Here is a 115343-nt window from a genome sequence, read left to right as displayed (position 1 = left end):
CCCCTGGTCCCGCAGGTCGCTCAGCAGTCCGGCGAGTTGCCGCCCGGCTTCGGCACGGTCCCTGAAGCGCATGGCTGGTCCTCCTCCGCGGAGAGCCTCTCCTTCCATGGTGCGCCCGGCCGGGCGTTCCCGGGAGTTCGAACGCCAGATCTATACACTGAGCGTATAGTGGTCGTATGTCCTACTCGGCCGACAACATCCCGATACCGCCGCACACGGCCGGAAAGCCGCACGCGACCAGGAAGATGAGCGAAACCACCCAAAGGTTGCGTCCTGCCGCGCTCGCCTCGGCCGCGCTCGGCCTGGCGCTCGCGCTGTCCGGCTGCGCCCAGGTCGACACGACGTCACCGAGCACCGCGCGGGCCGAGGCGGTGCACGGGTCGCCGGCGAAGTTCGGGACCGTCGACTGCCGCAGGGCCAAGTGCATCGCGCTGACTTTCGACGCGGGGCCCAGCGAGAACTCGGCCAGGCTGCTCGACATCCTCAAGCAGAAGAAGGTCCCGGCCACCTTCTTCCTGCTGGGCAAGAACCACATCGAGAAGTACCCGGAACTGGTGAAGCGGATGGCCGCCGAGGGCCACGAGGTCGCGAGCCACACCTGGGACCACAAGATCCTCACGAAGATCCCGGACGCCGAGGTACGCGACGAGCTGAAGCGGCCGAACGACGCGATCGAGCGGCTGACCGGGCACAGACCCACGCTGGTGCGCCCACCGCAGGGCCGCACCGACTCCGACATCCACAAGATCGCCAAGGAGCAGGGCCTGGCGGAGGTGCTGTGGAGCGTGACCGCCAAGGACTACACGACGAACGACTCGGCGCTCATCAAGAAGCGCGTCCTGGAGCAGTCGGACCGGGACGGCATCATCCTGCTGCACGACATCTACCCCGGCACCGTGCCCGCCGCGCCCGGCATCATCGACGCGCTGAAGGAGCGCGGCTATGTCTTCGTGACAGTGCCGCAGCTGCTGGCGCCCGGCAAGGCGGAGCCGGGCAAGGTGTACCGGCCCTGACGGCCGCGACAGGGGAGGTGGGCCGGGCGCGCGGCCGACCGCCCCGCATTGCCTACGATCATGCCGTGCCGACCTTCTCCTTCAGCCGTACGGCCCCGCTGCCCCTCGAAGAGGCATGGCGCCGGCTCACCGAGTGGCCCCGCCACGCCTACGCGGTTCCGCTGACCCGGATCGAGGTGCTCACGCCCGCGCCGACGCAGGTGGGCACGCGGTTCGTGGCCCGTTCGGGCATCGGCCCGCTCACCGTCGACGACCTGATGGAGGTCACCGTGTGGCGCCCGCCCGTCGACGGCGAGCCCGCCCTGTGCCGCCTGGAGAAGCGCGGCCGGGTGGTCCTCGGCTGGGCGGAGATCGAGGTGCGGCCGGGGCCCGGCGGCCGTAGCCGGGTGGTGTGGCGGGAGGAACTTCGGGTGCGCTTTCTGCCGCGTGCCTTCGACGGCGTACTGGAGCGCACGGCACGTGTGATGTTCGGCCGGGCGGCGAACCGGCTGCTCAGACGGGAATGAGCCCACACGTCCCGGCCGGCGCTTCAGGCCACCGACCCGATCGTCGCGGCCGGTCGCGCCGCCATGTCGTGGTGGATCGGGGTGTGCGCGCCGGTGAGCGCGGCACCGCTGCCGCCGCGCCGGTTCGCGACGATCTCCGCGCCGATGGACAGGGCCGTCTCCTCCGGCGTACGGGCGCCGAGGTCGAGGCCGATCGGGGAGCGCAGGCGGGCCAGTTCGAGTTCGGTGACGCCGACCTCGCGCAGGCGCTCGTTGCGCTCCAGGTGGGTGCGGCGGGAGCCCATCGCGCCGACGTAGGCGACCGGCAGCCGCAGGGCCAGCCGCAGCAGCGGTACGTCGAACTTGGCGTCGTGGGTGAGGACGCACAGGACGGTACGGCCGTCGACCTCGGTGCGCTCCAGGTACTTGTGCGGCCACTCGACGACGATCTCGTCGGCGTCGGGGAAGCGGGTGCGTGTGGCGAACACCGGGCGGGCGTCGCACACGGTGACCCGGTAGCCGAGGAACTTGCCGACGCGGACCAGTGCGGAGGCGAAGTCGATGGCGCCGAAGACGATCATGCGGGGCGGGGGGACGGAGGACTCGACCAGGACCGTGAGCGGGGCGCCGCAGCGGGAGCCCTGTTCGCCGATCTCCATGGTGCCGGTGCGGCCCGCGTCCAGGAAGGCGCCGGCCTCGGCGGCGACGGTGCGGTCCAGTTCGGGGTGGGCGCCGAAACCGCCGTCACAGGAACCGTCGGCGCGGACGAGGAGGGCCCGGCCCCGCAGCTCTGCCGGTCCCTCCACGATCCGCGCGACCGCCGCCGCCTCCCCACGGGCGGCGGCGGCCAGCGCGGCCGCGACCACCGGCCGGGCGGGACCGTCCGCCCGGACCGGTGTGACGAGGATGTCGATGATGCCGCCACAGGTCAGGCCGACGGCGAAGGCGTCCTCGTCGCTGTACCCGAAGCGTTCCAGGACGGTCTCCCCGTCCTCCAGCGCCTGCCGGCACAGGTCGTACACGGCTCCCTCCACGCATCCGCCGGAGACCGAACCAATGGCCGTGCCCTCGCTGTCGACGGCGAGCGCGGCGCCCGGTTGCCGGGGCGCGCTCCCGCCGACGGCCACCACGGTGGCGACGGCGAAGTCACGTCCCTGCTCGACCCACCGGTTCAACTCGTCGGCGATGTCCAGCATGTTCGGCCTCCTGATCAGGTCAAGGGGATGCGTGGAGGGTCCGGGCGTCAGTGCACGCCCAGGGCCGCCCGGATCGGATGCAGTGAGAAGTAGATGAGGAACAGGACCGTCAGACCCCACATGAAGGGGCCGATCTCACGCCACTTGCCCTGGGCGAGCTTGATGACGACGTAGGAGATCACACCGGCGGCGACACCGGGGGTGATCGAGTACGTGAACGGCATGATCACGACGGTCAGGAAGACCGGGATGGCGACGGAGCGGTCGCCCCAGTCCACATGGCGGGCGTTCATCATCATCATCGCGCCGATGGTGACAAGGGCGGCCGAGGCCACCTCGCGCGGGACGATCGCCGTGATCGGCGTGAAGAAGAGGCAGAGGGCGAAGAACCCACCGGTGACGACCGAGGCCAGTCCGGTACGGGCGCCCTCGCCGACACCGGTCGCGGACTCGACGAACACGGTCTGCCCGGAGCCGCCCACGACACCGCCGATGGCACCGCCGGCACCGTCGATGAACAGCGCCTTGGACAGGCCCGGCATCCGGCCCTGGGAGTCGGCGAGGTTGGCCTCGGTGCCGATGCCGATGATGGTGGCCATGGCGTCGAAGAAGCCGGCGAGCACGAGGGTGAAGACGATGAAGGTCACCGTCATGTAGCCCACGTTGCCCAGGCCGCTGAAGGACACCTTGCCGATGAGCGAGAAGTCCGGCATCGACACGGCGCTGCCGTGCAGCGCGGGGCCGCCGCCGTTGGCCCAGGACTTGTCGTCGACGAGGCCGGCCGCGTTGACGATCACCGCGAGCACTGTGCCGGTGACGATGCCGATGAGAATGGCACCGGGAATGTTCCGGGACTGGAGCGCGAAGATGAGCAGCAGCGTGACGGCGAAGAGCAGGACGGGCCAGCCGGCGAGCTCGCCCCCGTTGCCCAGCGTGACCGGGGTCGCCGTACCTGCGTGCACGAACCCGGCCTTGACCAGGCCGATGAACGCGATGAACAGACCGATGCCGATCGTGATGCCGTGCTTGAGCGGCAGCGGGATCGCGTTCATGATCATCTCGCGGAGACCCGTGACCACCAACAACATGATCACGACGCCGTACGCGACGCACATGCCCAGGCCCTGAGCCCACGTCAGGTCCTTGGTTCCCATGACCAGACCGGCCAGCACACCGGAGACGGACAGTCCGGCGGCCATGGCGAGCGGCACCTTGCCGAGCCAGCCCATGAGAAGAGTGGTACCCGCCGCGCCGAGCGCGGTGGCCGTGATGAGCGCCTTCTGGCCCAGCGAGTCGCCGGACCTGTCCGCGCCGCTGAGGATCACCGGGTTGAGCAGGAGGATGTACGCCATCGCCATGAAGGTGGTGACGCCACCGCGGACCTCGGTCGCGACGGTGGATCCTCTTTCGGAAATGTGGAAGTACCGGTCGAGCCACGACCTGCCGGCCGGCGGACGCGAACCCGCGCCCGCGTCTTCGGCGGTGTTCGTGGGCTCCACTGACTGCTGGGTCATGGTGCCATCTCCCAAGGTTCACAGGGGCACCCGTGCAACCGCCCTGACGGTCACGGGATTTGGGGAATGGACGACCCGGGGGACGGCCCGAGACGAACGAATTTCCTGGTGCTTCAAGGACCGCGAGCGGTGCGGAACTCAAAGGGGTTCCTCCGGGCGGCGCGGCGGAGTGTGTGACGTTCCCTGCGCCGCCCGGAGAGCTGTGGGGGTGTTACGCGGTCCCCGTGAGGTGCTCGGGCCGTACCGGAGTGCGGTTGAGCTCCAGCCCGGTCGCGTTCCGGATCGCCGCGAGGACGGCCGGAGTCGACGACAGGGTCGGGGCCTCGCCGATGCCACGCAGCCCGTACGGGGCGTGGTCGTCGGCGAGTTCGAGCACGTCGACCGGGATGGTCGGCGTGTCGAGAATCGTGGGGATCAGGTAGTCCGTGAAGGAGGGGTTCCTGACCTTCGCGGTCTTCGGGTCGACGATGATCTCCTCCATCACCGCCACGCCCAGGCCCTGGGTCGTACCGCCCTGGATCTGGCCGACGACGGAGAGCGGGTTGAGCGCCTTGCCGACGTCCTGGGCGCAGGCCAGCTCGATGACCTTGACCAGGCCGAGTTCGGTGTCGACCTCGACGACCGCGCGGTGCGCGGCGAAGGAGTACTGGACGTGGCCGTCACCCTGGCCGGTGACCAGGTCGAAGGCCTCGGTCGGCCGGTGCCGCCACTCCGCCTCGATCTCCACGGTCTCGTCCTCCAGGACGTCGACCAGGTCGCCGAGGACCTCGCCGCCGTCGGTGACGACCTTGCCGCCCTCCAGGAGGAGTTCGGCGGTCGCCCAGGCCGGGTGGTAGCTGCCGAACTTGCGGCGGCCGATCTCCAGGACCTTCTCGCGGACGAGTTCGCAGGTGTGCTTCACGGCGCCGCCGGTGACGTACGTCTGCCGGGAGGCCGAGGTCGAACCCGCCGAGCCGACCTGGGTGTCGGCCGGGTGGATGGTGACCTGGGTGACGCCGAGTTCGGTGCGGGCGATCTGCGCGTGGACGGTGACACCGCCCTGGCCGACCTCCGCCATCGCGGTGTGCACGGTCGCGACCGGCTCGCCGCCTATGACCTCCATGCGCACCTTGGCGGTGGAGTAGTCGTCGAAGCCCTCGGAGAAGCCGACGTTCTTGATGCCGACCGCGTAGCCGACACCGCGTACGACGCCCTCGCCGTGCGTGGTGTTGGACAGACCGCCGGGCAGCTGCCGTACGTCGGCGCCCTCGCTGGACTCCCACTGGCGCTCGGGCGGCAGCGGCATCGCCTTGATGCGGCGCAGCAGTTCGGCGACCGGGGCAGGGGAGTCGACCGGCTGCCCGGTCGGCATGATGGTCCCCTGCTCCATGGCGTTCAGCTGCCGGAACTCCACCGGGTCCATGCCCAGCTTCTTCGCCAGCTTGTCCATCTGCGCCTCGTAGGCGAAGCACGCCTGGACCGCGCCGAAGCCGCGCATGGCGCCGCAGGGCGGGTTGTTGGTGTAGAGGGCGATGGCCTCGATGTCGACGTCGTCGATCACGTACGGGCCGACGCTCAGCGAGGAGGCGTTGCCGACGACCGCCGGGGAGGCGGAGGCGTAGGCGCCGCCGTCCAGGACGATCTTGCACTTCATGTGCGTGAGCTTGCCGTCCTTGGTGGCGCCGTGCTCGTAGTAGAGCTTCGCCGGGTGCCGGTGGACGTGTCCGAAGAAGGACTCGAACCGGTTGTAGACGATCTTGACGGGCTTGCCGGTGCGCAGGGCGAGCAAGCAGGCGTGGATCTGCATCGACAGGTCCTCGCGGCCGCCGAACGCACCGCCGACACCGGCCAGCGTCATCCGCACCTTGTCCTCGGGCAGGCCGAGGACGGGCGCGATCTGGCGCAGGTCGGAGTGGAGCCACTGGGTGGCGACGTAGAGGTGGACGCCGCCGTCCTCCTCGGGTACGGCGAGGCCGGACTCGGGGCCGAGGAAGGCCTGGTCCTGCATGCCGAAGGTGTACTCGCCCTTCACGATCACATCGGCGCGCTCGGCGGCCTCGTCCGCGTTGCCGCGGATGATCGGCTGGCGGTGCACGATGTTCGGGTGCGGGACGTGCCCGGAGTGGTGGTCGTCGCGGTCCTCGTGGACGAGGACCGCGTCCGGCGCGGTCGCGGAGGCCTCGTCGGTGATGACGGGCAGCTCCTTGTAGTCGACCTTGATCTTGGCGGCGGCGCGGCGGGCCGTCTCCGGGTGGTCGGCGGCGACGATCGCGACCGGCTCGCCGTGGTGGCGTACCTTGCCGTGCGCGAGAACCGGGGTGTCCTGGATCTCCAGGCCGTAGTTCTTCACCGAGGTGGGCAGGTCGTCGTACGTCAGTACCGCGTACACACCCGCCATGGCGAGCGCCTCGGAGACGTCGATCGAGACGATCTCGGCGTGCGCGACGGTGGAGCGCAGGATCTGGCCCCACAGCATGTCCTCGTGCCACATGTCGGACGAGTACGCGAACTCGCCGGTGACCTTGAGGGTGCCGTCCGGGCGGAGCGTCGACTCGCCGATGCCGCCCTTGGTCTGCGAGCCCTGCGTGATCTTCGTAGGAGCGCCGTTGGTCGGCATGTCAGACTCCCTCGGACTGGCGGGCGGCCGCCAGGCGGACCGCGTCCATGATCTTCTCGTAGCCCGTGCAGCGGCACAGGTTGCCCGACAGCGCCTCACGGATGTCCGCGTCGGACGGGTTCGGGTTGCGCTCCAGGAGTTCGTCGGAGGCGACGAGCAGACCCGGGGTGCAGAAGCCGCACTGGACGGCTCCGGCGTCGATGAACGCCTGCTGGATCGGCGAGAGGGCAGCGCCCGGGGAAATGGCGCCCTCGCCGGTCTGCGAGTCGGTGCCCTTGGCCTTCCAGCCCTTGGCCGCGTCCAGCGAGGTGCCGCAGGCGCCGGTCGCGCAGCCGCCCTCGGCACGCTGCTGGGCGAAGTCGGCGAGGCCCTCGACGGTCACGACGTCGCGGCCCTCGACCTGGCCGGCCGCGACCAGGCAGGAACACACCGGCACGCCGTCCAGGCGGACCGTGCAGGAGCCGCACTCACCCTGCTCGCAGGCGTTCTTGGAGCCGGGCAGGCCCAGGCGCTCACGCAGGACGTACAGCAGGGACTCGCCCTCCCAGACGTCGTCGGCTTCCTGCGGGCGTCCGTTGACGGTGAAGTTGACGCGCATTACGCAGCTCCCTCGGTGGTGCGGCGGGTGCCGCGGAACGACTCCCAGGTCCAGGTGAGCGTCCGGCGGGCCATCACGCCGACCGCGTGGCGGCGGTAGCTCGCGGTGCCCCGGACGTCGTCGATCGGGTTGCAGCCGGCCGAGCACAGGTCGGCGAACTGCTTGGCGACCGACGGGGTGATGATCTTTCCGTTGTCCCAGAAGCCGCCCTCGTCGAGCGCCGCGTTCAGGAACTCCTCGGCGGCCTTGGCGCGTACCGGGGTCGGGGCGGCGGAGCCGATGCCGGTCCGGACGGTGCGGGTCTCGGGGTGCAGGGCGAGGCCGAAGGCGCACACGGCGATGACCATGGCGTTGCGGGTGCCGACCTTCGAGTACTGCTGCGGTCCGTCCGCCTTCTTGACGTGGACGGCGCGGATCAGCTCGTCGGGCTGGAGCGCGTTGCGCTTGACTCCGGTGTAGAACTCGTCGATCGGGATCAGCCGGGTGCCGCGGGCCGCGGACTCCGCCTCGACCTCGGCGCCGGCGGCGAGGAGGGCGGGGTGGGCGTCACCGGCGGGCGAGGCCGTGCCGAGGTTGCCGCCGACGCCGCCGCGATTGCGGATCTGCGGGGAGGCGACCGTGTGCGAGGCGAGCGCGAGGCCCGGCAGCTCGGCACGGAGGTTCTCCATGATCCTGGTGTACGGGACGGAAGCACCCAGCCGTACGCTCTCCTCGCCGACCTCCCACTCGTAGAGGTCGCCGATGCGGTTGAGGTCGAGCAGGTACTCGGGCCGGCGGTGGTCGAAGTTGATCTCGACCATCACATCGGTGCCACCCGCAATCGGCACAGCGGTGGGGTGCTCGGCCTTCGCGGCGAGCGCCTCCTCCCAGCTGGCGGGGCGAAGGAAGTCCATGACCGGCTCTCTTCTTCGTCTCGTGGGTCGTTCAGATTGAGCCAATCCGTGTGCGGCGGGCCCGGCTCGTTCATGTCCTGTTAACGCGGAGTGGACTTAGTACACCGCCCACTGCTCCTGGGTGGTCAGTCACCGAAACCATGAAGGAGTTGGCTGGCCACGGCGGGCATCTTGTAGATTCGTATGAACGGAGGTCATCGGTAACCTCTCCTTTTTCCTGGGGAAACGCAGGAAACAGCGCGGAGACCCCGGAGAACGCCCAGTGCGGCCCTGTGCCGGGCCCTCTCCCGTCACCCTCCATGATCCATCGTAGGTTTCGAGACAAAGAACGGCGGCGACGAGATGCGGCTGCGCGCACTTCTGGACACCGATGCGCTGGGCCTGCGGCTGCTCGGCGGCGAGGAGGAGCTGGACCGGTCGGTGCGCGGGGTCATGACGACCGACCTGCGCGACCCGAGCCGGTACCTCTCCGGGGGCGAGCTGGTGCTGACCGGCCTGGCCTGGCGCCGGGACGCCGACGATTCCGAGTCGTTCGTCCGGATCCTGGTGCAGGCCGGGGTGGCGGCGCTCGCGGCCGGTGAGGCGGAGCTGGGCGACGTGCCGGACGACCTGGTGCTCGCCTGCGCCCGGCACCGGCTGCCGCTGTTCGCGGTGCACGAGTCGGTGGCGTTCGCGACGATCACCGAGCATGTCGTACGGCAGGTCTCCAGCGAGCGCGCCGGCGACCTGGCGGCCGTCGTGGACCGGCACCGGCGGATGATGACCTCGGGCCCGGCGGGCGGCGGCCCGGACGTGGTCCTGGACCTGCTCGGCACCGACCTGGACCTGCGCGCGTGGGTGCTCTCGCCCACCGGCCGGCTGATCGCCGGCTCCGAGGTCACGGGCCCCGAGCTGCCCCCGGAGGCCTGCGCGAAGCTCGCCGGCGAGCACCTGGCGGCCACCCGCACCGGCCGGCGCGGCCCGCACCGGGTCCTGTTGGCGGGTACGACGTACTCGCTGTTCCCGATCCGCTCATCCGGCCGCTCCCCGCAGGGCGCCCGCGATGTCCGCGAGACCGTGCTGTCGGACTGGCTGCTGGCCGTCGAGGCGGACGCCGGCGACTGGCCCGAGGAGCGCCTCGACCTGCTGCAGGGCGTCACCCAGCTGATCTCGGTCGAGCGGGACCGCCGGGACGCGGCGCGCACGGTGCGGCGCCGGCTCGCCCAGGAGGTGCTGGAGCTGGTCCAGACCGGTGCCGCGCCCGCCGAGATCGCGGCCCGCCTCAGGGTGGCTGCGCCGGTGCTGCTGCCCGGACTCGGCGCGGCCCCGCACTGGCAGGTCGTGGTGGCCCGGGTGGACTGGGAGGACAGCGAGGTCGAGGGCGGCCCGGTCGCCCAGTCGCTCCTGGAGGAAGTGCTGGTCGACCCGCAGGCGACCGGCACGGAGCCGTCCGACCGGATCGCCGTCGCGCACACCGGTGACGAGGCGATCGCCCTGGTGCCGCTGCCGGCGGTCTCCTCCGAGCACGACGGCTCGGAGACGGGACTTCTGGCCGATTCCCTCCTGCGGTCGGTGCGGCAGACGCTGTCGGCGGGCCTGAACGACGACGGACGGCTCACCCTCGGCGTCAGCGCCGCCGTGCACTCGGCGGAGGGCCTGCGCGGGGCCCTGGAGGAGGCCCGGCACGCCCGCCGGGTGGCGGCCGCCCGCCCGGGCCGGGTCTGCGCGGCGGGGCACCAGGAGCTGGCGTCGCACGTCCTGCTGCTGCCCTTCGTGCCCGACGACGTCCGCCGTGCCTTCACCGCGCGCCTGCTCGACCCGCTGACGGACTACGACCGCCGGCACCGGGCGGAGCTGATCCCGACCCTGGAGGCGTTCCTGGACTGCGACGGCTCCTGGACCCGCTGCGCCACCCGGCTCCACCTGCATGTCAACACGCTGCGCTACCGGGTGGGCCGCATCGAGCAGTTGACGGGACGGGACCTTTCCCGCCTGGAGGACAAGCTGGACTTCTTCCTCGCGCTGCGCATGAGCTGAGGTCACCGGGGGCGCGCGGGGCCGAACCCGGTCACGCTCACACCCCACGACTTTGTGAAATCTTTCACCCACCCTCTTGGCCCGGCCCGTCGAATGGTGCTGGAATGCCGCCACCACTCAACAGCTCGATGGCGTGCTCGGGGAGGGCAACGTGGCGCATACCGCCATGTCTGGTAACGGAACGACCCCCGGTGACGATCCGCTCCAGACCGCGGTATGGCGGCTGCGCTCGCGGGCCTGCTGGGCGGACGCGGCGGCCCTGCTGCCGCCCGACGCCCCCGCCACGGCTCTGCAGCGGGCCGCGCTGCTGGTCGAACGGTGCCTGTACACCGAGCGGGGCTGGGAGGACGCGGAGGACGCCCTGCGGACGGCGGAGGCGCTCGCGCACGGCGACGAGGAGCGGGGCGCTGCCGCGTGCGAGCGGGGCCAACTCGCCTACACAGCAACGCTGCACGGGGTGCGGGACCGGGTGGACGAGGCGCGGGCCGCACTCGGCCGGGCGGCCGCGCTGATCCCTCCGGGGGCGCCCGGCCGGGCCCTGCTGGACTTCCGCCGGGGGCTGATCGCCGAGAACCTGACCCGCTCCCCGCAGGCGGCACGTGCCGCGTACCGCCGCGCCCACGCGGGCGCCACCGCGCACGCCGACCCGCTCCTGCTGTCCTTCACCTGGCGCCACCTCGCCGGACTCGCCCTGCGGGACGGTGAGTTGACGGAGGCGCGGCACGGCTTCGCCGAATCCCTGCGTATCCGAGAGGAGCTGGGCTACCTGGTCGGCACGGCACCCGCGCTGGCCTCCCTGGCCGACGCGGAGACCGAGCCGGAGGCTTCGCGGCTGCGGGAGGAGGCCCGGCGCCTGTTCCGGCTGCTCGGGGGTGTGCCGACGTGGCTGTCCCGCCAGCTGTCCCCACCGGCCCCTCCGGGGGTGGCGACGGCGTAGGGGCGGGTGGGTGACGCCTCATTGCCGGGTGCAGGCCGGTGGGGGCTGGTCGCGCAGTTCACCGCGCCCCTGGGGGACCGCAGCACCGCCGGTCGCGCCGTGCCCAGCGGCACCTCTCAGCTCGCGCCGGCGAAGTGCTCCGCCACCAGTGCCCGCACCACATCCACGTCCCCGGCGATCAGCGCGTCCAGGAGGGCCATGTGTTCCGCCGCATCCGCGACCAGGTAGGCATGGCCGCGCCGGACCGGGGGCCACTGGGACCGTCGGTGGAGGTCGGCGGCCACACCGACCAGCTGCTCGTTGCCCGACAGGGCGAGCAGGGCGCGATGGAAGGCCCGGTCGGACTCCGCGTACGTCGCCGGACAGCCGTCGGCCGCCGCCCGCACCGTCTCCTCAGCCAGCGGACGCAGCTCGGCCCACCGCTCCCCCGGCACCGTCCGGGCGAGCCGCAGCATCACCGGCACCTCGATGAGCGCGCGCACCTCCGCCAGCTCGGCCAGCTCCCGCGCCCCCCGCTCGACCACCCGGAAGCCCCGGTTCGGCACGACCTCGACCGCGCCCTCCAGGGCGAGCTGCTGCATGGCCTCCCGCACGGGCGTCGCCGAGACACCGAACCGTTCACCCAGCACCGGCGCCGAGTAGACCTCGCCCGGCTGCAGCTCCCCGGTCACCAGCGCCGTCCGCAGCGCGTCCAGGATCTGCCCGCGCACCGAGGAGCGCTGCACCGCCGGCCGAGGCCCGGGAACCGGCCGCTCACCGTGCGTGTGCTCGCCCCGAGCGGCCGGCTCGGCGGTGTCGCCCCGCTCACGGCAGCCGTCGAGGGTGTCCGCCCTGCGCGCCTGCGCGGGCACCCGGGAACCGCCGGTCGTACGGCGCTCGGGCGTCCCCGCCTCGGCGGAGCCCTGCACGCTCTGCTTCACGGGTCCTCCTGGCGGCTTGTCGGCACTTGGGTCATTAACGGCGAGTTGTCACTTGTCCGTCAAGCACCTTAGGCGCCCGAGCCGGTAGTTCAAATTCACTCGCGAGTAGGTAAGGTTAGCCTTACCTTTGCACGTCGGCCTGCGGCCGGAATCGGTGGCCCCGGCGGGCTCGCGCGGCGCCGTCGCGAGCTTCGACCCGCACCCCGACACCCGTGGCGCACGCCCCGTACGACCGCACCGCCAAATCCCCGGCGAACTCGGTGACTTGAGGTTCCGTCAGGGTCGAACCGCAGCCCGGCGTCCACTAAGATCATCGTACGTAGATGCTTCACATCTTCCTCACCCGCCTCAGGAAGTTTCCCCGGAACCATCCGTACGGGTAGTCTTATTCGAACTCAACTCCCGCCCCTCAAGCGGCAGTTCGAGCAGAACGCCGCCCTGAGCATCCCCTTGCACTTCATTGGCGGCCTCTTGCCCCGAAACCCCCTGAGGGCCGTCGGGAGTGGGCCACTATGGCGGGCGTTACGCCCTATCCCAATGCAAGGGACCCCTGATGAGACTGACCGACATATCGCTGAACTGGCTGCTTCCCGGCGCCGTACTGCTCCTGGGCATGCTGGCGGCGGTGGCGGTGCTCGCGCGCGGCAAGCGCTCCTCCGGGGAGAACGCGAGCGCGGACGACTCGTGGGAGCGCAGCGAGGAGCGCCGCAGACGCAAGGAGGCCATCTACGGCACTGCCTCCTACGTGCTCCTGTTCTGCTGTGCGGCGGTCGCCGCCGCCCTGTCCTTCCACGGCCTCGTCGGCTTCGGCGAACAGAACCTTGGGCTGACGGACGGCTGGCAGTACCTGGTGCCGTTCGGCCTGGACGGCGCGGCGATGTTCTGCTCCGTCCTCGCGGTGCGCGAGGCCAGCCACGGTGACGCGGCGCTCGGCTCCCGGATCCTCGTGTGGATGTTCGCCGCGGCGGCGGCCTGGTTCAACTGGGTGCACGCGCCCCGGGGAGCCGGCCACGCGGGCGCCCCGCAGTTCTTCTCCGGTATGTCACTGTCCGCGGCCGTCCTGTTCGACCGTGCGCTGAAGCAGACCCGCCGGGCCGCGCTGCGCGAGCAGGGCCTGGTGCCGCGTCCGCTGCCGCAGATCCGGATCGTGCGCTGGCTGCGGGCTCCCCGCGAGACCTACAAGGCCTGGTCGCTGATGCTGCTGGAGGGTGTGCGCAGCCTGGACGAGGCGGTCGAGGAGGTCCGCGAGGACAAGCGGAGCAAGGAGGAGACCCGCCAGCGCCGGCGCGAGCAGCACCGTCTGGAGCGGGCCCAGCTGAAGGCGATCAGCCGGGGCCACCGGGGCTTCGTCGGGCGCGCCGGCCGGCAGGTCGAGGTGCAGGCGGTGGAGCGGGGCCCCGCCGAGGTGACCGCGGAGCCTGCCATATCCACCGCGGAACAGTTGCCCGTCCGCGCCCGTCCCTCCCTGCAGCCGGTCCGCAGCGCGTCCGCTGAGCAGGTGACGGTCGACCTCACCGCAGAGGACGACACGATGGCCCTGCCGCGCCTGGACTCCCTGGAGCGCAAGCTGAAGGATCTGGAGCAGCAGTTCGGCTAGTGCCCCGGCCGGGACCGGGGGTCAGACCGTGACGCAGCCGGGCCGGGGGCGTGACCAGACGGGTCACGCCCCCGGCCCGTGGTCTGTCACTCGTACCGTCACGCCCCCTCGGCGCCCAGTTCGAACCACACCGACTTGCCCACCCCGTGCGGCCGTACACCCCAGGCGTCCGCGAGGGACTGCACCAGCACCAGGCCCCGGCCATGGGTGTCGTCGTCCGTGCCCGGGCTTCTCAGCTCCGGTCTGCGCGCCACGAAGTCCCGTACCTCCACACGGAGTCCGTCCGGCTCGACGACTGCCGTGAGGACCGCGTCGTTGTCGGTGTGGACGAGCGCGTTGGTGACCAGTTCGCTGGTGAGCAGTTCGGCGATATCCGATCGGCCGGGTTTGCCCCAGTGCCGCAGCAGTTCGCGCAACTCCCGGCGGGCCTCGGGCACCGCCCGGAGATCCGCCCGCCCCAGTCTGCGCCGGAGCCGGTGCGCGTGTCCCGTGATGGTGCCGGCCACTTCCCCCGTCGTCTCCCCCGTGGTCTCCCCCGTCGTCCCCGAGGAGCCTCCGACGACCGCGGGACCGCCCCCTCGTGCCTGACTCTTCATGACCCCCGCCCGCACGCCGCTGGACCCTGCCCCTCCTGGTCGAACACGTTCACGGGGGATGCTTGCCCAGCTCGCACACAGGCAGTCATCACGTATGCCCGATGACCGGCGGTTCGGCCACGGCCGTACGGCGTCCGGGCCGCCCGCCGGGCCGGGCCGCACCGGGATCACCGGCCCCCCGCAGGGCGCTGGGCGCCACGGACGCCCCGCGACGGCAAGGCAGATGCGCCCGGCACCGGCCGTCGGCACACCGTCACGCGCCGTGAAAGTGGCCGAAATCCATTCCCTTACGGGCCAGTACGCGATCCCCTGCGGGCTGGGGGCGAGCCCTGTCGTCAAACTCCCGTCGTCCGCCCGGGGGGCGGGCCCGGCGGCAGCGATGGCGCCCCGCACGAGCCGTTCGAGCGTGGGGGAGGGAGTTTCACGACAGGGCCTAGGGACGCGGCACGTTGCGGAGGTTGGAGCGGGCCATCTGGAGCATGCGGCCGACGCCGCCGTCGAGCACGATCTTCGAGGCGGACAGGGCGAATCCGGTGACCATCTCGGCGCTGATCTTCGGCGGGATGGACAGTGCGTTGGGGTCGGTGACGATGTCCACCAGCGCCGGGCCCTTGTGCTTGAAGGCGTCCTTGAGCGCTCCGGCGAGTTGCCTGGGCTTCTCCACCCGCACCCCGTGGGCACCGCAGGCGCGGGCGACGGCGGCGAAGTCGGGGTTGACGTTGGTGGTGCCGTACGAGGGCAGTCCGGCGACCAGCATTTCCAACTCGACCATACCGAGGGAGGAGTTGTTGAACAGGACGACCTTGACGGGGAGGTCGTACTGCACGAGCGTCAGAAAGTCGCCCATCAGCATGGAGAAGCCGCCGTCGCCCGACATGGACACCACCTGGCGGCGCCGGTCGGTGAACTGGGCGCCGATCGCCATCGGCAGCGCATTGGCCATCGAGCCGTGCGAGAACGAACCGATGATCCTGCGACGGCCGTTGGGCGAGATATAGCGCGCGGCCCACACATTGCACATACCGGTGTCGATGGTGAACACGGCGTCGTCGTCGGCGACTTCGTCGAGGACGGCGGCCACGTACTCGGGGTGGATGGGGACGTGCTTGTCGACCTTGCGAGTGTAGGCCTTGACCACGCCCTCCAGCGCGTCGGCGTGTTTCTTCAGCATCTTGTCGAGGAAACGCCGGTCGGTCTTCTCCTTCACGCGCGGGATCAGACAGCGCAGCGTCTCGCGCACGTCGCCCCACACGGCGAGGTCGAGCCGTGAGCGCCGGCCGAGCACCTCGGGCCGCACATCGATCTGGGCGATCTTCACGTCGTCGGGCAGGAAGGCGTTGTACGGGAAGTCGGTGCCGAGCAGGATCAGCAGGTCGCATTCGTGGGTGGCCTCGTAGGCGGCGCCGTAGCCGAGCAGTCCGCTCATGCCGACGTCGTACGGGTTGTCGTACTGGATCCACTCCTTGCCGCGCAGGGCGTGTCCCACCGGGGACTTGATCCGCCCGGCGAACTCCATGACCTCCGCGTGTCCGCCTGCCGTGCCGCTGCCGCAGAAGAGGGTCACCTTCCCGGCCTCGTCGATCATCTCCACGAGCTTGTCGATCTCGGCATCGCCCGGCCGGACGCTGGGCCGGGAGGTGACGAGGGCGCTCTGCGCGGCTTTCTCCGGGGCCGGTTCGGCGGCGATGTCACCGGGCAGCGAGACCACGCTGACCCCGCTCTGACCGACCGCGTGCTGGATGGCGGTCTGCAGCAGCCGGGGCATCTGCTTCCGGTTGGAAATCAGTTCGCTGTAGTGGCTGCACTCCTGGAAGAGCCGGTCGGGATGGGTCTCCTGGAAGTAGCCGAGGCCGATCTCGCTGGACGGGATGTGCGAGGCGATCGCGAGCACCGGGGCCATCGAGCGGTGCGCGTCGTACAGGCCGTTGATCAGATGCAGATTGCCCGGGCCGCAGGAGCCTGCGCACGCGGCCAGCTTCCCGGTGATCTGGGCCTCGGCGCCGGCCGCGAAGGCGGCGGTCTCCTCGTGGCGTACGTGGATCCAGTCGATGGCGGAGTTGCGGCGGACGGCGTCCACCACCGGGTTGAGGCTGTCACCGACCACGCCGTAGAGGCGGCGTACGCCGGCGCGGACGAGGATGTCGACGAACTGCTCCGCTACATTCTGTTTGGCCATGTTGTCTCGTCTGCCCCTTCGGTGGCTCCGATTACCTCCGTGGTCCTCGGTTCCATCCATTCACCGGGGCAGCGTTCACGCCTCCCACACGGCCGCCGCCGTACGGTCGTCGGCGTAGCCCTTCACCCGTACCTGGGCGTCGGCGAGAAACGCGGCGAGGCCCGGCGGGGTACGGCCGGACCAGCGGCGGGCCAGGTAGGCGCAGAGGGCGGCCTCGCCACGCAGCGGCTCGGCCAGACCGGCGCTGCACATCACCAGCGCATCCCCCGGACGGGCCGGCGAGGCACGGAACCGGAACGGCTCGCGGGGCGGCTCGGGCGCCGGCTCGTACGGGCTCGGCGGGGTCGGGATGCCGAGGTCCATGGTGAACCGGTCGCCCTCGGGGGTCTCGGCGGACGCGCCACCGGGGCCGTCGGGCGTGCCGTGCGGTTCGATGTCCTGCCACGCGCCGTCCCGCAGCCGGAACAGGCCGCCGTCGCCGACGCCGAAGAACACGCGCGTACGGCAGTCGGGGTCGGCGGGCAGCAGCAGACAGCGCAGGCTTGCCGTGTACGCCTCCGGGTCGGCGCCCTGTTCGGCGGCGCTCGCGCGGAGTCTGCCGAGGCTGCGGTCGGTCAGCCGCTGCAGACCCGACTTCAGGTCGCCGCGCCGGGCCGCCCGGATGTCCTCCACGAGCCGCTGATGGCTGCGGCCCACGGCCTGCCCGATCCACCGGCACGCCTCGGCCGCCGCGAGATGCGCGTCCGGCATGCCGCGCACTCCGGTCGCCATCGCGACGAGCACCAGCGCCTGCTCGCCCGACCCGAACCTGGCGGTGAGCAGCGAGTCCCGGCGCGGTTCACCCCGGTACCGCGCCGAGTCCCCGCGCAGCGACACGGCCCGCAACGTGCAGGCCCCGTACCGGGCACCGTCCAGCACGGTGTCCGCGACCAGCTCCCCCAGCCCGTCCGGATCGGCACCGGGCAACGCGGTGGGCTCCGGGTCGTAGGTGGGCGGCCCGGAACCGACGTAGTCGACGGCGGAGGGGGGTGGGGGCGGGGGTACGAGGGCGGAGGGGGGCGCGGGGTCTTCTGGTGTGGTGATGGCCGGGGGCGTTTGTGGGGGCGCGACGGGTGCCGGTGGGTCTTGAGGCCCGGGGGGCGCGGCGGGCGCGGTGGGCGGTGCGGGTGGCTCCGGCGCGGATCGGTCGGCGGGCGCCGACGGCCTGTACGCCGGACGCTCGGCGGGCGGTGCGGGTGGCTCCGGCGCAGATCCGTCTGCGGGCACGGCGGGCGCCGACGGCCTGTACGCCGGACTCTCGGCGGGCGGTGCGGATGGTTGCTGCTCGGGCGGTGCCGGGAGCCGCTCCCAGGAGGTGTGCCGCGGGGGTGGGGCGTCGGCCGGTGTGGTGGGGGCGGGAAGCGGGGGCTCGGGGGCGCGCTGCGAGGGGACCTCCGGGCGACTGGACAGCGCTGTACGCGGGTCACCGTCCCCGCGCCCCGCCGTGCCGGCGCCTGCGCCCACGTCGGCGCCGTCGTCCCGGTCGCCCTCTCCCGGCCCGGCGTCGTCACGCGCGGTCGGTGTCGCCCGGCGCCGGGGTGCCGGTGTGTGCCGGCCCGTCACCGTGTGCTTCGCGGAGGCGAAGCGGTCGTCCAGGGTGTCGGGCGCGGCCGTGGGTCCCGTGTCCTCGGTGGAGTCGTCGTACAGCTGTCCCCACCAGTCGTCCTCGGGACGGGCGGGCCTTCCCCCCTGCTGGCTCATGCCCCTAATTGTCCACGGCGCGGGCCGCAGGAAAACGGGGCATCGGGAAAATCCGGCGTTCCCGGCCCCCTCGAACGGCGCCTCTGGTGAGGGAGTGAACTGCCGTACGAGGGGTGGCAGATGGTCGCCGGACGGCCCCACCCCCCACGGGAGGACCGCCCGGCGACGTCCGAAGTGACCCGGCCCCGAATCCCCTTCGCGTGGTTCGCACACGTCCGGGGCCGGGCCACGGACCGGGCGACCGGGCCGCGGCTGGGCCCCGGTCGGATGGCCGGATTGTGGCTTGGTTTCCTGGGACGCAGCTGTGAATCGAGAACATCACTCATGTCCCGGGGTGCTGCCACCTTGGCAGACTCCCCTCCGGTACGGCGATGATGTTCCGCGGCGGGTTTGCGCCGTGGCCGGTTTCCGCCAGGCCGTGCCCGTCGCGGGGGCTTGTCGATGGTGTGTTCCCGAGCCTGGTCTCGGGTCCGCCGCAGGGGAGGGACGTAGGCCGATGCTGGCAGCGATAGGCCTGGACGAGACGCACGAGGCGGCGTACCGGGCGCTGGTGTCCGTGGGCGCGGCCGATGTGTCCGATCTGGCGCGGCGCCTGGCGCTGGCCGAGTCGGACGCCGAGCGGGCGCTGCGCCGGCTGGAGGGGCACGGGCTCGCCGCCCAGTCCCCGGCCCGGCCGGGCCGCTGGGTGGCGGCGCCGCCCGGGGTGGCGCTGGGCGCGCTGCTCACCCAGCAGCGGCACGAGCTGGAGAAGGCGGAGCTGACGGCGGCGCTGCTCGCGGAGGAGTACCGGGCGGCCGCGGCCCAGCCGGCGGTGCACGACCTGGTGGAGGTGGTGACCGGTGCCTCGGCGGTCGCGCAGCGTTTTCTGCAGCTGCAGCTGGGGGCGGCCGAGGAGGTGTGCGCGCTGGTGACCGGCAATCCGGTGGTCGTGTCCGGCATCGAGAACGAGGCGGAGGAACAGGCGGCCGGGCGCGGGGTGCGTTACCGGGTGGTGGTGGAGCGCGCGGTGCTGGACCTGCCGCACGGACTCACCGAGTTGGCGGCCGCGCTCGCCCGTGACGAACGGGTACGGGCGGTGGACCGGGTGCCGACGAAGCTGGTGATCGCCGACCGTGCGCTGGCGATGGTGCCGCTGACCTCGCGCACGGCGGAGCCGGCCGCGCTGGTGGTGCATGCCAGCGGGCTCCTGGAGCTGCTGGCCGGGTTGTTCGAGTCGGTGTGGCGGGAGGCGCTGCCGTTGCGGCTGGGCGCGGCGGGGGTGACCGAGGAACAGCCGGACGGCCCGGATGCCACCGATCTGGAAGTGCTGTCGCTGCTGCTGGCCGGGCTGACCGATGCCAGCGTGGCCAAGCAGCTCGATCTGGGCCTCAGAACCGTGCAGCGCCGGGTCCGGCGCCTGATGGAACTGGCCGGGGTCACGACCCGGCTGCAGCTGGGCTGGCACGCGTACGAACGGGGCTGGGTCACCCGCTCATAGCCACGCGCACGCTCACGGCGGCGTCCCCGCTGTTCCGGCTCGTCATGGGCCTGCCGTGCCACGGCTTCTCCGGCACTCTGGGCAGATGGGAGTGTGGGAGCTCCTGCTGGTCGGCGTGGTCGTCGTGCTCGGCCTGTGCGGAGTGCTGGTGCCCGGGGCGCCGGGGTCGTGGCTGGTGTGGGCCGGAGTGCTGTGGTGGGCGCTGACGGATCCGCGGCCGCTGGCCTGGGCGGTGCTGGTGGGCGCCACCGGGGTGCTGCTGCTGTCGCTGGCGGTGCGCGCCGCGCTGCCACCGCGCCGGCTGCGGCAGAGTGGCGCCACGCCGGTGATGGGGGTGTACGCGGGCGTGGGGGCGTTCCTCGGCTTCGTGCTGGTGCCGGTGGTCGGCGCGGTGCCGGGGTTCATGGCCGGGATCTATCTGCACGAGCGGCTGCGTCTCGGCCGGCACGGCGAGGCGATGGCCGCCCTGCGTAACGCGATGCGCTCGGGCGGCTCCAGCGTGCTGACCGAGCTGTTCGCCTGCCTGCTGATCGCGGGGGCGTGGCTGGGAGCGGTGCTCTGGGGCTGAGCCGTCACCGGCCGCTCCTCGCGCCCTCACCCGTCGTCACCCCATAGCCCCCGCGGTGCCCTCACTCGCCGTCACCCCGACGCTCCCCGCCGCGCCGTCACCCGCCATGACCCCGAGTACCCGGCGCACCGTGTCCGCCAGTTTTGCCATGCCTGTGTCATTGAAGTGCAGGTGGTCGCCGGGGTCGTAGGCGGGCAGGATGCGGGCCGGGTCGGTCGGGTCCCGCAGGGCGGCGTCGGCGTCGGCGACCGCGTCGAAGGCGCCGCCGGTCCGGATGAACGCGTTCACCTGCTGCCGTACCGTCTCACGGGCGCCCGTGTAGGCGGAGAAGCCGCGGTACGGGGTGAGGGTGACGCCGACGACGCGGATGCCCCGGGCGTGGGCTCGGGCGACGAGGGCGCGGTAGGCGTCGGCGTACGCGGTGACGTCGGCGGCGGTCGGGGTGCCCTTGATGTCGTTGATGCCCTCCAGGACAACCAGGACCCTGACCCCGGACCGGTCCAGGGCGTCGGCGTCCAGGCGGGCGAGGGCGTTCGGTCCCGTGCCGTCGTGCAGCAGACGGTTTCCGGAGATTCCGGCGTTGAGGACGCCGAGCCGGGCCGCGCGGACCTGTTCGGCGAGGCGGTCGGGCCAGCGGTGGTTGGTGTCGGGGGTGGAGCCGTTTCCGTCGGTGAGGGAGTCGCCGAACGCGACGATGCTGCCCGCGGCGTCGCCGAGGACGTCGACGCCGGTGACGTAGTACCAGCGGCTGATGGTGCCGGTGTAGGCGGCGCCGTCCTCGTCGGCGGCCCGGCGAGCCCCGGCCGGGGCGACGTAGCTGGTCTGCAGGGCGGTCTGGTGGAAGGTCGCGGGGCCGTCGTCGCCGGGGGTGTACACGGTGACGAGGAGGTCGGCGGCGGCCGGGACGGACAGCGGCACCGGGTCGCTCACCATGTCCTGGCCGGCCGGGACGCTGACGGACGCGGCACCCTGGAAGGTGGCGGCGTGCAGGCTGCCGGTCACGGCGTTCGGACCGGATGCGCGCAGCGCGACGGTGACCGCGCCGAGGTGCAGGGGCGCGGTGCCGAGACGGTTGCTGAGCCGGATGCGCACGGCCGCGCCGCCGACGCTGAGGTGGACGACGTTGCGGACGGCGGCGCCGGGCAGTGCGGAGGCGGTGCCCGACGGCGCGGTCTCCCAGCTGCCGGTCCACTGCAACGGCGCCGGCTCCGCGGCCGTCTGTGTGGTCGTGCCCGGCACCAACGCCAGCAGCAGCACCGCGAGGACCCGTCTGACCTCGGCCATCTCCGCACCCGCCCTTCCCCATGGCTCGTCGGAGCAGACCGTGCCACAGGTCCGGGCCGCGCCACCGCACCTTCGCCCGCGGTCCACCCGCTCGGCGCAACCGGGAACAGAGCTGTCCGGCGTCACTGCGCCCCGGCCCCACGGCCCCCTCGGCTCCCGCGACTTGGGCCCGCACACCGACGACGAGGTGATCCGCATCCGCCCCCGCGGCCGGGCACTCGCGGGCGGCCCAGGAGGGCCGCGGCGGAGCGCTCAGCGCAACGTCGGCAGGCCGCGCTCGGCGGAGTTCATGAAGTCGAGCATCAGGTGGTTGGTCCGCTCCGCGTGGTCGATCTGCGGTCCGTGGCCGGTGCGGGAGATGATCTCGGCGCGGGCGCCGGGGATCAGCCGGGGAACGCGTTCCACCTGCCGGTCCGGGTGGACGAGAAGGCTGCGCCTGCCGAGCACCAGGTACAACGGGGTGCGGACAGCGGCCAGTTCGGCCTCGGTCAGGGGCTGGGGCACGGGCCGGCGTATGCGGTAGGCGCGCACCCCGGCCCTGACCATGGCACGCAGCTCCGGTACGACGAGAACCGGCTGCTCCAGCCACGACGCGAGGCGGGGCCGCAGCGGCTTCGGAGCGAAGGTCGCGAACAGGCTGACGAAGATCCAGACGAAGAAGCGCAGCCCCACCTTCTCCAGACCACCGGGATCGAGCAGCGTGACCGAGGCGAGGCGCTGCGGCCCGCGGCACGCCTGGTTCAGCGCGAGCCACCCGCCGTACGAGGAGCCGACCAGGTGCACCCGGTCGAGCCCGAGCCCGGCGAGCGTCTCGTCCAGCCAGCGCGCGGCGTCCGCCGGCTCGTGCAGGGGCGCGCGCTGCACGCTGCGGCCCGGGTCGCCCGGGGTGTCGACGGCGTAGACGGGCCGTTCGGCGCTGAGGGCGGGGGTGTTCGGATACCACATGGCGGAGCAGGAGCCGGCGCCGTGGACGAGGACGACGGGGGTGCGCTCACGGGCAACCGGGTCCTCGGGGTCGTAGCGGTAGACGTGCGTGGTCCCGTACGACGTCTCCACACCCTGCTCCCAGGACGTGGGAGCGCCCAGCGCGTACAGCGCGTCGCACGCCGCGAAGTAGCGCTCACGCCAGGCGTCGCTGACGTAGCGGCCGATGTCGGGCCGGGGACGGGTGCTTGCGGACTCGGGCACGGCAACCTCCGGAGCAGACGGTCTTTGTGATACGAACGTACCACGTTGGTGATACGGCTGTATCATCAACGGTGGCCGGGCCGACTCGGACCAGGCCGGACCAGGCCGGACCGCCGGAAGCGGCACCGGACGACGAACGCGAGCGAGGAGCGGGGAGCCGGACGATGCCCAAGCGCGTGGATCACGCAGAGCGGCGCACCGAGATCGCGGAGGCCCTCGTCCGGGCCGCCGGACGGCTCGGCCTGCACGCGGTGGGGATGCGTGACGTGGCGGCCGAGGCGGGCGTGTCGCTCCGGCTGGTGCAGTACTACTTCGAGTCCAAGGAGAAGCTGCTGCTCTTCGGACTGCGCCATCTGGCCGGGAAGTTCGGGGAGCGGGTGTCCGCCCGGGTCCGTGCGGCCGGGGCCGATCCCGGACCGCGGGCGGTGATCGAGGCGCTGCTGACAGCGGCCCTGCCCGTCGACGAGGAGAGCCGCGTCTTCCACCACCTCTACACCTCGTACGCCGTCCTCTCGGTGACCGACGAATCCCTCGCCGCCCAGCCGTTCATCAAGGACCCCGACGCCGCCGAGGCCACCGTGACCGGCCTGCTGCGACAGGCTGCGGACGCCGGGCTGCTGCGCCCGGGGGTGGATGCCTCAGCCGAGGCGGTCGGGCTGCTGGCCATGTCCGCGGGGCTCGGCACCAGCGTCCTGGTCGGCCAGCGCGACGCGGACTCCGCCGCCGCCGTCCTCACGTACCACCTGGACCGGATCTTCCGGGACCGACCCCTGGACGCCCCCCTGGACCGACAGTCAACAGGCCGCTAACCGGCGAGCGCACCCTCCAGGGTCAGCAGCCACACCTTCCGCTCGACTCCGCCCGCATACCCGGTCATCGAGCCGTCCGCGCCGATGACCCGATGGCAAGGGCGCACGATCAGCAGGGGGTTGGCGCCGATCGCCCCGCCCACGGCGCGAACCGCCGCACGGGATGCGCCGATCCGCGCGGCGATCTGTCCGTACGTCACCGTGGCGCCGTACGGCACCTCGTCCAGCGCCGCCCACACCCGCTGCCGGAAGTCGGTGCCGTGCGCGTTCAACGGGAGCTGGAATTCCTTGAGTTCACCGGCGAAGTAGGCGGCGAGCTGCTCCGCGGCGGCGCGGAACGGCCCGCGTGCGTACCGCCACCCGTCCTCCGCACTCTCCGCGGTCCGCCCGCCCTTCTGCCCGGGCACGGAGAGCGAGGTGAGGGCCCCGTCCGCGTCGGCGGTGAGCAGCAACTGCCCGACGGGGGCATCCAGTTGGGTCCAGTACATGGTCGTCATCGGTTCCACTCCCCTGCCACGCGCAGATGCTGGACGGCGTACGAGCGCCAGGGCCGCCAGTCGTCGGACACCTCGGCACCGGGCGGAGCGACGTCCGGATCGCCGAGGGCGCGCACGCGTACGGCGGTGACGGTGTCCGGGTCCATGCCGGGCAGCGCCAGCAGGGCTTCCTGCGCGTCGTCCCGGTCGACGCCCGGGTCCAGCCGTACGGTGCCGTCGGCGAGGGCGGCGGCGAGGGCGCCCAGCGGGCCGTGCGGCACGGCCTCGGCGAGGGCTGCGGGCTCGGGGAAGAGATGGGTGAGGCTGCCGCAGGGCGCGTCGAGCACCTTGCCGCACCGCCGTACCAAATCCTCCGCGCCCTCCCTGCCGACCAGGGCGCGGACGGCGGGCTCCAGTGGGTCCACGGCGCCGGGCGAGCGCAGCCCTGGCCGGGCGGCGACCAGCGGTCCGAGCCGCGGGTCGGTACCGAGCCGCTCGTCCACGGCGTACGGGTCGGCGTCGAGGTCGAACAGGCGCCGCAGCCGCTGCACCGCCGTGGTGAGGTCCCTGGGGTCGGTGAGGTGCAGCCGCGCGTCGAGCCAGCCGCCGGGTCGGGTGCCGGCAGCGGTCCGCACGGCTCGCGTCCGCTCCGCGACCGCGACGATTCCGGTGCCGTACGGCAGCCGCAGTGTGCGCCGGTAGGTACGGCCGCCGGGCGCGCCCGAGACCTCCTCCACACCGGCCACGGCCTCCTCCCCGAGCTGGTCGAAGACGGCGGCGGCCTGGTACGGGCCGCGGTGGGCGAGCCGCAGCGGTATCCCGGCGCCCGGGGCGGCCCGCCGGGCAGCGCGCCCCCTCGTGGCAGCCCGGCCGCCGGGAGAGGCGGCCCGCAGTTCGGTGGGCGTCGAGGCGTACACCTCACGGACGGTGTCGTTGAACTGCCGCACGCTGGCGAACCCGGACGCGAACGCGATCTCTGTGACCGGCAGCCCGGTGGTCTGCAGCAGCACCCGCGCGGTGTGCGCCCGCTGGGCCCGGGCGAGTGCCACGGGCCCGGCGCCGAGTTCCGCGGTGAGCTGCCGCTGGACCTGCCGGGCGCTGTAGCCGAGCCGTGCGGCGAGCCCGGCGACGCCCTCCCGGTCCACGACGCCGTCGGCGATCAGCCGCATGGCCCGCCCGACGGCGTCCGCCCGCACGTTCCACTCCGCCGACCCCGGCACGGCGTCCGGCCGGCACCGCCGGCAGGCCCGGAACCCGGAGCCCTGCGCGGCGGCGGCCGTCGCGAAGAACCGCACGTTGTGCCGCTTCGGCGTCACCGCCGGGCAGCTCGGCCGACAGTAGATCCCGGTCGTCTCGACGGCGAAGAAGAACGCCCCGTCGAACCGCCCGTCCCGACTGCGCACCGCCTCGTACCTGGTGTCGTCGTCCATCACGTGTTCCAGTGTGGAACGCGGGCCGGGCCCGGGCTAGCGGAAATCGGACGCGAAGCTGGACCTGCGCTCCCGCTGAACCTGCGCTGCCACCGAACCTGCGCTCCTACTGAGGACGCCCTCGCTTGAACTCCATCGCGGCCCTCCCGGCGGCGCCCTTCCGCTTCCAGTCCCGCCGAAGCTCCGCACGGACCCGCGCATCGGTCTTGGCGACGATCCACTGGTTCTCCCGCACCAGCTTGCGGTAACTCTCCAGCCGCCGCTCCGCAAGCTCCCCGTTCTCCACAGCGGAGCGCACCGCACAGTCCGGCTCGCTCTCGTGCGCGCAGTCGTGGAAACGGCACCGTTCGGCCAGTTCCTCGATCTCGGAGAACACCTGGCCGACCCCGCTCTCGGCGTCGTACAACCCGACACCCCGCAGCCCGGGCGTGTCGATAAGGACCCCACCCGAGGGAAGGGCGAGCAGGTTCCGCGTCGTCGTGGTGTGCCGCCCCTTGCCGTCGACGTCCCGCGCGGCCTGTACGTCCATGACGTCCACACCGACAACGGCGTTGGCCAGGGTGGACTTGCCCGCGCCGGACTGGCCGAGCAGCACGGACGTACCGGAGCCGACGAGCGCCACGAGCACGTCGAGCCCTTCGCCGTGCAGGGCGCTGACGGTGAGCACGGGCACGCCGGGCGCGCTCGTCTCCACGTCCTGGACCAGGTGGCCAAGGGTGACCGGGTCCGGCACGAGGTCGGCCTTGGTGAGGACGACGACGGGCTGGGCGCCGGACTCCCAGGCCAGGGCGAGGAAGCGTTCGATGCGGCCGAGGTCGAGGTCGACGGCGAGCGACACGGCGACGACGGCGTGGTCGACGTTGGCGGCGAGGATCTGCCCGTCGGACCGCTTGGAGGAGGTGGACCGCACGAAGGCGGTGCGCCGCGGCAGATACGCCCGGACGTACCGCGGATCACCGCCCGGGTCGACGGCAACCCAGTCCCCCGTGCACACGACCTTCATCGGGTCACGGGGCACGACGAACTCGGTGTCGGCGCGGACGGTGCCGACGGGGGTGACGACGTCGCACTGGCCGCGGTCGACACGTACGACCCGGCCGGGCAGGAGACCCTGCTCGGCGTACGGAGCGAACTCGGCCTCCCAGTCCGCATCCCAGCCATACGGCACGAGCGGATGCGAGGGAGACGAGGACGAACCCGCGAGAGAGGAGAAAGACAAGGAGTGACCCTTCACAAGGGTGGCCCCGGCACCGCGCTGACTGGCGCGCGAGAAGAGTGAGGTCAGCCGGAGACCACGGAGGTGGAATGGATGAACTTCCGGATGCGGGCAGCGCCCGTCTCAACGACAGCCATCGGTCACACCTCCCGTTCTCCACACGACTGACCGCGGCAGCCGACGGCCACCGCGAGGAGCAAGCCCCACCCTAGAGGGGCTCGCTCTGCGGCACCACGGAATTTCGGCAGCCCATGCGCCGCCGGCCTTGCTGGAGGTCGCGCCGTCAGCCCCGCGGTCGTGAAGCGCCGCTGTGACCGGCCCGGCTGCGGCCCGGGAACAGCGGAGACATGTGTCAGAGTGGAGAGGCGAGACGACGACGTACGCGGACGGAGGAGACAGGAGAGGGCGGCCTGTCATGTCCATATATTTCGATCCCCACGGTTCGGCCATGGCCGGCTCCGTCCCCATCGACCGGCGGAGCGAGGAGTACGCGGACCTCTTTGGGCAGGCCCCGGTGATCTTCGCTGCGCTCAGCGGCCCGAGACACCTGCTGGAAGTGGCGAACTCGGCATTCTTCGAGACCCTGGGGTGCGACCGCGGGCGCGTCGGCGAGCCGGTCGGAGAGGTGATCCCGGAATTGGTTCCGCAGGGCGTCCTGGACCGGCTCGACGAGGTCTATCGCACCGGCACCGCATTCCGGGCCCGGGACGGGCGGCTGATGCTGGGAGAGCCGGGCAAGCAGCGGGAGGGGTTCTTCGACTTCACCTACGAGCCCCGGTGGGACGGGGCCGGCCGGATCGACGGGGTCGTGGTGATCGCGGTCGAGACCACCGCGTACCACGACGCGCATCTCCTGGCCTCGCAGCAGCGCGTGCTGCTGGAGCAGATCGCACGCGACGCCCCGCTCGCCGAGATCCTCGACGGCATGGCCACGGCGATCGAAGAGCTCTCCCCGGACATGATCGTCTCGGTACTGCTCGTCGATCCCGACGGACAGCACCTGCGGCACGGCACCGCACCGCGCCTGCCCGACTTCTACAACGAGGCGATCGACGGGGCACCCATCGGCGAGGGTGTCGGCTCGTGCGGCACGGCCGCCTACCGGCAGGAACCGGTGATCGTCACGGACATCGCCACCGATCCCCTGTGGAAGGACTACCGCGACCTGGCGCTGCGGGCCGGGGTCGCGGCGTGCTGGTCCACGCCGATCCAGGACACGGACGGCCGGCTGCTGGGCACCTTCGCGATGTACCACCGCACCCCCAAGGCTCCCACGGACAGGGATGTGACGCTCAGCGTCGCGTTCGCACGCATAGCCGCGCTGGCCATCGAACGCCACTGCGCAGTGGAGGCGAGGCGCGTCGCCCAGGAGCGTGAGAAGGCAGTCCGTGAGGATCTGGCCTTCCTGCTGGAAGCGAGCACCGCCATCACGGGCGAGACACACTATGCGGAGAGCCTGCAGTGCATGGCCAGGCTGACCGTTCCGGCCCTGGCGCCACTGTGTGCCGTCCATGTGGTCGAGCACGGCCGGACCCGCCGCATCGCCGTCGCCGCCTCGACCCGGGAGGGGGAACAGCTCCTCTCCCTCCCCGCGCTGTGCGACGACGTGGACGCCGCCGTCGCCCGCGTGCTGGCCTCCGGCGCCATCGAGATGGCCCACACGGGCAGCCCCTGCGCACAGCTCGGCGTCACGGGTTACGTGTGCGTGCCGCTGGCCACCCGGGGCCGTACGTTCGGCACGCTGACTCTCCTGGCCACCGCCCTGCCCCTGGACGGCCACACGATCGCCCTGGCCCAGGAGCTCGCCCGCCGGGCCGCTTCGAGTGCCGACAACGCCCACCAGTTCACCGACCGCGTCCGGCTGGCCCACGATCTGCAGGCAGGCCTGCTGCCTCCCGAGTTGCCCAGGATTCCCGGCGCGGCCTTGGCCGCCTCGTACCATCCGGCCGGTGAAGGACTCGACGTCGGCGGCGACTTCTACGACGTCTTCCCGCTGTCCGGTGACCGCTGGGCTTTCATGATCGGCGATGTGTCGGGGCGTGGCGCGCTGGCGGCCACCACCACCGGAATGGTCCGCCACACCGCACGCACCGCTGCCCGCCTCCTGAACGACCCGGCGGCGGTGGTCGCCGCGATCAACGACGCGTTGACGGCAGGCACCGCCGATGAGGACCAGTTCGTTTCACTCGTTTACGGCGTGCTGCGGCACTCCCCGTCTCACCTCGCGCTCAACCTGATTCGAGCGGGCCACGTACCGCCCCTCGTGCGTCGAGCCGACGGTACAGTCGAAGAACTCACGCAATCAGGCCTACTGTTGGGCATCCGCCCCGACCCCGGCTTCTGCCCGTGTGACATCGACCTGCACCGCGGTGACAGCCTGGTCCTGGTCACCGACGGCATCACCGAGGCTCGTTCCGCCGACGGCGAATTCTTCGGCGAGGACCGCTTGGCCGACGCGCTCGTCGCCGACGGGGCCACGACGTCCACTGCCGCCACCCTCATCGAGTCCATCACCGCCGCAGTCACCGTGTTCGCAGGCGATGCCACCCTCGACGACCGGGCCGCGCTGGTCGTCACCGCCACCTGATGGTCACAATGGCGCGGCAGCCATCGGTCACACCTCCCGTTGCCCACTCGCCGACAGCGGCGGCCAACAGCCACCGCACGAAGCGAGCCCGGCGCGGGATGCGCGCGCGTTCGGGCGCCACCGACTTTCTGACGGGGTCACAGGCCGCGCTGGTCGAGGAGCCTCATCAGGTTCCGCTTGCGCTTATGGCCGGCACGCGGAGCGGCAAGGTACGCCGTGAACTCGTCATCGGTGCCCAGGCGGTGGTGGCAGTCGCGCATGCTCAGCAGCGGGCCGGTCAGCTGCTCGTAGACGGCATTGCCCGTCTGCTTCATGAGCGGTCCGGCCAGCCGCCGGTAGACCCCGAGCGCGTCGGCGGGACGGACGGCACGGGTCCGGTCGGCGAGAGCGAGCCACTGCCGGTCATGCGCACGCGTTTCCGCCGCGCTCCCCCAGGCAGCGTCGACGTCCCCGTCGTCGAGCAGGGCATCCACCAGAACCGGGCCGCCGTACCAGGACCGCTGCCGCTGCCCGGCGTCGGCGCGCAGCAGCACGAGCGGCTGCTCCCGCTCGGCCTGCCGGCAACCGACCGTCCGCGCCGCCGTACGCAACCGCTGGTACGCGATCGGGGAGCGGCGGGCGGCGAACTGGACGCGGCGCAGGGCGACGGCACCACGGAGCCGGTTGGCGCGGGCGTAGCGGTCGCAGAGGCAGTCGATCAGAGCGATGTCGGGGGTGACGTCGTCGGGTGTTTCCTCTCTGCCGCGTTCCGCCCATCGCAAGGCCTCGTCCGGGCGGCCGGCGGTGTCCCGTTCGCGGGCGACGGCCAGGTGGGTGCTGCCGTCCGGGGCGAGGACGGCCGCGTGCACGGCGCCCCATCCGTCCACGTCTCCGTCTGCCTTGGCCAGCCGTTCCATCACGTACTTCTCCGCCCAGCCGGTGCGGTTGCGGCGCCAGGCGGCAGCCGCCGGCTCCTTTACCCGGGCCATCCCTTGGGCGCCCAGGACATCCTCGTAGTCGAGGGGATCGATGCCGGTGAGATCGTCCAGGTCACCGAGCAGGTGGCCGCGCGGCACGCCGCGAGGTGGGCTTCGGCGAGCGTGGCCCCGATGCGCCCCAGGTGACCGTCGGAGTCGTCGATCGCGTCCTGCGCCTCGCCCAGCAGCCGCATCGCCGTAGGCGTGGGCATTTTCCGCACGACGCGCTTTCCGTACGACACCTCCGTACGGCGCCTGTCCGTACCGCGGCTCAACCGGAGGCGCAGGACGCCCCGTTGAGTGTGAAGGAGTCCGGGGCCCGGTTCCTGTCCTGCCAGGTGGCGAGGAAGCCGAAGGACAGGGTGCCGTCTGCGGCGACGGTCTTGTTGTAGTCGGCGGCGGTGGCCGTGACGCGGGGGCCGTTCTGCTGGGCGGTGGCGTCCCACATCTGGCCGATCTGCTGGCCGTCGCGGAAGGCCCAGGACACGTTCCAGCCGGTGAGGGGCCGGTCGGTGGTGACGGTGACGGTGGCCTGGAAGCCGTCGGGCCACTGGTTGACGAGGTGGTAGGCGGCGCGGCAGGTGACGGCGGGAGCGGCGCTGGTGCTGCCGGGGCCGGGCTCGGGCGTGGCCGAGGAGGTGCCCTGTGGTTCGGGATCGGTCTTCCTGCGGTCGGAGCCGGCCGTCGTACGCGCTGCGGAAGGGGTGGTGGCGGGTGCCGTCGGCGAAGCGGGCTTCCGGGCCGTGGTGATGCTGGGGTCGGCGACCCGCTGTCCGTCGTCGTGAGCGGTGGCGGTGTCGCCGCGGGCGGCCGCGGCGTCGTCGCCGGAGCCGCCGAACGGCATCATCGACACGCCGAGCGCCAGCGCCGACAGCAGCACGGCCGCGGCGAGCAGGCCGCCGCGCAGGACGCGGCTGCGGCCGGTGCCCTCCTCCTCCGGATCGCCGGAGCCGGCGGCAGGCGCGCCGTCGGTGGGGCGGCCCGCGCCGAGGCGGACCTCGGCGGCGCGGCGGCGGCGCTCCAGGTAGGCGAGGCCGCCCCAGCCGATCACCCCGCCGGCCAGCGCGGCGGGCAGTCCACCGCCGTGCAGCCGCAGACAGGCGGCGGCCTCGGCACACCGCACACAGGTCGCGAGGTGCCGGGAGAGGTCGTCGGGGGCGTCGGCGGCCGGTGAGCGGGTGACCGCGTCCAGCAGCCGGGCGTAGGAGCGGCACCGCGCGTCCAGCGGGCTGTCGAGGTGGGCGCGGTGGCAGCGGTCCCGGAACAGGGTGCGGACCTGGTCGAGTTCGTCGGCGACGGTGGCCGGGTCCAGGCCGAGCCGGCGGGCGACGGCGGGCAGCGGCAGCGCCTCCACCTCGGCCAGCCAGAGCAGCGCGGCGTCGGCCTCCTGCATGTCCCTCAGGCCGCGCAGCGCGACCGGGCGCTCCAGCGGCCGGCCCGTATAGCGGGCGGCGGTACCGGAGTTGAGCCACAGCCTGAGGTCGGGGTCGAGCTTGTGCCCCTGCCCGTCGGCCTCCCAGGCGGCGGCGGTGTCGCGTACGGCGGTGAGCAGCGCCGGGATGGTGGGCAGCCGTGCGGTACGGCGGCCCGCGCCCCGCACATGGGTGCGCGCGGCGGCGCGGACCTCGCGCATGCCGAGCGTGAAGGCCTCGGTGGCCAGTTGTTGGGCCGTCAGGGAGCCGGAGGTGCACAGGTCCGCGTAGCTGAGCACCGCGTCCCAGCCCTCCGAGAACAGCGCGGCCTCGGTGGCGTCCTGAGGGGTCGGCAGGTCGGGCATGGGACTCCTGCATCCACGAGCAAGGTCAACTCACCACTGAGGAAAGGGAGTTAGCGGGAACCTCGCGGCAGTGCACAGAGCCTTTCACGCCCTCGACACAACTGACAAGCGCCCTGTTCACATCCGGTTACCGTTGGTGGTGACGCGGATGCGCGACGCGATGAGCCCATGACTCCGCCCTCCTGTACGGATGCGGGCGCCGTTCCGCTCACCGCCCCGCCGGACCGGTGAACGGGATCACGCCTGGGCCGGTGCCTCCGTGGGTTCGTCCGCGGGCAGGCTGTCCATGAAGGAGCTGACGGAGAAGACCGCGCGGCCGGGTCCGGGCAGGCCGTAACCGGGGGGCGAGGAGAGCCCGAAGTCGTCCATCGTCTGGCGATAGGCCTGGAGCAGCCGGATGTGGTACTCCAGCGGCGCGCCCTGCGGGTTGGCCTTGCCGAGCGGCGTGGTGGGCTCCGGGCACCAGGTGGTGAAGCGCGGCGTGATGCCGTGCGACATGAAGAAGCGCAGCCCCTCGGTGGTCGACTCGATCGCCTCGTCCACCGTCGTGAACCCGAACGGCTCGGCCATCTCCACGCCCGCGACGAAGTTGGGGATCACATTGCGCGCGCCGAACACCTCGGCGGAGTCCAGGATCCGCTTGTGCCACTCGTCCCGGCCGACGTACCGCTCCTTGCCCGGGCAGTACAGCTCGAACAGCCGCCGGTCCCACACCTCGAAGTTGGGGTGGTAGATCTGGACGCCGTAGTCCTTGAACCGCTGCACGTCGTCACGCGGCAGCGCCTGGGCCACGACCTTGCCGATCCAGCGCCCGGGGAAGCGCTCCTCGATCGCCTTGGCGTAGTGGCCGTAGAAGTCCGCCTCGTCGCGCCCGGCGACGGTCCTGGTGATCGCGCCACCGGTCAGCGTGTACGCGGTGGAGGCCTTCTGGGTGTCGTACCGGTCGATGATCTCAAGGGCCTCCAGTACCTCCTCGACGTCCTTGACACCGGTATACGGCCGTCCGGCCGCCTTGTGCTGGCGCCAGTTGTGGTTGATGTCGCAGTACTGGCACTCCTCCTTGGCGCCGAAGTACTGGCAGACCCGGAAGACGGTGAGGTAGATCAGATAGCCCCACTGGATGGTCGGAGCCACCTCCATCACGGACTTTCCGTTGGAGAGGGTGTGCCGGTAGTACTCCGGCATGGGCGGCACCCCGACGTCGGCGATGCGCTTCCCGTCGAGGTAGAGGCCGAGCAGCCCCTCGTCGTCGGCGGCCACCCGGTACGGCGAGGCCGGGTTCACCCGTACGGAGACGACGGTGCGGCGCAGATCGTACGGGCCGCCGGTGAGGATGATCTCCTCCGGGGGCCGCCGCAGCGCGGCCTCGCCCAGCTCGGGCAGGGTGCCGTGGTCGAAGGAGAAGATGAAGTACGACTTCGGCTTGACCTCGCCGCTCTCGTTGTCACTGAGGGCGGACGGGTCGAAGGCGACGCCGCCGCGGAGCAGGTCCTCCTTGAAGACGGCCTCCCGTGGCACATGCGGGAAGCGCTCCATCAGATCCTCGACCAGCGCGGTACGACTGCCCATCCGTCTGTCTCCTCCCGGCTCAGGCGTACGTCTCACACCGTATGCCCCCGTCTGCGGCTCAGCCGTGCCGGGTCCCCGCACGGCGGGCGATGTGTTCTGGTACGGCGGTCCCGGCCGGCAGCGCCGGGTCCGGCTCCGGGGTGCCCCACACCGTGGTCAGCGGCAGGACTCCGGCCCACAGGCCAAGGGCCGCGTCGGGCCCGTCGCCGTCGTCCGGGGCGCCCGTGCGGATCTTGACGGAGGCCTCCTCCAGGGAGAGGGCGAGGACAGTGGTGGCGGCCAGTTCCTTGCGGCTGGGGCGGCGGGCGTACGACCACTGGCCCGGCGCGGAGTGCTCGGTCAGCAGGCGCAGGCCCGCCAGCTTCTCCTCGGGGTCGGTGACCTTGCGGGCCATGCCGTGGATCACGGCGCTGCGGTAGTTGACGCCGTGCTCGAAGACGGACCGGGCGAGCACGAGCCCGTCGACATGGGTCACGGTCACGCACACCGGGGTGTCACCGGCGAGGCTGCGGCTGGCGACGGATCCGTGCAGATACAGCCACCGTTCGTCCCGCCCGTACACCGTCGGCACGACGAGCGGCCGCCCGTCGACCAGCACGCCGAGATGACAGACGAAGGCGGCGTCGAGGATCGTCTCCAGCTCCGCCCGCTCCAGGCTGCCCTGCTCGCGCAGCCTGCGGTGACGGGTGCGGTCGGTGACGGGCAGCCGGTCGGGAAGCGGTTCCTGGGTCATGCGCCGAAAGGTACCGATATCGCATTAGGAAGGCCACCGGGATTTTGAATGCGTCGACTAAGTCAGCCATGGCAACGAAATCCGCAGCAGGCTCCCCGGTGGAACAGGGCGGATGAGAGGGTCGGCACACAGGCACGCGCACGCCACGCACACGTAAGCACCCGCGCCCCTCCGGGAGGGACTCACCGATGTCAGGGACGGCCGGGACCGCCGGGGCGGTCACCAACTGGGCGCGCACCATCACGTACACCGCGCGCGCCTTCCACCGCCCGGGCACGCTCGACGCGCTCGCGGCGCTGGTGGCGGGCAGTGCACGGGTGCGGGTGCTGGGCAGTGGGCACTCCTTCAACCGGATCGCCGATCCGGGCCCGGACGGTGTGCTGCTGTCCACCGCCGGGCTGCCGCCGGTGACCGAGGTCGACACGGCCGCGCGCACGGTCCGGGTGTCGGGCGGGGTGCGCTACGCCGAACTGGCCCGGGCGGTCCATGCGCACGGGCTCGCCCTCCCCAACATGGCCTCCCTGCCGCACATCTCGGTGGCCGGTTCGGTGGCGACCGGCACACACGGCTCGGGGGTGGACAACGGGCCGCTGGCCTCGGCCGTCCGGGAGGTGGAGCTGGTCGTCGCGGACGGCTCGGCGGTCACGATCGGCCGGGGTGACGCGCGGTTCGACGGAGCCGTGACCTCGCTCGGCGCGCTCGGCGTCGTCACCGCGCTCACCCTCGACCTGGAGCCGGCGTACGAGGTGGAGCAGCACGTCTTCACCGAACTCCCGCTGGACGGGCTGGACTTCACCGCCGTGTCGGCCGCCGGGTACAGCGTGAGCCTGTTCACCGACTGGCGGGAGCCGGGCTTCCGGCATGTATGGGTCAAGCGGCGCACCGACCAGCCGGCGGTGCGCTTCCCGTGGGCGGCGCCCGCCGGGGTGCCGGTGCACCCGGTGCCAGGGATGCCCGCGACCCACTGCACCGAGCAGTTGGGCGTACCGGGACCGTGGCACGAGCGACTGCCGCATTTCCGGGCGGAGTTCACACCGAGCAGCGGGGCGGAGATCCAGTCGGAGTATCTGCTGCCGCGGTCGGCCGCCGTCGATGCGCTGTACGCAATCGACGGCATACGCCCGGCGGTCGCCGGTGTACTGCAGACCTGCGAGGTGCGTACGGTCGCCGCCGACCCGCAGTGGCTGAGCCCGGCTCACGGACAGGACTCGGTGGCGCTGCACTTCACCTGGGTTCCGGACGAGGCGGCCGTCCTGCCGGTGGTGCGCCGGCTGGAGGAGGCGCTGGCTCCCTTCGACCCGCGGCCGCACTGGGGGAAGGTGTACGAGATCCCGTCGGCGGTCGTCCGTGGACGGTATACACGCCTCGCCGACTTCCGGGCCCTGGCCCGCTCCCTGGATCCGGCCGGGAAGTTCGCCAACACCTTCGTGAGGGATCTCCTGGACGGCTGACGGCCGTGTGCCGGCCCAGGAGCGGCCCTCCGCCACCGAGGACTTTCTCCAGCCCCTTTCCTAACCCCTTGTCGAAAGCGACTCCCAGCCCATAACCTGGCGCCCGCGCCGGTGCCGTCGTAGCCCCGGCCTGGACGGGATGGGACGAGGATGGGATCGAAGGGGCAGCCGCGTGAAGCGCACATCACGTGACATCCGCACCGCGAACCGCTATGAGGTGCTGCGCCAGATCATCGCCGCATCCCCCACCTCCCGGCAGGAGCTGGCCGCCGCCACCGGGCTGAGCCTGGCCACGGTCGCCACGCTGGTCGGCGAGCTGCTGGAGCTCCGCATGATCACCGAGGTGGGTTTCGAGGACTCGGCCGGCGGCCGGCCCCGGGGCCTGGTGGCCGTCAACGCGTCGGGGGGCGCGTTGATCGGCGTCGACATCGCGGAGACCTATGTCCATGTCGAGCTGTTCGACCTGGCGTTGAACGTGCTGGCCCGGGCCGACGAGGACATGCGGACCGGCGAGAGCCGTCCGGAGCAGGTGGTCGGCCATGTCGCCGCCGCCGTCGACTCGGTGGTGGCGCAGGCCGGCATCGAGGCGGCCCGGGTGCTCGGCGTCGGGGTGAGCGTGCCGGGCCAGGTGGACCGGGACACCGGCGTCGCCGAGTACGCGCCCAACTGGGACTGGCACGACGTACCGTTGCTCGATCTGCTCGCCGAACACATCGCGTATCCGCTGCACCTGGACAATCCGCTGCGCGCGTGCGCGGTGGCCGAGCTGTGGTTCGGGGCCGCGCGGGGCCGTGGGGACGCGGTCGTGGTCAACCTGGGCACGGGGGTCGGTGCCGGTCTCGCCCTCGGCGGCGGACTGCACCGGGGGGTGAGCAACAGCGCCGGCGAGTGGGGCCACACCACGCTCGTGCTGGACGGGCGGCTGTGCCACTGCGGCAACCACGGCTGTGTCGAGACGTACGTCGGCGCGCCGGGCATCATGCAGAATCTGCGTGAACTGAGCCCGCGTTCCCCCTTGTTGCATCCCGAGGACCAGACGGCCACCGTGGACGCGCTGGCGCGCGCGGTCGCCGCGGGCGACCCGGTGGCGGTCAAGGTGGTCCGGGACACCGCACGGTACCTGGGCGCCGGTATCTCCGATCTGATCAACCTGCTCAACCCCGAAGTGGTCGTGCTCAGCAGCTGGGTCGCCGCCCGGCTGGGCGAGCCGCTGCTGGCCGAGGTCCGCCAGGCCGTCGCCCGGCACGCGCTGCGCCGCCCGCTGGCCGCCACCGAGATCGTCCTCTCCCCGATCCCCACCGACCCGGTGTCCCTCGGCGCGGCCACGTTCGCGCTGGAAGGGGCGCTGCAGTCCGTCGGGCAGCGGCGCACCCCGCAGAAGAAATGAACACGCGAGGTAACCACCAAGCGCACCACCACCCCGCAAGGAGCCGTACCGCACCGCCTTCATGACGACGGAAGGGATGCACGTGTCTCACCCCCGTAAGAGATCCCTGCTGCTGACAGCCTCCGCCGCACTGGCCGTCACCGCAGCCCTCCTCACCTCCCCGCCCGCGAGTGCCGACGCCGCCCCGGCCGCCGCCGAGGTCTCTCCCCACGCCGCCCAGACCATCGACAACATCGGCGCGTCCGGCGCCTGGTGGGTCAACGACCTCCAGCACTTCGACCCGAAGGTCCAGGCCCGGGTCGCCCAACTCCTCTTCGCTCCACAGGGGTTGCACCTCAGCTCGTACCGGTACAACATCGGCGGCGGTGGAGTCGCCGTCACCACCCCGGCCCGCGCCGCCGAGGACTTCCTCAAGTCCGACGGCTCGTACGACTGGAGCAAGGACAACGGCGGTCAGACGTTCCTGAAGTACGCCGCGCGCTACGGCGTGAAGGACCTGATCGGCTTCGTCAACAGCGCGCCCGCCCGGTGGACGGCCAACGGCAAGAGCTGCGGCGGCTGGCTGAAGGCGGAGAACGAGAGCGACTTCGCGAAGTACGTGGCCGACGTGACCGATCACTTCGCGCGGCAGGGCGTACGGCTCGACTACATCAGCCCCTTCAACGAACCGGACAACAGCTTCGCCGACTGCGGCCAGGAGGGCATGCCGGTACCGGTCGACCAGCGCGACGACATCGTGCGCGCGCTGGGTGCCGAGCAGCGGGCCCGGCACCAGAAGACGGGCATCATCGCGGACGAGTCCAGCAAGACCACGCAGTTCACCAGCGAGGTCCCGCAGTGGATGGCGCAGCCGGGCACCGCGCAGTACGTCGCCAAGCTGGCCCACCACACGTACAACAACCCGGACGACGGCCAGCTCGGCAACGTCTACGAGACGTCGAAGTCGGTCGGCAAGGCGCCCTGGGCCACCGAGATCTGCTGCTTCGGCAAGGGCAGCACGGGCTGGAACCAGGAGTACGACCCGACCATCGACAACGCCCTGCTGATGTCGCGGATCATCTACAAGGACTTCGCGACCGCGCACGACTCGGCGTTCCAGTGGTGGGTGGCGCTCGCCAGCGGCTACGGCACCGACCCGGCCACCCGGAACGACCAGGGCTGGAACGACGGCCTGATCTACTACGACCCCGGCTACGCGACGAACGGCGACCAGAAGCTGTACTTCACCAAGCGGTACTACGCGCTGGGCCAGTACAGCAGGTTCGTCCGGCCGGGCTCGGTCGCGCACAACGTGACCGGGGCTCCGGACGGCGTCGAGGTGTCGTCGTACGACCGGAACGGCCAGTGGGTCGTCGTGGTCAACAACCACAACTCCACCGACACCGCGCTGAACCTGCACTTCGCCGGCAAGGCGCCGGTGCGGACCGCTCAGGCGGTGCGGACCTCGGCGGACGAGAACTGGGCGAGGGTCGCGAAACCGGCCGTCAGCGACGGGACCGTGCACGCCACGCTCGCCGCCCGCTCGATCACGACGTACGTCTTCGACCAGAAGGGCGCCGGCGGTTCGGCGCTGACCGGCGCCCTGGTGGGCAGGCAGTCGGGCAAGTGCCTGACCGCCGGTGCCTCGGGCGCCGCGATCGGCTCGTGCACGGGCGCGGCGGATCAGTCGTGGTCGTACGACGCACAGGGCACCCTGAAGGGCGCCAACGGCTATCTGACGGCGGGCAGTTCGGGTCTGGTGGCGGCCTCCACGGCCACCGGTGACGGCACGCAGCGCTGGCTGCTGAACGCCAACGGGCAGATCGTGAACGAGGCGTCGGGCAAGTGTCTCGACGTCGGCGGACAGGCGACCGCCGACGACAGCAAGGTGATCCTCTACAGCTGCGACGGCGGCGACAACGAGGCCTGGACCAGGCGGTAGGCCCGCTCCCCCATGGACCGAAGGGCCGCCGGCCACACCCCTGACCCGGCGGCCCTTAACTCCCGTACCCCACCTCATTGTTCGTGATCCCGAACCACACGCAACGCTTCGAACAGACTTCGTCCAACCCCTTGCTGAAGCCTTAGCCGAAGGTTAACGTCCCGCACCGCACCCCGCGTTCAAGCCACTTGGCCTCCGCGCACAGAGCCGCACGCCGCACCACCACAGACAAGGACGTCAGCATGCCGGCACAGAGCAACAGCACCTGGGACCGCCGTTCGATACTCCGGGCCGCCGCCGGTCTGGCCGTCGCCGCCCCGCTCGCCGCGTGCGGCAGCAACAACGGACGTGGCGGAGGCAGCGGGTCGGGCAAGCAGCTCACCCAGATGTTCCATGCCTACGGCGAGCCGGGCGTGGAGCAGGCGGTCAAGCGGTACGCGGCCGCGTACAAGAACGCGAACGTGACCACGCAGTGGATCACCAGTGCCGACTACGAGAGCAAGCTGTTCGCCACGCTGCTCACCAAGAACGCGCCCGACGTGTTCGAGTTCCACCCGCAGATCCAGCTGGTCAAGAGTGGTCAGGTGGCGGACCTGAGCGACCTCGTCGACCCGGTCAAGGACGACTTCGACCAGGCCGACATCAAGTCGCACACGGTGGACGGCAAGATCTACGGCATCCGGATGATCGACGACCCGCAGTTCTTCTTCTACCGGCCCTCGCTCTTCGAGAAGGCCGGCGTCAAGGTTCCGGAGACCTTCGACGAGCTGATCGAGGCCGCCGCCAAGCTCACCACCGGCAAGACCAAGGGCGTGTATCTCGGCAACGACCTGCACGCGGTCATCAACCCGCTGATCTGGTCCGCGGGCGCCGACACTCTGGGCGACAAGAACGAGATCGCCTACCACACCCCCGCCGTCGTCGAGGGCCTGAAGAAGCTGCGCACGCTGTTCGCCAGCGGCCATCTGCTCCTGGGCGCCCCGACCGACTTCTGGGACCCCTCCTCGCTCAGCCAGGGCCTGTGTGCCATCCAGTTCTGCGGCATGTGGGCGATGCCGCAGTTCCAGCAGGCGCTCGGCGACGACCTCGGGATCTTCCCCTTCCCGAAGACCGTCGATTCCGGCAAGCCCTCGGTCTACAACGGCGGCTGGTCGATGTTCGTCAACGCCAAGGGCGACAACGTCGAAGCGGCCAAGGAGTACGTCAAGTGGCTGTGGCTCGACCAGAAGCAGTACCAGGAGGACTTCGCGACGTCGTACGGCTTCCACATCCCGCCGCGCACCTCGATCGCCGCCTCGGCCACCAAGCTCAAGTCCGGCCTGCCCGCGCAGGGTGTCAAGCTCTTCAACGACTACGGGCACTTCGACAACATCGGCTGGACCCAGGCCATGATGCAGGCGACGTGGGACGTCATCGCCGACTGCGTCCGCAGGAACGGTGATCCGGAGGCGGCTCTCGACACGTGCGACAAGACCGTGGGCCGCGAGCTGAAGAAGCTCTTCGGATAGGCCGGCGGACGGAGCACGACATGTCGACGACGACCAAGCCCGCCCTCGCGAGCCCCGCCCCGGCGAAGGCGCGGCCGGCCAGGACCTGGCGGGGCCTGCGGGGCAGCCGTACCTTCAACTTCTGGCTCTTCATCAGCCCCTTCCTCGCCGGGCTGGTCATCTTCATCTACGTGCCGATCGGCTGGAGCGTCTACCTCAGCTTCTTCGACGCCCGCTACACGGTCACGCCGTCGAAGTTCATCGGCTTCGACAACTACACGTACATGCTGACGGACCCCAAGTTCGTCCACTCGCTCGGCACCTTCACCGTCTTCGCCGCGTTCATCGTGCCGACCACCTGGGCGGTGTCGCTGGGGCTCGCCCTGCTGGTGAACCGGCTCCGGTTCATGCGGGCGTTCTTCCGGTCGGTGTTCTTCCTGCCGACCGCGTGCAGTTATGTCGCCGCGTCGCTGATCTGGAAGATGTCCCTGTTCAGCGGGGTCCGCTTCGGCCTGATGAACACGGTCCTCGGCTGGTTCGGGATCGACAACATCGCCTGGCTGGCCAGCCCCAGTCCACCCTGGTACTGGCTGGTCATCGTCACGGCGAGGCTGTGGCTGCAGTCCGGCTTCTACATGATCCTGTTCCTGGCCGCGCTGCAGAACATCCCGGCCGAGCTGTACGAGGCCGCAGCCATCGACGGCGCCAGGCCGGGCTGGCAGACCTTCCGGCACATCACGCTGCCCCAGCTGCGCGCCACGTCGACCGCGGTGATCCTGCTGCTGCTCATCGCCGCCTACCAGGCCTTCGACGAGTTCTTCAACCTGCTCGACAAGACGACGTGGGGCCGGCCGCCGCTGGTCGAGCTGTACTACACCGCCCTGGGCACGGAACAGGACTACGGCGCCGGCAGCGCGGGCGCCGTCATTCTGACCGCGCTGATCGTCGTCGTGACCCTGTTCCAGGGCAGGCTCATGGGCTTCGGAAGGGGCGAGGACTCGAAGTGACCACGAAACGCAGGGGCGGGGTGATGGGCAACACGGGCCTCTACATCGCCACCGGTGTCGCCGCCTTCCTCTTCCTGATCCCGTTCTATGTGCTGCTCCGCAACGCCCTGACCACCGACGCCAAGATCACCGGAGAGCACTGGGAGTTCTTCCCCACGCACCTCCAGTGGGGCAACATCGGCGAGCTGTTCGACGACCAGTCGGTACCGTTCGCCCGGTCGCTGCTCAACTCCACGATCGTCGCCGTCTCCATGACGGTCGGCATCCTGCTGGTGTGCTCACTCGCGGGCTACGCCCTGGCCCGCATCCCGTACCGGCACGCCAACAAGATCTTCTACGTCGTCCTGGGCACCCTGATGGTCCCGACCTCGGTGACGTTCGTACCCAGCTTCGTGCTGGTGTCGTCCCTCGGCTGGGTGGACAGCTACCGGGGGCTGATCGTTCCGGGCCTCTTCAGTGGTTTCACCTGCTTCCTGTTCCGGCAGTACTTCCTCGGGTTCCCCAAGGAGCTGGAGGAGGCGGCACGCGTGGACGGGCTCGGCCACTGGGGGGCGTACTGGCGGGTCGTCGTCCCCAACTCGCTGAACTTCTTCGCCGCGATCGCCACGATCACCTTCATCAACGGCTGGAACGCCTTCCTGTGGCCACTGGTCATCGGGCAGGATCCGAACTCGTGGACCGTCCAGGTCGCGCTCTCCTCGTACATCACCAACCAGACCGTCGTCTTCCACGAGATCTTCATGGCGGCCGCCATTTCCATCCTGCCGTTGCTGTTCGTGTTCCTCTTCCTCCAGCGCTGGCTGGTGCAGGGGATCGCGCAGACCGGAATCAAGGGCTGAGCTAGGAGAACGATGTCCTTCCACACCCACACCGTCACCGATTACGTCGAGGACGTCTCGCCGGGCTCCGGGGCGCTGCCGCCGCGCGCCTGGTACGCGTGCTCGGACGCCCCGTCCCTGTCACTGAACGGAAACTGGCGTTTCAGGCTGTCGCCGACGGCCGGCTCCGAGGACGACTCCTTCGCCGCGGAGGGGTACGACGCCGGTGACTGGGCGGAGATCGCGGTCCCCGGCCACTGGGTCCTCCAGGGGCACGGTTCCCCCATCTACACCAACCACCTCTACCCGTTCCCGGTCGACCCGCCCCGGGTGCCGACCGAGAACCCGACCGGCGATCATCTGCGCGTCTTCGACCTGCCGGCGGACTGGCCGGACCTCGCCGAGGGCGGCGCGGTGCTGCGCTTCGACGGGGTGGAGTCCTGCGCCCGGGTGTGGCTGAACGGTACGGACCTCGGCGAGTTCAAGGGCTCCCGGCTGCCGCACGAGTTCGCGGTCGGCCCTCTGCTGAAGACTGTGGACAACGTACTGGCGGTCCGCGTCCACCAGTGGTCGGCCGGTTCCTACCTGGAGGACCAGGACCAGTGGTGGCTGCCGGGCATCTTCCGTGACGTCACCCTGCTGCACCGCCCGGCGCGCGCCGCCCTCGACTTCTTCGTGCATGCCTCGTACGACCACCTGGCCGGCACCGGCACCCTGCGCGTCGACTCCGATGTCGACGGCCGGGTCACGGTGTCCGAGCTGGGCATCGACATCGCGACCGGCGACAGCGTGACCGTGCCGGTCGAGGCGTGGTCGGCGGAGACACCCAGGCTGTACAAGGGCGAGCTGGACACCGAGGGTGAGCGGGTGCCGCTGCGGATCGGTTTCCGTACCGTCGAGCTGTCGGACGGGCTGATCAAGGTCAACGGCAGGCCGGTGCTGTTCAAGGGCGTCAACCGGCACGAATGGCATCCGGAGCAGGGCCGTGCCCTCGATCCGGAGACCATGCGCGAGGACGTACTGCTGATGAAACGGCACAACGTCAATGCCGTCCGCACCTCCCACTACCCGCCGCACCCGGCCTTCCTCGACCTGTGCGACGAGCTGGGCCTGTGGGTGATCGACGAATGCGACCTGGAGACGCACGGCTTCACCGAGCAGGGCTGGCGGGACAACCCCGTCGACGACGACCGCTGGACCCCGGCCCTGCTGGACCGGGCGTCCCGTATGGTCGAACGCGACAAGAACCATCCGTCGGTCGTCATCTGGTCCCTCGGCAACGAGGCCGGCACCGGCCGGGGCCTGACCGCGATGGCCGAGTGGATCAAGGACCGGGACTCCTCCCGTCCCGTCCACTACGAGGGCGACCCCACCTGCCGTGACACCGACATGTACTCGCGGATGTACGCCGATCACGCCGAGGTCGAGCGGATCGGCCGCGGCCTGGACGGCGGCACCCTCAAGCGCCGCCAACTGCCCTTTGTCCTCTGCGAGTTCGCGCACGCCATGGGCAACGGCCCCGGTGGACTCGCCGACTACCAGCGGCTGTTCGAGTCGTACGCCCGGCTGCAGGGCGGGTTCGTCTGGGAGTGGATCGACCACGGGATCGCGCATCCGGAGCTGGGCTTCGCCTACGGTGGCGACTTCGGCGAGGAGCTGCACGACGGCAACTTCATCTGCGACGGCCTGCTCTTCCCGGACCGGCGGCCCTCCCCCGGCCTGGTGGAGTACAAGAAGGTGATCGAACCCGTCGGCATCGCCAGTGAGGCGGGCGACGGCACGGTCCGGATCACCAACAAGCAGGACTTCGCCGACCTGTCGGCGCTGGCCTTCTCGTGGTCGTACGAGGTCGACGGGGAACCGGTGGAGTCCGGCGCCCTGTCGGTGCCGGCGCTGGCGCCCGGCGAGTCCGCCGACGTCAAGCTGCCCGCGCCGCCGGCCGGGGCGCCGACCGGCGAGGCCCACTGGACGGTCCGGGCCGCCCTGGCGGAGGACGCCCCCTGGGCGTCCAGGGACCATGTCGTGGCCTGGGGTCAGATCCCGGTGTCGGAGCGGAGGGTGCCGGTGGTCGCGGCGACCGCCCGGCCGGCGTCCGGCGGCGGAGTGATCACGCTCGGACCCGGCACCTTCGACGCCCGCACCGGCGCCCTGACGGCTGTGGGCGATGTGCCCCTCTCCGGGCTGCGCCTGGACGTGTGGCGGGCGACGACCGACAACGACGACGGCGCGCCCTGGCAGCCCGACCTGCGCTACGGGCTGCTGTGGCGGGGGCTCGGCCTGCACCGGATGCGGCACCGGCTGGACGCGGTGGAGAGCGGCGAGCACGCGCTGACGGTCCGTACCCGTGTGGCACCGGCGGCGCGGGAGCTGGGGCTGTCGACGGTATACCGCTGGACGTCGGACGGAGACCGACTGCGGTTGACCGTATACACCGTCCCGGAGGGCGACTGGCCGGTTCCGCTGCCCCGGCTAGGCATCCGCTTCGGGCTGGCCGCGGCCGACCGTGTCCGATGGTTCGGCGGTGGCCCCGGTGAGGCGTATCCGGACACCAGGATGGCGTCGGCGGTGGGCCGTTGGCAGTCGACTGTGGACGATCTGCAGACGCCCTATGTCCGCCCCCAGGAGAACGGCGCCCGGATCGATGTCCGCTGGGCGGAGCTGGGCGGTCTGCGCATCGAGGGCGACCCGGCGTTCTGTCTGACCGCCCGCCGCTGGACCACCGAGCAGTTGGACGCCGCCACGCATCTGAGCGACCTCACCCAGGGGGACACGGTCTGGGTCAACCTCGACCACGGCCAGCACGGCGTCGGCTCCCAGTCCTGCGGTCCGGGCCCGCTGCCCCAGTACCATCTGCGGGCCGAACCGGCGGAGTTCTCCTTCGTGTTCTCCACCGCCCCCGCCCCGGAGGCCAGTTGACCGGCGCGGCCGCGAGGTGTCCGCCGAGTTGGCGTCCCGTCCGGGGCGGTTGCCGTGTCACCGCTCCCCCGCAGTGCCGGACACGGTCAGGAGACACCCTGGGGATTCACTGAACGCTGGATCCGGCGGTGCGGATCGGGGTGGCGAGGGCGGTGACGGCGAGCAGGACGCAGGTGGCGCCCGCGGTCAGTGCAGCCGGTGTGGTGCCCCAGCGTTCGGCGGCCCAGGTGAGGAGGGCGGCGCCGACGGGGGCGGCGGAGTACTGGAGGGTCCAGTAGGCGGAGGTGACCCGGCCCAGCAGGTGCTCCGGGGTGACCTCCTGACGCAGGGACATCGAGCAGGTGCCCGCGATGCCGACGCCGGCGAGGAAGCCGGCGGCGAGGACCGCGACCGCGGGCACGGTGCCGACCCAGCCGAGGCCGGCACAGGTCAGCCCGCACAGCGCGGTCGCGCCGATCCAGGCGGGGCCGAACCCGAGCAGACGGCGGAGCCGGGCGACGAGCAGGGATCCGGCGATGGTGCCGAGCGCGCCGGCCGCCATGACGGTGCCGACCGTGCCGTCGTCGTGGCCGAGGTCGTGCTTGAGGTGGTAGATGACCAGGTCGTTCAGGCCGAGAGTGAGGAAGCTGAAGCCGAACAGCAGCGCCGTGAGCGAGCGCAGCAGCGGGTGCCGGTACAGGAAGGCGACTCCGGTACGCAGGTCCTGCCGGACGGTGCTGCGGCCGGGCACGGGGGTGTCGTCACCGGCCCGGGCGCTCAGTCGTACCCAGCGCATACACACCGCGGAGGCCGCGAAGCTGGCCGCGTCGACGGCGACGGCGCCGGCCGGCCCGCTCCAGGCGGCGACCAGCCCCGCGCCCACCGGTCCGAGCACTCCGGCGGCCGCGGCGGTGGCGTTCAGCCGGCCGTTGGCCTCGGTGAGCCGGGCGGCGGCGACGAGAGCGCGGACGACGGTGACGTAGCCGACGGCGAAGAACATGCCGACGGCCTCGCAGACCGGCAGCACCGCGTACAGCAGCCAGATGGCGGGGCCGAAGGCCCACACGAGCGGGATCACGCCGTACAGGACCATGCGGACGAGGTCGCAGGTGATGAGGAGCCGGCGCCGGTCCACCCGGTCCACCACAGTCCCGGCGAAGACGGCGGCGAGAACAGCGGCACCCCCGCCCACGGCGGTCAGCAGCCCCATTCGGGCCACGGACCCGGTGGCCTCCAGAACCAGCAGCGGAAGGGCGATCAGCGCGAAGGAGTCACCGAGGACGGAGAGGGCATGAGCACCCCAGAAGACGACGAAGTCCCGCTGGCACCACAGGGGTTGGTCGTCCGCGCGCTGCCCCTGGGCAGCGCTACGGCTGCTCCCCTCGTGTGTCTCGTGTCCCACCGTTCCCCCCTTTCGGCGCCCGGCCACCCTACGCCGCGTGCCGGGGCGGACCGGCGACCCGCGGCGTACGTCGTCCGGAGTGACCGCTGTGGTAAGGGAGTTGAGGTTGTCGTCGGGTGCCGCGCGTCCGCAAGGACCGGTCCTGCGGACCGGCCGTGGTCCCCGTGCTCAGGCCGGGCGCCGGTCGTTCGCCGCTCGGGGATGCGGCATCGCGGAGGGCGGCAGCGTCCAGGTGTAGGCGTCCGGGGCGAAGGCATGCAGGCGCTTGACGAGGGTGCCGGTCGACCAGGGCCAGCAGAAGGTGTTGACGCCCGGGACGCCGAAGTAGTAGCCGCTTCCGCCGCCGGTGTTGTAGACGGTGGTGCGCAACGCCCCGTGCAGGGCCTGCTGGTGGGCCTCCTCGGCCTCCGGCCTGACATCCAGGGCGGCGCATCCACTGGTGCGCAGGCGGGTGAGGGCGGTGGTGATGTAGCGGAGCTGGGCTTCGACGACGGTGGGGACGGCGGTCGTGCCGGTGAGCAGGTTCGGGCCGATGAGGAGGAAGAGGTTGGGGTATCCGCTGACACTGGTGCCCAGGTAGGCCCGCCGGCTGTCGGCCCAGGTCCGGGCCAGTGTGGTGCCGTTGGTGCCGTACAGGCGACGGGCGAGCGGGATGTCGCCGATGTGGTATCCGGTGGCGAGCACGATGACGTCGGCGCGGGTGCGGGTGCCGTCGGCGCCGATGACGTGGGAACCCTCCACGGCGGTCACGCGGGTGGGCCGCAGCCGTACGTTGGGCCGGGTGAGGGCGGGGTAGTAGGTACTGGAAGTGATCAGGCGGCGGCCGCCGAAGCGATAGGTGGGAGTGAGGGCGTGCCGCAGCGTGCGGTCCGGTACGGAGGTGCGCAGGTGGAGGCGGGCTGCCGCTTCCAGGGGCCGCAGGAGTCGGGGGTGACGCAGGGGGAAGCCGATGGCTTCCTGGGTCCAGTGGTGCATCCCGCGCAGTGCACGGCGTGCCGCCGGGTGGCTTCCGAGGAAGCGATGGAGGCCCGGAGGGAGGGGGTAGTCGGGTTTCGGGAGTACCCACTGCGGTGTGCTCTGGAAGACGTCCACGTGCGCCGCCTTCGGCTGGATCTCGGGCAGGAACTGGACCGTTGACGCTCCGGTGCCCACCACGGCGACACGGCGTCCGGTCAGGTCGGCGTCGTGGTTCCAGCGGGCGGAGTGGAAGGCGGTGCCGGTGAACGTGTCGAGGCCGGGGAGGTCGGGGTCACGGGGCCGGTGCCAGGGGCCGGTGGCGACGATCACGGCACGGGCCGTGTGCGTACCCGAGGTGGTCTCCAGGTCCCAGCGGTGCACGCCCGGATCCCAACGGGCGCTCATCACCTCGGCGTTGTAGCGGATGACCCGGTCCACCTCATGCGTCGCCGCGGTGGTCTCAAGGTAGTCGAGAATCTCGGACCGGTCGGCGAAGCACCGGCTCCAGGGGTTGGGGGCGAAGGAGTACTCGTACAGCATCGACGGCACGTCGCATCCGCACCCGGGGTAGGTGTTGTCGCGCCAAGTCCCGCCGAGACGACCGGACTTCTCCAGGACCACGATGTCGTCGATCCCGGCACGGCGCAGTGCGATCACGGCGGCCACGCCGGAGAGCCCGGCTCCGATGACGACGACCTCAGCCACGACAGCCCCCAACTAGTCACTCACAGCGACTGATCGTAGGGCTCTCGGTAATCGGGTAGGAGTGACAATCAGAAGCCTTACCTCATACGAGTGACTTCACCGGACAGGCGGCATTCGAGTCACTTTCTCATGCTCTGCTGCCATTTATGACGATAAGGGATGAACTCCCCTACCCCAGTGGCTGGTTCTGGCTGGCCCGTTCGCGCGAGCTCGCCCCCGGCACCGTCCTGACCCTCCGCTTCATGGGCGACGACATCGTCCTCTACCGCACCCGTGACGGCCGGCCCCGCGCTGTGGACCCCTACTGTCCGCACCTCGGCGCTCATCTCGGAGCGGGCGGCACCGTGCACGGCCAGAATCTCGTGTGCCCCTTCCACCACTTCACCTTCGCCCCCGACGGCACCTGCGTCGGCACGCCCGACGGCCCGCCGCCGCGCGCCCGTCTGCGGCACCACACCCTCCGCGAGCGCAACGGCTTCGTCTTCGTCTGGTACGAGCCGGAGGGCGCCCCACCCACCTGGGAAGTCCCCGACACCGCCCAGGCCGGAGTCATTCCGACGGCCGCATGGAGCACACAGGTGCGCACCTACGCCCAGGACATCATCGAGAACAGCCTCGACTACCGGCATCTGCCCGTCCTGCACCACGTGAGCGTACGAGAACTCGACCCGCCGACGCCCGAAGGCCCCCTCATGCGCACACGGCTGCGTCTCGGTCCGGACCGGCCTCGGGCCCTGAAGCAGAGGTTCCAGGCCGACCACTCGATGCTCATGGCGGGCCTGGGATGCCTCCGCGTCGAGATGCCGCTCCCCTCGCTCGGCCTCATCAGCTACCTGTGGGCCATGCACACACCGAGCGGGCCCCGGCACACCCGCATGCTGGTCGCGACGGCCTGTACGGACCTCCGCAAGCCGGACGCCACCTCCGCATCGCCGCCCCGGCGGGCCCTGCACCGGGCCTTCGCCCGCACGATGCTGACAACCGCGGTCAGCAAGGTCCGCCAGGACCTCAGGATCTGGAACACCAAACGCTACGAGCCGCGCCCCCGCCTCGCCGCCGGCGACGAGACCATCGGCCTCTTCCGCCACTGGGCCCGCCAGTTCTACCCCTCACCCTGAGGCTCCGGTTTCCTGATATACCTAGCCTGTAACCTAGACCGCACAGGAAATGAAAGGCAGGCGCCCATGGCCCGAGCGGGTCTCACCGCGGACCGTGTGGTCGCGGCCGCCGCCGAACTCGCCGACGAGGCGGGGTTCGACAACATCACCCTGACCGCGCTGGCCCGCCGCTTCGGTGTGAAGGACGCCAGTCTGTACTCGCACGTCCGGGGCCTCGCCGACCTGCGCACCCGGCTCGCGCTGCACGCGGGCGGCGAGCTGATCGACCGGATCGCGGTGGCCGTGGCCGGCCGCGCGGGCAAGGACGCGCTGGCCGCCTTCGCCGGCGCGTACCGCGCCTACGCCCTGGAGCACCCCGGCCGGTACGCGGCCACCCAGATCCGTATCGACCAGTCCCTGCTCGCCGGTTCCCCCGAAATGCGGCGCACCGCCGAGATCACCTACGGCATGCTGCGCGCCTACGGCCTGGAGGAACCCGACCTCACCGACGCCGTACGTCTGCTGCGCAGCACCTTCCACGGCTACTGCGCCCTGGAGTCCACCGGCGGATTCGGCGCGGACCGGGACGTACAGGCCTCCTGGGACAAGGCGATCGACGCCCTGCACCTGGCCCTGGCCCACTGGCCCCGGGAGACGCAGAAGGATGACGGAGAAGGATGACTGAGCAGCTTCACTACGACGTCTCGGGCAGCGGTCCCGTGCTGCTGGTGATGCCGGGCGGGGCCGGGCATCCGATGGGGCTGGGGCCGCTGACCGAGCGGCTGGCCGCGCGGTTCACCGTGGTGACGTACGACCCGCTCGGGCTCGCCCACGGCCGGCTCGGCCTTCCGGTACCCGAGCAGCGGGTGGCGGACTGGAGCGAGGGCGCGCACCGGGTGCTGGAGGCGGTGCTTCCGGCGGGCGGGACCGGGTACGTGCTCGGGACCAGCTCAGGTGGGATCGCCGCCCTGGACCTGCTCGCCCGGCACCCCGGGCGGCTGGCGCACGTGGTCGCGCACGAACCGCCGTGCGTGACGGTGCTGCCGGACGGGGCGCGGCAACGGGCCGAGCTGATCGGGCAGTTGGAGGGGCACGGGCGCTCGCCCGCGGAAGGCGAAGGGGCCACCCCGTTCGGGGTGTTCCTGGCGCGTGTGCTGGGCCCGTTCACCTCCCATCTGCCGTCCTTCACCGCTCCGCCGGGCGGGCTCACGCTCGCCTCCGGCGTCGGCTCGCGCGGCCAGGTGCTGCACCGGACCGCCGCGTCGCTCGCCGAGCGGCTGGGCGGTGCGTTCGTGGAGTTCCCGGGCGGACACCTGGGCACGGTGGATCACCCGGAGGCGTTCGCGGACCTGCTCACCGACACGTTGCGCTCCAGCGCGCGGACCTCGGCGTAGGTGGGAGTGGTTCCGTCCGGGGTGCGTCCGGCGGCGATGTCGGCCACCGCGTCCAGGGCGGCGCCGAGCGCCCGCCGGTAGAGCAGCGAGCCCAGGCTGACACGGCGCACACCGAGACCGGCCAGCTGGGCGACGGTGGGTCCGGCGGGCGAGTAGAGGATGTTGAGGGGAACGTCGAGGTGCCTGACCAGCGCCGCGATCCGCCCGGGGTCGGTCAGGCCGGGTACGAACACCCCGTCCGCACCGGCCTGTTGGTAGGCGTCGAGCCGCCGCAGGGTGTCCCGTTCGTCGCCGTCGCCGGACCAGTACGTGTCGGTGCGGGCGTTGACGAACAGGCCGGGTACGGCGGCCTTCACGGCGGCGACCTTCGCCGCGAGCCGGCCACTCGGCCCCAGGGCGTCCTCCAGGTTGACCCCGGCCACCCCCATGATCCACAACTCCCTGGCCAGTTCCGCCACTTCGCCGGGATCCCGGCTGAATCCGTCCTCGGCGTCGACCGAGAGCAGATACGGCTCCGAGCCGAGGGCAAGGGCGAGGCTCAGCGTCTGTTCACGGGTCGCGCCCGCGCCGTCGGGCAGGCCGACGGCCGCCGCCACGGCCAGACTCGTCGTACCGATCGCGGGGAAACCCCGGGCGGCGAGCGCGGCCGCCGAGGCGTGGTCCCAGGCGTTGGGCAGCAGCAGCGGCTCGCCGGGCCGGTGGTGGAGTCCGGCGAACGTCGTCACGGTGGGCTGTGCGGTCATACGGCCACGCTAGGCACGGAATGCTTCGGCGCCCGCCGAACGATGGACCCACCGGGACACCGGGAACCGCTCCGGCAACCTTTCCCGCACCCACGGCAGCCCCAGGGCATGACTCACGCACCACGCACCTCAGGTCACCGCCGCGTCCACGCGTCCCGCAAGCCCGTGATCGGCGCGCTCGCCGCCGGACTGCTCGCGGGCGCGTGGTACGCCACGGCGGCGCGGCCACGGCCGGCGCTCCGGACCTGACCGTCACCACCACGGCCGTCTCGCGGCCGGTTACAACAACGCCCGGGAGTGGAACCGCACCGCCACGGCCGCCGCCGCGAACGCCTCGCTCCGGGTCGCCTGACCGGCGGCGGACGGTGTCCATGTCACCCCGTTGACGGCGACCGGGCCCACAACTGGAAGGAGACGGCGGCCGCGATCGTCCGCCACACCGGCGGCAGGCAGACCTGGACCACCAAACTCACCGGCACGACACCGTCCACGACGAGCCTGCGGATCGCCCGTCTGACACCGTGAACCGGAAGACCCTCTGCACGCCGGACGCCCAATGGACGCTCACCTCACGATCCCCGCATACCTTGTGATCCTCCGTCATTCGCACGGACACCAGGTCCGCGAGCGGCCGGGGATCCGGCTCGCCGGTCAGCCGGACGAGTGCCACGAACAGCGTGGCCTCGCCCGCTCCGGTCTCCCCGGTCAGGCCCTCCAGGCCCTCCGACAGCCCCGACACCGGGAGCAGTTCGGCACGAAGGGTGCCCTCTGGTGCCGCCCATCCCGTGATCCGCACCGGTGTCCCGGGCGCGGCCCCGGCCACGAGATGGGCCCGCACCTCCACCGCGCCCTCGGCGAGCACGAGGCTGGTGACGGTGATCCCGTCGCGCACGCTGTGCCGGGAGGCGATCCACCCGGCGCCCGTGCCGAGCGGCTCGATCCCCGTCCGGCTCGGATCGCCGCCGACGATCACACTGTTGTCGTACGACACCGGGTCGGGCGTGGTCGCGGTCGAGTAGGCGAGCCGGGTGTAGTAGGGGTCGTAGCGGACGTCCTCACTGCCGTGGTTGTGCAGCCGGACGAGTCCGTCCGAACGCGTGGACTGCAGCAGCCAGTTGGGGACGGCGATGGGCCGCACCTCGTCGGCGCGGTCGGCCGGGCCCGGTTCCTCGGTCGCCGTCCACACCTCGTGCTCCGGAGGCAGCAGCAGGCCCAGGAAGCCTTTGCCGGCCCAGTACGGGGAGGCCGGGCCCGAGTAGTTCTGCGCAAGTGACTCGTCGGGGCCGAGCCAGCCGAGCGGGAGCAGACCGCGCTCGTCGACCGCGCCGCCGTCCAGGAAGTACCGCAGCGCTCCGGAGGCCAGGCGCCGCGTCTCACCGGGGGCGAGGGGGGTCTGGCCGATCAGCGCGCCGAGCCAGAGCGGGGCGGTCGTCGCGAAGCGGTAGGTCAGGGAGCGGCCCTGGTGGAGGGGGGCACCGTCGCCGCCGAAGAGGCGGGCGTAGTCGGCGAGATGGCGCGACAGCCGTCGACCGTATACAGAAAGCAGTTCACTGTCGTCCGCCAGCCATGCGTGGACGACTGTGTACAAGTGCATCGCCCAGCCGTTGTAGTAGTCGAACTTCCGGCCGTCGCCGTCGGTGTACCAGCCGTCGCCGAGGTACCAGCCCTCGATCCGTTCCAGGCCGCGGTCGATCGCCTTGCGCGCCGCTTCCGGCCGGTGACCGATCTCCGCAAGGAAGCCGCCGACGGTGACGGGGAACAATTCCCAGTTGCACGGCCAGGGTTCGGCGGTGAGCGCGTCCGCCAGCCAGTCGGCGGTGCGCTGCCGCACCGGGTCGTCCAGCCGGTCCCACAGCAGCGGCCGGGTCAGCCGCAGGGCGAGGGCGACGGACGCTGCCTCGACGAGCGGCTGGCTGCGGCGCCCGATGCGCGGCCAGACCCCGCCGGGGCCGGTCGTGAGGCCGTCGGCGTAGCGGCCGAGCGCGGTCTCGTCGCGGCGGAAGGCGGCCAGCAGCAGCGTACGGGCGTACCCCTCCAGGCCGTCGGAGAGGTGGCCGGACTGGCTCACATGGTCGCCGGGGAGGTGGTAGAGGGCGCGGTCGGGGGTGGCGTAGGGCTCGACGGCGGCCAGCAGGGCGTCGGCGGCGGCCTCCCAGTGGGCGCGACCGTATCCGGTGTACGGGCTCAACGCACGGTCGTCGGCGGGCAGTTCGATCACGGCGGTGGCTGTCCTTCCTGGCGGGGCCTGGGACGCCCCGGTTCCGGTCGGGGCGCCCCAGGGACTCATCCCACCCGCACGGCGCCCTCCGGCACCAGACGCAGGGCGAGAAGTGCGTCGCGGACCAGTCCCGCGTAGACGGTGGCGCCGTGCACGGAGGTGTGCGTGTTGTCGCGCTTCTCGTCGTAGAGGTAGATCGCCCTGGAGCGCTCCGGCCCGAGGGACTCCACCAGCGCCTTGGTCTGCGCCGTGAGGTCGACCAGGGGGACGTGTTCGGCGACCGCGACGGAGCGGATGACGGCCGGGAGGTCGACGCCGAGACCGTTGACCAGCAGGGCCGTGCCGTTGTTCAGGGTGCCGTCGGCGTTGAACCAGCGGCGGACGATCGGGGTGACGAGCACCGGTTCGCCGCCCCTGTCCCGGATGCCCGTGACGAGGGTCTCCAGGTTGACCCGGTACGTGGCCTCGTCGGTGGTCTTGTCGTTGTGGGCGAGTTGGACGAGGACCAGGTCGCCGGGGCGGATCAGCGGCTGGACGGTGTCCCAGAGCAGGGGGTTCGCGAGGTAGGTGACCGTACTCTCGCCGGAGTCGGCGTAGTTGGCGACGGACAGGCCCTTGCGCAGGTACTGCGGCAGTTGCTGGCCCCAGCCGGAGTAGGGGGCGGCGGGCTGGTCGCAGACGGTGGAGTCGCCGATCAGGATGATCTGGCGGGCGTGCCGGGCGGGGGTGACCCGGACATCGGCGAGGGCGGGGGCGGAGCCGCCGAGGGCGAGGTCCAGGCCGGGGGTTCCGTCGGGGCCGGTGGGCTCGCCCTCGGGGGTGCGGACGTTCACGGTGAAGCTGCGCGTGAGGCGTTCGCCGGCCGGGACCGCGGTTTCCGGGAGCAGGGCGCGCCGGGTCTCCCCCGTGATGCTCGTGCTGGACGACGCAGCGCCACCGAGCCGGACCGTGACGTCGTACGTGCCCGGAGGGACGGCGAAGTGGCAGGCGGTGGCGGTGCAGTTCGCGATGCCGGGCGGCCGGCCGCCGTGGGCCTGGGCGGGGGGCGCCGTCAGGTCCGCGCACAGGGTGACCGCCGCCAGTACGGCGCCGCGCGCAGGGGTGCAACATCTCACTCGTCCTCCTCGGGCGGCCGGCAAGGTCCGGTGGCTGGACCGTATCGCTCTTGACAAGCGCTTTCTAGCCCCCGAAGCAAAATCGTACGACCATCAACTCCCAAGCAGCGAAAGCCCTTTCGCGAAGTCGATTCAACTGTCACCCTGCCAGACACCCGCACTCCCCGGACCTCCCGAAGGAGGCACCCCCATGTCCGGATCCCCGAACCGCGCGGTCGATCGCCGTACCTTCGTCCTCGGCACCGCTGCCGCCGCCGGTGCGGCAGCCCTCGCCGGCCCGCTCGCCGGCTCCGCGGCGGCGGCAGGCTTCGGCTGGAGCGACGACGGCTCGAACTACGTCGTCGACACCGGCGCGAACCTCGCATTCAAGGTCAGCAAGACCAACGGCGACCTGACCTCGCTGGTGTACAAGGGCACCGAGTACCAGGGCTACGGCGGCAAGAACTCGCAGATCGAGTCGGGGCTCGGCACCTCCACCGTCACCCTGGCCCAGTCCGGCTCGACCATCCTGGTCTCCGTCGCCCACGGCACCCTGCGGCACTACTACGCGGCCCGCAGCGGCGAGAACAACATCTACCTGTGGACCGACAAGGCCGACTCCTCGGTCACGGCGACCCGGTACATCGTGCGCGTGAAGGCGGGCCTGTTCCTCAACGACGAACCGGACTCCTACACCTACACCACCAGCACCGTCGAGGCCTCCGACGTGTTCGCGAAGTCCGACGGCCAGACCCGCTCCAAGCACTACTCGAAGCGACGGGTCATCGACTACGACTACATCGGCTGGACCAGCGACGGCGTCGGCCTGTGGATCGTCCGCAGCAACCACGAGAAGGCCTCCGGCGGCCCGTTCTACCGCTCCCTGCTGCGCCACCAGAGCGCCGACGGCGGCGGACTGTACGAGATCCTCCACTACGGCGAGAACCAGACCGAGTCCGAGCGGTACGGCCTGCAGGGCCCGTACGTGATCGCCTTCACGGACGGCGGGGCGCCGTCGTCCGCGCTGTACCACGGCACCCTGACCACCTCGTGGGCCGACTCGCTCGGCATCTCCGGTTACGTCCCCGGCAGCGGGCGTGGCCGGGTCGCCGGTGTCGGCATCACCGGACGGGACACAGCGTCCGCGTACACGGTCGCACTGGCCAACTCGGCAGCGCAGTACTGGAGTACGGCACGCGCCTCCGACGGCTATTTCTCGATGTCCAGGATCCTGCCGGGTGTATACACGCTGACGGTCTACAAAGGCGAGTTGGCTGTATACAGCACGCAGGCGACCGTGTCCGCGGGCGCGACGACCACGCTCGACACGATCACCGTCCCGTCGTCCAACGACCCGTCCAACGCGAGCGCGATCTGGCGGATCGGCACCTGGAACGGCACGCCGAGCGGCTTCAAGAACGCGGACCTGATGACGTACGCGCATCCCTCGGACGTACGGGCCGCCAGCTGGACCGGCAACGTGGTGATCGGCAGCGGTTCCGAGACCTCCGCCTTCCCCTGCTATCTGTGGAAGGACGTCAACAGCGGCCTGCTCGTCTACTTCAAGCTCACCGCCGCGCAGGCCGCCGCCGCGCACATCCTGAGAATCGGCGTGACGACGGCCTACGTCAACGGCCGCCCGCAGGTGACCGTCAACGGCACCTGGACCTCGGCGGTCCCCTCCACACCCACCCAGCCGAACACCCGGTCCCTCACGGTGGGCTCCTACCGGGGCAACAACCACACCTTCAGCTACGGCGTCCCGGCCAGTGCCTGGCTCACGGACACCAGCCAGTACAACGTCCTGAAGATCGACGTGGTGAGCGGTTCGGGGACGACGGGCTATCTCAGCGCGGGAACGGCGATCGACGCGATCGATCTCCTGGCCTGATCGACTGTCACGTTCCGCGCGTCCACTGCTGGTTCGTGCCGCCGCTGCAGGCGTAGGTGATGATCGCGGCCGAGTCGGCGGGCGCCGGTGCACAGGGACTGGCCGGGCACGTCGGCGCACTTGGAACTGTGCCGGTCGATCAGCGTGTTGTACGTGGCACTGGTACCGGTGACGGTGCCGGCGGTGGTGTCGACGGTGATCTCCGGGTACCAGGACATGGACAGCGACGTGGAGGTGGGGAAGGCCAGCGGCAGCCACACACAGCGGGAGTCGTTCACCGTACCGCCGAAGGAGTTGCCCCAGCGGTCCCCCATGTACCGGTACGAGGTACCCGAACTTCCCCGCACGGGAAGGACATAGGCGGTCTGGGAGCCGTAGGCGGTGGAGTCACCGACGTTCGTCCAGGAGGTCCAGGGGCCGGCGAGGGAGGTGGCGGCGGCGTACTGCTGCTGGTCCGGGCCAGGGGTTGGCGAGCAGGCTGTCGATGCCGGTGCAGTCGGCGGTGAGTTTGTAGATGTGCAGGTCGTAGTTGTTGTTGGCGGGCCACGCGACGAACTTGCCGGTTGCGGCGTTGTGGATGACCTTCGGCCGCTCGATGCAGGCGGTGCCGAGTTCGGCGGCGGAGGACTGGGGCAGGACGTGGGCGCGGAACTCCCAGATCTTCAGGTCGGTGGAGCGGTAGGCGTCCACGTACCGGAAGGTGTTGTCGCTGTTCCGGTCCTCGCCGAACCAGTAGTAGTACGAGCCGACCTTGATGACACCGCCGCCATGTGCGTGTACGGCGTTGCCCGAAGTGTCCGTGAACTGAGTGCCGTTCGCGATCGTTTGTGGTGCCGCCTGAGCGGGTCCGGCGGCCGCGAGGGCCGCGGCGAGGGCGCAGCACACGGCGAGCAGGACGGCGTACACGCGTCTCATCTCACGCGCTCTCCTTCACGATGTCACGCGATGGCGCACGATGGCGCACGGTGTCGCCGCCCGGCGTCCCGTTTCGACTAGCGTCGTGACATGACCAGCAACACCTCCCCCAGCCTCCTCGACGCCCTCGCCACCAGGACGGTCGTGCTCGACGGCGGCATGTCCAACCAGCTGGAGTCGGCCGGGTACGACCTTAGCGACGAGCTGTGGTCGGCGCGGCTGCTCGCCGAGCGGCCGGAAGCGATCACGAAGGCGCATCTCGCCTACTTCCGGGCGGGCGCGGACGTGGCCATCACGGCCAGCTACCAGGCCACCTTCGAGGGCTTCGCACGGCGCGGCATCGGGCACGAGGACGCGGCGCGGCTGCTCGCGCTGAGCGTGGCACTCGCGCGGGAGGCCGCGCGGCGGGCCGGCGACGAGGGCATCGACCGCCCGCTGTGGGTGGCGGCCTCGGTCGGGCCGTACGGGGCGATGCTCGCGGACGGCTCCGAGTACCGGGGCCGGTACGGGCTCAGCGTGGCCGAGCTGGAGCGTTTTCACCGGCCGCGCATCGAGGTGCTGGCTGCCGCCTCGCCGGACGTCCTCGCGCTGGAGACGGTGCCGGACGCCGACGAGGGCGCCGCGCTGCTCGGCGCGGTGCGTGGGCTGGGGGTGCCGGCGTGGCTCTCGTATACGGTCGACGGTCGGTACACGCGCGCCGGGCAGCCCCTGGAGGAGGCCTTCGCCCTGGCCGCGGACGTGGACGAGGTGATCGCGGTGGGCGTGAACTGCTGTGCGCCACAGGACGTGGCAACCGCGGTGGAGATCGCGTCCAGGGTCACCGGCAAGCCGGTCGTGGTCTATCCGAACAGCGGGGAGACCTGGGACGCCGGGGCGCGCGCCTGGACGGGGAGTACGACGTTCAGCCCCAGGCAGGTCAAGGCGTGGCGGGAGGCGGGGGCGCGGTTGATCGGCGGGTGCTGCCGGGTGGGGCCGGAGGGCATTGCGGCAATCGCCTCCGGCGGTTACGCGGGATCGCCATAGGGGCCGGGCGTGCAGGGCGGGCGCGGCTCGTCTGTGGCTGGTCGCGCAGTTCCCCGCGCCCCTATTTCGCCGCCCCTTCTTTCGAGGCGCCGTCAGCGGCGTCTGGCGGCGACCGACCTCCGTAGGCGGCGTACCGCTGCCGCCAGTTCCGTTCCGGGGGGCCGGGTGACGGTGTCGGTGGCCGGGGCGGGATCGGGGACGGTGGTGGCGGTGGTCCAGAGGGCGAATTCCGCATCTCGTGGACCGTATGCGGTATACGGGACGCGGTCGCCGAAGATCCGTACCGGATGCGACGCGTCCCAGGGCTCCCAGCCGGGGTCGCCGGTCGTGGCGAAGCGTACCCAGGCTCCGTGCATCGCGTCGCACAGCTCCTGCGGGGCGCCCTCGCCCGCCAGCTTCTTCGATTCGGGCGTGTCGCCGGAGTCGAAGACGAAGCCCAGCTCCAGGGCGTGGCAGGCGCCGAGGGACGGGCGGCCGGACGGCCAGGCGAACTCGTAGAGGTAGGAGACGCCGGGGCGGGAGTCGGCGAGGCGGTGCAGGGGGATGCGCAGCAGATGGTCGGTGACCATCTGGCCGACGATCTCGGCGGTGCCGGCGTCGGGATGCAGGGCGCGGTAGCCGCGGGGCACCTCGTGGCCGGCGCGGCAGCGGGCCATGGCGCCGGCCAGGGAGACGGGGCCGAGCCGGTCGACGTGTTCGAGGAGTCCGCCGGGCACCAGCCACAGCCGGTACTCGTCCCGGGTCCAGCCCATGAGCAGCTCCACGCCCGGGGCGGCGTCGCCGTCGATCAGGGCCTGCAGGGGGTCGCGGGGGACGAGGTCGTCGTCGACGACGATCCCGAAGGCGGGTCCGCCGAGCACCGGGCTGCTGAGCCGGCCGACCTCGGCCTGGGTGCGCAGCAGCAGGCCGCGGTCGACGGCGGCGAAGGCCTCGGCGGTGGCGGGGATCTTCAGGCGGGTGGCCATACGGCGCACCATCCGCCGTACCTTGGCGCGCTCGGCGACCTCGGGCGGGCCGCTCTGCAGCACCGCGCGCCGGATCAGACCCCGGGTCTGGGGGGCGGCGAGCAGGGCTCCGGCGCTGATGGCGCCGGCCGACTGTCCGCACAGGGTGATCCGGTCGGGGTCGCCGCCGAAGGCGCCGATCACTTCGTGGACCCAGCGCAGCGCGGCGAGCTGGTCGCGCAGTCCAGGGTTGGGCGGTGCGTCGGGGAAGAGTCCGTAACCCTCCACGCCCAGCCGGTAGTTGATGGACACGCAGACGACGCCGTCCCGGGCGAAGGTACCGCCGTCGTACACGGTGACGGCTGAGGAGCCCCTGGTCAGGGCGCCGCCATGGAGCCAGAGGAGGACGGGGAGCCGGGCTCCGGGGTATGGCTCCGGGGTCCACACGTTGAGGTTGAGGCAGTCGTCCCCGGGGATCTCGGGGTCGGACAGGTACTGGGCGAACGCCTCGGAGTACGGCGGTTTCGGCGCGGTCGGACCGAAGGCGCCGCTGTCGCGTACGCCGTCCCAGGGTTCGAGCGGCTCCGGCGGCCGGAACCGGAGAGGGCCGACGGGCGGGGCGGCGTACGGGATGCCCCGGAACACCGCGATCCCCCGCTCGTACCGGCCGCGTACGGCCCCGTGGGGCGTTCTGACCACGGGGCCCGTCTGGTCTGCCGTCATCGCCCACCAGCCCTTCGCCGTGCTCCTGCGTCCTTCACAGCCACACTGAGTGTCCTGTTCACCTCAGAGCATCACAGTGCGGGCAGCTATTCCGGCGCAGGGGCCCGGCACTGGGCCGTTCGGCGTACCGCTCGTGAATTCCCGTGTCTTCACGTCCGTGTTGACACCCATCTATCATAGGAAGCGCTTTCTGCATCGGTGGGCAGGCCCGGGAAGAGGGCGGGCCGGAGAGGCGGTTTCTGTGGTCCGTGCGGGGAGTGTGCGGGTGCCGGCCGGGCCGACGCTGGCGGTGGTGGCCCGGGAGGCCGGGGTGTCGGTGCCCACGGCGTCGAAAGTGGTCAACGGCCGCGAGGACGTGGCACCGGAGACCCGTCGCCGGGTCACCGAGGCCCTGGACCGGCTCGGCTATGTGCGCCGGCCCCGCTTCGACACGGCGAGGACGCAGGGCCTGGTCGACCTGGTGGTGCACTCACTGCAGAGCCCTTGGTCGGGCGCCGTGCTGCACGGGGTGGAGGCGGCGGCGTACGAGGCGGGCCTGGAGGTGGTGGTCTCGGCCGGGCTGACCCGGCCCCGGGGCGGCCGGCCGGAGCGGGGCTGGCTGGACAAGCTGACGGCGCGCGGCTCCTCGGGCGTGCTGTTCAATCTGCCGGAGCTGTCGCCGTCGCAGTACGCGTGGCTGGACCACCAGCGCATCCCGTACGCGCTGATCGACCCCGCGCACGAGCCGCCGGCCGGGGTGGTGTCGGTCGGGGCGGCCAACTGGCAGGGCGGGGTGAGCGCGACCGAGCATCTGCTCGGGCTCGGCCACCGGCGGATCGCGGTGATCGCCGGTCACCGGCGCACGCTGTGCGGCAGCGCCCGGGTGGCCGGTCACCGTTCCGCGCTCGCCTCGGCCGGCGTGCGGCACCGGGCCGATTATGTGCGGCACGCCGACTTCGACGAGGCCACCGCCCGGCGGTGCATGCACGAACTGCTGGACCTGCCCGAGCCGCCGACGGCCGTGTTCGTGTGCTCCGACCGGATGGCCCTCGGGGCGTACCAGGCGCTCGCGGAACGGGAGTTGCGAGTGCCTGACGATATGAGCGTCGTCGGCTTCGACGATCTGCCCGAGGCCCGCTGGGCCGCCCCTGCGCTGACCACCGTCCGCCAGCCGCTCGGCGAGATGGCGGCGACCGCGCTGCGGCTGCTGGTGCGGATGATGCACGGGGAGCGCCCGGAGGGCACCCGCACCGAGCTGTCGACCCGGCTGGTACGGCGCTCAAGCACGGCCGAGCCGCCGGGCGGACGGCCGACGGTTTGATCCCGAGCGGCCGACAGGTGCTGCAATCACGGTGATCAGGCCTCTCTCGGTCCCCGCTGGCGCGACGGCGGCCCCGAGCAGTGCGGCGGCGGCCGCCGCGACGGCCCCCAGCCGTGGTACGGCACCGGTCACACGCCCGCGCCCTCGGGGGTGAGCCGCACTCACGTGGCCCTCCACGCACGTGAGCTTTACTCCCCCAACGGCGGAACCTCCGCACCGCAGAAACCTCACGCAGGGCCTCGACCTGCCAGGCCTCCGGGCCAACTCTCTTGAAGCGAAGGGACGGTGACCGTAGCCTCGCCGGTCATGAACGCCGTTCCCCCGCTCCTGGACCATCTCGTCCTCGCCACGCCCGACCTGGCGGCGACGGTCGCCGACTTCGCGCGGCGGACCGGGGTGACGCCCGTCCCCGGCGGGGTGCATCTCGGCCTCGGCACACGCAACCATCTGGTGGGGCTGGGCGGCCGGAGCTATCTGGAGATCCTCGGCCCCGACCCCGAGCAGCCCGAGCCCGCCGGGCCACGGCCGTTCGGAGTCGACCGGCTGGCCGGGCCGTGCACGCTGACCTGGGCGATCAGTCCGGCCGACCTGGATGCGGCGATCACGACGGCACGCGCTCGGGGCTACGACCCGGGGCCCGCGCGCCCGATGAGCCGCCGTACGCCGGACGGCACCGTGCTGCGCTGGCGGCTGACCGACGGCGACCACGCGCATCCCTCCGGGCTGGTCCCGTTCCTGATCGGCTGGGGCGACTCCCGCCACCCGGCCGCCTCGGGCCTGCCGGTCACCCCGCTGCTGGAGGTGACCGCCACTGTCCCGGACCCGGAGGAGGTGCGCGGCCCCCTCGCGGCCCTGGACACCGGACTGACACTCGCCCCGGGACCGGTCGCGCTCTCCTTCACCGTGGACACCCCCAACGGACCGGTCACCTTCGCCTGAGGCGCGCGAGGGTGTCCGATTCCTTCAAGACCGGGCGGCGGCCGCCCGCCTACGGTGACCGCATGACTGCACGATTCGCCGTGATCGGCGTGGTGGCCTCCGACCTGGCCGCCTCACTCGCCTTCTACCGTCGCCTCGGACTGGTCTTCCCTCCCGGCGCCGAGGAACAGCCGCATGTCGAGGCCGAGTTGCCCGGTGGGCTGGTGCTCGCGCTGGACACCGAGGCAACCGTCCGCTCCTTCCACTCCGGCTGGCGGCCGCCCCAGGGCGGCGGGCGCGTGGGGCTCGCCTTCCGGTGCGACTCGCCCGCCGAGGTCGACGCCCTGTACGAGGACCTGGTGGCCGCCGGCCACCACGGGGAGCTGAAGCCGTGGGACGCGTTCTGGGGGCAGCGGTACGCCACCGTGCACGACCCCGACGGCAACGGCGTCGACCTGTTCGCCCCGCTACCCGGCGCCGAGTAGCGTACCGAGCGGCATACCCGTCAACTCCCTCACCTCTCGGGCAAGATGAGGCTGGTCCGCATACCCGGCACGCAGGGCCGTCTCGGCGTACGGCATTCCGGCACGGGCCAGCGCCAGCGCCCGTTGCAGACGCAGGATGCGGGCCAGCGTCTTGGAACCGTAGCCGAACGCGCCCAGGCAGCGGCGGTGCAACGTGCGGGTGCCGATGCCGAGTTCGGCGGCCGTGGCGGACACCGGGCGGCCCTCGTCCAGACGCTCCACCAGCCGGCGCAGCAGCGGGTCTGGGGCCGTGGTCCGCGCGGCCCGGTCCACGGCGATGTCCTCCAGTGCCGCCACCGGGTCGGGCGTCGCCTCCACCCCCTCACACAGTCGCCGGACCCGGGCGGCGGGCCACAGGTCGGCCAAGTCGACCCGTAGATCGCGCAGTTCGTGCGCGGGTACGCCGAACAGTGCGGGTGCGGTGCCGGGGTAGAAGCGGATGCCTGCCCAGGAGCGGGGTGGGCCCTCAGGGACGTAGGGGCGGGTGTCGGGGCCCGCGACCAGCAGCCGGCCCTCGCTCCACAGCAGATCCATGCAGCCGTCGGGCAGCACCGGCCCGGCACCGGCCCCGTCCGGGGTGTTCGTCCACACGACCGCGCCTGTCAGCCGGGACGCCCGCTCCGCGTACACGTGTGCCAGCGTACGTCGCTGGTGGGCCCCAGGGCCCGGCATCCCCCGCTCCAGGAGTGCCCGCCCTACGGCCGGTCGCTCGGCTCGGACGCCGGTGCCGGCTCGGGACGCGGCGGCACCGGCGTGGTGCGTATGCCCTCGCGAATGCCCCCGTCCGCCGTCGCCTGCCACCCCTCGGCGGGGACACCGGTCCCGCCTCCGGCGCCGCTTTCAGTGCCCAGGGCCTCGGCACTGCCTCCGGTGTCAGGGGCTATGGCACCGCCTCCGGTGCCGATGGCGCCGAACAGCCGGACGCCGTAACGGCTGCGGAAGCGGCGGGCGTAGGCGGCGGTGGCCGCGGCGGTCAGGGTGAGGAGCAGGAGTGAGAGGACCCGGGTGAGCAGCGGCACGATGCCGGTGGGCAGGGTGGCGGCGGCGAGTGTGCCGAAGGCGCCGTCGAGCAGTTGCTCGGCGCCCCAGACGACCGTCAGGACGCGCAGTCCGCGGCGGAGGTCGGCGGAGCCCCGCCATGTCCGGGCCCTCGCCAGGGCCGCCGGGCCCCGGTGCAGTCGCTGGCTCAGCTGGAAGGCCAGCGGTCTGTCGGTGAACCCGGTGCCGAGCACCCAGGCGCCGACCACGAGGGACAGCGCCGCGTCCTTGAACAGCAGGATCCGGGTACTGCCACCGATCAGGGTGGCCAGCGCGGCGGCGGCCAGCAGCACCGTGAAGAACAGGTCCACACCGTCGATCCGGCGCCGCCGCACCGCACCGGTCATCAGGCGCAGAGCGGGTGGTGCACCGCCGAGCAGCAGAGCCGGCCCCTGTCCGATGCCGAGGGCGCGGGCCGCGTAGTAGACGAGGAGCGGCAGGACGATGTCGACGGCTGTCGAGAGCAGCGGGCCGTAGGCCGCACCGCCCTTCCCCTTCCTCTCCCCCACGCCCAGCGGCCGTACCTGGCCCGTCGCGCCCGTCGCATCTGTCCCCTCCGCCGCACCCGCCATGTCCGCCCTGCCCGCCGAGTTCGCCATACCCTCCGCCTCCTTGCCCGGCGCTCTGCCTCCGCCTCTCTGCCTCCGGCCGGACAGCGCCGACCTGCGGAAAACGCTAGATCCGAAGCGGTGCCCGGCGGATCGGAGCACGGGTGGAGAGCCAGGTGGAAAGCAGGTGGAGTGCGAGGGTGGAGATCTGGGGCGTGGTCCTCAGGGGCGGCCGGCGCGGCCCGCCCGGTGTTCCTGCGGGCTCACGCCGTACACGCGCTTGAAGGCGGTGGAGAGGGCGAAGGCGCTGCCGTACCCGACGTGGCGCGCGATGGTGTCGAGGGTGAGGTCCGTGTCGCGCAGCCTGTCGGCGGCGAGGGCGAGGCGCCAGCCGGTCAGATAGGACATCGGTGGTTCGCCCACGAGGCCGGTGAAGCGGCGGGCGAGGGCCGCGCGGGACACCCCCGCCTTGGCGGCGAGCGCGGCCACGGTCCACGGGTGCGCCGGATCGTCCTGCAGCAGGCGCAGCGCACGGCCGACGACCGGGTCGCCCAGTGCCCGGTACCAGGCCGGGGCCGCGGACTCCGGGCGGGAGAACCAGACCCTGAGCGCGCTGATGAGCAACAGGTCCAGCAGGCGGTCCAAAACCACCTCCTGGCCGGGTTCGTCGCGCACGATCTCCTCGGCCAGCAGCGGTGTGAGCGGGCAGTCCCACACCGCGGCGGGAAGTGTCAGCAGCGGTGGCAGGGCGTCAAGGAGGCGGCCGTGGATCTCGCCGCGCATCAGGTAGGTGCCGATGAGCATGACCGTGGCGGCGTCGGGGCGGTCGCCCCAGGTGCGCAGCCCCAGGTCCATGGAGCCGTTCAGGGAGGTGCCGTCGGGGTAGCGGCACTCGCCGCCGGGCAGGATCAGCGCCTGTGGAACGGTGTCCGGTTCGCCGCCGCAGGTGTACGCGTCCGGGCCGCGCGCGATCGCCAGGTCTCCGAGGCCGAGCCGCACCGGCACGCCGTCGCCGTCAGGGGTGATCCAGGCGGTGCCGCGTGCCATGAGCATCACGGTCAGCGGTGCCTCGTCCTCCACGCGCACGGCCCACGGCGGATCGAAGCATGCCCGGATCATGAAGGCGCCGTGCGCGCGCGGACCGTCCAGCAGACCTGCGAGTGCGTCCATGACGGCAGCGTAGACGCGCGCTTATGGGCGCGAGCGGCTCGGCGATGTCGCCCGTCTCCGCACGGCAGTTGACTGACGAGCATGACGCAGAACACGGAGAACGCGCAGCACACGCAGAGCACTCAGAGCACTCAGAGCACTCAGAGCACTCGGAGCACTCGGCAGACCGTCACGACGCGGGCGACGGCGGACACGACGACGAGGACGGCGGTGTCGACGGTGGTCGTGACCGGTGCCTCCGGCCGTACCGGCAGCCGGGTCGCGGCGGCGGCGCGTGCGGCGGGCCTGACCGTCCGCGCCGCCTCCCGCGCGCAGGGCTTCGACTGGCAGGACGGTTCGACCTGGCAGCCGGTGCTGCGCGGCGCCGACGCGGCCTACCTGGTGTACCCGACGGACGTGGGCGATCCGTCCGCGCCGGAGGCGGTCGGCCGACTCGCCCGAACGGCGGTGGGGCTAGGGGTACGGCGGCTGGTGCTGCTGTCGGCCCGTGGCGAGGAGCAGGCCCTGCCGACGGAGCAGGCACTGGCGGAGTCGGGTGCGGAGTGGACGGCCGTACGGGCCGCGTGGTTCGCGCAGAACTTCAGCGAGGGGCCGCTGCTCGCGGAGCTGCGCACCGGCGGGGAGCTGGTGTTCCCGGGCGGGGCGGTGCGGGAGCCGTTCGTCGATGTGCGGGACATCGCGGACGTGGTGGTGGCGGCGCTCACCGACGGCGACCGGTATGTGCGGCGGGCGCTGGAGGTGTCCGGGCCGCGGCTGCTGACCTTCGGCGAGGCGGTCGCCGAGGTCGCCGCGGCGTCCGGGCGGGAGCTGACGTACCGGGCGGTTGCGCCGCGGGACTACGGAGAGCGGCTGGCCGGGTTCGGGGTGCCGCCCGAGGAGGTGGAGTTCCTGGTCGAGCTGTTCGCGTCGCTGCTCGACGGGCGGAACGCGCACGTCTCGGACGGCGTACGGCAGGTGCTGGGCCGGGCGCCGCGGGACTTCGGGGACTACGCACGCCAGGCTGCGGCGGCCGGGGCGTGGAAGGTCTGACACCGACGCGGGCCGTCAGGGACGGGCTGGCCTGTACGCCCCTCCGACCAGCACGCGCGCGCACGACGTACTGACCCGCACGCGCGCGCAGGCCGAATCGGCCTGGATGCGTGTACGGCTCATGACACGGCACGCCCACGGCATGCCCTACGGCACCTCGGGTCACTTCCCCCGGTGTGCCGTGCCCGCGTCCCCGCCCGCCTCGTGCGGATGGCCTTGATCGGCCTCGTGGCCCTCGTGGCCCTCGTGCGGAGGACGGCCGTTGGCCTTGTGCGTGTGGTGGGTGTGCTTGGCGTGGGTACGCAGGCGGGCCGTGACGTCCTCCGGGGGCAGGAAGCGGGACCAGCGCTCGGGGAACTCGGAGGGCATGTCGGGGTCGTCGGGGTCGGCCTCGCGGGCGGCCGCGGCCCGGGCGACGTACTCGACGACCTGGGCCTCGCGGATCCGCTCGTTCGAGGCGCGGGCGGCGGCCGTGGCGGCGGCGGGCCAGACCCGGTCGATGGCGGCGTTGACCGCCGCGCCGACGAGGACGGCGAAGGCGGACACCCCGATCCACAGGAGGACGGCGACGGATGCGGCCAGGGAGCCGTAGATCGTGGCGCCCTCGATGGTGTGCACGAGGTAGATCCGAAGCAGGGAACTGCCGAGGACCCACATGGCCAGGGCGACCAGGGCGCCGGGGACGTCCTCGATCCACGGGGAGCGGACCGGCACGGACACGTGGTAGAGGGTGGTCAGGAAGGCGACGGACAGGACGATGACGACCGGCCAGTACAGGACCTGGACCACCGTCTCCGACCAGGGCACCACCCGGACCACGGCGTCCGGGCCGGCCACCATCAGGGGCAGCGCCACCGAGCCGATCAGCAGTGCCACGATGAACAGCAGGAAGGACATCATCCGCGTCTTGACGATGCCGCGGACGCCGTCGAGGCCGTACATGACGGTGATGGTGTCGATGAAGACGTTCACCGCGCGTGATCCGGACCAGAGGGCGAAGACGAACCCGATGGAGATGACGTCGGGCCGGGTCCTCAGCACGTCGTGCAGGATCGGCTCGGCGATCTCCTTCACGCCCTTGTCGGACAGGACCGTCCGCGAGGCGTCGAGGATGTTGGTCTCCAGGCTCTGGATGGTGTGGGCCCCGGTCCAGTTGTCGACGTAGGCGAGCAGCCCGATGAGGCAGAGCAGCAGGGGCGGCACGGACAGCAGCGTGAAGAACGCCGCCTCGGCCGCCAGGCCCAGGACGCGGTACTCCACGCAGGAGTTGACGGTGTCCTTGAGCAGCAGCCAGGCGGTCCGGCGTTTGGAGACGTTCCGGTAGAGGACTCTGGCCCGGTGGAGGCGACCGGTGGGCGGCTCGGGGGGTTCACTTGCTGGCTGCACGACCCAAAGGTATCCGCAGCACCGGACCGCCCTCACCTTCCGGGGCGGACGGCCGCATCCGGCGCCGCCGGCCGCGGCGCTGTGCCACTCTGGAGGTCATCACCGCCGCAGTCCCGGGTAGGTTCGCAATCATGGCAGGCACCCCCACCCACACCGTGACGAACCAGCCGCCCCCGCTGGTCGGCTACGACCTCTTCACCGCCGACCGGGCCCTGGTGGCGGCCATGGAGCGGCACACCGGTCCGGACGTGCTCGACGAGGTCCGCGCGGAGCTGTCCCTGCTGGGCCGCTCCGCGGGCTCGGCGCAGTTGCAGGAGTGGGGCGTGCAGGCGAACGAGCACCCGCCGCGGCTGCGCACCCACGACCGGTACGGCCACCGGATCGACGAGGTCGACTTCCACCCGGCCTGGCACCGGCTGCTCGGCAAGGGCGTCTCGTCGGGGCTGACGGCCGCCTGGAACCGGCCGTCCGGGCATGTCCGCAGGGCCGCCGGATTCCTGATCTGGACCCAGGTCGAGGCGGGAAACTGCTGCCCGCTGTCTATGACCCACGCGGCCGTGCCCGCGCTGCGCACCGACCCCGGGCTCGCCGCCGAGTGGGAGCCGCGGCTCACGTCCACGCTCTACGACCGGGAGCTGCGGCCCGCCGCGCGGAAGCCCGGCGCCCTCTTCGGCATGGGCATGACCGAGAAGCAGGGTGGCAGCGACGTCCGGGCGAACACCACCGAGGCCCGGCCGCTCGCGGAGTCGGGCACGTACACGCTGACCGGGCACAAGTGGTTCTGCTCGGCACCGATGTCGGACGGGTTCCTCGTGCTCGCGCAGGCCCCGGCGGGCCTCACCTGCTTCCTGGTGCCACGCGTCCTGCCCGACGGCTCCCGCAACGTCTTCCTCATCCAGCGGCTGAAGGACAAGCTGGGCAACCGCTCCAACGCGTCCGCGGAGGTGGAGTTCGCCGGCACCTGGGCGCGCCGGGTCGGCGAGGAGGGGCGTGGGGTACCGACCATCATCGGGATGGTCGCGGCGACCCGGCTGGACTGCGCGCTCGGCTCGGCGGGCCTGATGCGGCAGGCGGTGGCGCAGGCGATCCACCACTGCACCTACCGGGAGGCCTTCGGCGGCCGGCTGCTCGACAAGCCGCTGATGCGCAACGTCCTCGCCGATCTCGCGCTGGAGTCCGAGGCCGCCACCACCCTCGCCCTGCGGCTCGCGGCCGCCTACGACGACGGCGGCGAGCAGGAGCGCGCCTTCCTGCGGCTGGCGGTGCCGGCCGCCAAGTACTGGATCACCAAGCGCTGTGCGCCCGTCGCGGTCGAGGCCGCGGAGTGCCTGGGCGGAAACGGGTACGTCGAGGAGTCGGGTCTGCCCCGGCTGGTCCGGGAGTCCCCGCTGAACTCCGTCTGGGAGGGCGCGGGAAACGTCCAGGCGCTGGACGTGCTCCGTGCGCTGCAACGGGAGCCGGGCGCGCTGAACGCGTGCCTGACCGAGATCGGCCGCGCCCACGGCGCCGACCACCGCCTGGACCGCGCCGTGAAGGACCTCTTCACCGAACTCGCCGACCTGGACGCCGTCGAGGGCCGCGCCAGGCGGCTCGTGGAACGGCTCGCGCTGGTGCTCCAGGGTTCCCTCCTGGTCCGCCACGCCCCGCCGGAGATCGCGGATGCCTTCTGCGCCTCGCGACTGGGCGGAGACCACGGAGCATCCTTCGGCACCTTGCCAACGGGCCTGGGCCTCAAAGCGATTGTCGAACGAGCACGTCCGATCTCCTGAAGCCGAGGGCGCTGTCAGCCGCCGACGCGCCCCGACACGCGACCCGTGTAGCGAATTCGGCTGAACCCCCCGGAGGGGGTGGTGCTGCGCCGACACGGCACCACCCCCACCACCTGGGCCCGTTGAGCCCGCGGACGCGACAAGTCTCGGCCACACTCCGGCCGTCCACCAGGGTTGCAAGGGGTTGCAACTTGTCGGCGCACGTGCGCGGAGTGTGTGCCCCCGGCCTGCCCGGAGCGGCAGTATGAGAGGTACAGCCGGACCGGAAACCGCCGCCCGTGACGGCTTGACAAGTATGTTCGAAGCCCTTTTCCGGGAGGACCCCCGTGGTGAACCCGCCGATGAACGTGGCGCGCCTGGCCGCTGTGGACGCGACACAGGCGGCGCGACTGCTGAGCGAGGTACGCGACGCCACACTTGCCGGTCAACGTGCGCGGATCGCGCCCCGTCCGGTGATCGAGCAGTCCTGGGGACGGATGCTGCGCAGCGGTGTCGATCCCGACCACGACTTCAGATCCGGTCTGCTGTCCTCCGACGAAGTCCGGCGCCGCCGCGAGGAGTCACCGCTGCGGCCGGTGCTGCCGGTGCTGCGCGAGGGGCTGCTTTCGGTCGCCGATGTGGCGCAGCACATCATGGTCGTCGCGGACGCCGACGGGCGGGTGCTGTGGCGGGAGGGGGCCTCGCCGGTGCTGCGCAAGGCGGACGGCCTGGGCTTCGAACTCGGCGCGGACTGGCGGGAAGACGTCGTCGGCACCAACGGCGTGGGCACCCCGGCGGTCGTACGACGACCCGTACAGGTCTTCGCCGCCGAGCACTTCGTCCGCTCGCACGCCTCCTGGACCTGCACGGGCGCGCCGATCACCGATCCCCGGGACGGGCGGCTGATCGGGGTCGTGGACGTCAGCGGTCCGTTGGAGACCATGCATCCGGCGACCCTCGCCTGGGTGGACTCGGTGGCCAAGCTGGCCGAGGCGCGGCTGCGGGAACTGCATGTGGACGCGCTGGAGCGGCTGCGGTCGGTGGCGGCGCCGGTGCTGGCCCGGCTGGACGGGCGGGCGCTGGTGGTGGACCGCAATGGCTGGTCGGCGGCCGTGTCCGGGATGCCGTACGTGCGGCGGGTCGCGCTGCCCAAGTCGCTGGCGCCGGGCCGCCGGTGGCTGCCGTCGCTGGGTTCGTGCGCGGTGGAGCCGCTGGCCGGGGGCTGGCTGCTGCGGGTGGCGGAGGAACCGCTCGGCACGGTCACGCGGATCGTGCTGGACCTGGCCCGGCCGGGCCGCAGTACGCTGACGGTGTCCGGTTCGGCGGGTTCCTGGTCGCGTGAACTCAGCCCTCGGCATGCCGAGTTGCTGTATCTGCTCGCCGTCCACCGCTCGGGACGCGGTGCGGCGGCTCTGGCCGGTGACCTGTTCGGGGATCCCTCACGCACGGTGACGGTGCGGGCCGAGATGTCGCGGATCCGGCGGTATTTCGGGGAACTGCTCCAGCATCGGCCGTATCGTTTCCGCGAGGACGCGGAGATCGAGACGCTGCTGCCCGGCGACCCTCGTGACCTGCTGCCTTCCTCGACGGCACCGGCGATCACGCGGCGGCGGACGGCGGCGCAGGGCGGCGATGCCGGGGCCCGGTGAGCGATTCTTCCGCATATTTGCGGGGTCTCGGCCCTGCGCGGACCGTTGCTGCCGTAGCATCCCCTATGGGCCTCCCCATCCGCTTCTCAGGTCAACGTACGGATCAGCAGGCGCAGTTGGTCCCCCACCGGCCGGCGCGCCTCGGCGGCGCGGGAGTCCTGGAAGAGGGGACGAGATGAAGCATCGCGGCAGACACCGGCGGCGCAGGCGCGGCGCGGCACTGCGCGCCTTCCTGACCGGGACCGCGCTGGCGCTCACCGCGGCCGCCACCCTGATCAGCGCGTCCCAGGCGGACGTCACCGACAGCCCCGGCGCGCTCAAGCCGCTCTCGTCCCCGGCGGACACCGCACCGCTCCGGCTCCAGGAGCGGCTGGTCCCCGCCCGCACGCTGGACCGGCTGTCGGCCGCGATGGGACGCCCGGTCGGCGTGGACGCCGTCCTGGCGAGCGCCGACCGCGGAATGCGTCCGTCCGCCGGCTGCTCCGCCGCCGACCGCGCGTCCCTGCCCGTGACCCCGGCCGCCACCCGCGCCTACTGCTGGGACCCGGCCGACACCACCGGCACCGACTGGCGGCCGGCGTCGGTGACCACCTCCGGGGTCGCCGACGACGACGGCATCTGGGGCACTCACCGGGTCGTGCTCGCCGGCTGGACCCACAGTGACACCGGCGGCCGCGCCGACGAGCGGGGCCTGGCCAGGGTCGCCTTCGTGGACGCCGACGATCCCACCCGCCTCGCCTACCGCTGGGTGCTGCTGGTGGTGCCGGTCGACGGCGGCCGTGACTACCGGGGCCTGTCCTCCGCGATCTCCGGCATGGTCTGGTACGAGGACAAGCTGCTGGTCACCACCCGGCGCGGCAGCGCCGACGCGCTGTATGTCTACGACCTCGACCGGATCCAGCGGACCAGCGTCGACGGGCCCGCGATCGGGCGGGTACCCGGCGGCTGGTCCGCCGACGGCTACCGCTATGTGATGCCCGCGGTGGGCTCGTACCGGTTCACCGCGGGCCGCTGCGCCCGCTCCGGCCCGCCCTGCACCGGCGCGCTGTCCGTGGACCGGGGTACCGCGCCGGACAGCCTGGTCGCCGCGGAGTGGACCGCGCCGGAGGGCGACAAGAGCGCCCGGCTGTGGCGGTACGCCTTCAGTACGGCTCCGGCACGCGGCGGGCTGCTCGCCACGGACGCCGGGGGCCGGGTGGAGGCGGTGGAGGCGTACCGGACCGGGGCGACCGGGATCCGGGGTGTGCTGTCCTACTGGCAGCCCGGGGCGGAGGGTGCGTCCTGGTATGTGGGACGTCTGCCCGGCTCATGGAACGGACACGGCGGGCTGTGGCGGCAGGACGCCGCGGGGGCGAAGGCGGCCCGCTGCGGCTCGGACGGCTCGCACCGCTGCTGGGCACAGTCGACGGCGTCCCTCTCCTACTGGCAGGAGACGGGCGAGGTGTGGTCCCTGTCGGACCGCATGCTCTTCGCCATGCCCCTGGCCGCGCTGGACCGGTCACTGGGGTGACCCGGGCCGGCTTCGGGGCACCTCGACCGAGCGACGGACGGGGTCGATCGACAGACCGGGACGCGGGATGATTCCCTGGCCCGCATGAGCAGCGTCCCTGTCACCACCTGGTCCCTGGAGCAGACGTCACCGGGCGACCTTCTGCCCGCCGCGATGCCCGAGGGCGACGTCCGGATCGTCCGGGCCGAGGTCCCCTCCCCCGAGTTCAGCCGCTTCCTGTACGCCTCGGTCGGCGGCGACATCCGCTGGACCGACCGGCTGGGCTGGACGTACGCCCGGTGGCAGGAGTATCTGGACCGGCCCGGCGTGGAGACCTGGGTGGCCTACGACCGGGGCACCCCGGCCGGCTTTGTGGAGCTGGAGCCGCAGGACGAGGGCATGGTCGAGATCGTCTACTTCGGGCTGCTCCCCGCCTTCCGCGGCCGGCGCATCGGCGGCCATCTGCTGGCGTACGGTACGGCGCGCGCCTGGGACCTGGCCGAGCGGTGGCCGCAGCGGACCCCGACGAAGCGGGTATGGCTGCACACGTGCAGCAAGGACGGCGAGTTCGCCATGGACAACTACCGGCGGCGCGGCTTCAAGCTGTTCGACACCAAGGTCGAACTGGAGCCCGACGTGGCCGCGCCGGGACCCTGGCCCGGGGCTCATCCCGCCTGATACCGCGCCTGACCAGCCGGGACAAGCCGTCCCGCGGCGCATGTGAGCGACAACACCCTTGTCCCATATTCCGGGACAAGGATGTCCGCATGATGGACGAAGCTGGACTGTGTCCAGATTGCCATGACACGCTTCCGTCATGTCTGGAACTGGAATTGCCTTGGTGAGTCGGCGGCACGTCGACCTCGGCCGCATGTCCAGCGCCATCTGTCCGGCGAGCTGACGCCCCAGCACCGCCGAGAACCCCCCGCACCTGATTCCTCTTGCGCAAAGGCGCGCACGCCTGCCCGCGTGCGCGCGTCTGCGCAGGTCAGAGCTGATTCCCACCGGTCTCGAAGGACGTAGAACCATGGCCGCCACTCCGCCGAACCCCGCCGCCTCCGCGCCCCGCCGCAAGGTGAGCCGTCACCGTGGTGAGGGTCAGTGGGCCGTGGGTCACTTCACCCCGCTCAACGGCAACGAGCAGTTCAAGAAGGACGACGACGGTCTCAATGTGCGGACACGCATTGAGACGATCTACTCCAAGCGCGGCTTCGACTCGATCGACCCGAACGACCTGCGTGGCCGGATGCGCTGGTGGGGGCTGTACACCCAGCGCAAGCCCGGTATCGACGGCGGCAAGACCGCCGTGCTGGAGCCGGAGGAGCTGGACGACAAGTACTTCATGCTCCGGGTGCGCATCGACGGCGGCGCGCTCACGACGCGGCAGCTGCGGGTGATCGGCGAGATCTCCCAGGAGTTCGCGCGCGGGACCGCGGACATCACCGACCGGCAGAACGTCCAGTACCACTGGATCCGGATCGAGGACGTGCCCGAGATCTGGGAGCGGCTGGAGGGCGTGGGCCTGTCCACGGTCACCGCCTGCGGTGACACCCCGCGTGTGATGATCGGCTCCCCGGTGGCGGGCATCGCCGAGGACGAGATCATCGACGCGACGCCGGCGCTTGAGGAGATGAAGCGCCGTGTCCTGAACAACAAGGCGTACTCGAACCTCCCCCGGAAGTTCAAGACGGCCATCTCGGGCTCGCCGCTGCTGGACGTCGTGCACGAGATCAACGACGTGGCGTTCGTCGGCGTACGGCACCCCGAGCACGGCCCCGGCTTCGACGTGTGGGTCGGCGGCGGCCTGTCCACCAACCCCAAGCTCGGCGTGCGGCTCGGCGCCTGGGTGCCGATCGACGAGGTCCCGGACGTCTACGAGGGCGTCATCTCGATCTTCCGTGACTACGGCTACCGCCGGCTGCGCACCCGCGCCCGCCTGAAGTTCCTCGTCGCCGACTGGGGCGCGGAGAAGTTCCGGCAGGTGCTGGAGGACGAGTACCTGAAGCGCGGGCTGACCGACGGGCCCGCCCCTGAGCAGCCCGTGCAGCAGTGGCGCGACCACATCGGTGTGCACCGTCAGAAGGACGGCCGTTTCTACGTCGGTTTCGCCCCGCGGGTCGGCCGCGTCGACGGTGCCACGCTCACGAAGATCGCCGATCTCGCGGAGGCGCACGGCTCGGGCCGGGTCCGTACCACCGTCGAGCAGAAGATGATCGTCCTCGATGTCGAGCAGGACAAGGTCGACTCGCTGGTCGAGGGCCTGGAGGCGCTGGACCTCACCGCCCGGCCGTCCTCCTTCCGGCGCGGCACGATGGCCTGCACCGGCATCGAGTTCTGCAAGCTCGCCATCGTCGAGACCAAGCAGCGCGGTTCGCAGCTGATCGACGAACTGGAGCGCCGCCTGCCGGACTTCGACGAGCCGATCACCATCAACCTCAACGGCTGCCCGAACGCCTGCGCCCGTATCCAGGTCGCGGACATCGGTCTCAAGGGCCAGCTGGTCCTGAACGACCAGGGCGAGCAGGTCGAGGGCTACCAGGTGCACCTCGGCGGGGCCCTCGGCCTGGAGGCGGGCTTCGGCCGCAAGGTGCGCGGCCTGAAGGTGACGTCGGAGGAGCTGCCCGACTACATCGAGCGGGTGCTGAAGCGGTTCCAGGCGGAGCGCGAGGACGGCGAGCGGTTCGCGACCTGGGCTTCCCGCGCTCCTGAGGAGGCGCTGTCGTGAGCGAGCGTGCCGCGCCCTTCTACTGCCCCTACTGCGGCGACGAGGACCTGCGTCCGCACGAGCAGAGTCACGGTGCCTGGGAATGCGGGGCCTGCAACCGCGCATTCCAGCTGAAGTTCCTCGGGCTGCTCGCCCGGGGGCTGCAGCGAGCCGACCACGGAGGGGACGAGCGGATATGACGACGGCTCAGGAAGACCGTATGACCGAGGAGTTGAAGGCACTCGCCGAGCAGGCGGGCCGTGACCTGGAGGACGCCTCCGCCCTGGAGATCCTGCAGTGGGCGGTCGACACCTTCGGCACGAAGTTCTGCGTCACGTCCTCCATGGAGGACGCCGTCGTCGCCCATCTCGCCTCGCGCGTGCTGAAGGGCGTCGACGTCGTGTTCCTGGACACCGGTTACCACTTCCCGGAGACCATCGGCACCCGTGACGCCGTCGAGGCCGTGATGGACGTCAACGTCATCACGCTCACGCCGAAGCAGACGGTCGCCGAGCAGGACGCGGAGTACGGCCCGAAGCTGCACGACCGCGACCCCGACCTGTGCTGCGCGCTGCGCAAGGTCAGGCCACTGGAAGAGGGGCTGAAGGGCTACCAGGCGTGGGCGACCGGCCTGCGCCGCGACGAGTCCCCGACCCGGGCGAACACCCCGGTCGTCGGCTGGGACGAGAAGCGGCGGAAGGTCAAGATCTCCCCGATCGCCCGCTGGACCCAGGACGACGTGGACGCCTACGTCGCCGAGCACGGCGTCCTCACCAACCCGCTGCTGATGGACGGCTACGCCTCCGTCGGCTGCGCCCCGTGCACCCGGCGGGTCCTCGAGGGCGAGGACGCGCGGGCCGGCCGCTGGGCGGGCCGCGCCAAGACCGAGTGCGGGCTGCACGGATGACGACCATCGACAACCAGGAGAACCACGTGACCACCGGAGCCACCGTCTGGCTCACGGGTCTGCCGAGCGCCGGCAAGACCACCATCGCGTACGAGCTGGCCGACCGGCTGCGGGCCGAGGGCCGACGCGTCGAGGTGCTCGACGGCGACGAGATCCGCGAGTTCATCTCGGCGGGACTCGGCTTCAGCCGTGCGGACCGGCACACCAACGTGCAGCGCATCGGTTTCGTCGCCGAACTGCTGGCCCGCAACGGTGTCACGGCACTCGTCCCGGTGATCGCGCCCTACGCGGACAGCCGGGACGCGGTGCGCAAGCGCCACGAGGAGCACGACACGGCGTACGTCGAGGTGCATGTGGCCACCCCGGTCGAGGTGTGCTCCGTGCGCGATGTGAAGGGCCTGTACGCCAAGCAGGCCGCGGGCGAGCTCACGGGGCTGACCGGGGTCGACGATCCGTACGAGGAACCCCGGTCGCCCGATCTGCGGATCGAGTCCCAGAACCAGACGGTCCAGGAGTCCGCGGCGTCGGTGTACGCCGTGCTCAGCGAAAGGGGACTGGCATGACCACCGTCGCTTCCGTGCAGGAGGGCACGGACAGCCCGTACGCCCTGTCGCATCTGGACGCGCTGGAGTCCGAGGCGGTGCACATCTTCCGCGAGGTGGCGGGCGAGTTCGAGAAGCCGGTGATCCTTTTCTCCGGCGGCAAGGACTCCATCGTCATGCTGCACCTGGCGCTGAAGGCGTTCGCGCCGGCGGCCGTGCCGTTCTCGCTGCTGCATGTGGACACGGGACACAACTTCCCTGAGGTCCTTGAGTACCGGGACCGTGTGGTGGCCGCCCATGGGCTGCGCCTCCATGTGGCCTTGGTCCAGGACTACATCGACCGCGGTGTGCTGAAGGAACGTCCCGACGGCACCCGTAACCCGCTGCAGACGCTGCCGCTGACCGAGAAGATCCAGAGCGAGAAGTTCGACGCCGTCTTCGGCGGCGGCCGCCGGGACGAGGAGAAGGCCCGCGCCAAGGAGCGGGTCTTCTCGCTGCGCGACGAGTTCTCCCAGTGGGACCCACGCCGCCAGCGCCCCGAGCTGTGGAACCTGTACAACGGCCGGCACGCCCCCGGCGAGCACGTCCGGGTGTTCCCGCTGTCCAACTGGACCGAGCTGGACGTGTGGCAGTACATCGACCGCGAGGGCATCGAGCTGCCGGAGATCTACTTCGCACACGAGCGCGAGGTGTTCCAGCGCGGCGGCATGTGGCTGACGGCCGGCGAGTGGGGCGGCCCGAAGGACGGCGAGAGGGTCGAGAAGCGCCAGGTCCGCTACCGGACCGTCGGTGACATGTCCTGCACGGGAGCCGTCGACTCCGACGCGACCACGCTGGACGCCGTGATCGCCGAGATCGCGGCCTCCCGGCTCACCGAGCGGGGCGCGACCCGTGCCGACGACAAGATGTCCGAGGCCGCGATGGAAGACCGCAAGCGCGAGGGGTACTTCTAGCCATGAGCACGACCACGACCGAGTCGCTCTCGGCCACCACGCTGCTGCGGTTCGCCACCGCCGGCTCCGTCGACGACGGCAAGTCCACCCTCGTCGGACGGCTGCTGCACGACTCCAAGTCGGTTCTCGCCGACCAGCTGGAGGCCGTGGAGCGGGCCTCCGCGAGCCGCGGCCAGGACGGCCCGGACCTCGCGCTGCTCACCGACGGCCTGCGCGCCGAGCGGGAGCAGGGCATCACGATCGACGTGGCCTACCGCTACTTCGCCACGCCCCGGCGCCGCTTCATCCTGGCCGACACGCCGGGCCATGTGCAGTACACCCGCAACATGGTCACCGGTGCCTCCACCGCCGAGCTGACCGTGATCCTCGTCGACGCCCGCAACGGCGTGGTCGAGCAGACCCGCCGGCACGCGGCGATCGCGGCCCTGCTGCGCGTCCCGCACGTCGTCCTCGCGGTCAACAAGATGGACCTCGTCGACTACGAGGAGACGGTGTTCGCCGCGATCGCCGAGGAGTTCACGGCGTACGCGACCGAACTGGGCGTTCCCGAGGTCACCGCGATCCCGATCTCTGCGCTCGCCGGTGACAACGTGGTGGAGCCGTCCGCGAGCATGGACTGGTACGGCGGCCCGACCGTCCTGGAGCACCTGGAGACCGTCCCGGTCAGCCACGACCTGGCGCACTGCCACGCCCGGCTGCCCGTGCAGTACGTGATCCGGCCGCAGACCGCCGAGCACCCGGACTACCGGGGATACGCGGGCCAGATCGCGGCCGGTACGTTCCGTGTCGGCGACCCGGTCACGGTCCTGCCGTCCGGCCGTACGACGACGATCTCCGGCATCGATCTGCTCGGCGAGCCGGTCGACGTGGCCTGGACGACGCAGTCGGTGACGGTGCTGCTCGCGGACGACATCGACGTCTCGCGCGGCGACCTGATCGTGCCGACGAAGGACGCGCCGGCCACCACGCAGGACGTGGAGGCCACCGTCTGCCATGTCGCCGACGCCGCACTGACCGTCGGCCACCGGGTGCTGCTCAAGCACGGCACCCGCACGGTCAAGGCGATCGTGAAGGACATCCCGTCCCGGCTGACGCTGGACGACCTGTCCCTGCACCCGCACCCGGGACAGCTCGTCGCCAACGACATCGGCCGGGTGAAGATCCGGACCGCCGAGCCGCTGCCGGTCGACGCCTACGCCGACTCGCGCCGCACGGGCTCCTTCATCCTGATCGACCCGAGCGACGGCACCACGCTGACCGCGGGCATGGTCGGCGAGTCGTTCGCCGCGCCCGAGCCGGTCAGGGACGCGGCCGAAGACGACGGCTGGGACTTCTGACCATGACGACGACCGATGTCTACTCCACGTTCGCGAAGGAGGGCGGCCGCATCGGCAGCGGCGCTCTCGGCAGCGGGCAGGGCGGGGTCGCGCGATGTGTGTGCTGACGTACGCGCACCGCTTGCGCGCCCGCACCCCCCACCGCCGTAGACGCAGACCTGCCGATCTCCCGGCCACGGCCTGAGAGACCGTGACCGCCGGGCCAACGAGAGGAACACCTCCCGTGCCTGCCAACCACTCCGCCATGGTGCGCCGCGGTATCGCCGCGCTCGCCGCGCTCCCCCTCCTCACGCTCGCCGCCTGCGGTTACGGGTCCCAGAGCAAGAACGACGACACCGCCAAGGTGGCCGCCGGGGCCAAGAAGACCGACGGCCTGGACTCCGTCAAGATCGGATACTTCGGGAACCTGACCCACGGCACCGCGCTCGTCGGCCGTCAGCAGGGCTACTTCCAGAAGGAACTGGGCGCCACGAAGGCCTCGTACGCGACCTTCAACGCCGGCCCGTCCGAGATCGAGGCCCTCAACTCCGGCTCCATCGACATCGGTTGGATCGGTCCGTCCCCAGCGATCAACGGCTACACCAAGTCGAACGGCAACGCTCTGAAGATCATCGGCGGTTCGGCCTCCGGCGGGGTGAAGCTGGTGGTGAACCCGAAGAAGATCAAGTCCCTGCAGGACGTCAAGGGCAAGAAGATCGCCACCCCGCAGCTCGGCAACACGCAGGACGTGGCGTTCCTCAACTGGATCGCCGGCCAGGGCTGGAACGTCGACGCGCAGAGCGGCAAGGGTGATGTGACGGTCGTCCGCACCGACAACAAGACCACCCCGGATGTCTACGCGTCCGGTTCCGTCGACGGCGCCTGGGTGCCGGAGCCGACCGCGTCCAAGCTGGTCGCCAAGGGCGGCAAGGTGCTGCTGGACGAGTCGTCGCTGTGGCCGGACAAGAAGTTCGTGATCACGAACATCATCGTGCGGCAGGACTTCCTGAAGCAGCACCCGAAGGCCGTCGAGGCGGTCCTGAAGGCCTCGGTCGAGACCAACAAGTGGATCAACGCCAACCCGGACCAGGCCAAGGCGGCCGCGAACAAGCAGCTGGCGGACGACTCCGGCAAGGGCCTGCCGGCGAACGTCCTGGACCCGGCCTGGAAGTCGATCCAGTTCACCGACGACCCGCTGGCCGCCACCCTCGACACCGAGGCGCAGCACGCGGTCAAGGCCGGCCTGCTGCACAAGCCGAACCTCAAGGGCATCTACGACCTGACGATCCTCAACAAGGTCCTCAAGGCCGAGGGCGAGAGCACGGTCAGCGACGCCGGCCTCGGCAGCTGACGTAAGAACCCGACGAGTTCCCAGGAGGTGACGACCATGGCCACGACTCTCGCCAAGGCCGACGAGTCGGTCGACTACGCGGCACGCCTCAAGCATGTCTCGAAGTCCTTCGCGACACCCGGGGGGCAGCAGCTCGTCCTGGACGACATCAGCATCGATGTCGCGCCCGGCGAGTTCGTCACCCTCCTGGGTGCCTCGGGCTGCGGCAAGTCCACGCTGCTGAACCTGGTGGCCGGCCTGGACCGGCCGACCGCCGGTTCCATCACGACGGACGGCCGCCCGGCCCTGATGTTCCAGGAACACGCCCTCTTCCCGTGGCTGACCGCGGGCAAGAACATCGAACTGGCCCTGAAGCTGCGGGGAGTCGAGAAGTCCGAGCGGCGCGGCAAGGCCGAGGAACTGCTCGAACTGGTCCGGCTGCAGGGCGCTCACGGCAAGCGGGTCCACGAACTGTCCGGCGGTATGCGCCAGCGCGTGGCGATGGCCCGCGCGCTGGCCCAGGAGAGCAATCTGCTGCTGATGGACGAGCCGTTCGCGGCGCTGGACGCCATCACGCGGGACGTGCTGCACGACGAGCTGACGCGCATCTGGGCGGAGACCGGCCTCTCGGTGCTGTTCGTCACGCACAACGTGCGCGAGGCGGTGCGGCTGGCGCAGCGGGTTGTCCTGCTGTCGTCCCGGCCGGGCCGGATCGCGCGCGAGTGGCAGGTCGGCATCCCGCAGCCGCGCCGCATCGAGGACGCCCCCGTGGCGGAACTGTCCCTAGAGATCACCGAAGTACTGCGTGGGGAGATCCGCCGTCATGGCCAGCACTGAGACGAAGACCCCCGCGGACGCGGGAAGCATCGAGGCGGGCCTGGACGCTCTGGAGACCGGTGTCGTAGGCCGTACGCCCTTCCGGCAGACGTTCACCAACAAGATCCTGCCGCCCATCGTCGCGATCGCGGTGGTCCTGGCCGTCTGGTCGCTGCTCTATCCGGTCGTCGGCAACCCGAGCAAACTGCCGTCGCCGGCGGCCGTGGGCGGTGCCTTCAAGGACGCCTGGCTGCAGGGCACTCTGCTCGGTTACATCTGGACCAGTGTCTCGCGCGGTCTGCTGGGCTTCTTCTTCGCACTGCTCATCGGCACACCGCTGGGTCTGCTGGTGGCCCGGGTGAAGTTCGTGCGCGCGGCCATCGGCCCGATCCTGTCCGGTCTGCAGTCGCTGCCGTCGGTGGCGTGGGTGCCGCCGGCCGTGATCTGGCTGGGCCTGAACAACTCGATGATGTACGCGGTGATCCTGCTCGGCGCGGTCCCCTCCATCGCCAACGGCCTCGTGTCCGGCGTGGACCAGGTGCCGCCGCTGTTCCTGCGCGCGGGCCGCACCCTCGGCGCGACGGGTGTCAAGGGCATCCGGCATGTCGTGCTGCCGGCCGCGATGCCCGGCTATGTGGCGGGGCTCAAGCAGGGCTGGGCGTTCTCCTGGCGCTCGCTGATGGCCGCCGAGATCATCGCTCAGTTCCCGGACCTGGGCGTGGGCCTCGGCCAGCTGCTGGAGAACGGCCGCACCAACAGCGACATGGCCATGGTCTTCGAGGCCATCCTGCTCATCCTGTTCGTCGGTATCGCCATCGACCTGCTGATCTTCAGTCCGCTGGAGCGGTGGGTGCTGCGCAGCCGTGGCCTGCTGGTGAAGGGCTGAGGCACCCATGCACCGTCCGGTTCTCCTCGTCATCGCCCACGGCAGCCGTGACCCACGGCACGCGGCGACCGTGCACGCCCTGGTGGAGCGGGTACGGTCGCAGCGGCCGGGGCTGCGCGTGGAGACCGGATTCCTGGACTTCAACGTCCCGTCCGTGCACGGGGTGTTGGAGTCCCTGGCGGCTGAGGGCGTGCGGGACGTCGTCGCCCTGCCGCTGCTGCTGACCCGCGCCTTCCACGCCAAGGCCGACATCCCGGCCGTGCTGCGGGAGGCGCCGGCGCGGCTGCGGATCCGGCAGGCGGATGTGCTCGGCCCGTCCCCGCTGCTGCTGTCGGCGCTGGAACGGCGGCTGTACGAGGCGGGGCTGACGCCCGCCGACAAGTCCTCGACCGGGGTCGTGCTGGCCTCGGCGGGGTCCTCCGACCCGGAGGCGATCGCAGCGATCGCCGACATCGCGCGGGAGTGGTGGCACACCGGTTGGTGCGCCGTGCGACCTGCGTTCGCCTCCGCATCCCTGCCCCGCACCGAGGACGCCGTGGCCGAGCTGCGTGCCCTCGGCTGCGAGCGGGTCGCCGTCGCACCGTACGTCCTGGCCCCCGGCTTCCTCCCGGACCGCATCGCACGAGGTGCGGCCGGGGCGGACGTACTGGCGGACGTGCTCGGGCCCGCGCCCGAGGTGGCACGAGTGGTACTCGAACGCTATGCCGAGGCAGCCGAGTCGCTGCCGGTCGCTGTCGGCGCCTGATTCCACCGCGCGACATACGACGAGCGCAGAGGGAGTTCGCCGCTCACAGGTCGAAGGCGTGCATCAGTTGCCGGGTGAAGGTGAGGCTGCCGGTGCCGGCGCTCGCCGCGATGGCGACCGCCTCCAGCGCGGTGCGGATCCGGCCCCGGTTGGGCGGCAGCCCGTCGTCGGCGGACTCCGCCAGGGCGTCCAGGATGACCTGGCCGTGCCCGGTGAGCCCCGGGTACTCGGCGCGCAGTGCCTCGGTGAGCCGGTCCGCGACGAGCGTGAGGGTCTCCAGGTCCGGCGTGCCGTGGCCGTGGCCGAGGGGGCCGTGGTCACCGTAGTTGTAGGTGGTCATGTCCTGTCCTTGCTTCGGGCTCGAAAGAGCCGTGGGGGGAGCTGAGTTGGGGTTCAGGGGCCGCGCTGACGTTACCGACGTCGCGGGGGTGCGTGAGACGTCGTTCTGCGCGACTGCGGGCCGCTTCGGGGCAGACGAGGGCTCGGGCAGTGACGATGGCGCGAAGTGGGCCGAAAATCGCCACCCATCCGGGTGACCGGGGTCCGTTGACCAGGCCCCGGACACCGGTCACGCACGGGTGCCCGACGCGGGCCACGAGGCCGGTGCCGGGGCTTGGGCGGCGGGGAATCGGCGGAGCGCCGGGCCGGTGCCGGGGCACCGCGTCCGCGGCGTGTTGTGGCACCGACGGTGACGCCCTGCCCGTGTTGCCCGTCACGCTCAACCGCCCCCTCTCCGGCCGTCCATGCGCTTCACCCTAGGGACGCGCCCCAGGGTTTGTCGCGAACTTCGGTGACCGCCGGTCTCGGGGGCCACAGGCGTGATAGAGGGGGCCAGAGGCGTGATGCAGGGGGCCGCCGGGGCCGGCGCTCCCCTGTCGCGTCGGACCGCGGCGGCTCTTCGTTCTGCGCCGGTCGCGGCCCGTGTGTCACACGATCCGCGAACGCGGCGTGTGTGAGGGGCGTTTATCAGCCAGTGGGCTTCCTGGTCAGTCGAAGCGGAGGGCGCCGTTGCGGGTTCGCTTGAGTTCGAAGAGGTCGGGGTGGCGGGCCAGTACCCGGAAGCTGTCGAAGAGTTCGGCCGCCTCGGCGCCACGCGGAATGGCGCGCAGCACGGGTCCGAACCACACCGTGCCGTCGACATGGATGGTCGGCGTGCCCACATAGCCACCCGACTCCTGCTCCGCGCCGGCCTCGTGGCTGCGGCGCACCGCGTCGTCGTACGACGGGTCGTGGGCGGCGGCCGACAGGTCGGCGGGCAGCCCGAGTTCGGCGAGCGACTCGGTGATCACCTGGTCGAAGTCCTTGATCCCGCGTTCGTGGATCCGGGTGCCGAACGCCGTGTAGAGGTCGCGCGGCACGGACTCGCCGTGCCGTTCGGCGGCGGCCACGGCGACCCGCACCGGGCCGATCGAGCGGTCCACCAAGTCCCGGTACCAGTCGGGGAGTTCGTTGCCGTCGTTGTGCAGGTACAGGCTCATCACACGGAACCGGAGGTCGAGCGGGCGAAGGCGCTCGACCTCCAGCAGCCAGCGGGAGGTGATCCAGGCGAAGGGGCAGGCCGGGTCGAAGAAGAAGTCGACTCGGGTCGGGGCGGACTCGGCGGCGGTGTCGCGGTGCGTCATGACAGCAACGCTAGTCGCTCAGTGGCGCAGTGTCCCGACCCAATCCCCTGTCGGATCAGTGGTCCACTTCGCCGGGCCCGCCCGTTCCCGTCTGCGCCGGGTCCACGACCGCTATCTCCGTCCCGCGCAGGCGTTCCGGCTCCGCCACGACGTCGATCCGGGTGATCCGGCCGTCGGTGCCGAAGCCGAAGGCCAGCACCAGGCGCGGCCGTCCGTACGGCGCCATGACCAGGCCGAACTCGCCGTCCAGCAGGGCGAGTCCGGTGACCTGGGCGCGGGCCACGGCCGCCATGGCGCCCTGGGCGACGGGCTCGGCGCCCCGTACGGTGACCGGTGCGGGCGTGGGCACGACCAGCGCGTCGGCGTGCAGCACCACGTCCGGGTCGAGCAGGGCGACCAGGGCTGTGAAGTCGCCGCCACGGGTGGCGGCCAGGAACGCCTCGACGGCCCGGCGCCTGCGTACGGCATCGGCGGCGGGCGCGGGCGGCCGGCCCTGGACGCGGCGGCGGGCCCGGCTGGCCAGCTGCCGGGTGGCGGCCGGGGTCCGCTCGACCAGTGGGGCGATCTCCTCGAAGGGCACGGCGAACATGTCGTGCAGCACGAAGGCGACCCGCTCGGCCGGGCTCAGGGTCTCCAGGACGACCAGCAGCGCGACCCCGACCTCGTCGGCCAGCAACGCTTCCCGGGCAGGGTCGCCTGCCTCGGCGGAGACCGCCGGTGTGTCATGGACGCTGTCCTGGGCGTCGAGGAACTCCTCGCGCCGGTTGCGGCGGGCCCGCAGCAGGTTGAGGCAGACCCGGGTCACCACCGTGGTCAGCCAGCCGGTGAGGTTCCGTATCTCGTCGAGGTCGGCCTCCCGGGCCCGCAGCCAGGCCTCCTGCAGAGCGTCGTCGGCTTCCGTGGCCGAGCCGAGCAACCGGTAGGCCACGGCGGTCAGATGCGACCGGTCCGCCTCGAACCGCGCCGCGAGCCGCCGCCCGGCATCCTCCGTGAAGTCGTCCACCGTTCCCCCGTCCTCCCACTGCCCTTGCCGCCCGCACCGGCACGAGCGGCTCGCGCCTGTGCCGGGGCCCACGAAACGCCAATCCGGCCGGAAGATCAACCGGCATTCGCCGTCAGTCGACGTCCAGCGGCGCTCGATCGGCGGCCGCCACCGCCTCTTTCACCAGGCGTTCCAGTTCGTCGACCGGCAGCGACCCGGCGGCCCGGCGCTCTCGTGCGAACCGGTTGGCGAGCCGCTGGAGCAGCTCGTTCAGCGGGGTCGGCACGCCGTGCAGCCGGCCGAGGAGCACGATCTCCCCGTTGAGGTAGTCGGCCTCGATGGTGCCGGTGCCCCGGGCGAGCGACTGCCAGGAGGAACCGCCGCCGCGCGGGGCACCGTCCAGCGGTACAAGGGTGACCTTGTCGCCACGGGCCGCGCGCTGTTCCCCGGCGCTCGCGTGGGCGATGCCGGCCGCGTCGAGCACCGCCTCTCCCTCGGCCCGCACGCGCGCGAGCAGGGCGTGCGCCGCCTCGTCGGCGGCGGGCCCGCACACCGCTTCGAAGGCGGTGCCGAGGTTCCAGAGCAGCTTGGCGTGCTGCCAGCGGTCGACGTCCGGCACGACCGGCGCCTCGAAGTGGGCGGCGTCCAGGTCGGCGGCGATCCGGCGGGCGGTGTCGTCGGTGCCGTGCGGCAGACGGCCGAGGTGCAGGATGCCGGTGAGCGGGGTGCCGGCGGCGGAGACGACGCCGGGCTCCACGAAGGTCGAGGGCAGCCAGACGCAGACGCCGTACACCTGCCGGAAGCGGCGCAGCGCCAGCCGGCCGCCCTCCACACCGTTCTGCAGGCACACGAGCGGCAGCCGATCGGCGGCCGTGCCGCCGCCCGCGACGGGCACCTCGGCCCAGGTCTCCAGGGCGGCCACGGTGTCCTGCGTCTTCACGGCGAGGACGAGGACGTCGTCGGCGCGCAGTTCGCCGAGTGGGCCGGGCCCGTCGACGGCGGGCAGCCGGTACGTCAACTCCCCTTCCGGCACCCGCAGTCGCAGCCCATGCTCCCCCAGTGCCGCCAGATGCCGGCCGCGTGCCACGAGCACGACCTCCCGCCCGGCCTCGGCCAGCCGCCCACCGACGGTCCCGCCGACCGCTCCGGCCCCGATGATGATGTAGCGCATGGACCAGAGCCTCGCACACGCGTACGCGACCCGGTCACCGAGGTTGGCCGACGCACAGGTCCATCACGACCGCAACGGCGTCCGGGGCGAGCCGGCTTCGCGGGCCTGCGGCTGGTGACCCACAGCGTCGTACTCGGCCTGGCCGCCCTGGGACTGCTGGGGGCTCTGGGAGCCGCAGCGCCCCCTCGCCGGTGCCTCGTGAGGTCCTCGCGCCCACGACCTTCCTCGGACCGCGGCCGGTCACGCTCCCGGAGCTGTCAGCTCGACCAGCTTGACCACGGTGTTCCAGTTACGGCTCGTGGCGATCAGGCCCTTGGCCAGGCGCGGGCGGGACAGCGCCTCGGCGAGCTTGGAGCGGCCGAGACCGTCCGGGGCGTAGAGGTAGAGGCAGCGGTCGCCGAGCCGGAACTCCTCGGGGAGATACGCGGATTGGTCGATGTCCGCGTAACGGTCCGGGGTGACGGCCGCCGAGAAGTAGGTGACGTGCAGTTGCTTGGGCTCCAGGTCTGCGGCCGGGAACGGGCAGGCCTCGGCGACCGCCCGGAGGTAGGCGTGGTCGCGCACGAGCACGTCGGCACGGAAGCCGAAGCGCTCCTCGATCGACCGGGTCAGCTCCGCCGCCAGGGACTCCTCGTCACCGTGCCCGGCGGTGAAGACGGCCTGCCCGCTCTGCAGATAGGTCCGTACGCCGGTGTGGCCGAGGCCGGTGAGCAGAGCGCGGAGATCGGCCATGGGCAGCTTCTTGCTACCGCCGACGTTGATTCCGCGCAACAGCGCCGCGTAGGTCGTCATCCGGCCACCCTAGAACGGCCGTCGTGCCCCGTGGGGGCGGGCACGACGGCCGGGCCCGCGCAGGACGGGACTCCGCGAAACTCTCGCCGATGGGCGGGCACCGGATCAACCTCTACACACACCTGTGACTTGTTCAACAAGTCTTCGTAATCACAAACCGTCGCGCCGGTGGCAGAACGGACAACCCATGTCCTCACGTTGTGCCGCCGGGTGCCGCCGGGTGCGCGAACCCCGAGACGTGTCCCCTAGAAGTGCGGATAGGTGTAAGGGGCCGTCGTCCTCCCCAGTGGTGACCGGCGGGCAGGCGAGTTCACCGGGCAGCACGACGAGACGCGTTTGTCCGGCTCATACGGTCGTACCGGAGCAAGCGCAGATGTGGCGGCAGGGGGCCGCCACCGCACACAGGGGGGAAGACCCGCGATGGGGAACAGGGACGTGCGGGTGCGGGGGCTGGCGGCCCGTGCCGGCGGCTGGAGCGCCCGGCACCGCTGGGCGGCCGTCGGCATATGGGTACTGTTCGTCGTGCTGGCGATGGGACTTGGCTCGGCGGCGGGCCGGGTCGATGTGGACGAGGGCAACCAGCTCAAGGGCGAGACGCACACCGCCGCCCAGATCATCGACGACGCGGGGATCAAGCAACCGGCCGGCGAGACCGTCCTGATCCAGTCCAAGGACGCCACCGCGACGGCGACCGGGTCCGAGTTCCGGGCCGCCGTCGCCGACGTGTTGAAGGCCGTCGAGGGCACCGGCGAGGTCACGGCCGTGACCTCGCCGTACGACACGCACACGATCTCCCGGGACGGCCGCAGCGCGCTGGTGCAGTTCGACATGCGCGGTGACGCGAAGACGGCCGTCAACCGGGTCGAACCGGTGCTGAACGCCGTCGCCGGGGCGCAGAAGGCGCACGGCTCGCTGCGGATCGAGGAGATCGGCGGCGCCAGCATGCAGAAGCAGTACAAGGACGCCTTCGGGGACGACTTCCAGCAGGCCGAGTACTCGGCGGTGCCGGTGGCGCTCGGCATCCTGCTGATCGCCTTCGGGGCGCTGGTGGCGGCGCTGCTGCCGGTGGCCCTCGCGATCACCGCGATCATGGCGACGATGGGCCTGATGGGCCTCGTCAGCCATCTGCAGCCGATGAGCGACACCGCCAACTCCGTGATGCTGCTGGTCGGTATGGCCGTCGGCGTCGACTACTGCCTGTTCTACCTGCGCCGCGAGCGCGAGGAGCGGCTGGCCGGGCGGGACGCGGGCACCGCCCTGCGGATCGCCGCCGCCACCAGCGGCCGCGCGATCATCGTCTCCGGTGTCACGGTGTGCGTGGCGATGGCGGGCATGCTCTTCACCGGGCTCGCCCAGTTCGAGGCGATGGGCCTGGCCTCGCTGATGGTGGTCGCGGTCGCCATGGTCGGGTCGGTCACGGTCCTGCCCGCGCTGCTCTCGCTGCTCGGCGAGCGCGTCGAGAAGGGGAGGATCCCGTTCCTCGCCCGCCGAAGCCGCAAGCACGGCGCGAACGAGGGCAGCCGGTTCTGGACGGCCGTCCTGCGCGGCGTGCTGGCCAGGCCGCTCGTCTCGGTCGCCGTGGCGGCCGGTGTACTGCTGGCGATCGCGGCGCCCGCGCTCGGCATGAAGACCCAGCAGCTCACCCTGGACCAGGAGTTCGGGAAGTCGCTGCCGATCGTGCAGACCTACGACCGGGTCAACGAGGCTTTCCCGGGCGGCAGCGAGCCGGCCCAGGTCGTCGTCAAGGCCAAGGACATCAACGCCCCCGAAGTGCGGCAGGCGCTGGCCGACTTCAAGCGGCAGGCGATCGCGTCGGGCGCCTCGCGCGGCCCGGTCGGCATCCGGCTGCACGACGGGCAGAACGTCGCCCTGGTCTCCGTTCCGCTGGTCGGCGGTTCCGACATGGACCGGGCGGTCAAGAGCCTGGACAAGCTGCGTGACGAGGTCCGGCCCGCCACGCTCGGCAAGGTCGACGGCCTGCAGGCGCCGATCACCGGACAGGTGGCCGGCAACCACGACTTCAACGACCAGTTGCTCGGCTCCGTCGTCCCGGTGTTCGCGTTCGTGGTCGTCTTCGCCTTCCTGCTGATGCTGCTGTCGTTCCGCTCACTGACCGTCGCACTCACGTCGATCGTGCTCAACCTGCTGTCGGTGGGCGCCGCGTACGGAATCCTCGTCGCCGTCTTCCAGCACGGCTGGGGTGCCTCGCTGGTGGGCGCGGCGGGCGTCGGCGCGATCGTGACCTGGCTGCCGCTGTTCCTCTTCGTGATCCTGTTCGGGCTGTCGATGGACTACCACGTGTTCGTCGTCTCCCGGATCCGCGAGGCACGGATGCGCGGCCGCACCACCACGGAAGCGATCCGGCACGGCGTGGTCACCACGGCCGGCGTCGTCACCAGCGCCGCGGTCATCATGGTCGCCGTGTTCGCGATCTTCGGCACGCTGTCGATGCAGTCCATGAAGCAGATGGGCGTGGGCCTGGCCGCAGCGGTCCTCATCGACGCGACGGTCATCCGCGGGGTGCTGCTGCCGGCCGTGATGGCGCTGCTCGGCGAGCGCAACTGGTACCTGCCGAAGTGGCTGCACCGCCTCCCCGACCTCACCCACGACGAGTCGCCGGAACCGGCCGCCGCGCAGCCCGCGCGCGAGGAGGGCGAGCGGCTGCCCGTCTGATCCCGCACGGCACTCCGACCAGGGCCTGTCGGCACATGCGTGCCGACGGGCCCTCGCCTATTTCCTCACCTCTTCGGGCAGTTGTGCCTCGATGAGATCGGCGGCTCGGCCGGTGCCTCCCTCCTGGGCCATCTGCGCCTGGACCTCCTTCAGACGGCGGGCGACTTCCGGGTCGTCCACCAGGGCCAGCGCGGCCTCGCGGAGGCGGTCGGCGGTGGCCTCCTCGGTGTCCAGCCGGCGGGCGACGCCGAGGGACTGGAGCACGTCAGCGTTGCCGAACTGGTCGACGGCCTGCGGTACGGCGATCATCGGGGTGGCGGTGGCCAGCCCCTCCTGGCTGCCGCCGGCGCCCGCGTGCGTGACGAACAGGTCGACCTGCCGGAGGATCGCCAACTGCGGTACCCAGCTGTGCACCTCGACGTTGCCGGGTATCTCGCCCAGCTCGGCCGGGTCGACATGCCGGCCGGCCTGGAGGACCAGGTGCCAGCCGGGCAGGTCGCCGAAGGCGCGGAGGCACTCGCGGTAGAAAGCGGGCTGCTTGGTGAACGCCGAGCCCAGGGACACCAGCGCGACCTTCTCGGCGCCGGCGGGCCGCTGCCAGTCACCCTGGTCGGCCCGGTCGCCCTGGCAGGCGCCGACGAAGGTGTGGACGCGCTCGTCGACCCGGTCGGCGTGCGGCTGCAGGGCTTTCGGGATGAGCACGATGGAGCGGGCCGGGCGGCCGGCGAACGGGTCCGGGTGCTGGGTGATCCCGTTCTCCCTCAGCCAGGCCTCGAACCGGGCGTAGTACGCCTGTCCGCGCGCGGTCTTCTTCGGCTCCGCCCACATCGGCTCGGCCACCTCCTCCTCATACCCCTCCCAGGCGACGAGGTTCGGCGAGAGGGAGATCGCCGGGACACCCCAGCGATGGGCGAGGACGCGGGCCGGATACGAGGCGATGTCGTGCAGCACGAGGTCGGGCTCGTCGCCCGCGTAGGCCTCGATGAGCTGTGGGAGCGCCTGGATCGCGTCGGCGAGGAACGGCTCCACGTTGTCGAGCAGAGTGGTCCCCCAGGCCTCCGGGCCGTCATCGGGGCCGGGCAGTGTGGAGGTGTACGGCACGGGCCTGGCCCCGGTGGCGGCCACCTTCTCGGCGAACGCCGGCGGTATGGCGTACGTGACCCGGTGCCCCCGGGCGACGAGTTCACGGATCACCTCCAGGCTGGGGTTCACATGGCCGTGCGCGGCGATGGAGAACATGGCGATATGAGCGGGAGTGGTCATGACCCACACCGTATGCGAGACGAGACGTCTCGTTCAAAGTGTTTTCCTCCGCCCGCCGGCGACCGAGGCGATCGCCCGGACCTGCCGGTCGAGAGGCTGCACTGGATCACCTCCGGTCGTGTCGAGGCCGACGAGTGCGGCGCGATGAACGAGTTCCTCGGCGGCAGCCTGGCGCGCCGGGCCGTACGCGACATCAACACCCCGCACATACCGCACAACTGGGAGGACCGGCCGCTCAACGACGAGACCATCCGCACCCTGTTCCGCGGCGACCTCTTCGACCATCTGGGCAACGGTCCCGCGATCACCGGCACTGACCTGGCCGAACCCGCCCTGCGTGCCGAGGAGTTGTGCCGCCGGGCCTCCTGCCTCACCGCGCCGACGACCACGCTGCGCGCCCTGGCCGAGCGTGCTGGAGCCTCCGCATCCGGGGCTGGACTGAGCCCTACGGCCGCCGCTCGGCGCTGACAGCGGGCCAGGACCAGGCTGCCGTCCTGCTCAAGGCGACGAATGCGAGACTGGCCGGATACGGATACGGATACGGCACACGCACCACACCGGGACGGCACGGAGGCGGCAGGATGGACGAGGCACGGGCACGGGGCGTACTGGCCGCGGCGGGTGTGCTGCCGGGCCCGGCCCGGGACGCGGCTCTCCTCGCCCTCGGCGAGAACGCGGTGTTCGCCGCCGGTGGTCTGGTGGTGAAGGTGGGCCGGGACGCCGAGCTGCTGCCGCGGGCCCGGCTCGAACTGGACATCGCCGGGTGGCTGGCCGAGGCGGGCGTGCCGGCGGTACGGGCGGCCGAGCCGAAGCCGCGGCTCGTGGACGGGCACCCGGTGACGGTGTGGCACCGGCTGCCGGATCCCATGCGGCCCGCCGAGCCGCGGGACCTGGCGGAGCTGCTGCGGATGGTGCACGCACTTCCCTCTCCTCCTTTGGCTTTGCCGCCCCGCGAGTTGCTGGGCGGTGTGGAGCGCTGGCTGCGGCTCGCGGGGGATGCGATCGCCCCCGAGGACGCGGCGTACCTCCGCGCGCGCCGGGACGGTTTCGCGGCGGCCGCGGGCGCGCTGACTCCCCATCTGCCACCGGGCCCGATCCATGGCGACGCGCTGCCCCGCAATGTGCACATCGGGCCGGACGGGCCGGTCCTGGTCGACCTGGAGACCTTCTCCGCGGACCTGCGCGAGCACGATCTGGTGGTCATGGCCCTCTCCCGGGACCGGTACGGGCTGTCCGCCGAGGCGTACGGATCCTTCACCAAGGCCTATGGGTGGGACGTGCGGGAGTGGGAGGGCTGTGCGGTGCTGCGGGGTGCCCGGGAGACGGCCAGCTGCGCCTGGGTGGCCCAGCATGCGCCGAGCAATCCGAAGGCCCTGGCGGAATTTCGGCGCCGGGTGGCGTCACTGCGGGACGGGGACGAGACGGTGCGGTGGTATCCGTTCTGAGGGTGCTGTCCCGCCCTGGGCTTTCAGGCGTGCGGCGACTGCGGCTCCCCAGGGGCGCGGTGCTGTGTCGACATGCGGCTTCGCCGTGTGGGCGCGATCAGCCCACCACTCGGACGCGGACGAAACCGCTAGGCAGGCTGGCTCTCGTTCTCGGTCAACTCCCGTAGGGGCCACGCCCCGTCCACCACTGCCCCCGCATCCCCCTTGCGGCGCAGGAACGCCTGGAAGTCCGCCGCCCACTCCGCATACCACTGGATCTGCCGCTGGTGGAGTTCGCCGGAACCGAGCGCGGCGATCTTCGGGTGGCGGTCGGCTATCGCTGCCGCGAGGCACGCCGCGGCGAGGGCGTCGGCCGGGGCGGTGTGAGCCTCGTCGAGGGCTATGCCGTACTCGGCGCAGACCGCTTCCAGGTTCCGCTTGCCGCGGCGGTAACGGTCGACCCAGCGGTCGATGGTGTACGGGTCGATGACCGGGGCGGGCGGGGCGCCGCCCAGACGGTCGGAGAGGGACGGCAGGGCGTGCCGGCGCAGTTCGGCGGAGAGCAGGGTGAGGTCGAAGGCGGCGTTGTAGGCGACGACCGGGACGCCCGCCTTCCAGTACCCCACCAGGACCTCGGCGATGGCGTCGGCCACGCGGTCGGCGGGGTGGCCCTCGGCCGTCGCCCGCTCGTTGCTGATGCCGTGCACCGCCACCGCGTCGGCCGGGATCTCCACGCCCGGATCGGCCAGCCATTCCTTGCGGCCCATGGGCTCACCGGCCCTGACCTCGATCACCGCGCCGGTGACGATGCGCGCCTCATGCGGATCGGTCCCGGTCGTCTCCAGGTCGAAGCCGATCAGCAGCTCCTGGTGCCAGCCCATGGGCGGCCCCCCTTCTTGGTGGTGCTTTCCCCCAGTGGCCTCCACCCTCGCACGCGGCACTGACAATCCGAGGATCGCGTTCCGCTTGCCACAACGGACAGTTCAGGACACTGGGCGCGAATCCGCCCACGTCAGCTCGAATTCCTCGCGATATGTCGGGAAAAGACCGGCTTCCACAACGTCGTTCGACTTGACCAACTTGCTGCCGTTGCGCAGCACCAGCACAGGCGACTCCATCCCGCGCGCGCCCCGCAGATAGGACTGCACCACGGCGATGCCGTCGGCGCCGTCGCCGTCCACCAGGTAGGCGGTGAAGCGCGGTGTCTCGTCGTAGACCTGGATCTCGAAGGCACCCGGATCGCGCAGCCGGGAGCGGACCCGGCGCATATGCAGGATGTTCATCTCGACGGACCGGCTCAGTTCGCCCCGTTTCATCCCGAGTTCGCGCTCGCGGCGCTTGACCGAGCTGGAGGCCGGGTTGAGGAAGAGCAGCCGTACCCGGCAGCCGGACTCGGCGAGCCGGACCAGGCGGCGGCCGGAGAAGTTCTGCACCAGCAGGTTGAGGCCGATGCCGATGGCGTCGAGGCGGCGGGCGGAGCCGAAGATGTCCTCGGCGGGGAACTGGCGCAGCAGCCGTACCCGGTCCGGGTGGACGGCGACGACGTCGGCGTACCGGTCGCCGACCAGGTCCTCGACCGCGTCCACGGGCAGCCGGCGCGCGGAGGGCACGTCACCGGCGGCGCCGAGCATCTCCAGCAGCCGGGCCGAGGCCCGCTCGGCCTGGCTCAGGACGGCCTCGGACAGCGCCCGGTTACGGGAGACGACGTTACGGGTCACCTCCAGCTCGTCCAGGGCGAGTTCCAGGTCGCGGCGCTCGTCGAAGTACGGCTCGAAGCACGGCCAGTGCTGCACCATCAGCTCGCGCAGCTGGGGCAGGGTGAGGAAGCTGAGCACGTTGTCGTCGGCCGGGTCGAGCAGATAGCCCTTGCGGCGGCTGACCTCGCGGACCGCGACCGCGCGCTGCACCCATTCCTGACCGGCCGGACCGGCCGCGGCGACCACCCAGTCGTCGCCGTGCACGGGTTCGTAGATGGGGCGCAGTACGGCGGCCACCACCGCGCGCAGCCGCTGCTCGACGAGGTTCAGCCAGATGTAGGCCCGGCCGGCCCGCTGGGCGCGGGTGCGCACCTCGCGCCAGGCGTCGGCGTCCCAGTCCAGCTCCGGCCCGATGGATCCCGCGTCCATCGGCCTGGCCAGGGACACCGCGCCGGGCGGGACGTCTGTGGAGTTCCCCTCGTGACCCTCGTCACCAGGGGGCAGCTCCAGCCCTCCCGAGCCCACCCGTGCACCGCCTTCCGATCCCCGGGCCTTACCCGTCTCAACGATCAAGGAAGGGTACTCCGCGAGGGGTCGGCGGTGCAGCCGGATGGACAGGTCGGTTTCTCAACTGTTTTCATCAACTCCACCGTTCCCAATGGCCGTTCTGCCACGTCAGGTCACACGGAGTGAGCGGATTCATAGCGATGACGTCCCGCGGTGCGATGGCGGTGCCCTGCCAGTGCACCGGGTGGACTTGATGGTGGGGCCGGGGACGTTCTCGTACGAGCGGCGTGCCCGTCCTTGTTCCGGCCCGTCGCGCCGGCGTTCATGGCGATGGTGCCGTCGTCCTGGAAGCGCCACTCGGTCGTAGAAGGTGACGCCGGCCCGTCGCCCGGCTCGGGTTCGGCGAGGTCGACGCTCAGGCGCTGCGGCCCGCGGCCGCCGTCGACGTTCTTTCCGGTGTTCAGCAGCTGCCGGTTCAGGGCGATCTTCTCGACACGCCGGATCTTGTCGTCGGTCAGCGGCTCCCGGCCGGTGCCCTGCCGCCCTCCGCGGGCGCCTGTTCCACGACCCCGGGCCGGACCGCGTCCGGCCCCTGACCTGCCTGTGTCCCGCCGCCGGCGCCCGCCGACGTGTCCGCCCCCGCCGTGCCCGGCAGGGTGATCGCCATCATCGCAGCGGTCCCCACCGCCGCGACGGCCACTCCTGTCACCAACCTCCCCAGAGGGCGATGCACGGTCTCACGCACACTGCCCCTGCTCCCCGTGATCCCCGGTGAGTGTGTGTTGCCCCACTGGTTCGGCACCCGGCGGTACGACAGTCGCCGGATGCGCTGATCGGCGGGTAAGAGGGACGTAAGTCACAGGAGGTTCCGTGACTTTCGTGCAGACTCGGGAGCCAACGCGGCCCCAGCGCGGCGGCACACCTGGGAGAGTCGTATCCATGCAGGTCTGGCCTGGACAGGCGTATCCGCTCGGCGCCACCTACGACGGCGCCGGAACCAACTTCGCGGTCTTCACGGAGGCCGCGGACCGAGTAGAGCTGTGTCTGCTGCACGACGACGGCTCGGAGACGGCCGTGGAACTGCGCGAGAGCGACGCTTTCGTGCGGCACGCGTACGTGCCGGGCGTGATGCCGGGACAGCGGTACGGGTTCCGGGTGCACGGCCCGTACGACCCTGGGCGCGGGCAGCGCTGCAACTCCGCGAAGCTGCTCCTCGACCCGTACGCGAAGGCGATCAGCGGCTCGATCCGGTGGGGCGAGGAGGTGTACGGCTACCACTTCGGCGCCCCGGACAGCCGCAACGACCTGGACTCGGCGCCGCACACCATGGCCTCGGTGGTGATCAACCCGTACTTCGACTGGGGCGACGACCGGCGACCGCGCACCGAGTACCACCACACGGTCATCTACGAGGCCCATGTCAAGGGCCTGACCATGCGTCACCCGGGGCTGCCGGAGGAACTGCGCGGCACATACGCGGCGCTCGCGCATCCGGCGATCCTCGACCATCTGACGAAGCTCGGGGTGACGGCCCTGGAGCTGATGCCCGTGCACCAGTTCGTGAACGACCACCGGCTGGCTGACCTGGGCCTGAGCAACTACTGGGGCTACAACACCATCGGTTTCTTCGCCCCGCACAACGCGTACGCCTCCTGGGGCGACCGGGGCCAGCAGGTGCTGGAGTTCAAATCGGCGGTCCGGGCACTGCACGAGGCCGGGATCGAGGTCATTCTCGACGTCGTCTACAACCACACCGCCGAGGGCAACCATCTGGGCCCGACACTGTCCTTCAAGGGCATCGACAACGCGCAGTACTACCGCCTCACCGACGACCCCCGCTACTACATGGACACCACGGGCACCGGGAACTCGCTGCTCATGCGGTCCCCGCACGTGCTCCAGCTGATCATGGACTCGCTGCGGTACTGGGTCACCGAGATGCACGTCGACGGCTTCCGTTTCGACCTCGCGGCGACCCTGGCCCGGCAGTTCCACGAGGTGGACCGGCTGTCGTCGTTCTTCGACCTGGTGCAGCAGGACCCGGTGGTCTCCCAGGTGAAACTGATCGCCGAGCCCTGGGACGTGGGCGAGGGCGGCTATCAGGTGGGCAACTTCCCGCCGCTGTGGACCGAGTGGAACGGCAAGTACCGGGACACGGTACGGGACCTGTGGCGGGGCGAGCCCCGGGCGCTCGCGGAGTTCGCCTCCCGGCTGACGGGGTCGTCGGATCTGTACCAGGACGACGGCCGCCGCCCGCTGGCCTCGATCAACTTCGTCACCTGCCACGACGGCTTCACGCTGCGCGACCTCGTCTCGTACAACGACAAGCACAACGCGGCCAACGGCGAGGACAACCGGGACGGCGAGAGCCACAACCGGTCCTGGAACTGCGGGGCGGAGGGCGAGAGCGACGACCCGGAGGTGCTGCGGCTGCGCGCCCGGCAGATGCGGAACTTCGTCGCCACGCTGATGCTGTCCCAGGGCGTGCCGATGATCAGCCACGGCGACGAGTTCGCCCGCACCCAGCTCGGCAACAACAACGCCTACTGCCAGGACAACGACATCTCGTGGGTGGGCTGGCCCGAGGACGAAGCGGATCCGCGGGATCTGCTGGAGTTCACGCGCGCGATGGTGTGGCTGCGCAGGGACCATCCGGTCTTCCGCCGGCGCCGTTTCTTCCACGGCCGTCCGGTGGAGGGCACCCACGACGAGCTGTCCGACATCGCCTGGTTCACCCCGGAGGGCGCGGAGATGACCCAGCGGGACTGGGACTCGGCGCGGGCGTCCGCCCTGACGGTGTTCCTGAACGGCAACGCGATCTCCGAGCCCGGCCAGCGCGGGGAGCGCATCGCCGACGACTCGTTCCTGCTGATGTTCAACGCCTCGCCGGGGCCACTGGACTTCCTGGTGCCGGTCAACCACGGCCGGCAGTGGCAGGTGGTCGTCGACACGGCCCATCCGGAAGGGGTGCCTGCGGGGGCCGGCACGAAGGTCGGGGCGGGTGACCGGATCACCTTGCCCGACCGCAGCCTGACGGTGCTGCAGCGGCCGACGTAACGGGGCGGTGAGTCCAGTCGGCGGCCCGGCCCGCCGACTCGTCCTGTCGTGCGGGGTGCCACGGCGGGTTCCTCGCGGGCCGGGATGTCGTTGGGCTCCTCGCGCGTGGGGGCCGCGAGGCGGGTCGTGGGGTGCGAGGCGGGTCGTGGGGTGCGGGGCGAAAGCGGTGCCGCAGGCGGCCACCAGGAGCGCCGCGCCGGCCATCGCGCAGGCCGGATGGGCGAGCACCGCCGCCATCCCGACGAGCGCCGGACCGAGGACGAACGACATCTCGTCCAGGGTGCTCTCGAAGGAGAGCGCGCCGACGGTCGACTCGGGCGCGCCGGCGTGGCGGGCCAGGGCGACCAGCCGGGTGCGGGCCAGTGGTCCGACGAGCGGCACGGTGGGCCCGCGGCGGCCCCCGGGAGGGCCAGGACGGGCGCAGGAAGGCCGGCGAGCGCTCCGGCGACCAGCAAGGCCATGGCGAGCGTGTTGGCGAGCGAGAAGGCCGTCACGACCGTCCGCTGCCCGTGCCGGTCGGCGAGCCACCCCCACGAGCGGCCCGCAGGCCACCTGACCGAGTGCGAGGGCCCCATCGGCAGCCCCGCGGCGCACAGGGAGCCGGAGGTCCGCCGAACTGGATGGTGGCCGTCGGCAGCCGCCCCCAGGAGCGACACGCACGGCAGCAGCGGGCCGGTCGGGTGGATCACGTGACGACAGGTGCCCTGTGCCCGGCCGCGTTCTGGTCTCCCCGTTGTGCCCATCGCTGTGCCCATCGCTCGACGCCGGGCACGCGTGCGTGGGTCAGTGCAGGAGCCGATGACACGAAAGGCGGCGGGCTGGGTACGTAGGTTTCCATGACGTCTGCGCGACCCGGACCGGCGGTGCCCACGGCCACCTACCGGCTGCAGCTCCAGCCCACGTTCCCGTTCGCGGCCGCGGCCGCGGCCGTACCGTACCTGGCCTCGCTCGGTGTCTCGCACCTGCATCTGTCGCCCGTCCTGGAGGCCGTGCCCGGCTCCACGCACGGTTACGACGTCGTGGACCACGCGCGCGTGCGCGAGGAACTGGGCGGCGAGGAGGGCCTGCGGTCACTGGCGCGGATCGCGCGGGAGCACGGCCTGGGCCTGGTGGCCGACCTCGTACCGAACCACATGGCGATGTCGCCCCGGCACAACCGCGCCCTGTGGGACGTGCTGCGCGAGGGGCCCGGCTCGCCGTACGCGCGCTGGTTCGACATCGACTGGGAGGCACAGGACGGGCGGGTGCTGCTGCCGGTGCTCGGCGGTCCGGTCGGCGCACAGCTGGAGCACCTCGTGGTCGACGGTGACGTGCTGCGCTACCACGATCACGCCTTCCCGCTCCGCGCGGGCACGGCGGAACTGCCGCTGCCGGAGCTGCTGGACGCCCAGTGGTACCGCCCGGTGTGGTGGCGGCTGGCCCGCACCGAGCTGAACTACCGGCGGTTCTTCAGCATCTCGGAGCTGATCGGGGTGCGCGTGGAGGATCCGGAGGTGTTCGACGCCACCCATGCCAAGATCCTTCAGCTGCTCGGCGAGGGTGTGCTGGACGGGCTGCGCGTCGACCACCCCGACGGGCTCGCCGACCCCGACGGCTACCTCGCGCGGCTGCACGAGGCGACCGGCGGTCGCTGGACGGTGGTGGAGAAGATCCTCGCCGACGGCGAACGGCTCCCGGGTTCCTGGCCCGTCGCGGGCACCACCGGTTACGACGCCCTGCGCCAGGTCGACGGCCTGTTCACGGACCGGACGGGGGCGTACGAACTGCTGGGCCGGTACCGGGCGTTCGCGGCCCCGCAGACGGACCGGGGCGGGAACTGGGATGCGACGGTACGGCGCGCCGCGTACAAGGTGCTCACGCACGAGCTGGCCGCCGAGGCCGACCGGCTCACCCGGGTCGCCACCCGGCTGTGCGCGTCCGCGCCGGATCTCGCGCTGCGCGACCGGGCTCCCTGGGCGCTGCGTACGGCGGTGGAGGAGCTGCTGGTCCGGATGCGGGTGTACCGGCCGTACGCCTCCGGTGACGCCGCCGCCGTCGTCACCGAGGAGGCCGCCGAGGAGGCCCGGCTCGCCTTTGTGGTGCCCGAGGAGGCGGAGGCCGTCGGCGTCGTGCGCGGCCTGCTGGTCGAATCGCCCGGTGACGAGTCGGCGCCGGACCACGCCGACCGGGTGGAGTTCCGTACCCGGTTCGCGCAGACCGCGTCGGCGTTGCGCGCCAAGTCGGTGGAGGACACCGCGTTCTACCGGTATGTGCCGCTGCTGTCGGCGACCGAGGTCGGCGGCGATCCGGGCCGGCCGGGGGTGTCGCCGGAGGACTTCCACGCGTACTGCGCGCGCGTGCAGCGCGACTGGCCGGTGACCGGCACGGTGGTCTCCACACACGACACCAAACGCAGCGCCGACGTCCGTGCCGCGCTGGCCGTGCTCACCGAATGCCCGGGCCGCTGGGCGGAGTTGCTGGCCGAGGTGGCCCGCTTTGAGGAGGATCCGGGCGAGCCGGACGGGCAGCTGGCCTGGGCGGCCTGGCAGACGGTGTTCGGGCTGGGGCCCGCCGAGGAGGAGCGGGTCCGGCAGGCGCTGCTCAAGCATGTGCGCGAGGCGGGCATGTACACCAGTTGGACGGAGCAGGAGCCGCCGTACGAGGAGGCGGTGGCCGCGTTCGTCGCCGCCGGTCCGTGCGGGCCGCCGGGCGGGCGCGTGGCCGCGTTCCGCAAGGCACTGGAGCCGCACATCCGGGCCAACGTCCTCGGCGCCGCCCTGGTCCATCTGACGATGCCGGGGGTGCCGGACCTGTACCAGGGCACGGAGGGCGAGTACCGGGCGCTGGTGGACCCGGACAACCGGCGGCCGGTCGCGTTCCCGCCCGAGGTGCCCGGCGAGAAGGACGCGCTGACGGCGGCGGCGCTGCGGCTGCGGGCCCGGCGCCCCGACGCCTTCGGCACGGCCGCGTCCTACGATCCCCTGACCGCCGAGGGCCCGGCGGCCGGGCACTGTGTGGCGTTCGCGCGCTCCGGTGCGGTGGTCACGGCGGTGACCCGGCTGTCGCTGCGGCTCGCGGAGGCGGGCGGCTGGCACGGGACACGGCTGACGCTGCCGCCGGGGCGGTGGGCGGATCTGCTCACTCCGGGGCGGGAGTTCACCGGCCACGCACGCGTGGCGGACCTTTTCGAGAAGAGGCCGGTGGTCCTGCTGGAGCGGGCTGGGGAGGGGTGAGGGGGGCTCAGGAGGCAGGCGTTGCGAACGGCTCGGGCGTCTCGGCCTCCTCGTGCCCCGCGCGTAGCCGGGCGGGCGTGCCGTGTCGCGCGCGTGGGGTCGACGGGGCGGGCCAGGTGCTGCGCAGGAGGTCCACGAAGGCCTCGGCCGCGCCGGTGGGCGGCACGCGCGCGTAGACGGCGAGAGGGCGCTTCCAGGCCGGGTCGGGGGTGAGGATCGCACAGTCCTCGCCCACGGCTCCGCGCACGACGTCGGCCGACGCGGTGCTCACCCCGACCCCGGCGGCCGCCATGCGCACGGCCGTCGAGGTGTGCTCGGTCCACACGGCGGTCCGCGGACTGAATCCGGCCCGTCCACAGGCCCAGTCGAGGAACCGCACGCCGTGGACGACGGGTTCCAGAGCGCAGCGGACCCAGGCCCGGTCGGCGAGTTCGGGCAGCGTCACCGTCGTACGGCCGGCGAGCGGGTCGTCGAACGGGACCACCAGGACGAGTTCCTCCTCGCCGACGGGCACGACGGTGCCGGGCGGGTCGGTGGGCTCGGGGCCGAATGCGAGGTCGGCGGTGCCGCGCTGCACGGCCTCCTCCAGCGCTTCGGCGGTGGCGTACTCGTGCAGGCGCAGCAGGACCCGGGGATGGGCCGCACGCCAGCGGGCGAAGACGTCGGGCAGGACGCCCACGGCGAGCGAGTGGAGGGTGGCGACGTGCAGTTCGCCGCCTTCTGCGCCGGCCGTGGCACGGGCCGCGCGGCGGGCCTGCGCGGCGCTGCGGACGGCGAGTTCGGCGTGCGGCAGGAAGGCCCGGCCCATGGGGGTGAGGCGCACGCCGCGGGGCATGCGCTCCAGCAGGGCGCCGCCGACCGACTTCTCCAGGGCCTTGATCTGGTGCGAGAGAGCGGGCTGCGTGACATGCAGCGCGTCCGCCGCGCGCGTGAACGACGCCTCGTGGACGACCGTCACGAAATACTCCATCTGCCGCAGGCTCAACTCCGCGCCCCCTCCCGCCATCCATAAGCATCCTGCATGGCTCCCACAAGAACATTGCCTTGGACTCATGGCAAGAGCGGGCGGAGGGTGGAGACATGAGCACACGGACCATGAACACGACGGACGTCGTCGTCATCGGCGGCGGCACGGGCGGCTACAGCACCGCCCTGCGCGCCGCCGCCCTCGGTCTGGACGTCGTCCTCGTCGAACGCGACAAGGTCGGCGGAACCTGTCTGCACCGGGGCTGCATTCCGAGCAAGGCGATGCTGCACGCCGCCGAACTGGTCGACGGCATCGCGGAGGCGCGCGAGCGGTGGGGTGTGAAGGCCACGCTGGACTCGGTCGACTGGGCGGCGCTGGTGGCCACCCGGGACGACATCGTGGCGCGGAACCACAAGGGGGTCGAGGCGCACCTGGCACACGCCGGCGTGCGGGTGGTGCGAGGCAGCGCCCGGCTGACGGGGACGCGCACCCTGCGCGTGGAGGGCGTGCCCACGGATTCCGTGCCGGGCGCGCCGGATCTGCGCACGCGGAGCTCGCACGCCTCTGCCGCACACCCGCGCACCCAGCTCGCGCCGCGCCGGCGCACCGACCCCGCGCCAGACGTGCGCACCGACCCCGCGCCAGGCGTGCGCACCGACTCCGCGCCCGGCGCACCGTCCACGTCGAGCCCCGGCGCGCAGACCGACGTCACGCCCGGCGCGCGGACCGAACCCGTGCCCGGCGTGCAGCTCGAATCCGCGCCCATCGTGTACGACTTCACCGTGCGCCGTGGGATCGTCCTCGCGACCGGCTCGCGACCGCGCACGCTCCCGGGCCTCGCGCCGGACGGGCGCCGCGTGGTGACCAGTGACGACGCGCTGTTCGCGCCGGGGCTGCCGGCGTCCGTCCTGGTGCTGGGCGGGGGCGCGATCGGCGTGGAGTACGCCTCCTTCCACCGGTCCATGGGCGCGGAGGTCACCCTGGTCGAGGCCGCGGACCGGATCGTGCCGCTGGAGGACACCGAGGTGAGCCGGCATCTGACGCGCGGTCTGAAGAAGCGCGGGATCGACGTCCAGGCGGGCTCGCGGCTGCTGGCCGCGGAGGTGCTGGAGAACGGCGTACGCGCGCGTGTGCGCACCGCGCGGGGCGAGACCCGCACGGTGGAGGCGGAGCGGCTTCTGGTCGCCGTAGGCAGGGCGCCGGTCACCGAAGGGCTCGGTCTGGAGGCGGCCGGCCTGACGACGGACGAGCGGGGGTTCGTCGTACCGGCCGACTGGAAGCGGCTGGAGACGGCTGTGCCGGGCATCCATGTCGTCGGCGACCTGCTGCCGCCGCCGTCGCTGGGCCTCGCGCACGCCTCGTTCGCGGAGGGCCTGCTGGTCGCCGAGACGCTGGCGGGCCTGCCGTCGACCCCGGTGGACTACGCGGCCGTGCCCCGGGTGACGTACTCCTCGCCGCAGACCGCCTCGGTGGGGCTGAGCGAGACGGAGGCACGCGCGCGTGGGCGCGAGGTCGAGGTCGACACGATGCCGTTGACCGCCGTGGCCAAGGGGATGGTGCACGGCCGGGGCGGCATGGTGAAGGTCGTCGCCGAGGCCGGCGGCGGGCAGGTGCTCGGCGTGCACCTGGTCGGCCCGCACGTGTCCGAGATGATCGCCGAGAGCCAGCTGATCGTCGGCTGGGACGCCGAGCCCGCGGACGTGGCCCGCCATGTGCACGCGCACCCCACGCTGTCGGAGGCGGTCGGCGAGGTGTTCCTGACCCTCGCGGGACGCGGCCTGCACCAGCAGTGAGCCCACGGCACACACCGCTCGCGGCGCGCTCCCGCGCCTGTGTCCGGGCGCCCCTGGTAGCCTCCCCCGCCGTATGCTTGACAGTTCACCCTTCACATGCGGGACTTGGAGGGCGAAGCCGGGCGGAACAAGTCGGGGGTGAGTCTTCTGCCGGAGCTGCGCTACCCCAGCGTTCCCGAACTGGTCGCCTCCGCACAGGCGTTGGCCGCTCAGGAACCCGGGCTGTGCTCGCTCAGGCAGGTGGGTGTCTCGCGCGCGGGAAGACCTCTGCACCTGCTGTCCGTGGGGCACGCCCGGCGGGCGGTGCTGGTGGTGGCCGGAGCCCACGCCAACGAGCCGACCGGGGGCTCCACCCTGCGGATGCTGGCCGAACGCGTTCTGGCCGAGCGGGAGTTGCGGGCGGACACGTCCTGGCACTTCCTGCTCTGCGCCGATCCGGACGGCGCGAGCCTCCATGTGACGCCGGCGCCGCGCAGTCTGCTCGACTACCACCTCGGCTTCTACCGGCCGACGGGCGCGGAGCAGCCGGAGTGGTCACCGTCCGTGCTGCCGCCGGACCGGCTGCCGCCCGAGACCCGGGCGCTGACCGGGCTGATCGACGAGCTGCGGCCCTACCTCCAGGTGACCTTGCACGGCACCGATCTGGGCGGCAGCTGGGTGCAGCTGACCAGGGACGTGCCGGGGCTCGCCGAGCCGTTCGCGAAGTCCGCCGCGCAGCTGCACATCCCGGTGGAGACGGGCGCCTCGGACGCGGCCGGCTGGCCGGCCTCCGGCCCCGGGGTGCATGTCATGCCCGGCCCGGAGACGGGCGCCGCCTACCCGAGCATGCCGGACGATGCACGGCACAGCACCTGGTACCACGCGCATCGCTACGGCGGTCTGACGGCCGTGGTGGAGGTGCCGATGTGGGCCAGCGACCTGGTGGACGATCCGGCGCCGCACCCGGCGCCGGCTGCGGCGATGCGGCGGCTGGCGCAGCGGCTGCTGCGGGACGCGCTGGAGGTGGAGGGGGTGCTCACCGACGCGCTGCCCCGCCTCGACGGCGTGGACGGTCCGCTGCTGCGGGCGGCGCGCTGGGCGCTGGAGCTGATCCCGGGCCTGGCCGAGGACTGGACCCACACCGCGCCCGCCGGTACGACGATGGCGTACGTCGGAAGTGTGGACGCCTTCGGGCGGCGGCTGCCGCTGCGGGCGGCGGCGATGCTGCTGAGAGTGCTGCGGGAGACGGACGACAGGGCGGCGCCGCGTCTGGAACGGCTCGTCGCCACCTGGTGCGACGCCTTCGCCTCGCGGTTCCGGGCCCGCTGGGTGCCGTTGGAGCACCAGGTGGAGCACCAGTCCCGCACGGTGCTGGTGGCGGCGCAGCAGGCTCGGGAGGGGATGGCCTGAGACCTCCGCGCCGGCCATGCCGCGCCGCCCGAGCCGCTCTGCCCGAGCCGCTCTGCCCGAGCCGCTCTGCCCTGCAGCCGTAATCAGTGTTCCGTGGCGAACACCGCTCCCGTCTGTGCCTCCATCGTGCACTTGTTGGAATAGGTCTTCTGGTAGTCGACCGGCTGGCCGTTCCACTGCCCGTGCGCGTGGACGGTCACGGGGGCGTAGATCATCTGACAGAAGACCTTGGTCTGCGGGATGCGCGCGATGTCGCCGTTCGCGGCCGCGAGTTCACTGCAGGCCTCGGCCGCGCGCGCGTATCCCAGGGGCACCGGGTCGCACAGCAGCAGCGTGCCGTGCCTGTCGCCGGCCTGGGCGGTCTCACCGCGGACGACGGTGAGGTAGAGCCAGTTGTCGGAGAGCGGGAAGCTCGCGCGCGGTGCCGCCTGGGCCGGGGCCGCGGCGAAGAGGCCGGCACAGGCCAGCAGGGCACCGGCGGCCGTGGTCACTCGGGTGAGGTACGTCATGACCGAACCATCGGCACAGAGGGCCGCGTTCCACAGCCCGGATCACCCGATCGGGAGGCACGCGCGCGTGGGGGGAGCGCACGCTCGACGGGGACCAGCCGTGCCGCTCAGCTCGCGGCGAGCCGGAACGCCATCCGGCCGAAGGCTATCTGATCGCCCTCGCGGACGACGACCGAGCCGATCACGCGGCGGCCGTTGACCGTGGTGCCGTTGGTGGAACCGAGGTCCCGCAGGACCCATATGCCGCCCTGGCGGCTCAGTTCGGCGTGCACACGGGAGACGGTCTCGTGGTTCAGGCGCAACCCGTTGGCCGGGTCGCGGCCTATGCGCAGCGGGTGGGTGTGCGCGGGGTTCGGCAGCAGCAGCTTGGGCAGCCGCTCGGCCTGCCAGGCCCGGCGCAGTCGTACGGTGAACCCGGAGACGGCCTCGACGGTGCCGAGGACCGCACGGGAGAAACGGTTCTCGCGGGGCAGGTCGGAGACCAGGGCGGCCAGTTCGTCGCTGCGGCGGGCGGCCAGCGCCAGCTCCATGCGGCGCACGAACGTGTCGTGCGAGAGCCGGCCCATGGCGACGCCGTCCCGCAGCACCTGCAGCGCCTTGTCACGCTCCGCGTCGGACAGCCGCGCGGGGTACGTGGAGAACTCGAAAGACGACGTCACGCTGGTGATTGTCGGTCAGTGAACCCCGGGTGTCCAGAAAACGGGGACTCGGCACCGAACCACGCGTACGTCCACGACACCACCGGGAAAGGGCATATTCGAAGGCGAAATGATCGTCCGGGCGGGCACGATGGGAACACGGGACATCACGGTGAGCAGGCCATCCATCACAGACGAAGGGGAACCGTCCGTGCAGTTCGAGGTGTGGGCACCGCAGGCAGACCGAGTGACGCTCCACTGCGAGGGCGCCACGCGCGCGTTGGCGCGCGATCCCGAGCGCGCGGGCTGGTGGACGGGGGAGGCGGAGGCCGGGGACGGCGCCCGGTACGGCTTCGCGCTGGACGACGGTCCCGTGCGGCCCGACCCGCGCTCGCGTCGCCAGCCGGACGGCCCGGACGGGCTGAGCGCGGTCGTGGAGCACGGGCGCCACGCGTGGCGTACGCGGTGGGCGGGGCGTGGACTGCCGGGTGCCGTGCTGTACGAGCTGCACGTGGGCACGTACACCCCCGAGGGCACCCTGGACGCGGCGTCCGCCCGGCTGCAGCACCTGGTGGAACTGGGCATCACGCACGTGGAGTTGATGCCGCTGTGCCCGTTCCCGGGGCGGCACGGGTGGGGCTACGAGGGAGTGTCGCCGTGGGCGGTGCACGAGCCGTACGGCGGCCCGGAGGCGCTGAAACGCTTCGTCGACCGGGCGCACGAACTCGGTCTCGGCGTCGTCCTGGACGTCGTGCACAACCACTTGGGCCCGTCCGGCAACCATCTGCCCGCCTTCGGGCCGTACTTCACCGAGACGCACCACACGCCGTGGGGCGCGGCGGTGAACCTGGACGCGCCCGGCTCGGACGAGGTGCGCGCCTACTTCCTCGGCAGCGCGCTGGCGTGGCTGCGGGACTACCGGATCGACGGGCTGCGGCTGGACGCGGTGCACGCGCTCTACGACACGCGCGCGTGCCACTTCCTGGAGGAGCTGTCCGCGGCCGTGGACGGCCTCGCCGGGGAGCTGGGCCGGCCGCTGTTCCTGATCGCCGAGTCGGACCTGAACGACCCGCGGATCATCGCCCCTCGCGCGGAGCACGGCCTCGGACTGCACGCTCAGTGGAACGACGACTTCCACCACGCCCTGCACACCGCGCTGACCGGTGAGTCGCAGGGCTACTACGGGGACTTCGCCGAGGCCCCCTTCGCCGCCCTCGCCAAGACGCTGACCGGCGGCTACTTCCACGACGGCACGTACTCCGGCTTCCGGGGCCGGCATCACGGCCGGCCGCTGGACCGGGCGCGGGTGGCCGGGCACCGGCTGCTCGGCTACAGCCAGACCCACGACCAGGTCGGCAACCGCGCCCAGGGCGACCGGCTCTCCGCCCACCTCTCCCCCGGGCTGCTGGCCTGCGCGGCGACACTCACGCTGACCTCGCCGTTCACGCCGATGCTGTTCATGGGCGAGGAGTGGGCGGCGGGCACGCCCTGGCAGTTCTTCACCGACCACACCGATCCGGAGCTGGCCGAGGCGGTACGGCGGGGCCGGCGGCGGGAGTTCGCGGCGCACGGCTGGGCCGAGGAGGACGTACCGGACCCGCAGGACCCGGCGACGCGGGACCGCTCCGTCCTGGACTGGTCGGAACCGGAACGTGAGCCCCACGCGCGCGTGCTCGCCTGGTACCGGCGGCTGATCGCGCTCCGGCACGAGCAGCCGGACCTCACCGACCCCGACCTGGCCGACACGAGGGTGGCGTACGACAAGGAGTCCCGCTGGCTCGCCTTCCGGCGCGGTGACGTACGCGTGGCGGTGAACCTCGGCAAGGAACCGGCGGCGATCCCCCTGGGCACCCGCCCCGCGCTGGTCCTCGCGGCCTGGGACCCGACCGACCCCCCGGGCACCGACGGCGTCCTCCACGTCCCCGGAGAGTCGTGCGTGATCCTGAGCCAGCCCTGAGCGGAGGCGAAGCCAAAGACCGCACAGGCTCCTGCCCTCCAGGGCGGCACGGCAGCCCCCTGCCGCCTGCCGCCCCTCCCCCGGGCGCCGATGCGCTGCCCGCGCCGGGGGTCCGGTTTCCGAACCGCCGATTCGAGGGCCGGCCCGATCGATCGTCGTGGGCGGCCGGCAGCCGGGCGGCCCAGGCGGTCTCGACGTGCTGCGAGAAGACCAGGATGCCAGCCTCGGGTGTCCGCGCCCGGATCCCTCCGTCGGTGTGGGTGGGCGGCATCCGGATGTCCACGACGGCCACGTTCGGCCGGTACCCGGCCACCGCGGTGAGCGGCTCGGGTAACGTCCCGGCAGGGGCCACCACCTCGCATCCGCGGGCGCCGAGCAGTTCGGCCATGCCTCCACGGAGAACGACGGAGTCCCCGGCCGGTACCACGCGCAGCTGCCTGTCGATCACGGCGCCACTGTCGGGCACGCGCACAAGCCCTAGGACTCCTGTTCGTCCTCCTTGAAGTCCGTCAGGCGCTCCAGCAGGATCGGCTCCCAGGCGCGCTCCAGCTGGGTGCGCAGGAGGGGCAGGGGGCTGTCGTCGCGGCCCTCCAGGCGGTCGGCGAGGCGGACGACGGTGTCGCAGCGGGCCAGCCACAGGCCGCGCAGGCAGGGGCGGGGGCCGTAGCCGGCGAGGGTGGCCGCGCGGACGGCCGCGCCGGAGCCGACCGCGAGGACCAGCCCGGCGATGTCCTCTGCGGGGTCCCCGAGGGCCGCGTCGGTCCAGTCGAGGACACCGCGCACCCTGCCGTCGGCGCTGACCACAAGATGCTCGCCCTTGAGGTCGTGGTGGACGAGTACGGCCGTGCCGGACTGTGCGGCGAGCTGGGCCGCGCCGGGCGGGGTGAGCTGGTGCAGTCGGCCGGCGTCGAACTCGTCGGCGGCGGCGAGGCGTTCGGCCGCGTGCACGGCCATGCGGCGCAGCGCCTCCAGGGAGCGCGGGGCGGTGCGTGACACGCCGAGCGCCTCGACCTGCCGTACGGGTACCGCGCGCAGCCCGGTGAGCAGCCCGGCGAGGTCGGCCTCGCCGACGGCCGAGACATCGTGCTCCTCGGCGCTGCCGCCGGGGATCGCGGTGTCGAGCGTGTAGCCGAGGCCGGGCGCCCACTCGCCGTGCGCCACGCTGGCCGGGACGGCGACGGGGAGGTGCGGCCGTGCCAGATCGCGCAGGCGCAGTTCGCGGCGCTGGCGCACGGTGGCCTCGCGGTCGGGGGCGAGCCGCAGCACATGGCGGGTACCCACCCACCACGTGGAGTGCTCACCGCCCTCCGTCACCGGCCGCACATCGGGTCCCGCGGTACCGTCGCCGCCCTCCTTGAGCAGCGAACGGACCAGTCTGCGGACGGTGTCCGCGGTGGGTGTCGGTGCCTGGGTCATGGGTCGCGCGTCGCCGTTCCGGGATGTCGTCGATGTCGTCGATGTCGTCGAAGAGGTGTCTCCTGGGTCCGTCCGTGGTCTCTCAGTCCACTATGACCATCTCGCGCGTGGTGTTGTTGAGGCGACGGCCGCCGTCCTCGGTCACCGTGACGATGTCCTCGATGCGCACCCCGAAGCGGCCGGGCAGATAGATGCCGGGCTCGACGGAGAAACACATGCCGGGCACGAGGGGCTGTTCCTCGCCCTCGATCATGTACGGCGGCTCGTGCGTGGTGACGCCGATGCCGTGCCCGGTGCGGTGGATGAAGTGCGCGCCGTACCCGGCGTCACTGATCACCGCGCGGGCGGCGCGGTCGACCTCCTGGCAGGCCGCGCCGGGCCGTACGGCCTGACAGCCCGCCTCCTGGGCTTCGCGCACGATGTCGTGCACCCGGCGCTCCTCAGCGCTCGGCTCGCCCACGTGGACCGTGCGGGTGGTGTCGGAGCCGTAGCCGTCCTTCAGGCCGCCGAAGTCCAGGACGACCATGTCGCCGTGCTGGATGACACGGTCGCCGACCTCGTGGTGCGGATTGGCGCCGTTGGGACCCGAGCCGACGATGGTGAAGTCGACCTGGGAGTGGCCGAAGCGGCGCAGCAGGTCCGCGAGGTCGCGACCGACGTCGGACTCGCGGCGGCCGGCGAAGGGAACCTTCCGGATCTCCTCGAACGTTGCGTCGGCAGCGGCTCCGGCCGCCGCGAGGAGTTCGAGTTCCGCCGCGTCCTTGACGGCGCGCAGCATGGGGAGGGCGTCGGTGAGAGAGGCGTAGGAGGTGTCGGGCAGGGCCCGCTGGAAGCCCAGCAGGTGCATAGCCCAGGTGTTGTCGCTGATGCCGAACCGGCCACGGCCGTCGAGAAGGGCGGCGGTGACGGCGTAGGGGTCCTTGCCGTCGGTCCAGTCGCGCAGGGTGAGCGCGGACGCGCCGGTCGCGTGCTCGGCGTCCGGGGCCTCCAGGGTCGGCACGACGAGCACGGGTTCGTGACCGGGGGCGAGGACCAGCACGGTGAGCCGTTCGGTGACGGCGGTGGGCGTGTAGCCGGTGAGCCAGACCATGTCCGGTCCCGGTGCCACGAGCAGCCCCGCGAGGCCGGCGTCGGCCGCGGAGCGCGCGGCACGCTCCATGCGGGCCCTGTAGTCGGCGGCGGTGAAGGGCGCGGGCGTACTACCGGTCATCCGGGCCTCCGGGCGCGAGTAGCGGGTGCGGAAACGGGCGAGGGCGTCTCGGGCAGCATCCTGCCCGGGAGGACAGGGTCACGCGAGCCGATCTCCGGTGTTCCCCGCGGGCTGCGGTCGGCGCGGAAGGGACTCGGCATGGGGCCATCATGGCGCGCGGGGCGGATGGTGACCAACGGGTTTCCGGGAGTGACCGGCCGACGATTTTCCGGGGTGCCCGGCCAATGGGTTCCCGGGGTCGCCGAAAGGGCGGACGGTACGGTCCCGGGGCCGACAGCCATGGGCTCTCGTCGCCCCGGCTCAGGTCACCACCCCGGGTACGACCGCCAACTGCTGGTAGCCCCCGCCGCTGTGACGCACGGTGAGGAGCACCGGCTTTCCGGGCCGGGCGCGGTCCACGGCCCGGGCGAGGTCGGCGGCGGAGTCGACGCGGGCGGAGCCGAACTGCAGCACATTGTCCCCACGGACCAGACCGGCCGAGTAACCGGGTCCGGGCACATGCACGCCCACGACCAGCGCACCCACCTTGCCCGCGTCGACGGCCTCGATGCCCAGGGTCGCCCCGGGCAGGTGGGCCGGGGCGGAGCCGGGGGTGCCGGCGGGGGTGGTGGGCGTGGCCTTGGCCGGCGGCGCGGCCGACGGGGCCTGGCGTTGCAGCTCGGCGAGCCTGCTCATGCCGATCACCGTGGCACCGACGGTGCCGATGCCGACGCCGGACAGCACCAGCACGGTGCCGGTGAACAGGCCGAACAGCACGGTCCGCAACCGCCGTCCGCGCCGGGGCGCGGCATGAGGGCGGTGGGCGGGGCCGGGGGTACCGGTCTCTCGCCGGTCCTGGCCGGGCATCGGCTTGGGACGCAACGCAGTCTGTTCCATGGTTCGCTCGCCTCCGGCTGGTGCTCTACCCGGGGCGCCGGGCCGCCACGAGACACGAACGAGTGAGACTGGCCGGAAGGTGGCGGAGGGTAGTCATCACCCCCAGGGGCGGGGACACTCTCACGCTCCGGACCGCCGAGGGCCGCTGTGCGCCACGCTGCTCGCACGCCTCGCCCCACTCACCCCACTCATTTCGGATCACTCACCCCACCCGCCCCGCTCCCACCAACTTCCGCACCACCTCCGCCGCCGCTCCCCCGGGACGGCCGCCGTGGACGAGTTCCGTGCGGTGGACGACCCGAGGTGCGGTGAGCGGGACGGCGGCCGTGCCGGGTACTGCGGTGGCGGCGCGCCGGGGCAGCAGGGTCAGGCCGTGTCCGGCGGCGGCGAGGGCGGTGAGGGTGTGCAGATCGGTGCCCTCGTAGCGCAGGGCGGAGCGGAAGGCGCCGCCGCCGGTCGCGGCACGCAGATGGTCCAGTGGGAGCGCCACGTCGGGCGCGTCGAGCCAGCGGGCGTCGGCGAGGTCCGCGAGGCGCAGGCCGGTCCGGGCGGCGAGGGGGTGCCCTTCGGGCAGCAGGACTCTCACGGGTTCCTCGGCGACGCCGTGCGTGGTCAGCGGCGCCACGTCGGGCAGGCGCAGCGGATCGCTCGGCGCGGCCAGCCCGTCGACGAGGCCGAGGTCGGCGGTGCCGGTGGCGACGACGGCCGGGATCTCCTCGCGGGTGAGCACGCGCAGGGTGACGCCGGCCGGCGGGAGGGCGGCGAGGACGCCGGCGCCGAGCGCGGTCGGTGTGGTGGCGAGGGTCAGGCCGTGCTGGGGTGCGGCGGTCATACGGACGACGTCTGCGCGGGCCGCGTCCAGGCGCAGCAGCAGTGGGCCCGCGTGCTCCAGCAACCGCTCACCGGCCGCGGTGGGCACGACCGGCCGCCGGGTCAGCAGGGGCGCGCCGAGATCCTGTTCGAGCGCGGCGATGTGCTGGGAAACGGCCGACTGGGTGTAGCCCAGCTCGCGGGCGGCCTCCGAGAAGGAGGCGAGACGCGCCACGGTGACGAAGGTGCGCAGCAGATGCGGGTCCATGCGCCCAGCATCCCAGCTCCATCAGCACTACTTATCGAAGGTGCAGAAATCATCGTTGGACGTGAACGAGCGTCGGCCCGAAAAATGAGGTCCATGAACACCACCGCAACCATCGCCCTCGTCGGCGACCGCTCCCCCGACGTCGTCTCGCACACACGCGTGCCGCTTCTGCTGAACGCCCTGGCCGAACGCGACCGGCTGGTCCTGGATGCGTACTGGATTCCCTCCGAGGACGCGGAGGCCGAGGGCGCGGTCCGGGGGTTCGATGCCGTGTGGGTGCTGCCGGGCAGCCCCTACCGCAGTGAGGCAGGGGTCCTCGCGGCCGTGCGCACCGCGCGCGAGGAGGGCATTCCGTTTCTGGGCACGTGCGGCGGCTTCCAGCACGCGCTGCTGGAGTTCGCCCGGAACGCGTGCGGGCTGACCGGTGTCGCGCACGCCGAGAACGACCCGGCCGCCACGGACCCGCTCATCGAGCCGCTGGCCTGCTCGCTGGTGGGCCATGAGGCCGCGGTGATGATCGAGCCGGGCTCGCTGGCGGAGTCGGTGATCGGCTCGGCGCGCACGTTCGAGCGGTACTTCTGCGCCTACGGCCCCTCCCGCCACCTGGACACGCTCCGCGCCCACGGTCTGCGCTTCTCCGGACACGACGAGGACGGTCACCCCCGGGTCGCCGAACTGCCCGGCCACCCCTTCTTCCTGGCGTCCCTGTTCCAGCCGGAGCTGGCCGGCGACGGCTCACGCCCGCACCCGATGATCCGGGCACTGGCGCGAGCCGCGGTCGAACACGCGTCGTCCAGGCTCGCCCGGCCGGCGTGACTCCCACCGCTCCGGGGCCGTCTCTCAGCCGGTGTGCCCCTCGCCATGGCCGCCGTGTCCGCCGTGTCCGGCGCCGTGGTCGAACTTCATGGCCTCGGCCGGCATGACGACGAACGGCCGCATCATGCCCATGTCCTCGTGCTCCAGCAGATGGCAGTGGTACATGAACCGGCCGTACGCCCCGTCGAAACGGCCCATGACCCGCAGCATCTGACTGCCCGGCACCCGGAAGACGTCCTTGTTGCCCCGCTCGTTGGGTGCGAGCGGGATCGTCCGGCCGGCGTCGTACCGCAGCGGTGCCCGGGTGCCGCCGAGGGCCGGATCGAAGCCCGAGACGTCGTAGGCGTCCCGGCCGAGCAGCTGGAAGTCGGCCAGGTGGATGTGCATGGGGTGGACGATGGGCGCGAGGTTGAGGAAGCTCCACTGTTCGTAGCTGCCCTCGGCGATGGTGAAGCCGAGTCCGTCGTTGAACGTCCGGGAGGTGCGCCGGTATGTCTTCGTGGTGCCGTCGGGCCCGGTGACCTGCACGATGCCGTCGGCCGGGAGCTGCAGGCCGCTCGGGTCCTCGACCTCGGTCAGCTCCCAGATCTCCGGGTGGCCGCCGGCGCCCTTCGTGCCGGGCGGGGTGAGCAGGACCATGCGGTGTCCGTGCGGCAGGTCGTGGGTGAGGCGGCGGAAGGAGCCCGAGAGCACCTCGGGCAGTTCGAAGGTGTCCTCCTCGCCCGTCTCGCCGACCCGGAACTCCAGGACGGCCGGGTAGCGCACGTCGCCGGCCGGGTCCGGCACGCCCGCCGGCTGGTTGGGACCCTTGTTCACCAGCCGCAGGGTGCGGCCCGCCAGCGCACGGAAGTCGACCAGCAGGTCGAAGCGCTCGGCC

General features: G+C 71.9%; 95 protein-coding genes and 2 pseudogenes (2 of these 97 only partly in view). 50 read left to right on the top strand and 47 right to left on the bottom strand.

Annotated features, from left to right (window positions below):
• On the bottom strand, window positions 1–72 hold the start of the coding sequence (locus AV521_RS24420; protein WP_076090748.1) for a phosphoribosyltransferase. The gene continues 576 nt to the left of window position 1, outside the view; 72 of the gene's 648 nt are visible here — the first part of the coding sequence; the start codon lies at window positions 70–72; its stop codon lies beyond the left edge, outside the window.
• Between the two features lie 173 nt (window positions 73–245).
• Here AV521_RS24420 and AV521_RS24415 point away from each other — a divergent pair, with 173 nt between their 5' ends.
• Both AV521_RS24415 and AV521_RS24410 read left to right on the top strand, forming a co-directional pair.
• Window positions 246–1013, top strand: coding sequence for a polysaccharide deacetylase family protein (locus tag AV521_RS24415; RefSeq protein WP_107480999.1), 768 nt, complete (start codon window positions 246–248; stop codon window positions 1011–1013).
• Window positions 1014–1078: 65 nt separating this feature from the next.
• Window positions 1079–1519, top strand: coding sequence for an Immediate-early protein 2 (locus AV521_RS24410; protein WP_076090827.1), 441 nt, complete (start codon window positions 1079–1081; stop codon window positions 1517–1519).
• Between the two features lie 23 nt (window positions 1520–1542).
• On the opposite strand, the gene AV521_RS24405 is transcribed toward AV521_RS24410, so the two are convergent.
• The 5 genes from AV521_RS24405 to AV521_RS24385 all read right to left on the bottom strand — a co-directional run bounded on the left by AV521_RS24405 (window position 1543) and on the right by AV521_RS24385 (window position 8295).
• Window positions 1543–2694, bottom strand: coding sequence for an XdhC family protein (locus tag AV521_RS24405; protein ID WP_076090746.1), 1152 nt, complete (start codon window positions 2692–2694; stop codon window positions 1543–1545).
• A gap of 47 nt (window positions 2695–2741) precedes the next feature.
• Complete coding sequence (locus AV521_RS24400; RefSeq protein WP_076090745.1) at window positions 2742–4208, bottom strand: NCS2 family permease; 1467 nt, start codon at window positions 4206–4208, stop codon at window positions 2742–2744.
• Between the two features lie 211 nt (window positions 4209–4419).
• A complete protein-coding gene (locus AV521_RS24395; protein ID WP_076090744.1) occupies window positions 4420–6804 on the bottom strand; it encodes a xanthine dehydrogenase family protein molybdopterin-binding subunit in 2385 nt (794 codons plus the stop codon).
• Window position 6805: 1 nt separating this feature from the next.
• The gene (locus AV521_RS24390; RefSeq protein WP_076090743.1) at window positions 6806–7402 is read right to left on the bottom strand and encodes a (2Fe-2S)-binding protein; all 597 of its coding nucleotides are present in this window, start codon (window positions 7400–7402) and stop codon (window positions 6806–6808) included.
• On the bottom strand, window positions 7402–8295 hold the full coding sequence (locus tag AV521_RS24385) for a xanthine dehydrogenase family protein subunit M (protein ID WP_076090742.1): 894 nt from the start codon (window positions 8293–8295) through the stop codon (window positions 7402–7404). Before AV521_RS24385 ends, AV521_RS24390 begins: the two co-directional genes overlap by 1 nt.
• Before the next feature lie 342 nt (window positions 8296–8637).
• Between AV521_RS24385 and AV521_RS24375 the strand changes: the two genes are divergently transcribed.
• Window positions 8638–10311: a PucR family transcriptional regulator ligand-binding domain-containing protein gene (locus AV521_RS24375; RefSeq protein WP_076090740.1), complete on the top strand. Its 1674-nt coding sequence runs from the start codon at window positions 8638–8640 to the stop codon at window positions 10309–10311.
• A gap of 166 nt (window positions 10312–10477) precedes the next feature.
• Complete coding sequence (locus AV521_RS24370; RefSeq protein ID WP_076090826.1) at window positions 10478–11248, top strand: hypothetical protein; 771 nt, start codon at window positions 10478–10480, stop codon at window positions 11246–11248.
• A gap of 116 nt (window positions 11249–11364) precedes the next feature.
• Here AV521_RS24370 and AV521_RS24365 read toward each other — a convergent pair whose 3' ends face one another.
• The gene (locus AV521_RS24365) at window positions 11365–12168 is read right to left on the bottom strand and encodes a GntR family transcriptional regulator (protein ID WP_076090739.1); all 804 of its coding nucleotides are present in this window, start codon (window positions 12166–12168) and stop codon (window positions 11365–11367) included.
• A gap of 553 nt (window positions 12169–12721) precedes the next feature.
• Between AV521_RS24365 and AV521_RS24360 the strand changes: the two genes are divergently transcribed.
• Window positions 12722–13765, top strand: a complete 1044-nt coding sequence (locus AV521_RS24360) for a DUF2637 domain-containing protein (protein ID WP_076090738.1) — start codon at window positions 12722–12724, stop codon at window positions 13763–13765.
• 98 nt (window positions 13766–13863) lie between these two features.
• Here the strand turns inward: AV521_RS24360 and AV521_RS24355 are convergent, their stop codons facing one another.
• The 3 genes from AV521_RS24355 to AV521_RS24345 form a co-directional block, all read right to left on the bottom strand.
• Window positions 13864–14361 carry an ATP-binding protein gene (locus AV521_RS24355; protein WP_079249388.1) on the bottom strand — a complete coding sequence of 166 codons (498 nt, stop codon included), beginning with the start codon at window positions 14359–14361 and terminating at the stop codon, window positions 13864–13866.
• A gap of 433 nt (window positions 14362–14794) precedes the next feature.
• Window positions 14795–16537, bottom strand: coding sequence for a pyruvate dehydrogenase (locus AV521_RS24350; RefSeq protein WP_076090736.1), 1743 nt, complete (start codon window positions 16535–16537; stop codon window positions 14795–14797).
• Window positions 16538–16612: 75 nt separating this feature from the next.
• Window positions 16613–18277: a protein phosphatase 2C domain-containing protein gene (locus tag AV521_RS24345; RefSeq protein WP_076090735.1), complete on the bottom strand. Its 1665-nt coding sequence runs from the start codon at window positions 18275–18277 to the stop codon at window positions 16613–16615.
• A gap of 496 nt (window positions 18278–18773) precedes the next feature.
• Between AV521_RS24345 and AV521_RS24340 the strand changes: the two genes are divergently transcribed.
• Entirely contained in the window at window positions 18774–19754 is a 981-nt protein-coding gene (locus AV521_RS24340; protein WP_076090734.1) for a LuxR family transcriptional regulator, read from the top strand.
• A gap of 85 nt (window positions 19755–19839) precedes the next feature.
• Window positions 19840–20322, top strand: coding sequence for a DUF456 domain-containing protein (locus tag AV521_RS24335; RefSeq protein ID WP_076090733.1), 483 nt, complete (start codon window positions 19840–19842; stop codon window positions 20320–20322).
• A gap of 36 nt (window positions 20323–20358) precedes the next feature.
• Here the strand turns inward: AV521_RS24335 and AV521_RS24330 are convergent, their stop codons facing one another.
• Window positions 20359–21606 carry an SGNH/GDSL hydrolase family protein gene (locus tag AV521_RS24330; protein WP_076090732.1) on the bottom strand — a complete coding sequence of 416 codons (1248 nt, stop codon included), beginning with the start codon at window positions 21604–21606 and terminating at the stop codon, window positions 20359–20361.
• Window positions 21607–21858: 252 nt separating this feature from the next.
• Complete coding sequence (locus tag AV521_RS24325) at window positions 21859–22794, bottom strand: alpha/beta fold hydrolase (RefSeq protein ID WP_076090731.1); 936 nt, start codon at window positions 22792–22794, stop codon at window positions 21859–21861.
• 164 nt (window positions 22795–22958) lie between these two features.
• On the opposite strand from AV521_RS24325, the gene AV521_RS24320 reads away from it, so the two are divergent.
• Window positions 22959–23603 (top strand): TetR/AcrR family transcriptional regulator, encoded by a 645-nt coding sequence (locus tag AV521_RS24320; protein WP_076090730.1) that lies wholly within the window; start codon window positions 22959–22961, stop codon window positions 23601–23603.
• On the opposite strand, the gene AV521_RS24315 is transcribed toward AV521_RS24320, so the two are convergent.
• The 3 genes from AV521_RS24315 to rsgA all read right to left on the bottom strand — a co-directional run bounded on the left by AV521_RS24315 (window position 23600) and on the right by rsgA (window position 26728).
• A complete protein-coding gene (locus AV521_RS24315; protein WP_076090729.1) occupies window positions 23600–24100 on the bottom strand; it encodes a methylated-DNA--[protein]-cysteine S-methyltransferase in 501 nt (166 codons plus the stop codon). The two genes, AV521_RS24320 and AV521_RS24315, sit on opposite strands and share 4 nt — an antisense overlap.
• Window positions 24097–25509 (bottom strand): bifunctional transcriptional activator/DNA repair enzyme AdaA, encoded by a 1413-nt coding sequence (locus AV521_RS24310; RefSeq protein ID WP_107480995.1) that lies wholly within the window; start codon window positions 25507–25509, stop codon window positions 24097–24099. The genes AV521_RS24315 and AV521_RS24310 overlap by 4 nt, the downstream gene beginning before the upstream one ends.
• Before the next feature lie 106 nt (window positions 25510–25615).
• Entirely contained in the window at window positions 25616–26728 is a 1113-nt protein-coding gene (gene rsgA / locus AV521_RS24305; protein WP_076090825.1) for a ribosome small subunit-dependent GTPase A, read from the bottom strand.
• A 445-nt stretch (window positions 26729–27173) separates the two neighbouring features.
• On the opposite strand from rsgA, the gene AV521_RS24300 reads away from it, so the two are divergent.
• On the top strand, window positions 27174–29312 hold the full coding sequence (locus AV521_RS24300; RefSeq protein ID WP_179023354.1) for a SpoIIE family protein phosphatase: 2139 nt from the start codon (window positions 27174–27176) through the stop codon (window positions 29310–29312).
• A 137-nt stretch (window positions 29313–29449) separates the two neighbouring features.
• Here AV521_RS24300 and AV521_RS24295 read toward each other — a convergent pair whose 3' ends face one another.
• From AV521_RS24295 to AV521_RS24280, 4 genes are all read right to left on the bottom strand, one after another.
• Window positions 29450–30367, bottom strand: coding sequence for a hypothetical protein (locus AV521_RS24295; protein ID WP_076090726.1), 918 nt, complete (start codon window positions 30365–30367; stop codon window positions 29450–29452).
• Between the two features lie 172 nt (window positions 30368–30539).
• The gene (locus tag AV521_RS24290) at window positions 30540–32045 is read right to left on the bottom strand and encodes a cellulose-binding domain-containing protein (protein ID WP_076090725.1); all 1506 of its coding nucleotides are present in this window, start codon (window positions 32043–32045) and stop codon (window positions 30540–30542) included.
• Window positions 32046–32282: 237 nt separating this feature from the next.
• Entirely contained in the window at window positions 32283–33614 is a 1332-nt protein-coding gene (locus AV521_RS24285; protein ID WP_076090724.1) for a radical SAM protein, read from the bottom strand.
• Between the two features lie 58 nt (window positions 33615–33672).
• On the bottom strand, window positions 33673–34347 hold the full coding sequence (locus AV521_RS24280; protein WP_076090723.1) for a pyridoxamine 5'-phosphate oxidase family protein: 675 nt from the start codon (window positions 34345–34347) through the stop codon (window positions 33673–33675).
• A 188-nt stretch (window positions 34348–34535) separates the two neighbouring features.
• Here AV521_RS24280 and AV521_RS24275 point away from each other — a divergent pair, with 188 nt between their 5' ends.
• The 7 genes from AV521_RS24275 (at window position 34536) to AV521_RS24245 (ending at window position 45334) form a co-directional block, all read left to right on the top strand.
• Window positions 34536–35798, top strand: a complete 1263-nt coding sequence (locus AV521_RS24275; RefSeq protein WP_076090722.1) for an FAD-binding protein — start codon at window positions 34536–34538, stop codon at window positions 35796–35798.
• 139 nt (window positions 35799–35937) lie between these two features.
• Window positions 35938–37185, top strand: coding sequence for an ROK family transcriptional regulator (locus AV521_RS24270; protein WP_179023352.1), 1248 nt, complete (start codon window positions 35938–35940; stop codon window positions 37183–37185).
• A 76-nt stretch (window positions 37186–37261) separates the two neighbouring features.
• The gene (locus AV521_RS24265; RefSeq protein ID WP_079249387.1) at window positions 37262–39106 is read left to right on the top strand and encodes a glycoside hydrolase; all 1845 of its coding nucleotides are present in this window, start codon (window positions 37262–37264) and stop codon (window positions 39104–39106) included.
• A 242-nt stretch (window positions 39107–39348) separates the two neighbouring features.
• Window positions 39349–40614 (top strand): ABC transporter substrate-binding protein, encoded by a 1266-nt coding sequence (locus AV521_RS24260; protein ID WP_076090719.1) that lies wholly within the window; start codon window positions 39349–39351, stop codon window positions 40612–40614.
• A 20-nt stretch (window positions 40615–40634) separates the two neighbouring features.
• Window positions 40635–41600: a carbohydrate ABC transporter permease gene (locus AV521_RS24255; RefSeq protein WP_076090718.1), complete on the top strand. Its 966-nt coding sequence runs from the start codon at window positions 40635–40637 to the stop codon at window positions 41598–41600.
• Between the two features lie 23 nt (window positions 41601–41623).
• The gene (locus AV521_RS24250; RefSeq protein WP_076090717.1) at window positions 41624–42439 is read left to right on the top strand and encodes a carbohydrate ABC transporter permease; all 816 of its coding nucleotides are present in this window, start codon (window positions 41624–41626) and stop codon (window positions 42437–42439) included.
• Window positions 42440–42451: 12 nt separating this feature from the next.
• Window positions 42452–45334 carry a glycoside hydrolase family 2 TIM barrel-domain containing protein gene (locus AV521_RS24245; protein ID WP_076090716.1) on the top strand — a complete coding sequence of 961 codons (2883 nt, stop codon included), beginning with the start codon at window positions 42452–42454 and terminating at the stop codon, window positions 45332–45334.
• A gap of 106 nt (window positions 45335–45440) precedes the next feature.
• Here AV521_RS24245 and AV521_RS24240 read toward each other — a convergent pair whose 3' ends face one another.
• Together AV521_RS24240 and AV521_RS24235 are read right to left on the bottom strand one after the other, a co-directional pair.
• Complete coding sequence (locus AV521_RS24240) at window positions 45441–46646, bottom strand: MFS transporter (RefSeq protein ID WP_076090824.1); 1206 nt, start codon at window positions 46644–46646, stop codon at window positions 45441–45443.
• A 237-nt stretch (window positions 46647–46883) separates the two neighbouring features.
• Window positions 46884–48377 carry an NAD(P)/FAD-dependent oxidoreductase gene (locus AV521_RS24235; RefSeq protein WP_079249385.1) on the bottom strand — a complete coding sequence of 498 codons (1494 nt, stop codon included), beginning with the start codon at window positions 48375–48377 and terminating at the stop codon, window positions 46884–46886.
• A 146-nt stretch (window positions 48378–48523) separates the two neighbouring features.
• Between AV521_RS24235 and AV521_RS24230 the strand changes: the two genes are divergently transcribed.
• The 3 genes from AV521_RS24230 (at window position 48524) to AV521_RS24220 (ending at window position 50868) form a co-directional block, all read left to right on the top strand.
• Complete coding sequence (locus AV521_RS24230) at window positions 48524–49495, top strand: Rieske 2Fe-2S domain-containing protein (RefSeq protein ID WP_076090714.1); 972 nt, start codon at window positions 48524–48526, stop codon at window positions 49493–49495.
• Window positions 49496–49561: 66 nt separating this feature from the next.
• Window positions 49562–50155, top strand: a complete 594-nt coding sequence (locus tag AV521_RS24225) for a TetR/AcrR family transcriptional regulator (protein ID WP_076090713.1) — start codon at window positions 49562–49564, stop codon at window positions 50153–50155.
• Window positions 50152–50868 carry an alpha/beta fold hydrolase gene (locus AV521_RS24220; RefSeq protein ID WP_076090712.1) on the top strand — a complete coding sequence of 239 codons (717 nt, stop codon included), beginning with the start codon at window positions 50152–50154 and terminating at the stop codon, window positions 50866–50868. Before AV521_RS24225 ends, AV521_RS24220 begins: the two co-directional genes overlap by 4 nt.
• Here the strand turns inward: AV521_RS24220 and AV521_RS24215 are convergent.
• On the bottom strand, window positions 50802–51611 hold the full coding sequence (locus tag AV521_RS24215; RefSeq protein WP_076090711.1) for an isocitrate lyase/phosphoenolpyruvate mutase family protein: 810 nt from the start codon (window positions 51609–51611) through the stop codon (window positions 50802–50804). The genes AV521_RS24220 and AV521_RS24215 overlap by 67 nt on opposite strands.
• Window positions 51612–51719: 108 nt before the next feature.
• Here AV521_RS24215 and AV521_RS49400 point away from each other — a divergent pair, with 108 nt between their 5' ends.
• Window positions 51720–51860: a hypothetical protein gene (locus AV521_RS49400; protein ID WP_179023349.1), complete on the top strand. Its 141-nt coding sequence runs from the start codon at window positions 51720–51722 to the stop codon at window positions 51858–51860.
• Between the two features lie 220 nt (window positions 51861–52080).
• Here AV521_RS49400 and AV521_RS24210 read toward each other — a convergent pair whose 3' ends face one another.
• Together AV521_RS24210 and AV521_RS24205 are read right to left on the bottom strand one after the other, a co-directional pair.
• Complete coding sequence (locus tag AV521_RS24210; RefSeq protein WP_179023361.1) at window positions 52081–53826, bottom strand: DUF2264 domain-containing protein; 1746 nt, start codon at window positions 53824–53826, stop codon at window positions 52081–52083.
• 68 nt (window positions 53827–53894) lie between these two features.
• Complete coding sequence (locus AV521_RS24205) at window positions 53895–54944, bottom strand: rhamnogalacturonan acetylesterase (protein WP_076090709.1); 1050 nt, start codon at window positions 54942–54944, stop codon at window positions 53895–53897.
• Window positions 54945–55134: 190 nt separating this feature from the next.
• On the opposite strand from AV521_RS24205, the gene AV521_RS24200 reads away from it, so the two are divergent.
• A complete protein-coding gene (locus AV521_RS24200; protein WP_076090708.1) occupies window positions 55135–56814 on the top strand; it encodes a rhamnogalacturonan lyase B N-terminal domain-containing protein in 1680 nt (559 codons plus the stop codon).
• A 22-nt stretch (window positions 56815–56836) separates the two neighbouring features.
• Here the strand turns inward: AV521_RS24200 and AV521_RS24195 are convergent.
• Window positions 56837–57729, bottom strand: a pseudogene (locus AV521_RS24195) (beta-xylosidase); the annotation flags it as partial.
• 90 nt (window positions 57730–57819) lie between these two features.
• Between AV521_RS24195 and mmuM the strand changes: the two are divergent.
• The gene (mmuM, locus tag AV521_RS24190; RefSeq protein ID WP_076090707.1) at window positions 57820–58752 is read left to right on the top strand and encodes a homocysteine S-methyltransferase; all 933 of its coding nucleotides are present in this window, start codon (window positions 57820–57822) and stop codon (window positions 58750–58752) included.
• Window positions 58753–58844: 92 nt separating this feature from the next.
• On the opposite strand, the gene AV521_RS24185 is transcribed toward mmuM, so the two are convergent.
• Complete coding sequence (locus AV521_RS24185; RefSeq protein WP_179023347.1) at window positions 58845–60419, bottom strand: carboxylesterase/lipase family protein; 1575 nt, start codon at window positions 60417–60419, stop codon at window positions 58845–58847.
• 241 nt (window positions 60420–60660) lie between these two features.
• On the opposite strand from AV521_RS24185, the gene AV521_RS24180 reads away from it, so the two are divergent.
• From AV521_RS24180 to AV521_RS24170, 3 genes are all read left to right on the top strand, one after another.
• The gene (locus AV521_RS24180; RefSeq protein ID WP_076090706.1) at window positions 60661–61719 is read left to right on the top strand and encodes a LacI family DNA-binding transcriptional regulator; all 1059 of its coding nucleotides are present in this window, start codon (window positions 60661–60663) and stop codon (window positions 61717–61719) included.
• 306 nt (window positions 61720–62025) lie between these two features.
• On the top strand, window positions 62026–62658 hold the full coding sequence (locus AV521_RS24175; protein ID WP_076090705.1) for a VOC family protein: 633 nt from the start codon (window positions 62026–62028) through the stop codon (window positions 62656–62658).
• Between the two features lie 62 nt (window positions 62659–62720).
• Window positions 62721–63122, top strand: coding sequence for a VOC family protein (locus tag AV521_RS24170; RefSeq protein WP_076090822.1), 402 nt, complete (start codon window positions 62721–62723; stop codon window positions 63120–63122).
• Here AV521_RS24170 and AV521_RS24165 read toward each other — a convergent pair.
• The 3 genes from AV521_RS24165 to AV521_RS24155 all read right to left on the bottom strand — a co-directional run bounded on the left by AV521_RS24165 (window position 63105) and on the right by AV521_RS24155 (window position 65917).
• Window positions 63105–63791: an AraC family transcriptional regulator gene (locus AV521_RS24165; protein WP_076090704.1), complete on the bottom strand. Its 687-nt coding sequence runs from the start codon at window positions 63789–63791 to the stop codon at window positions 63105–63107. The genes AV521_RS24170 and AV521_RS24165 overlap by 18 nt on opposite strands.
• 65 nt (window positions 63792–63856) lie before the next feature.
• Window positions 63857–64798, bottom strand: coding sequence for a VC0807 family protein (locus AV521_RS51045; protein ID WP_256725667.1), 942 nt, complete (start codon window positions 64796–64798; stop codon window positions 63857–63859).
• Between the two features lie 171 nt (window positions 64799–64969).
• Entirely contained in the window at window positions 64970–65917 is a 948-nt protein-coding gene (locus tag AV521_RS24155) for an AraC family transcriptional regulator (protein ID WP_076090703.1), read from the bottom strand.
• An 81-nt stretch (window positions 65918–65998) separates the two neighbouring features.
• Here AV521_RS24155 and AV521_RS24150 point away from each other — a divergent pair, with 81 nt between their 5' ends.
• Complete coding sequence (locus AV521_RS24150; RefSeq protein WP_256725666.1) at window positions 65999–66946, top strand: NmrA family transcriptional regulator; 948 nt, start codon at window positions 65999–66001, stop codon at window positions 66944–66946.
• Window positions 66947–67108: 162 nt separating this feature from the next.
• Here the strand turns inward: AV521_RS24150 and AV521_RS24145 are convergent, their stop codons facing one another.
• A complete protein-coding gene (locus tag AV521_RS24145) occupies window positions 67109–68332 on the bottom strand; it encodes a YihY/virulence factor BrkB family protein (protein WP_179023345.1) in 1224 nt (407 codons plus the stop codon).
• 131 nt (window positions 68333–68463) lie between these two features.
• On the opposite strand from AV521_RS24145, the gene AV521_RS24140 reads away from it, so the two are divergent.
• The 15 genes from AV521_RS24140 (at window position 68464) to AV521_RS24070 (ending at window position 83417) form a co-directional block, all read left to right on the top strand.
• Window positions 68464–70101: an acyl-CoA dehydrogenase family protein gene (locus AV521_RS24140; protein ID WP_076090701.1), complete on the top strand. Its 1638-nt coding sequence runs from the start codon at window positions 68464–68466 to the stop codon at window positions 70099–70101.
• Window positions 70102–70442: 341 nt separating this feature from the next.
• Window positions 70443–71729: a GAF domain-containing protein gene (locus tag AV521_RS24135; RefSeq protein ID WP_179023358.1), complete on the top strand. Its 1287-nt coding sequence runs from the start codon at window positions 70443–70445 to the stop codon at window positions 71727–71729.
• Window positions 71730–71904: 175 nt separating this feature from the next.
• Entirely contained in the window at window positions 71905–73239 is a 1335-nt protein-coding gene (locus tag AV521_RS24130; protein ID WP_076090697.1) for a hypothetical protein, read from the top strand.
• A gap of 84 nt (window positions 73240–73323) precedes the next feature.
• Window positions 73324–73896 carry a GNAT family N-acetyltransferase gene (locus AV521_RS24125; protein WP_076090695.1) on the top strand — a complete coding sequence of 191 codons (573 nt, stop codon included), beginning with the start codon at window positions 73324–73326 and terminating at the stop codon, window positions 73894–73896.
• A gap of 139 nt (window positions 73897–74035) precedes the next feature.
• A complete protein-coding gene (locus AV521_RS52750) occupies window positions 74036–74119 on the top strand; it encodes a putative leader peptide (protein ID WP_309486338.1) in 84 nt (27 codons plus the stop codon).
• A gap of 126 nt (window positions 74120–74245) precedes the next feature.
• Window positions 74246–75943, top strand: a complete 1698-nt coding sequence (locus tag AV521_RS24120; RefSeq protein WP_076090693.1) for a nitrite/sulfite reductase — start codon at window positions 74246–74248, stop codon at window positions 75941–75943.
• Complete coding sequence (locus AV521_RS24115; protein ID WP_076090691.1) at window positions 75940–76122, top strand: hypothetical protein; 183 nt, start codon at window positions 75940–75942, stop codon at window positions 76120–76122. Before AV521_RS24120 ends, AV521_RS24115 begins: the two co-directional genes overlap by 4 nt.
• Complete coding sequence (locus AV521_RS24110) at window positions 76119–76829, top strand: phosphoadenylyl-sulfate reductase (protein ID WP_076090689.1); 711 nt, start codon at window positions 76119–76121, stop codon at window positions 76827–76829. Before AV521_RS24115 ends, AV521_RS24110 begins: the two co-directional genes overlap by 4 nt.
• A gap of 26 nt (window positions 76830–76855) precedes the next feature.
• Window positions 76856–77392, top strand: a complete 537-nt coding sequence (gene cysC / locus AV521_RS24105) for an adenylyl-sulfate kinase (RefSeq protein ID WP_256725674.1) — start codon at window positions 76856–76858, stop codon at window positions 77390–77392.
• Window positions 77389–78324, top strand: coding sequence for a sulfate adenylyltransferase subunit CysD (gene cysD, locus AV521_RS24100; protein WP_076090685.1), 936 nt, complete (start codon window positions 77389–77391; stop codon window positions 78322–78324). The genes cysC and cysD overlap by 4 nt, the downstream gene beginning before the upstream one ends.
• 2 nt (window positions 78325–78326) lie before the next feature.
• Window positions 78327–79661 carry a sulfate adenylyltransferase subunit 1 gene (locus AV521_RS24095; RefSeq protein WP_076090683.1) on the top strand — a complete coding sequence of 445 codons (1335 nt, stop codon included), beginning with the start codon at window positions 78327–78329 and terminating at the stop codon, window positions 79659–79661.
• A 223-nt stretch (window positions 79662–79884) separates the two neighbouring features.
• A complete protein-coding gene (locus tag AV521_RS24085) occupies window positions 79885–80991 on the top strand; it encodes an aliphatic sulfonate ABC transporter substrate-binding protein (RefSeq protein WP_076090681.1) in 1107 nt (368 codons plus the stop codon).
• A 36-nt stretch (window positions 80992–81027) separates the two neighbouring features.
• Entirely contained in the window at window positions 81028–81807 is a 780-nt protein-coding gene (locus AV521_RS24080; protein WP_076090679.1) for an ABC transporter ATP-binding protein, read from the top strand.
• Window positions 81794–82672 carry an ABC transporter permease gene (locus AV521_RS24075; protein WP_076090677.1) on the top strand — a complete coding sequence of 293 codons (879 nt, stop codon included), beginning with the start codon at window positions 81794–81796 and terminating at the stop codon, window positions 82670–82672. Before AV521_RS24080 ends, AV521_RS24075 begins: the two co-directional genes overlap by 14 nt.
• Before the next feature lie 7 nt (window positions 82673–82679).
• Window positions 82680–83417, top strand: coding sequence for a sirohydrochlorin chelatase (locus AV521_RS24070; RefSeq protein WP_076090675.1), 738 nt, complete (start codon window positions 82680–82682; stop codon window positions 83415–83417).
• Window positions 83418–83460: 43 nt separating this feature from the next.
• On the opposite strand, the gene AV521_RS24065 is transcribed toward AV521_RS24070, so the two are convergent.
• The 5 genes from AV521_RS24065 to AV521_RS24045 all read right to left on the bottom strand — a co-directional run bounded on the left by AV521_RS24065 (window position 83461) and on the right by AV521_RS24045 (window position 87984).
• Window positions 83461–83757, bottom strand: coding sequence for a hypothetical protein (locus AV521_RS24065; protein ID WP_076090674.1), 297 nt, complete (start codon window positions 83755–83757; stop codon window positions 83461–83463).
• Window positions 83758–84403: 646 nt separating this feature from the next.
• Window positions 84404–85039 (bottom strand): DsbA family protein, encoded by a 636-nt coding sequence (locus tag AV521_RS24060; protein ID WP_076090673.1) that lies wholly within the window; start codon window positions 85037–85039, stop codon window positions 84404–84406.
• A 55-nt stretch (window positions 85040–85094) separates the two neighbouring features.
• Complete coding sequence (locus AV521_RS24055; protein ID WP_076090672.1) at window positions 85095–86042, bottom strand: sigma-70 family RNA polymerase sigma factor; 948 nt, start codon at window positions 86040–86042, stop codon at window positions 85095–85097.
• Window positions 86043–86154: 112 nt separating this feature from the next.
• A complete protein-coding gene (locus tag AV521_RS24050; protein WP_076090671.1) occupies window positions 86155–87192 on the bottom strand; it encodes a ketopantoate reductase family protein in 1038 nt (345 codons plus the stop codon).
• 240 nt (window positions 87193–87432) lie between these two features.
• A complete protein-coding gene (locus tag AV521_RS24045) occupies window positions 87433–87984 on the bottom strand; it encodes a DUF1697 domain-containing protein (protein ID WP_076090670.1) in 552 nt (183 codons plus the stop codon).
• Between the two features lie 420 nt (window positions 87985–88404).
• Between AV521_RS24045 and AV521_RS24040 the strand changes: the two genes are divergently transcribed.
• Window positions 88405–90657, top strand: a complete 2253-nt coding sequence (locus AV521_RS24040; protein WP_107480994.1) for an MMPL family transporter — start codon at window positions 88405–88407, stop codon at window positions 90655–90657.
• Window positions 90658–90714: 57 nt separating this feature from the next.
• Here the strand turns inward: AV521_RS24040 and mgt are convergent.
• Window positions 90715–91957, bottom strand: a pseudogene (gene mgt / locus AV521_RS24035) (macrolide-inactivating glycosyltransferase).
• A gap of 107 nt (window positions 91958–92064) precedes the next feature.
• Between mgt and AV521_RS24030 the strand changes: the two are divergent.
• Both AV521_RS24030 and AV521_RS24025 read left to right on the top strand, forming a co-directional pair.
• A complete protein-coding gene (locus AV521_RS24030) occupies window positions 92065–92388 on the top strand; it encodes a hypothetical protein (RefSeq protein WP_143658640.1) in 324 nt (107 codons plus the stop codon).
• Window positions 92389–92501: 113 nt separating this feature from the next.
• On the top strand, window positions 92502–93365 hold the full coding sequence (locus AV521_RS24025) for a phosphotransferase enzyme family protein (protein WP_076090668.1): 864 nt from the start codon (window positions 92502–92504) through the stop codon (window positions 93363–93365).
• Between the two features lie 128 nt (window positions 93366–93493).
• On the opposite strand, the gene AV521_RS24020 is transcribed toward AV521_RS24025, so the two are convergent.
• The 3 genes from AV521_RS24020 to AV521_RS52305 all read right to left on the bottom strand — a co-directional run bounded on the left by AV521_RS24020 (window position 93494) and on the right by AV521_RS52305 (window position 96257).
• Window positions 93494–94225: a 3'-5' exonuclease gene (locus AV521_RS24020; RefSeq protein WP_076090667.1), complete on the bottom strand. Its 732-nt coding sequence runs from the start codon at window positions 94223–94225 to the stop codon at window positions 93494–93496.
• Window positions 94226–94327: 102 nt separating this feature from the next.
• Window positions 94328–95566, bottom strand: a complete 1239-nt coding sequence (locus tag AV521_RS24015; protein ID WP_076090666.1) for an SAV2148 family HEPN domain-containing protein — start codon at window positions 95564–95566, stop codon at window positions 94328–94330.
• A 496-nt stretch (window positions 95567–96062) separates the two neighbouring features.
• Entirely contained in the window at window positions 96063–96257 is a 195-nt protein-coding gene (locus AV521_RS52305; protein WP_305965185.1) for a hypothetical protein, read from the bottom strand.
• Between the two features lie 230 nt (window positions 96258–96487).
• Here AV521_RS52305 and glgX point away from each other — a divergent pair, with 230 nt between their 5' ends.
• Window positions 96488–98605, top strand: coding sequence for a glycogen debranching protein GlgX (glgX, locus tag AV521_RS24005; RefSeq protein ID WP_076090665.1), 2118 nt, complete (start codon window positions 96488–96490; stop codon window positions 98603–98605).
• Between the two features lie 836 nt (window positions 98606–99441).
• Window positions 99442–101817 (top strand): malto-oligosyltrehalose synthase, encoded by a 2376-nt coding sequence (treY, locus tag AV521_RS23995; RefSeq protein ID WP_179023343.1) that lies wholly within the window; start codon window positions 99442–99444, stop codon window positions 101815–101817.
• Between the two features lie 7 nt (window positions 101818–101824).
• Here treY and AV521_RS23990 read toward each other — a convergent pair whose 3' ends face one another.
• Window positions 101825–102802 carry a LysR family transcriptional regulator gene (locus AV521_RS23990; protein WP_076090819.1) on the bottom strand — a complete coding sequence of 326 codons (978 nt, stop codon included), beginning with the start codon at window positions 102800–102802 and terminating at the stop codon, window positions 101825–101827.
• A gap of 110 nt (window positions 102803–102912) precedes the next feature.
• Between AV521_RS23990 and AV521_RS51040 the strand changes: the two genes are divergently transcribed.
• Both AV521_RS51040 and AV521_RS23975 read left to right on the top strand, forming a co-directional pair.
• Complete coding sequence (locus AV521_RS51040) at window positions 102913–104577, top strand: FAD-dependent oxidoreductase (RefSeq protein ID WP_371917059.1); 1665 nt, start codon at window positions 102913–102915, stop codon at window positions 104575–104577.
• A gap of 138 nt (window positions 104578–104715) precedes the next feature.
• On the top strand, window positions 104716–105966 hold the full coding sequence (locus AV521_RS23975; protein ID WP_076090818.1) for a M14 family zinc carboxypeptidase: 1251 nt from the start codon (window positions 104716–104718) through the stop codon (window positions 105964–105966).
• 83 nt (window positions 105967–106049) lie between these two features.
• Here the strand turns inward: AV521_RS23975 and AV521_RS23970 are convergent, their stop codons facing one another.
• Both AV521_RS23970 and AV521_RS23965 read right to left on the bottom strand, forming a co-directional pair.
• A complete protein-coding gene (locus tag AV521_RS23970; RefSeq protein WP_076090660.1) occupies window positions 106050–106475 on the bottom strand; it encodes a subtilase-type protease inhibitor in 426 nt (141 codons plus the stop codon).
• A gap of 107 nt (window positions 106476–106582) precedes the next feature.
• On the bottom strand, window positions 106583–107134 hold the full coding sequence (locus AV521_RS23965) for a DUF1707 and FHA domain-containing protein (protein WP_076090658.1): 552 nt from the start codon (window positions 107132–107134) through the stop codon (window positions 106583–106585).
• Between the two features lie 190 nt (window positions 107135–107324).
• Here AV521_RS23965 and treZ point away from each other — a divergent pair, with 190 nt between their 5' ends.
• Window positions 107325–109070: a malto-oligosyltrehalose trehalohydrolase gene (gene treZ, locus AV521_RS23960; protein WP_076090817.1), complete on the top strand. Its 1746-nt coding sequence runs from the start codon at window positions 107325–107327 to the stop codon at window positions 109068–109070.
• Between the two features lie 477 nt (window positions 109071–109547).
• Here treZ and AV521_RS23950 read toward each other — a convergent pair whose 3' ends face one another.
• The 4 genes from AV521_RS23950 to AV521_RS23935 form a co-directional block, all read right to left on the bottom strand.
• The gene (locus AV521_RS23950; RefSeq protein ID WP_076090656.1) at window positions 109548–110486 is read right to left on the bottom strand and encodes an aminoglycoside phosphotransferase family protein; all 939 of its coding nucleotides are present in this window, start codon (window positions 110484–110486) and stop codon (window positions 109548–109550) included.
• An 82-nt stretch (window positions 110487–110568) separates the two neighbouring features.
• Window positions 110569–111696, bottom strand: a complete 1128-nt coding sequence (locus tag AV521_RS23945) for an aminopeptidase P family protein (protein WP_076090654.1) — start codon at window positions 111694–111696, stop codon at window positions 110569–110571.
• A gap of 300 nt (window positions 111697–111996) precedes the next feature.
• Window positions 111997–112572 (bottom strand): PDZ domain-containing protein, encoded by a 576-nt coding sequence (locus AV521_RS23940; RefSeq protein WP_076090652.1) that lies wholly within the window; start codon window positions 112570–112572, stop codon window positions 111997–111999.
• 202 nt (window positions 112573–112774) lie between these two features.
• Entirely contained in the window at window positions 112775–113650 is an 876-nt protein-coding gene (locus AV521_RS23935) for a LysR family transcriptional regulator (protein ID WP_076090650.1), read from the bottom strand.
• Window positions 113651–113743: 93 nt separating this feature from the next.
• Here AV521_RS23935 and AV521_RS23930 point away from each other — a divergent pair, with 93 nt between their 5' ends.
• Complete coding sequence (locus AV521_RS23930) at window positions 113744–114466, top strand: hypothetical protein (protein ID WP_076090648.1); 723 nt, start codon at window positions 113744–113746, stop codon at window positions 114464–114466.
• 24 nt (window positions 114467–114490) lie between these two features.
• Here AV521_RS23930 and phsA read toward each other — a convergent pair whose 3' ends face one another.
• A protein-coding gene (gene phsA, locus AV521_RS23925; RefSeq protein WP_076090646.1) for an O-aminophenol oxidase PhsA crosses the window boundary here: on the bottom strand, window positions 114491–115343 show its 3' end. It continues 1037 nt past the right edge of the window; 853 of the gene's 1890 nt are visible here — the last part of the coding sequence; the start codon falls outside the window, past its right edge — the gene reads right to left on this strand; the stop codon is at window positions 114491–114493.

It is taken from the genome of Streptomyces sp. IMTB 2501 (assembly GCF_001953885.1).
Classification (GTDB): Bacteria; Actinomycetota; Actinomycetes; order Streptomycetales; family Streptomycetaceae; genus Streptomyces.
The sequence above is the reverse complement of the archived record's forward strand: the minus strand, read 5'-3'. Positions and strand labels throughout refer to the sequence as shown.

Excerpts from the sequence above, each read along its gene's own strand:
- AV521_RS24255 (WP_076090718.1), top strand. The coding sequence starts at position 40,635 with ATGTCGACGACGACCAAGCCCGCCCTCGCGAGCCCCGCCCCGGCGAAG.
- AV521_RS24395 (WP_076090744.1), bottom strand. The coding sequence starts at position 6,804 with ATGCCGACCAACGGCGCTCCTACGAAGATCACGCAGGGCTCGCAGACC.
- AV521_RS24285 (WP_076090724.1), bottom strand. The coding sequence starts at position 33,614 with ATGGGCAGTCGTACCGCGCTGGTCGAGGATCTGATGGAGCGCTTCCCG.
- AV521_RS24020 (WP_076090667.1), bottom strand. The coding sequence starts at position 94,225 with ATGGGCTGGCACCAGGAGCTGCTGATCGGCTTCGACCTGGAGACGACC.
- AV521_RS24275 (WP_076090722.1), top strand. The coding sequence starts at position 34,536 with ATGTCAGGGACGGCCGGGACCGCCGGGGCGGTCACCAACTGGGCGCGC.
- AV521_RS24260 (WP_076090719.1), top strand. The coding sequence starts at position 39,349 with ATGCCGGCACAGAGCAACAGCACCTGGGACCGCCGTTCGATACTCCGG.
- AV521_RS24415 (WP_107480999.1), top strand. The coding sequence starts at position 246 with ATGAGCGAAACCACCCAAAGGTTGCGTCCTGCCGCGCTCGCCTCGGCC.
- AV521_RS24135 (WP_179023358.1), top strand. The coding sequence starts at position 70,443 with ATGAACGTGGCGCGCCTGGCCGCTGTGGACGCGACACAGGCGGCGCGA.
- AV521_RS24385 (WP_076090742.1), bottom strand. The coding sequence starts at position 8,295 with ATGGACTTCCTTCGCCCCGCCAGCTGGGAGGAGGCGCTCGCCGCGAAG.
- AV521_RS23970 (WP_076090660.1), bottom strand. The coding sequence starts at position 106,475 with ATGACGTACCTCACCCGAGTGACCACGGCCGCCGGTGCCCTGCTGGCC.
- AV521_RS51045 (WP_256725667.1), bottom strand. The coding sequence starts at position 64,798 with ATGGCGAACTCGGCGGGCAGGGCGGACATGGCGGGTGCGGCGGAGGGG.
- AV521_RS23945 (WP_076090654.1), bottom strand. The coding sequence starts at position 111,696 with ATGACCGGTAGTACGCCCGCGCCCTTCACCGCCGCCGACTACAGGGCC.
- AV521_RS24050 (WP_076090671.1), bottom strand. The coding sequence starts at position 87,192 with ATGCGCTACATCATCATCGGGGCCGGAGCGGTCGGCGGGACCGTCGGT.
- AV521_RS49400 (WP_179023349.1), top strand. The coding sequence starts at position 51,720 with ATGACTCACGCACCACGCACCTCAGGTCACCGCCGCGTCCACGCGTCC.
- AV521_RS23940 (WP_076090652.1), bottom strand. The coding sequence starts at position 112,572 with ATGGAACAGACTGCGTTGCGTCCCAAGCCGATGCCCGGCCAGGACCGG.
- AV521_RS24350 (WP_076090736.1), bottom strand. The coding sequence starts at position 16,537 with ATGGCCAAACAGAATGTAGCGGAGCAGTTCGTCGACATCCTCGTCCGC.
- AV521_RS23930 (WP_076090648.1), top strand. The coding sequence starts at position 113,744 with ATGAACACCACCGCAACCATCGCCCTCGTCGGCGACCGCTCCCCCGAC.
- AV521_RS24130 (WP_076090697.1), top strand. The coding sequence starts at position 71,905 with ATGAAGCATCGCGGCAGACACCGGCGGCGCAGGCGCGGCGCGGCACTG.
- AV521_RS24315 (WP_076090729.1), bottom strand. The coding sequence starts at position 24,100 with ATGACGACCATGTACTGGACCCAACTGGATGCCCCCGTCGGGCAGTTG.
- AV521_RS24225 (WP_076090713.1), top strand. The coding sequence starts at position 49,562 with ATGGCCCGAGCGGGTCTCACCGCGGACCGTGTGGTCGCGGCCGCCGCC.
- AV521_RS24110 (WP_076090689.1), top strand. The coding sequence starts at position 76,119 with ATGACGACGGCTCAGGAAGACCGTATGACCGAGGAGTTGAAGGCACTC.
- AV521_RS24060 (WP_076090673.1), bottom strand. The coding sequence starts at position 85,039 with ATGACGCACCGCGACACCGCCGCCGAGTCCGCCCCGACCCGAGTCGAC.
- AV521_RS24335 (WP_076090733.1), top strand. The coding sequence starts at position 19,840 with ATGGGAGTGTGGGAGCTCCTGCTGGTCGGCGTGGTCGTCGTGCTCGGC.
- mmuM (WP_076090707.1), top strand. The coding sequence starts at position 57,820 with ATGACCAGCAACACCTCCCCCAGCCTCCTCGACGCCCTCGCCACCAGG.
- AV521_RS24170 (WP_076090822.1), top strand. The coding sequence starts at position 62,721 with ATGACTGCACGATTCGCCGTGATCGGCGTGGTGGCCTCCGACCTGGCC.
- AV521_RS24025 (WP_076090668.1), top strand. The coding sequence starts at position 92,502 with ATGGACGAGGCACGGGCACGGGGCGTACTGGCCGCGGCGGGTGTGCTG.
- glgX (WP_076090665.1), top strand. The coding sequence starts at position 96,488 with ATGCAGGTCTGGCCTGGACAGGCGTATCCGCTCGGCGCCACCTACGAC.
- AV521_RS24245 (WP_076090716.1), top strand. The coding sequence starts at position 42,452 with ATGTCCTTCCACACCCACACCGTCACCGATTACGTCGAGGACGTCTCG.
- AV521_RS24175 (WP_076090705.1), top strand. The coding sequence starts at position 62,026 with ATGAACGCCGTTCCCCCGCTCCTGGACCATCTCGTCCTCGCCACGCCC.
- AV521_RS24330 (WP_076090732.1), bottom strand. The coding sequence starts at position 21,606 with ATGGCCGAGGTCAGACGGGTCCTCGCGGTGCTGCTGCTGGCGTTGGTG.
- AV521_RS24045 (WP_076090670.1), bottom strand. The coding sequence starts at position 87,984 with ATGACGACCTACGCGGCGCTGTTGCGCGGAATCAACGTCGGCGGTAGC.
- AV521_RS24300 (WP_179023354.1), top strand. The coding sequence starts at position 27,174 with ATGGCCGGCTCCGTCCCCATCGACCGGCGGAGCGAGGAGTACGCGGAC.
- AV521_RS23950 (WP_076090656.1), bottom strand. The coding sequence starts at position 110,486 with ATGACCCAGGCACCGACACCCACCGCGGACACCGTCCGCAGACTGGTC.
- AV521_RS24040 (WP_107480994.1), top strand. The coding sequence starts at position 88,405 with ATGGGGAACAGGGACGTGCGGGTGCGGGGGCTGGCGGCCCGTGCCGGC.
- AV521_RS52750 (WP_309486338.1), top strand. The coding sequence starts at position 74,036 with ATGTCTGGAACTGGAATTGCCTTGGTGAGTCGGCGGCACGTCGACCTC.
- AV521_RS24200 (WP_076090708.1), top strand. The coding sequence starts at position 55,135 with ATGTCCGGATCCCCGAACCGCGCGGTCGATCGCCGTACCTTCGTCCTC.
- AV521_RS24150 (WP_256725666.1), top strand. The coding sequence starts at position 65,999 with ATGACGCAGAACACGGAGAACGCGCAGCACACGCAGAGCACTCAGAGC.
- AV521_RS24355 (WP_079249388.1), bottom strand. The coding sequence starts at position 14,361 with ATGAAGAGTCAGGCACGAGGGGGCGGTCCCGCGGTCGTCGGAGGCTCC.
- AV521_RS24345 (WP_076090735.1), bottom strand. The coding sequence starts at position 18,277 with ATGAGCCAGCAGGGGGGAAGGCCCGCCCGTCCCGAGGACGACTGGTGG.
- AV521_RS24120 (WP_076090693.1), top strand. The coding sequence starts at position 74,246 with ATGGCCGCCACTCCGCCGAACCCCGCCGCCTCCGCGCCCCGCCGCAAG.
- AV521_RS24310 (WP_107480995.1), bottom strand. The coding sequence starts at position 25,509 with ATGGACGACGACACCAGGTACGAGGCGGTGCGCAGTCGGGACGGGCGG.
- AV521_RS24215 (WP_076090711.1), bottom strand. The coding sequence starts at position 51,611 with ATGACCGCACAGCCCACCGTGACGACGTTCGCCGGACTCCACCACCGG.
- AV521_RS24375 (WP_076090740.1), top strand. The coding sequence starts at position 8,638 with ATGCGGCTGCGCGCACTTCTGGACACCGATGCGCTGGGCCTGCGGCTG.
- AV521_RS24155 (WP_076090703.1), bottom strand. The coding sequence starts at position 65,917 with ATGGACGCACTCGCAGGTCTGCTGGACGGTCCGCGCGCGCACGGCGCC.
- AV521_RS24370 (WP_076090826.1), top strand. The coding sequence starts at position 10,478 with ATGTCTGGTAACGGAACGACCCCCGGTGACGATCCGCTCCAGACCGCG.
- AV521_RS24125 (WP_076090695.1), top strand. The coding sequence starts at position 73,324 with ATGAGCAGCGTCCCTGTCACCACCTGGTCCCTGGAGCAGACGTCACCG.
- AV521_RS24390 (WP_076090743.1), bottom strand. The coding sequence starts at position 7,402 with ATGCGCGTCAACTTCACCGTCAACGGACGCCCGCAGGAAGCCGACGAC.
- AV521_RS24360 (WP_076090738.1), top strand. The coding sequence starts at position 12,722 with ATGAGACTGACCGACATATCGCTGAACTGGCTGCTTCCCGGCGCCGTA.
- AV521_RS24340 (WP_076090734.1), top strand. The coding sequence starts at position 18,774 with ATGCTGGCAGCGATAGGCCTGGACGAGACGCACGAGGCGGCGTACCGG.
- AV521_RS24280 (WP_076090723.1), bottom strand. The coding sequence starts at position 34,347 with ATGACCCAGGAACCGCTTCCCGACCGGCTGCCCGTCACCGACCGCACC.
- AV521_RS24320 (WP_076090730.1), top strand. The coding sequence starts at position 22,959 with ATGCCCAAGCGCGTGGATCACGCAGAGCGGCGCACCGAGATCGCGGAG.
- cysD (WP_076090685.1), top strand. The coding sequence starts at position 77,389 with ATGACCACCGTCGCTTCCGTGCAGGAGGGCACGGACAGCCCGTACGCC.
- AV521_RS24405 (WP_076090746.1), bottom strand. The coding sequence starts at position 2,694 with ATGCTGGACATCGCCGACGAGTTGAACCGGTGGGTCGAGCAGGGACGT.
- AV521_RS24070 (WP_076090675.1), top strand. The coding sequence starts at position 82,680 with ATGCACCGTCCGGTTCTCCTCGTCATCGCCCACGGCAGCCGTGACCCA.
- AV521_RS24185 (WP_179023347.1), bottom strand. The coding sequence starts at position 60,419 with ATGACGGCAGACCAGACGGGCCCCGTGGTCAGAACGCCCCACGGGGCC.
- AV521_RS24140 (WP_076090701.1), top strand. The coding sequence starts at position 68,464 with ATGGCAGGCACCCCCACCCACACCGTGACGAACCAGCCGCCCCCGCTG.
- AV521_RS24095 (WP_076090683.1), top strand. The coding sequence starts at position 78,327 with ATGAGCACGACCACGACCGAGTCGCTCTCGGCCACCACGCTGCTGCGG.
- AV521_RS24290 (WP_076090725.1), bottom strand. The coding sequence starts at position 32,045 with ATGCCCGACCTGCCGACCCCTCAGGACGCCACCGAGGCCGCGCTGTTC.
- AV521_RS24065 (WP_076090674.1), bottom strand. The coding sequence starts at position 83,757 with ATGACCACCTACAACTACGGTGACCACGGCCCCCTCGGCCACGGCCAC.
- AV521_RS24230 (WP_076090714.1), top strand. The coding sequence starts at position 48,524 with ATGACGATAAGGGATGAACTCCCCTACCCCAGTGGCTGGTTCTGGCTG.
- AV521_RS24265 (WP_079249387.1), top strand. The coding sequence starts at position 37,262 with ATGCACGTGTCTCACCCCCGTAAGAGATCCCTGCTGCTGACAGCCTCC.
- AV521_RS23935 (WP_076090650.1), bottom strand. The coding sequence starts at position 113,650 with ATGGACCCGCATCTGCTGCGCACCTTCGTCACCGTGGCGCGTCTCGCC.
- AV521_RS24250 (WP_076090717.1), top strand. The coding sequence starts at position 41,624 with ATGGGCAACACGGGCCTCTACATCGCCACCGGTGTCGCCGCCTTCCTC.
- AV521_RS24270 (WP_179023352.1), top strand. The coding sequence starts at position 35,938 with ATGGGACGAGGATGGGATCGAAGGGGCAGCCGCGTGAAGCGCACATCA.
- AV521_RS24080 (WP_076090679.1), top strand. The coding sequence starts at position 81,028 with ATGGCCACGACTCTCGCCAAGGCCGACGAGTCGGTCGACTACGCGGCA.
- AV521_RS24220 (WP_076090712.1), top strand. The coding sequence starts at position 50,152 with ATGACTGAGCAGCTTCACTACGACGTCTCGGGCAGCGGTCCCGTGCTG.
- treY (WP_179023343.1), top strand. The coding sequence starts at position 99,442 with ATGACGTCTGCGCGACCCGGACCGGCGGTGCCCACGGCCACCTACCGG.
- AV521_RS24030 (WP_143658640.1), top strand. The coding sequence starts at position 92,065 with ATGAACGAGTTCCTCGGCGGCAGCCTGGCGCGCCGGGCCGTACGCGAC.
- AV521_RS51040 (WP_371917059.1), top strand. The coding sequence starts at position 102,913 with ATGAACACGACGGACGTCGTCGTCATCGGCGGCGGCACGGGCGGCTAC.
- AV521_RS24075 (WP_076090677.1), top strand. The coding sequence starts at position 81,794 with ATGGCCAGCACTGAGACGAAGACCCCCGCGGACGCGGGAAGCATCGAG.
- AV521_RS24400 (WP_076090745.1), bottom strand. The coding sequence starts at position 4,208 with ATGACCCAGCAGTCAGTGGAGCCCACGAACACCGCCGAAGACGCGGGC.